General features: G+C 27.7%; 89 protein-coding genes, 1 pseudogene and 1 other annotated feature (2 of these 91 only partly in view). Of the genes and pseudogenes, 72 read left to right on the top strand and 18 right to left on the bottom strand.

All coding sequences use genetic code 11. The features are described 5' to 3' along the window. The 3 genes from ACTG48_RS12295 to ACTG48_RS12285 all read left to right on the top strand — a co-directional run. A protein-coding gene (locus ACTG48_RS12295) for a peptidylprolyl isomerase (RefSeq protein ID WP_021385262.1) crosses the window boundary here: on the top strand, positions 1-513 show its 3' portion. It extends 630 nt beyond the left edge of the window; only the last 513 of its 1,143 coding nucleotides appear in the window; the start codon falls outside the window, past its left edge; its stop codon occupies positions 511-513. 457 nt (positions 514-970) lie between these two features. Next, the gene (locus ACTG48_RS12290) at positions 971-2,362 is read left to right on the top strand and encodes a peptide MFS transporter (RefSeq protein ID WP_021385177.1); all 1,392 of its coding nucleotides are present in this window, start codon (positions 971-973) and stop codon (positions 2,360-2,362) included. A gap of 234 nt (positions 2,363-2,596) precedes the next feature. Beyond that, the gene (locus ACTG48_RS12285) at positions 2,597-4,390 is read left to right on the top strand and encodes an aminopeptidase P family protein (protein WP_021385127.1); all 1,794 of its coding nucleotides are present in this window, start codon (positions 2,597-2,599) and stop codon (positions 4,388-4,390) included. A gap of 82 nt (positions 4,391-4,472) precedes the next feature. Here the strand turns inward: ACTG48_RS12285 and ACTG48_RS12280 are convergent, their stop codons facing one another. Beyond that, positions 4,473-5,855 (bottom strand): peptide MFS transporter, encoded by a 1,383-nt coding sequence (locus ACTG48_RS12280; RefSeq protein WP_021385121.1) that lies wholly within the window; start codon positions 5,853-5,855, stop codon positions 4,473-4,475. 255 nt (positions 5,856-6,110) lie between these two features. On the opposite strand from ACTG48_RS12280, the gene ACTG48_RS12275 reads away from it, so the two are divergent. Then, positions 6,111-6,458 carry a cupin domain-containing protein gene (locus ACTG48_RS12275; protein WP_021385151.1) on the top strand — a complete coding sequence of 116 codons (348 nt, stop codon included), beginning with the start codon at positions 6,111-6,113 and terminating at the stop codon, positions 6,456-6,458. A 17-nt stretch (positions 6,459-6,475) separates the two neighbouring features. After that, positions 6,476-7,510 carry a DUF6398 domain-containing protein gene (locus ACTG48_RS12270; RefSeq protein ID WP_479916974.1) on the top strand — a complete coding sequence of 345 codons (1,035 nt, stop codon included), beginning with the start codon at positions 6,476-6,478 and terminating at the stop codon, positions 7,508-7,510. Positions 7,511-7,558: 48 nt separating this feature from the next. Here the strand turns inward: ACTG48_RS12270 and ACTG48_RS12265 are convergent, their stop codons facing one another. Then, entirely contained in the window at positions 7,559-8,608 is a 1,050-nt protein-coding gene (locus ACTG48_RS12265) for a PTS sugar transporter subunit IIC (protein ID WP_479916973.1), read from the bottom strand. A 274-nt stretch (positions 8,609-8,882) separates the two neighbouring features. On the opposite strand from ACTG48_RS12265, the gene ACTG48_RS12260 reads away from it, so the two are divergent. After that, a complete protein-coding gene (locus tag ACTG48_RS12260; protein WP_479916972.1) occupies positions 8,883-10,418 on the top strand; it encodes a hypothetical protein in 1,536 nt (511 codons plus the stop codon). Between the two features lie 222 nt (positions 10,419-10,640). On the opposite strand, the gene ACTG48_RS12255 is transcribed toward ACTG48_RS12260, so the two are convergent. Beyond that, on the bottom strand, positions 10,641-11,327 hold the full coding sequence (locus tag ACTG48_RS12255) for an aspartate/glutamate racemase family protein (RefSeq protein WP_479916971.1): 687 nt from the start codon (positions 11,325-11,327) through the stop codon (positions 10,641-10,643). 125 nt (positions 11,328-11,452) lie between these two features. Between ACTG48_RS12255 and ACTG48_RS12250 the strand changes: the two genes are divergently transcribed. Both ACTG48_RS12250 and eam read left to right on the top strand, forming a co-directional pair. Further along, complete coding sequence (locus tag ACTG48_RS12250; protein ID WP_021385256.1) at positions 11,453-12,856, top strand: aminotransferase-like domain-containing protein; 1,404 nt, start codon at positions 11,453-11,455, stop codon at positions 12,854-12,856. Positions 12,857-13,236: 380 nt separating this feature from the next. Next, positions 13,237-14,505, top strand: coding sequence for a glutamate 2,3-aminomutase (eam, locus tag ACTG48_RS12245; protein WP_021385198.1), 1,269 nt, complete (start codon positions 13,237-13,239; stop codon positions 14,503-14,505). 91 nt (positions 14,506-14,596) lie between these two features. Here eam and ACTG48_RS12240 read toward each other — a convergent pair whose 3' ends face one another. Together ACTG48_RS12240 and ACTG48_RS12235 are read right to left on the bottom strand one after the other, a co-directional pair. Continuing rightward, entirely contained in the window at positions 14,597-14,953 is a 357-nt protein-coding gene (locus ACTG48_RS12240) for a hypothetical protein (RefSeq protein ID WP_021385105.1), read from the bottom strand. A 150-nt stretch (positions 14,954-15,103) separates the two neighbouring features. Next, entirely contained in the window at positions 15,104-16,198 is a 1,095-nt protein-coding gene (locus ACTG48_RS12235) for an AI-2E family transporter (protein ID WP_479916970.1), read from the bottom strand. 469 nt (positions 16,199-16,667) lie between these two features. On the opposite strand from ACTG48_RS12235, the gene ACTG48_RS12230 reads away from it, so the two are divergent. The 8 genes from ACTG48_RS12230 (at position 16,668) to ACTG48_RS12195 (ending at position 29,129) form a co-directional block, all read left to right on the top strand. After that, a complete protein-coding gene (locus ACTG48_RS12230) occupies positions 16,668-17,489 on the top strand; it encodes an AAA family ATPase (protein WP_021385230.1) in 822 nt (273 codons plus the stop codon). Between the two features lie 20 nt (positions 17,490-17,509). Further along, positions 17,510-18,706 (top strand): vWA domain-containing protein, encoded by a 1,197-nt coding sequence (locus tag ACTG48_RS12225; RefSeq protein ID WP_479916969.1) that lies wholly within the window; start codon positions 17,510-17,512, stop codon positions 18,704-18,706. Between the two features lie 187 nt (positions 18,707-18,893). Further along, the gene (gene cspBA, locus ACTG48_RS12220) at positions 18,894-22,292 is read left to right on the top strand and encodes a bifunctional germination protease/germinant receptor pseudoprotease CspBA (RefSeq protein ID WP_479918794.1); all 3,399 of its coding nucleotides are present in this window, start codon (positions 18,894-18,896) and stop codon (positions 22,290-22,292) included. Positions 22,293-22,302: 10 nt separating this feature from the next. Further along, complete coding sequence (gene cspC / locus ACTG48_RS12215) at positions 22,303-23,976, top strand: bile acid germinant receptor pseudoprotease CspC (protein WP_479916968.1); 1,674 nt, start codon at positions 22,303-22,305, stop codon at positions 23,974-23,976. 258 nt (positions 23,977-24,234) lie between these two features. Next, positions 24,235-24,429, top strand: a complete 195-nt coding sequence (locus ACTG48_RS12210; RefSeq protein ID WP_021385202.1) for a CDIF630_02480 family spore surface protein — start codon at positions 24,235-24,237, stop codon at positions 24,427-24,429. A gap of 218 nt (positions 24,430-24,647) precedes the next feature. Next, positions 24,648-24,882, top strand: a binding site (T-box leader). Positions 24,883-24,958: 76 nt separating this feature from the next. Then, a complete protein-coding gene (gene asnS / locus ACTG48_RS12205; RefSeq protein WP_021385136.1) occupies positions 24,959-26,356 on the top strand; it encodes an asparagine--tRNA ligase in 1,398 nt (465 codons plus the stop codon). Between the two features lie 175 nt (positions 26,357-26,531). Then, positions 26,532-26,990 (top strand): hypothetical protein, encoded by a 459-nt coding sequence (locus ACTG48_RS12200; protein ID WP_021385146.1) that lies wholly within the window; start codon positions 26,532-26,534, stop codon positions 26,988-26,990. Positions 26,991-27,185: 195 nt separating this feature from the next. Further along, on the top strand, positions 27,186-29,129 hold the full coding sequence (locus ACTG48_RS12195) for a YARHG domain-containing protein (protein ID WP_021385218.1): 1,944 nt from the start codon (positions 27,186-27,188) through the stop codon (positions 29,127-29,129). 223 nt (positions 29,130-29,352) lie between these two features. Here the strand turns inward: ACTG48_RS12195 and ACTG48_RS12190 are convergent, their stop codons facing one another. After that, positions 29,353-30,528, bottom strand: coding sequence for a GGDEF domain-containing protein (locus ACTG48_RS12190; RefSeq protein WP_479916967.1), 1,176 nt, complete (start codon positions 30,526-30,528; stop codon positions 29,353-29,355). A 642-nt stretch (positions 30,529-31,170) separates the two neighbouring features. Here ACTG48_RS12190 and ACTG48_RS12185 point away from each other — a divergent pair. The 20 genes from ACTG48_RS12185 to ACTG48_RS12090 all read left to right on the top strand — a co-directional run bounded on the left by ACTG48_RS12185 (position 31,171) and on the right by ACTG48_RS12090 (position 56,797). Further along, positions 31,171-32,535 carry a hypothetical protein gene (locus tag ACTG48_RS12185; RefSeq protein ID WP_479916966.1) on the top strand — a complete coding sequence of 455 codons (1,365 nt, stop codon included), beginning with the start codon at positions 31,171-31,173 and terminating at the stop codon, positions 32,533-32,535. A 21-nt stretch (positions 32,536-32,556) separates the two neighbouring features. Continuing rightward, on the top strand, positions 32,557-33,048 hold the full coding sequence (locus ACTG48_RS12180; protein WP_021385114.1) for a zinc ribbon domain-containing protein: 492 nt from the start codon (positions 32,557-32,559) through the stop codon (positions 33,046-33,048). Between the two features lie 275 nt (positions 33,049-33,323). Continuing rightward, positions 33,324-33,995, top strand: a complete 672-nt coding sequence (locus ACTG48_RS12175; RefSeq protein ID WP_021385109.1) for an N-acetylmannosamine-6-phosphate 2-epimerase — start codon at positions 33,324-33,326, stop codon at positions 33,993-33,995. Positions 33,996-34,064: 69 nt separating this feature from the next. After that, positions 34,065-34,946 (top strand): N-acetylneuraminate lyase, encoded by an 882-nt coding sequence (locus ACTG48_RS12170; RefSeq protein WP_479916965.1) that lies wholly within the window; start codon positions 34,065-34,067, stop codon positions 34,944-34,946. Positions 34,947-34,978: 32 nt separating this feature from the next. Beyond that, positions 34,979-36,481, top strand: a complete 1,503-nt coding sequence (locus tag ACTG48_RS12165) for a sodium:solute symporter family protein (RefSeq protein WP_021385095.1) — start codon at positions 34,979-34,981, stop codon at positions 36,479-36,481. A gap of 138 nt (positions 36,482-36,619) precedes the next feature. Continuing rightward, the gene (locus ACTG48_RS12160) at positions 36,620-37,072 is read left to right on the top strand and encodes a NanQ anomerase/TabA/YiaL family protein (protein ID WP_479916964.1); all 453 of its coding nucleotides are present in this window, start codon (positions 36,620-36,622) and stop codon (positions 37,070-37,072) included. Between the two features lie 159 nt (positions 37,073-37,231). Beyond that, positions 37,232-38,035, top strand: coding sequence for a sialate O-acetylesterase (locus ACTG48_RS12155; protein WP_479916963.1), 804 nt, complete (start codon positions 37,232-37,234; stop codon positions 38,033-38,035). Between the two features lie 57 nt (positions 38,036-38,092). Further along, positions 38,093-38,980, top strand: a complete 888-nt coding sequence (locus ACTG48_RS12150) for an ROK family protein (protein WP_021385200.1) — start codon at positions 38,093-38,095, stop codon at positions 38,978-38,980. 18 nt (positions 38,981-38,998) lie between these two features. Then, a complete protein-coding gene (locus ACTG48_RS12145) occupies positions 38,999-39,847 on the top strand; it encodes a MurR/RpiR family transcriptional regulator (protein WP_021385148.1) in 849 nt (282 codons plus the stop codon). A 62-nt stretch (positions 39,848-39,909) separates the two neighbouring features. Beyond that, positions 39,910-40,599: a Crp/Fnr family transcriptional regulator gene (locus ACTG48_RS12140; RefSeq protein WP_479916962.1), complete on the top strand. Its 690-nt coding sequence runs from the start codon at positions 39,910-39,912 to the stop codon at positions 40,597-40,599. 185 nt (positions 40,600-40,784) lie between these two features. After that, a complete protein-coding gene (locus ACTG48_RS12135) occupies positions 40,785-43,424 on the top strand; it encodes a sensor domain-containing diguanylate cyclase (protein WP_021385216.1) in 2,640 nt (879 codons plus the stop codon). 110 nt (positions 43,425-43,534) lie between these two features. Beyond that, the gene (locus ACTG48_RS12130) at positions 43,535-46,399 is read left to right on the top strand and encodes an EAL domain-containing protein (RefSeq protein ID WP_479916961.1); all 2,865 of its coding nucleotides are present in this window, start codon (positions 43,535-43,537) and stop codon (positions 46,397-46,399) included. Positions 46,400-46,584: 185 nt separating this feature from the next. Then, a complete protein-coding gene (gene asrA, locus ACTG48_RS12125) occupies positions 46,585-47,592 on the top strand; it encodes an anaerobic sulfite reductase subunit AsrA (RefSeq protein WP_479916960.1) in 1,008 nt (335 codons plus the stop codon). Further along, entirely contained in the window at positions 47,593-48,384 is a 792-nt protein-coding gene (gene asrB / locus ACTG48_RS12120) for an anaerobic sulfite reductase subunit AsrB (protein ID WP_021385237.1), read from the top strand. Between the two features lie 12 nt (positions 48,385-48,396). Further along, on the top strand, positions 48,397-49,368 hold the full coding sequence (asrC, locus tag ACTG48_RS12115) for a sulfite reductase subunit C (RefSeq protein WP_021385099.1): 972 nt from the start codon (positions 48,397-48,399) through the stop codon (positions 49,366-49,368). A gap of 57 nt (positions 49,369-49,425) precedes the next feature. Then, positions 49,426-50,202 (top strand): formate/nitrite transporter family protein, encoded by a 777-nt coding sequence (locus ACTG48_RS12110; protein ID WP_479916959.1) that lies wholly within the window; start codon positions 49,426-49,428, stop codon positions 50,200-50,202. A 274-nt stretch (positions 50,203-50,476) separates the two neighbouring features. Beyond that, positions 50,477-52,495, top strand: coding sequence for an FUSC family protein (locus ACTG48_RS12105; protein ID WP_479916958.1), 2,019 nt, complete (start codon positions 50,477-50,479; stop codon positions 52,493-52,495). Between the two features lie 220 nt (positions 52,496-52,715). After that, positions 52,716-53,576, top strand: a complete 861-nt coding sequence (locus tag ACTG48_RS12100; protein ID WP_479916957.1) for an alpha/beta hydrolase — start codon at positions 52,716-52,718, stop codon at positions 53,574-53,576. Between the two features lie 96 nt (positions 53,577-53,672). Continuing rightward, positions 53,673-54,542 carry a radical SAM protein gene (locus tag ACTG48_RS12095; RefSeq protein WP_021385163.1) on the top strand — a complete coding sequence of 290 codons (870 nt, stop codon included), beginning with the start codon at positions 53,673-53,675 and terminating at the stop codon, positions 54,540-54,542. 254 nt (positions 54,543-54,796) lie between these two features. Continuing rightward, positions 54,797-56,797, top strand: coding sequence for an oxidoreductase (locus tag ACTG48_RS12090; protein ID WP_479916956.1), 2,001 nt, complete (start codon positions 54,797-54,799; stop codon positions 56,795-56,797). A gap of 162 nt (positions 56,798-56,959) precedes the next feature. Here the strand turns inward: ACTG48_RS12090 and ACTG48_RS12085 are convergent, their stop codons facing one another. Further along, complete coding sequence (locus ACTG48_RS12085) at positions 56,960-57,592, bottom strand: CatB-related O-acetyltransferase (protein WP_021385176.1); 633 nt, start codon at positions 57,590-57,592, stop codon at positions 56,960-56,962. Between the two features lie 412 nt (positions 57,593-58,004). On the opposite strand from ACTG48_RS12085, the gene ACTG48_RS12080 reads away from it, so the two are divergent. Beyond that, the gene (locus ACTG48_RS12080) at positions 58,005-59,216 is read left to right on the top strand and encodes a GNAT family N-acetyltransferase (protein WP_021385258.1); all 1,212 of its coding nucleotides are present in this window, start codon (positions 58,005-58,007) and stop codon (positions 59,214-59,216) included. Positions 59,217-59,281: 65 nt separating this feature from the next. Here ACTG48_RS12080 and ACTG48_RS12075 read toward each other — a convergent pair whose 3' ends face one another. Beyond that, positions 59,282-60,172: a LysR family transcriptional regulator gene (locus tag ACTG48_RS12075; protein ID WP_479916955.1), complete on the bottom strand. Its 891-nt coding sequence runs from the start codon at positions 60,170-60,172 to the stop codon at positions 59,282-59,284. Positions 60,173-60,560: 388 nt separating this feature from the next. Between ACTG48_RS12075 and aroD the strand changes: the two genes are divergently transcribed. Continuing rightward, on the top strand, positions 60,561-61,328 hold the full coding sequence (aroD, locus tag ACTG48_RS12070) for a type I 3-dehydroquinate dehydratase (protein WP_021385195.1): 768 nt from the start codon (positions 60,561-60,563) through the stop codon (positions 61,326-61,328). A gap of 66 nt (positions 61,329-61,394) precedes the next feature. Here the strand turns inward: aroD and ACTG48_RS12065 are convergent, their stop codons facing one another. The 3 genes from ACTG48_RS12065 to ACTG48_RS12055 form a co-directional block, all read right to left on the bottom strand. After that, positions 61,395-62,072: a hypothetical protein gene (locus ACTG48_RS12065; RefSeq protein WP_021385141.1), complete on the bottom strand. Its 678-nt coding sequence runs from the start codon at positions 62,070-62,072 to the stop codon at positions 61,395-61,397. A 149-nt stretch (positions 62,073-62,221) separates the two neighbouring features. Beyond that, complete coding sequence (locus ACTG48_RS12060; protein WP_234781119.1) at positions 62,222-62,548, bottom strand: helix-turn-helix domain-containing protein; 327 nt, start codon at positions 62,546-62,548, stop codon at positions 62,222-62,224. 12 nt (positions 62,549-62,560) lie between these two features. Further along, complete coding sequence (locus tag ACTG48_RS12055; protein ID WP_021385206.1) at positions 62,561-62,899, bottom strand: helix-turn-helix domain-containing protein; 339 nt, start codon at positions 62,897-62,899, stop codon at positions 62,561-62,563. Between the two features lie 690 nt (positions 62,900-63,589). Here ACTG48_RS12055 and ACTG48_RS12050 point away from each other — a divergent pair. The 5 genes from ACTG48_RS12050 to hflX all read left to right on the top strand — a co-directional run bounded on the left by ACTG48_RS12050 (position 63,590) and on the right by hflX (position 70,966). Further along, positions 63,590-64,156, top strand: a complete 567-nt coding sequence (locus ACTG48_RS12050) for a beta-class carbonic anhydrase (RefSeq protein WP_021385074.1) — start codon at positions 63,590-63,592, stop codon at positions 64,154-64,156. A gap of 304 nt (positions 64,157-64,460) precedes the next feature. Continuing rightward, positions 64,461-64,922 (top strand): MarR family winged helix-turn-helix transcriptional regulator, encoded by a 462-nt coding sequence (locus ACTG48_RS12045; protein WP_021385058.1) that lies wholly within the window; start codon positions 64,461-64,463, stop codon positions 64,920-64,922. 67 nt (positions 64,923-64,989) lie between these two features. Continuing rightward, a complete protein-coding gene (locus ACTG48_RS12040; RefSeq protein ID WP_021385070.1) occupies positions 64,990-67,236 on the top strand; it encodes an ABC transporter ATP-binding protein in 2,247 nt (748 codons plus the stop codon). Further along, positions 67,229-69,061 (top strand): ABC transporter ATP-binding protein, encoded by a 1,833-nt coding sequence (locus tag ACTG48_RS12035; RefSeq protein WP_021385076.1) that lies wholly within the window; start codon positions 67,229-67,231, stop codon positions 69,059-69,061. Before ACTG48_RS12040 ends, ACTG48_RS12035 begins: the two co-directional genes overlap by 8 nt. 639 nt (positions 69,062-69,700) lie before the next feature. Continuing rightward, a complete protein-coding gene (gene hflX, locus ACTG48_RS12030) occupies positions 69,701-70,966 on the top strand; it encodes a GTPase HflX (protein WP_021385067.1) in 1,266 nt (421 codons plus the stop codon). Between the two features lie 219 nt (positions 70,967-71,185). Here the strand turns inward: hflX and ACTG48_RS12025 are convergent. Further along, positions 71,186-71,329, bottom strand: a pseudogene (locus tag ACTG48_RS12025) (transglutaminase-like domain-containing protein); the annotation flags it as partial. A gap of 128 nt (positions 71,330-71,457) precedes the next feature. Here ACTG48_RS12025 and ACTG48_RS12020 point away from each other — a divergent pair. The 5 genes from ACTG48_RS12020 (at position 71,458) to ACTG48_RS12000 (ending at position 76,412) form a co-directional block, all read left to right on the top strand. Next, complete coding sequence (locus ACTG48_RS12020) at positions 71,458-71,949, top strand: MarR family winged helix-turn-helix transcriptional regulator (RefSeq protein WP_479916954.1); 492 nt, start codon at positions 71,458-71,460, stop codon at positions 71,947-71,949. A gap of 50 nt (positions 71,950-71,999) precedes the next feature. Further along, a complete protein-coding gene (locus ACTG48_RS12015) occupies positions 72,000-72,539 on the top strand; it encodes a flavodoxin domain-containing protein (protein WP_479916953.1) in 540 nt (179 codons plus the stop codon). Positions 72,540-72,829: 290 nt separating this feature from the next. Continuing rightward, positions 72,830-74,194, top strand: coding sequence for an aldehyde dehydrogenase (locus ACTG48_RS12010; RefSeq protein WP_021385056.1), 1,365 nt, complete (start codon positions 72,830-72,832; stop codon positions 74,192-74,194). 149 nt (positions 74,195-74,343) lie between these two features. Continuing rightward, positions 74,344-75,510: an AI-2E family transporter gene (locus ACTG48_RS12005; protein ID WP_021385059.1), complete on the top strand. Its 1,167-nt coding sequence runs from the start codon at positions 74,344-74,346 to the stop codon at positions 75,508-75,510. 119 nt (positions 75,511-75,629) lie between these two features. Next, positions 75,630-76,412, top strand: a complete 783-nt coding sequence (locus tag ACTG48_RS12000) for an alpha/beta hydrolase (RefSeq protein WP_021385078.1) — start codon at positions 75,630-75,632, stop codon at positions 76,410-76,412. A gap of 119 nt (positions 76,413-76,531) precedes the next feature. Here ACTG48_RS12000 and ACTG48_RS11995 read toward each other — a convergent pair whose 3' ends face one another. Then, positions 76,532-77,185, bottom strand: coding sequence for a TetR/AcrR family transcriptional regulator (locus ACTG48_RS11995; RefSeq protein WP_021385052.1), 654 nt, complete (start codon positions 77,183-77,185; stop codon positions 76,532-76,534). Positions 77,186-77,208: 23 nt separating this feature from the next. Continuing rightward, positions 77,209-78,573: a sodium:solute symporter family protein gene (locus ACTG48_RS11990; protein WP_479916952.1), complete on the bottom strand. Its 1,365-nt coding sequence runs from the start codon at positions 78,571-78,573 to the stop codon at positions 77,209-77,211. Between the two features lie 658 nt (positions 78,574-79,231). Here ACTG48_RS11990 and ACTG48_RS11985 point away from each other — a divergent pair. The 7 genes from ACTG48_RS11985 to ACTG48_RS11955 all read left to right on the top strand — a co-directional run bounded on the left by ACTG48_RS11985 (position 79,232) and on the right by ACTG48_RS11955 (position 86,701). Next, complete coding sequence (locus tag ACTG48_RS11985) at positions 79,232-80,662, top strand: MFS transporter (protein ID WP_479916951.1); 1,431 nt, start codon at positions 79,232-79,234, stop codon at positions 80,660-80,662. A 111-nt stretch (positions 80,663-80,773) separates the two neighbouring features. Continuing rightward, positions 80,774-81,877 carry a histidinol-phosphate transaminase gene (gene hisC / locus ACTG48_RS11980; RefSeq protein WP_479916950.1) on the top strand — a complete coding sequence of 368 codons (1,104 nt, stop codon included), beginning with the start codon at positions 80,774-80,776 and terminating at the stop codon, positions 81,875-81,877. Between the two features lie 32 nt (positions 81,878-81,909). Beyond that, positions 81,910-82,122: a 4Fe-4S binding protein gene (locus tag ACTG48_RS11975; protein WP_479916949.1), complete on the top strand. Its 213-nt coding sequence runs from the start codon at positions 81,910-81,912 to the stop codon at positions 82,120-82,122. Positions 82,123-82,144: 22 nt separating this feature from the next. Beyond that, positions 82,145-83,194 (top strand): 3-methyl-2-oxobutanoate dehydrogenase subunit VorB, encoded by a 1,050-nt coding sequence (gene vorB, locus ACTG48_RS11970; protein ID WP_021385064.1) that lies wholly within the window; start codon positions 82,145-82,147, stop codon positions 83,192-83,194. Position 83,195: 1 nt separating this feature from the next. Continuing rightward, positions 83,196-83,936: a thiamine pyrophosphate-dependent enzyme gene (locus ACTG48_RS11965; RefSeq protein WP_021385054.1), complete on the top strand. Its 741-nt coding sequence runs from the start codon at positions 83,196-83,198 to the stop codon at positions 83,934-83,936. Positions 83,937-83,938: 2 nt separating this feature from the next. Further along, entirely contained in the window at positions 83,939-84,478 is a 540-nt protein-coding gene (locus ACTG48_RS11960) for a 2-oxoacid:acceptor oxidoreductase family protein (protein WP_021385071.1), read from the top strand. 123 nt (positions 84,479-84,601) lie between these two features. Further along, a complete protein-coding gene (locus ACTG48_RS11955) occupies positions 84,602-86,701 on the top strand; it encodes an acetate--CoA ligase family protein (RefSeq protein ID WP_021385080.1) in 2,100 nt (699 codons plus the stop codon). Positions 86,702-86,963: 262 nt separating this feature from the next. Here the strand turns inward: ACTG48_RS11955 and ACTG48_RS11950 are convergent, their stop codons facing one another. Further along, entirely contained in the window at positions 86,964-87,479 is a 516-nt protein-coding gene (locus ACTG48_RS11950) for a ferritin (protein WP_021385062.1), read from the bottom strand. 91 nt (positions 87,480-87,570) lie between these two features. Beyond that, the gene (locus ACTG48_RS11945; protein WP_021385053.1) at positions 87,571-88,782 is read right to left on the bottom strand and encodes an ROK family transcriptional regulator; all 1,212 of its coding nucleotides are present in this window, start codon (positions 88,780-88,782) and stop codon (positions 87,571-87,573) included. A 610-nt stretch (positions 88,783-89,392) separates the two neighbouring features. Here ACTG48_RS11945 and ACTG48_RS11940 point away from each other — a divergent pair. From ACTG48_RS11940 to ACTG48_RS11885, 12 genes are all read left to right on the top strand, one after another. After that, positions 89,393-90,835, top strand: a complete 1,443-nt coding sequence (locus tag ACTG48_RS11940; RefSeq protein ID WP_479916948.1) for a cell wall-binding repeat-containing protein — start codon at positions 89,393-89,395, stop codon at positions 90,833-90,835. Between the two features lie 68 nt (positions 90,836-90,903). Beyond that, positions 90,904-91,257: a hypothetical protein gene (locus ACTG48_RS11935; RefSeq protein ID WP_479916947.1), complete on the top strand. Its 354-nt coding sequence runs from the start codon at positions 90,904-90,906 to the stop codon at positions 91,255-91,257. Between the two features lie 176 nt (positions 91,258-91,433). Then, positions 91,434-92,255, top strand: a complete 822-nt coding sequence (locus ACTG48_RS11930; protein WP_479916946.1) for a histidinol-phosphatase HisJ family protein — start codon at positions 91,434-91,436, stop codon at positions 92,253-92,255. Between the two features lie 256 nt (positions 92,256-92,511). After that, positions 92,512-94,395: a glycoside hydrolase family 13 protein gene (locus tag ACTG48_RS11925; protein ID WP_479916945.1), complete on the top strand. Its 1,884-nt coding sequence runs from the start codon at positions 92,512-92,514 to the stop codon at positions 94,393-94,395. 236 nt (positions 94,396-94,631) lie between these two features. Then, on the top strand, positions 94,632-95,516 hold the full coding sequence (locus ACTG48_RS11920; protein ID WP_479916944.1) for a hypothetical protein: 885 nt from the start codon (positions 94,632-94,634) through the stop codon (positions 95,514-95,516). A 94-nt stretch (positions 95,517-95,610) separates the two neighbouring features. Next, positions 95,611-96,291: a beta-phosphoglucomutase gene (gene pgmB, locus ACTG48_RS11915; RefSeq protein WP_021385051.1), complete on the top strand. Its 681-nt coding sequence runs from the start codon at positions 95,611-95,613 to the stop codon at positions 96,289-96,291. Beyond that, complete coding sequence (locus tag ACTG48_RS11910; protein ID WP_479916943.1) at positions 96,288-97,793, top strand: hypothetical protein; 1,506 nt, start codon at positions 96,288-96,290, stop codon at positions 97,791-97,793. The genes pgmB and ACTG48_RS11910 overlap by 4 nt, the downstream gene beginning before the upstream one ends. 732 nt (positions 97,794-98,525) lie before the next feature. Beyond that, positions 98,526-98,816 carry a hypothetical protein gene (locus ACTG48_RS11905; RefSeq protein WP_479916942.1) on the top strand — a complete coding sequence of 97 codons (291 nt, stop codon included), beginning with the start codon at positions 98,526-98,528 and terminating at the stop codon, positions 98,814-98,816. 314 nt (positions 98,817-99,130) lie between these two features. Further along, on the top strand, positions 99,131-100,963 hold the full coding sequence (gene ltrA / locus ACTG48_RS11900) for a group II intron reverse transcriptase/maturase (RefSeq protein WP_479916941.1): 1,833 nt from the start codon (positions 99,131-99,133) through the stop codon (positions 100,961-100,963). Positions 100,964-101,037: 74 nt separating this feature from the next. After that, positions 101,038-101,895, top strand: coding sequence for a glycosyl hydrolase family 65 domain-containing protein (locus tag ACTG48_RS11895; RefSeq protein ID WP_479918793.1), 858 nt, complete (start codon positions 101,038-101,040; stop codon positions 101,893-101,895). A 216-nt stretch (positions 101,896-102,111) separates the two neighbouring features. Further along, positions 102,112-103,005: a glycoside hydrolase family 73 protein gene (locus ACTG48_RS11890; protein WP_479916940.1), complete on the top strand. Its 894-nt coding sequence runs from the start codon at positions 102,112-102,114 to the stop codon at positions 103,003-103,005. 47 nt (positions 103,006-103,052) lie between these two features. Further along, positions 103,053-105,356: a glycoside hydrolase gene (locus ACTG48_RS11885; protein WP_479916939.1), complete on the top strand. Its 2,304-nt coding sequence runs from the start codon at positions 103,053-103,055 to the stop codon at positions 105,354-105,356. Between the two features lie 358 nt (positions 105,357-105,714). Here the strand turns inward: ACTG48_RS11885 and ACTG48_RS11880 are convergent, their stop codons facing one another. Beyond that, positions 105,715-106,968 (bottom strand): MFS transporter, encoded by a 1,254-nt coding sequence (locus tag ACTG48_RS11880; protein ID WP_021385055.1) that lies wholly within the window; start codon positions 106,966-106,968, stop codon positions 105,715-105,717. Between the two features lie 259 nt (positions 106,969-107,227). Between ACTG48_RS11880 and ACTG48_RS11875 the strand changes: the two genes are divergently transcribed. The 5 genes from ACTG48_RS11875 (at position 107,228) to ACTG48_RS11855 (ending at position 112,307) form a co-directional block, all read left to right on the top strand. Continuing rightward, positions 107,228-107,722, top strand: coding sequence for a hypothetical protein (locus ACTG48_RS11875; protein ID WP_021385075.1), 495 nt, complete (start codon positions 107,228-107,230; stop codon positions 107,720-107,722). Positions 107,723-107,749: 27 nt separating this feature from the next. Beyond that, positions 107,750-108,697, top strand: coding sequence for a hypothetical protein (locus tag ACTG48_RS11870; protein WP_021385066.1), 948 nt, complete (start codon positions 107,750-107,752; stop codon positions 108,695-108,697). Between the two features lie 305 nt (positions 108,698-109,002). Next, the gene (locus ACTG48_RS11865; protein ID WP_021385077.1) at positions 109,003-109,545 is read left to right on the top strand and encodes an N-acetylmuramoyl-L-alanine amidase; all 543 of its coding nucleotides are present in this window, start codon (positions 109,003-109,005) and stop codon (positions 109,543-109,545) included. Positions 109,546-109,870: 325 nt separating this feature from the next. Further along, complete coding sequence (locus ACTG48_RS11860; RefSeq protein ID WP_479916938.1) at positions 109,871-111,364, top strand: DEAD/DEAH box helicase; 1,494 nt, start codon at positions 109,871-109,873, stop codon at positions 111,362-111,364. 178 nt (positions 111,365-111,542) lie between these two features. Next, positions 111,543-112,307 (top strand): alpha/beta fold hydrolase, encoded by a 765-nt coding sequence (locus ACTG48_RS11855; RefSeq protein WP_479916937.1) that lies wholly within the window; start codon positions 111,543-111,545, stop codon positions 112,305-112,307. Positions 112,308-112,411: 104 nt separating this feature from the next. Here the strand turns inward: ACTG48_RS11855 and ACTG48_RS11850 are convergent, their stop codons facing one another. After that, positions 112,412-115,343, bottom strand: partial view of a DEAD/DEAH box helicase gene (locus ACTG48_RS11850; RefSeq protein ID WP_479916936.1) — the 3' portion only. 254 nt of this gene lie beyond the right edge of the window; 2,932 of the gene's 3,186 nt are visible here — the last part of the coding sequence; its start codon lies beyond the right edge, outside the window; it ends in the stop codon at positions 112,412-112,414.

Genomic DNA, 115,343 nt, shown 5'->3' with positions numbered 1-115,343 from the left:
GTGACTGATAAAGAAGCTGAGAATTATTACGATAAAAACAAGAGCAATTATTTACAAGTTAGAGCTTCACATATTTTAATAAAAACTGTTGATGATAAAGGTAAACAAGTTAGTGATAGTAAAAAAGCTGAACTTAAAAAAGAGGCTGAGGAAATACTTAAAAAAGCTCAAGCTGGAGAAGATTTTGCCACTTTAGCTAAAAAGTATTCTGAAGACAGTAGTGCAGAATCAGGTGGAGATTTAGGTTTCTTTGGTAAAGGTCAGATGGTAGAGTCTTTTGAAAAAGCTGCATTTGCATTGAAAAAAGGCGAAATATCTAGCAAACTTGTAGAAAGTGATTATGGATATCATATAATTAAGAAAACGGATGAGAAATATCAACCTTTTGAAGAAATAAAATCAGATTTAGTAAGTAGTCTAACATCAGAAAAACAAAATTTACTTATAAAAAACTTAAAAGAAAAAGATAAAGTTAAAATTACAGATAAATATCAAATGAAAGCTAAACAATAAATTAAGTCAATTTATTAAAAAAAGAAAGTTTTGATATATAGATAAAAGCTATTTTAAGTACTCCATATTGAGAATTTAAAATAGCTTTTGTTATTTTAGAATAAAAACAATTTACATATATGAATTGATAAAAAATAACTTGCAAAAAACATTAATAGAAAATATTTTGAATTTGAATTATTTAAATGAAAATAAGTAAAAATCAAAAAAATAAATACAAAAAGAATCAAATATTAAAGATATTATTTAAATATATATATATTAATATTTTCGCCTGAAAATACTGTAAAAATAATATTTTTCATAATTTTAAAAATAATAATAAAAAAATGAAAATACTGATGATATTCTATTGAGTAAACGTAAAAAAGATGATATTATAAGTATGTACTAAAATGATTAAAGTAATCTTAGTACTAAATTTAACTATAAAAAACAATGAGGGGGCGTTTTTTTTATGTCAAATACAGAAAGCGTATCTAAAAAAGGTGGTCATCCTAAGAGTTTTTGGCTTATTTGCATGACAATTTTATGGGAGAGATTTAGTTATTATGGTTTAACAGCTTTATTGGTATTATTTTTTACAGCAAGCATAGCTCAAGGTGGTTTAGGCCTTTCTACTCAAGAAGCAACATCTATGTTTGGGTTATTTACAGGTCTTATATATCTTACACCATTAGTTGGTGGCTGGTTAGCAGATAAAGTTTTAGGTCAACAAAAATGTATTTCTATAGGTGCACTTTTAATAGCAATAGGTGACTTCGTACTATTCGCTTCATCAACATCTATTGCAATGGTTTGGGTAGGCCTATCAATAATCATTTTAGGAAATGGTTTTTTTAAATCAAGTTGTTCAAATATAGTTGGGGATATATATCCTAAAACTGATGTGTCAAGAAAAGATGCAGCATACAGTTTATTCTATATGGCAGTAAATGTAGGAGCATTTATAGCCCCAATAATATGTGGATTACTTTCTGACAATGTCTTTGCAGTAAGAGGAGCAAGTGGAGATATAGTATCTTATGGATATAAGATGGCATTTTTAATTTGTGGTATAGGTATGATGTTAGGTATGATTATATTTACACTTCTTGCACCAAAATTACTAAAAGAAATTGGAAAACATCCTGTTACTAAAGGAAATAAAGGTGAAAAAATTGAGTATGGACCACTTACTAAGTTGGAGAAAAATAGAATAATAGCAATGGTTGTTTTGTTTTTATTTGTGGTCTTATTCTGGACAGCATACTATCAAACACAAAGTTCGTTTATGATTTATGTAAGGGATAATGTAAATAGAACTATATTTGGATTTGAGATGCCAGTAGCATGGCTTACATCATTAAACGCTATATTATGTGTAGCTTTATGCCCAGTATTGGCAGCTTTATGGGTTAAACTATCTAATACCAAAAGAGGTGACTTTTCTATTCCAGTTAAAATGGGATTAGGAATGATAATAATGGGTGTTGGTTTTATAGTGATGGTATTTGCTACATTAGCTAATGGTCCAAATGGAATGGTAAAGGCTAGCATGTTGTTTATATTAGTAACTTATATATTTACAACAGTAGGTGAATTGTTTTTATCTCCTATAGGACTTGCGATGTTTAATAAATTAGCTCCAGCTAAGTATGCTACATTATCTATGGGAGCATGGTATTTAACAAGTTTCTTTGCGAGTTTATTATCAGGAAAGATTGCTGGATTTACGGCTACACTTGGTTTTTTACAGATATTTGGAGGAATAGCATCAGTATTAATAATATTTGGTTTAATATTGCTGGGAATAAGAAATATATTAACAAAATTAATGGCTATGGATTTACTAACAAAAGAAGAATAATTCATGCTGAATTAGTATAAATAAAGGAAATTACATTTAAATATAAAATAAAATGTAATTTCCTCTTTAATTATGAAAAAAAGCTTTACACAGATAGATATTATAATTAAAATTATAATTGTGATAATTAGAGTGTATAAGATTTATATAAATTATATGAAAAATATTTATGTAATAAACTTTACATACTTATATATTTAGTTATTCAAACTATTATTTTGAGGAGGTCTTATTGTGAATATAAAAGACAGATTAAGTGAATTAAGAAGACTTATGGAAGAAAAAAACATAGATGCCTATATGATTCCATCTTCTGATAATCATCAAAGCGAATATGTAGGAGATTACTTCAAATCAAGAGAATTTATATCAGGATTTAATGGTTCAGCTGGTACAGTTATTGTTACTAAAGATGAAGCTGGATTATGGACAGATGGAAGATATTTCATACAGGCAGAGTCTCAATTAGAAGGAAGTACAATAAAATTATTCAAAATGGGACAAGAAGGTTGCCCAACTACAGATGAATATTTATATACAAATATTCCTGAAGGTGGAACTTTAGGGTTTGATGGTAGAGTTATATGTGCTAGAGAAGGAGCTACATTAGCTGAAAAATTATCTAAAAAAGGAATAAAGGTAGAATACCAATATGATTTAATAGATAGTGTATGGAAAGATAGACCTGCTTTATCAGACAGTAAGGCATTTTTATTAGATGTTAAATACTGTGGAGAAAGCTTCAGTTCAAAATTAGCTAGATTAAGAGAAAAAATGAGTGAAAAAGGTACTTCTACTCATGTAATAACTACTCTTGATGATATAGCATGGTTATTCAATATAAGAGGTGGAGATGTTAAATACAATCCAGTTGTACTTTCTTATGCAGTAATAACTTTAAAAGAAGTTTACTTATTTGTTGATGAAAGCAAGTTAAATGAAGAAATATTAAATGAACTAGCTAAAGAAAATGTTCAAATAAAACCATATAATGATGTATATGAGTTTGTAAAATCTATAGACAAAGCTGAAAAAGTTTTAGTAGATGGAACTAAACTTAACTATGCTATTTACAATAATATACCTTGTGAAGTTGAGAAGGTTGATGAATTTAATCCAGTGATGTTCTTTAAAGCACAAAAAAATGAGATAGAATTAGAAAATATAAGAAACTCACATATTAAAGATGGTGTAGCTTTCACTAAATTCATGTACTGGTTAAAGAAAAATGTAGGTAAAATGGAAATAACTGAAATAAGTGCTACTGAAAAATTAGAGAACTTAAGAAGAGAGCAAGAAGGTTTCTTTGAGCCAAGTTTCAATACAATTGCTGCATATAAAGAGCATGCTGCTATGATGCACTATAGTGCAACTCCAGAATCAAACTATAAGTTAGAAGCTGAAGGATTATTCTTAGTAGATTCAGGTGGACAATATTATGATGGAACTACTGATATAACTAGAACTACAGTATTAGGACCTATAAGTGATGAATTAAAATTACACTTTACTTCTGTAGCAAGAGGTATGATAAATCTTTCTAAAGTTAAGTTTTTACATGGTTGTAGAGGTTATAATCTAGATATATTATCTAGAAGTTGTATGTGGAATATGGGAATAGATTATCAATGTGGAACTGGACATGGTATAGGATTTGTGTTAAATGTTCATGAAGCACCAAATGGATTTAGATGGAGAGTAGTACCTGAAAGATTTGATAGTGCAGTTCTTGAAGAAGGAATGGTAACTACTAATGAACCAGGTATATATATAGAAGGTTCTCATGGTATAAGAACAGAGAATGAAATAGTAGTTAGAAAAGCTGAAAAGAATTTCTACGGTCAATTTATGGAATTTGAAGTTGTTACATTAGCTCCTATTGATTTAGATGGTATAGTTCCAGAATTAATGAATCAAGATGAAAAAGATTATTTAAACTGGTATCATAAACTAGTTTATGATAAAATATCTTCTTTCTTAACTGACGAAGAAAGAGAATGGTTAAAAGTGTATACTAGAGCTATATAGTTTGTAACTAAATATAATAAAAAATCGAGGTATATAATATCTCGATTTTTTATTACATTTTTATTCAATTTAGAAAAATTTCTTAATTTGATAATTCTACTAATTTTTTGTTCATTATAAGTAATATAATTCCAAAGAGTAATAAGAATGATGGTATCACTATGAATACTTGCAACATCCCAAGTTGGTCTATGATAGCTTGTGTATAACCAGACAATTTATTTGCAGCAAATTTACCTAAAAACCAAACTCCCATTAAAAATGAAATATATTTTTCAGGTGAAAGTTTATTTACCATACCATATCCAACTGGAGAAAAACAAATTTCTCCTATACTTTGGAATGTTAAAAATCCAACTACCCAAAACACACTTGCTTTATGGATAGAATTATGGTCTGTTCCTGTTTGTATAACTGCTACTATCATAAACAAAAACGCTATAGCCAGTAGTATAAATCCTAGACTCATCTTCTTAGGTACACTTAAATCACCTTTAGTAGTCTGAGATAGTTTTACCCATACTAGAGCAGATATAGGTCCAAGAATGACACAAAGAAGACCATTGTATGAATCTATCCATGAAGTTGGGATTTGAAAATTACCAACAGCAAGATTTATGTGTTCCTTTGTGTATAAGGCAATAGACATAGATGCTTGATTATATGCTATCCAAAAAAATACCGTAAAGAAAGCCAAAACTAATATTACTACTATTCTTTTTTTCTCAATTAAAGTTAATGGTTTTGAAGCGAGAATCTTTTTATATTCTAGCGATTTCTTTATAGATTCTTTCCCATCACTGAATCCGTTATTTAAAGATTTATAAAACTTTTTGTTCCCAACTATGAAAAATAATAAACCTATTAGAACAGTAATTGAGGAAAATAAGAATACATATCTATAGCCATACATACTTATAGAAGCACCACTTTTCATAGCAAACCATTCGTTAGCAACTAAACCACATACTAAAGGTCCAAATAATGTTCCTAAATTAGTAGCCATATATGTAATAGAGAAGGCTCCATCTTTTCTTGGGTCATCATTAGTATAAAGATTTCCGACTAAAGTGTGTAGATTTCCTTTATAAAAGCCTATTCCTAATCCAGATAAGAATATCATGATATTTATATCCGTTTTACTATCTGCTAAATATCCTAGGAAATAACCAATTGAAACCATTATCATTCCGAGTATAATACAGTTTTTAGGACCTAAAAATCTATCACTGACCCATCCGCCAATAACTGGAGAAAAATAAGTCCATGCCAAAAAAGATGCAAGCATTGATGCAGATTCTGCTGGTGTTAATCCCAAACCACCTTTAGATACTTGTTCAGCTAAAAACAATAATAATACCAACTTCATACCATAGTATGCAAGTCCTACAAAGGTAAATATCGAACAACAGAAATATAAATCCTTAGGTTGTTTAAGTTTTTCTTGAGTTTTTGAAACTGACATATGTCTAGAACCTCCAGATAAAGAATTTAACAAAAATTTACCATACTATATGAGTATATGTTTTTTTAATAGAGACGTCAACTTAAGAGATAATTTAATTAAGTTGCAAGATATGTAAAAATAGTATCATTTTTATATATTCAGTAATATTTTTTTATGAGAATATATGTTATTATTATATTAAAATACAACATATTATGGAAAGGATATGCCAATTTAGTAGTTAGATTGATTGTTTGGCAGGTGGGATGAGCTATGATAAGAAAGAAATCTGAATTACAAGTAGAAGTAAAGGAAAATTTGAATGGTGGTATTGGAAAAGTTAGGCTTGAAAACATAATACAAAATGAAGAGCTTAAAGGAAAAGGAAGACTATTTAAAAGAATAGCTTTACCAGCAGGAAGTTCAATTGGTGTGCATGACCATACAACGGATTTTGAAGTATATTATATATTAAAAGGAAAAGGAAAAGTATTTGATAATGGGGAGTTTATAGAAGTTAATGAGGGTGATGTAGTGTATACAGCTGATGGTGCAAAACATTCTATAGAGAATATAGGAGAAGAAGAACTTGAATTTGTAGCGCTAGTTTTATATATGTAAAATATGGAGGAGGAGTCATGACAAGCAAGATAGAAGAAATTAAGGACAAGATAAATAGATTTTGCAACTCCAATTTGAATCAAGAATATAAAGATATAAGTTTTAAAATTTTGCAAAACCTTTTAGATAATAACAAAGAGATAATTCATTCTTCTAGGGCTGATATATGGTCTTCAGCTATACTAAATATAGTTTTGGAGCAAAATCTTTTATATAATAAGAAGCATCCATTACATATAACAAAAAAAGAATTTTCAAAACAAATAGGTGTTTCTTTAAACACTATAAATAATAAATCATCTTTGATAAAGGAAGTTTGTAACATTGACTTCTTAAATCAAGATACTATAGCTATTTCTAATGTAGAATTTTGGGTAAAAGAAACGAATTCTAAGACAAAGTCTATAGATTTAGATTTAGAAAAGAAGAAAATATTGTATAAAAGATATATTAAGCTATCACAAGATGCTAATAGTAATATTGAATCAATTAGGTATATGGAAGAAGCCGTAAATACTGGAAAAAGTATGATTACTAAAGAAGATAAAGAGCTTGGATTTTGGAAAGGTCTATCCACTAGAGCCTATATGATAGCGCTTGAATCTCTTGCTAGGAAGTTAGAAAGTATTGATAACTTAAAGGAATCAAAAAAAGTATTAGAGTATTTAATAGGAATTAATCCTAGTGATGAGCAGGGAATAAGATATAAGTTGTTAAATATATTGATTAGATTAAATGATAGGACTTCAATAAATAAATTATTTGAGCTTTATAAAGAAGAAAAATCTGCTACATGGATGTACAGCAAAGCTCTTTATTACTTTAAAAACAAAAATGTGTTTTTAGCAAATGACTCTATTAAGCTTGCTAAAAGTAAAAATAAGTATATCGGATTATATTTGTTAGACTGGCGAAATGCCTTTGGTAGAGAATTTGTTACAGAAGAAGAAAAGGCTGAAGCGGTATATTATTATGATGAAAATATAGTTCTTTGGAATGAAGTCAAAGGTTCAATAGATTGGTTGTTAAAAAAAATGTTGGAATTTTCATAAAAAAAACTACTCCTTACTTTTATATAAGTAAAAGGAGTAGTTTTTAATTTATACATCTAGTTTTAAATCTCCTGCTTTTATTAACCCTTTTTTTCTCATAAATTCTGAAATTAGTAAGGTTACAATAGCAGGAAGTATAAAGTTAAGTAAAAGTATACCAATCCACATAGTTGTACCTCCTTTTCCAGCACTTTGCATAGCAGTTACTGTTCCAAATTGTCCAACCAATCCACAAGTACCCATACCTGAGCCAATAGGAATATTCTCCATTTTAAATATTGTTGTAGACAATGGGCCAAGTAATATTGAAGCAACAGTAGGTGGTATCCAAATTTTCCAGTTTTTTATTATATTAGGAACTTGAAGCATAGATGTACCAAGTCCTTGTGCCACTAGACCTCCTACTCCGTTTTCTCTAAAGCTCATAACAGCAAAACCTATCATTTGGCAACAACAACCAACAGTTGCCGCTCCACCAGCGAGACCTCCTAAACTAAGCATCATACAAATAGCTGCACTACTTACAGGTAATGTAAGAGCTATTCCAACAAGTGCAGATACTAGAGCGCCCATTATTATAGGTTGCATAGTTGTAGCTTGCATTATTATGTTTCCAAATGAAGTCATAAATGCAGAAACAGCTGGTCCAATAAGTTGTGCTACAAGTACTCCAATTAGTATTGTTACAGCAGGTGTAACCAATATATCTACCTTTGTTTCTTTTGAAACTAATTTTCCAATCTCTACTGCAAAAAGTGTAGCAACAAATGCTCCAACAGGACCTCCCAATTCGTTACCACAAGCTCCAACAAGTGCACAAGAAAATAGTACAAGTGGAGGTGCTTGAAGCCCATAGGCAATAGCCACTGCTATAGCTGGACCAGTAACCTGTTTAGCAAGAGGACTTATAATTTCAGTAAAAAGAGAAATGTTGAAGTTGTCTCCTAATGTGTTAAAAATTGTTCCAATTAAAAGGGAAGAAAAAAGACCGAGTGCCATGTAACTTAACGCATCAATAAGATACCTTTGAACAGAAATTTCAATATTTTTTCTTTTAGCGAATGATTTGAAATCTTTTTTTTTGTAATTGATTTCCAATTTAAAGTCCTCCTCATATAATACAAGTATAAATTTCTTTTGAATTAATTATATAACTTTTTAGCTGACAAGACAAATGTTATTTCACTAAAATTAGACTATTGTAATAGTAAGAAATTAACACTAATTTTAGTTTTAAATTTTAAATTTATGGTTTATAATTAATATAGGGATATTCTGAAATATAATAATTTTCCAGTTTATGCCAATGTTTAACTTAGGTAGATTGCTTACAAAACAAATGATTATATATTAGGCTAAAGGAAGTGGATAGATGAGATTTGTAGAAAATAAGAAATACAGAAAAATTGCCATAATTATATCTATTCCTATATTGCTTGTTGCGCAGTACTACCTTTTTAAATTTGGAATACTTAGACCAATGGTAAAGGGAGTAGAAATCGAAATTGTAGATGGGGAATATGTTAAAGATTTAGATAAATATGTAGTAAAATTAAATGAAACAGTTACTTTGTCTACTGGTGAATATATTAAAGTTCCTTCATATGCTAAAGACCCAAATATTTGGTTTAATGTGTTGGATAATTCAGGGACTTTAAAAATAGATGGAAATAAGATGACAGCATTAAAGGTTGGGTATTCTTCTGTGGGTATAATGAAAAATTCAAGAGTGTTAAAAAAAGCTACTATAAAAGTAGTAGACCCAGAAGTAGAATCACTAGATATGGAGATTAATGGGGATTTAAAACATGTTGGTGATAGTGCTACTATAGAAAGTACAATAGAGGTTGATTATGATAAATTTAAAAAATCATATAAACCTATTTATAAGAGTAGTAATGAAGATGTTCTAAAAATTAAAGGAAATACAGTAAGTGCAGTTGGAGTTGGAAAAGCTACAATATATGCTAAGTGTGGAAACAAAGAAGTAGAGAGAACCTTTAGAATTCAAGCTATAGTGGCGGAAATAAATATGAATGATGTAAAAATAGAAGTTGACCAAAATGAAAAATTAAAACCGGATATAATAACTTCTCCACCTGGTTTAAAGGCACCAACAATATATTATGAGTTAGCAGATTCAAAATTACCTGTAGAAAGAGCAATAAGTCTAAGTAATGATGGAAATATTGTAGGGCTTAGAGAAGGTAAGGAAAGAGTAAGAATAACTTGTGGAGATAAATCTAAAATAATAACTGTAACAGTAGTTAAAGAAACTATAACGAATGACTATATACAAAACTTAGTAGGGTCACATAAAATAGTAAATAATAAAATTATCATTAAGCTTGAGTGGGACTATATGAAAGATGTCTTTGATTATGATATATACCTTAAAGACAAATTGTCAGGAGAATCATTTAAGAAAATCAAATCTATAACTATAAATGAAAGTGATTTAGGAAAATCACAAAAGGTATATGCTACTATAGAAGTAGATATAAAAGATAATCAAAATTTAGATTTTGATATTTATGTTGTAGGTAAGAAAGATTCAGATACAACTAAGCCAAGTAATGTCATAAATATCACTAATGGAAATGGAAATTCAACTAATGATAATAATATTCAAGATATGAAGGTTGAAAACATATCAGCTAATGTTGATAGAGATAACAATGTTATTAGAGTTAACTGGAGTAGTGTATCTCATAAGGGTTGTACCTATAGTATATATGTAAAAAATAATACTAATGGAGATGGAGACTTTACACTGTATCAAAGTGATATACAAGGTAATGAGCATACTATAAATATTCCTGAGGGAGACTTAAATCTAGATATTTATGTTGTTGCAAATTATGAAGGAAAAAACTCTCAAAATAGTGATGTTATAAATGTAAGATAGATTTGTATACAGATTAAGAGTGTCAAGTTTGTGATTTATTGAAAAATTAAATTAAAAAAAGAGGATAGTATGAGAATATGAACATCACTCCATTTAGTAGACACAGTATCTTGTTTACTGTGTCTACTAAATAGAGCATTGTTAAACAATCATACTATCCTTTTTTATATAGGGGTTTCAAATTTTTAGTGTTAAAAGTATTTTTTGCTAACTAACACCATCTTAGATTGACTTTAATGCAGCTTCTATTGCATGTATTAGTGTTGTATCAAATAGTGGAATAGAAGTATCATTTTGTTTAATTAGAAGATCTATTTCTGTACATCCTAATATGATACCATCTACACCTTGTTTGCCAAGCTTATCTATAATTGATAAGAAAGCTTTTTTTGAAGAGTCAGATACAATTCCTACACAAAGTTCATTAAATATTGTATTGTTTACTATTATACGGTCTTCTTCGTTTGGAATTAAAACTTCAATCCCATTATTAATAATTATGTTTTTATAAAAATCTTGCTCCATTGTATATTTAGTACCCAATAAAGCTACTTTTTTTATTCCTTTTTCCTTCAATACTTCAGCAGTTACATTTGCTATGTTTATTAATGGGATATGTATCTTTTCTTGTATTTTATCTGCTACCTTATGCATAGTATTAGTACATATAACAATAAAATCTGCACCTGCATCTTGTAATTTAATTGCAGCATCAGATAGAATTTCAGCACTTTTTTCCCAATTTCCGCTAGACTGGCATTCTTCAATTTCTTGAAAATCTACACTGTAAAGTATACACTTAGAAGAATGTAGTCCACCTAATCTTTCTTTTATTACTGTATTAATAACTTGGTAATATGTAATGGTACTTTCCCAACTCATACCACCAATTAAGCCTATAGTCTTCATATTTATACCTCTCTTATTCTGTTTATTTTGAAATAGCTATTTACAAATACAAGTATAGCATCTAAAATATAAGCATACAATAATAAAATTGTATGGAGGACAATTATATTAAAAGGAGTAATTATATGCCAATAAATTCATTTGAAAACTATCCTATGACATGGAAACCAAAATTAAATAATCGAAAACCACCAATATATAAAACTTTGGCAATGTTATTAGAAGAAGATATTAAAATAGGAAATTTAAATCCTGGAGATAAGTTACCACCACAACGAGAATTAGCAGATTTTCTAGATTTGAATTTAAGTACAATAACACGAGCATTTAAACTTTGTGAAGAGAAGGGGTTAATATGTGCAAAAGTAGGAAAAGGAACTTTTATTTCTTCTGATGTAAATGTAAGCAATACATTATTATATCAAACAGAATCAAAAGATATAATTGAACTAGGTACAGTGCATCCTCCTTATGAGCAAAATACATATATCATTGATTTTATTAAAAATGTACTAAAACAACCAGAAATGGATAGATTTTTACAATACATGTCTCCTTCTGGCACATATATGCAAAAAAAATCAATTGCAAAATGGATAGAAAGAAACAATGTATATACTAGTGAAGAAAATATACTACTATCTACAGGTAGTCAGAATGCTATATGTGCAACTTTACTAGGACTATTTAAAGCTGGAGATAGAATTGCTACAGATTCTTTGAGTTTTTCTGGAATTAAATCAATAGCTAAAATGATAGGTATTCAATTGATTCCAATTCCTCAAGAAAATAATGAAATGTCAATAGAATCTCTCGAAATTTATTGTAAAAATGAAAATATAAAAGGCATATATCTTATACCAGACTATCATAATCCAACAACACATTCTATGTCTAATTTATCTCGCAAAAAAATTGCAGAGATAGCAAAAAAGTATAATATAATAATTATTGAAGATGCAATAAATAGTATTCTTAGACCTAATATACAAACTCCTATATTTTCTTTAGCTAGTAACAATACTGTATATATTTTTAGTACATCTAAGTTTTTATGTGCTGGTCTTAGAATAGCATTTGTAGTTGCTCCAAAACGCTATATAGAAAACTTAGAAAAGGCACTATATAATATGAATCTAATGGTTTCTCCATTTACTGCGGAAATAGTACACCGTTTATTGTATTCTCCTATTATAGATAAAATTATAGAAGAGAAAAAAGATGCAATTGTAGAAAGAAATAAAATTGCTGATAAAATTTTATCAAATTATAATTTAATTGGTGATAAAAATTGTAGTTTTCGTTGGTTACTTCTTCCTGATGAATTAGATGGAAAGTCATTTGAAATATGTGCAAAAAATCTAGGCGTTCAAGTATATTGTGCTGAACGTTTTTCAGTTGGTAATTCTACAGTACCAAAAGCAATTCGTATTTGTGTAACAGCTCCAAAAGATATAGAAGAATTGGAAAAAGGGCTGAATATAATAAAGTCACTTCTTAAGAGCCAGAGTTACTTTACTATGATTTAATTAAATAAATAAAAAAGCGGAGAAATTTATTATAATAAACCTCCGCTTTTATTATTTAATGAAATACTTTATTTTCTATTAAAATTTTAACTTTAATAATCTTGAAAAAATAATCATTTTATGATAAAATAATTCTTAAAAATAGAAAAAATTAATCATTTGTTAAAAAAAATGCATAATATATTGTAATTTATTGACGAAAGTGGAAAAATATTCACAAATGTGTAAAATAACAGAAAAAATGCAAAAATAAGTTCAATTTCATTTGTTATAAAATCTATATGGCAAAGTTAAATCTGCCTATCAGAATGATATAAACACATCAGAAAGGAGGATGCTATCAAATAATATGAGTAAGTTAATTTTGATAGCGAAGAATTATGAATGAACAAACTAGAATATCCTTAGAGAGAGCTGCTGAACTAAAATCAAAAATTGATGATTATATTCAGGCTAGAAAAACTATTAACAGAGGTCTTGAAAAAGAAGAAGAGATAAATAAACGAAAACAGAAAATATTAAATTTATTAAATGGAACAGAAGAAGATTGGAATAACTACAAATGGCAATTATCAAATAGAATAACAGATGTAGATACTTTATCAAAGATTATCACTCTGACTAAAAAAGAAAAAGAATATATAAAAGAGGTTGGTACTCAATTTAGATGGGCTATATCTCCATATTATTTGAGTCTGATAGACCCAGAAGACATATGTGACCCGATAAAATTGCTGTCCATACCAACACATATAGAATTAGAAGATGAACAAGAAGATTTAGACCCAATGGGAGAAGAGTACACAAATCCAGCAGGGTGTATAACAAGAAGATATCCAGATAGATTAATAATAAATGTAACAAATGAGTGTGCTATGTATTGTAGACACTGTCAAAGAAGAAGAAATATTGGTCAACAAGATTCTCATAAGTCAAAAGCTATTATCCAAGAGTCTATAGACTACATTAGAGAGAATGAAGAAATAAGGGATGTATTGGTGACTGGAGGAGATGCTCTTACATTAAAAGATGATTATTTAGAATGGATTCTTAGCCAACTTAAAGAAATACCACATGTTGATTATGTTAGATTAGGTACTAGAACTCTTGTTACAATGCCACAAAGAATTACAGATGAATTTTGTAACATGCTAAAAAAATATCATCCTATATATATAAATACACATTTCAACCATCCAATGGAAATAACTAAAGAGTCTAAAGAAGCTTGTGAGAAGCTAGCAAATGCAGGAGTTCCATTAGGGAATCAAGCAGTATTATTGAATGGTATAAACAATGATAAATTTGTAATGAGATGTTTAAATCAAGAATTACTAAAAATAAGAGTAAAACCGTATTATATATTCCAAAGTAAGCATGTAAAGGGAACAAAACATTTTAACACATCAGTAGATGATGGTCTTGAAATAATGGAATATCTGAGAGGATACACATCAGGAATGGCTATACCAACATATATAGTTAACGCTCCAAAAGGAGGAGGAAAGACTCCATTACTTCCACAATACCTTGTATCAAAAGGAACAGATTATGTTATGCTTAGAACATGGGAAGGCAAAGTTGTAAAAATGGAAGATGAACCTGCTGTAGATATAAAGAAACTTATAAAAGAGCAAGCACAGGATTAATAAATATTTAAATTGCAAAAAAAGAAACAACTTTAAAATAAAAATAAAATGGATGCTAAATTTATACCAATTTGCATCCATTTTTTATTAGTTATTTATTATTTTGTTGTTGATTAACTAATTCAAGATATCCACTTGGGTGGAAGTAATATATCTCAGAAGTATTTTCATTTACAAAGTAACCAATGTCACCATCTGCATCTGGTAAAAATACATAACCATTAAGATTTTTAGCTTTTAATGCTTCGAAATCGCTAGCATTTCCTTGATATATGTAATCAACTTCATTGTTGTATTTTACTAAAAGTTCTTTAGCTTGTTCTTGAGTCAATTTAGTATTTTGGCTTACAGGAACATCCTTTTGAGAATCGGCATAAGAAGATTCATTTACTGGTGCAGTTAATAACAAACAAGATAAAACTAATAAAGATATAAGTGCTTTTTTCATACTAAAACCCTCTTTCGTGTTTAATTATATAAGATTCATTACTTAATAATATTGTATGTTTCCTATAATTAAATATTACCATTAAAGAGAATAATATTACAGTTACACAGCTGTAACCTTTGATTACAAAATCGTAATTAAATTGTATTTTTATTCCATCTGTATTTTATCATGCCTACGATTTACAAATTCACAGAAATATATCTTTATAACACCCATCACAGGTGCTGATAGAATCATGCCAGGTATACCAAAGAACCCTCCTCCAACAGTAACTGCTAGTATTGTAAAAAATGGACTAAGACCTAGTTGTCCACCTACGATTTTTGGTTCTATAAATGTAACTTCAACTTGCTGAATTATTATTAAATAAATCAAAGAAGTTAGTGCAGTTGTTGGGTTGGAGAATAAATTAATTATTACAACTGGTGCCATACCTATTACTGGACCAAAATATGGAACCATATTCATAACACCCATAAGTGTGCCAAATAACAGCGCATATTCAGATTTTAAAAAGTAAAGACCAATTCCAGAAAGTAACCCAACTATAAAAGAATCTAGAATCTTGCCTGTAAAGTATTTACCAATATTTAAATTTAAGCTCTGACATAACTCTATTATAAAATCTCCATATTTTTTACCTAAAGAAATATAAACTATTTTCTTTGTAAATAATAAGAATTTTTCTTTTTCTAATAATATATAGAAACAAATTATAAAACCTAAAAGGAATTGCACTATAAATTTTCCAACAGAGAATGTAGTACTAAATATTCCTCCAAGTGAGCCAATAAGCAAGTTACTAAACTTAGGCATTACACTCATAATTTTGTCGCCATATTCTTTTAATGTATTAGGGTCTACTGATTGTAAACTTTTACCTAAATCAAATAGGAACTGCTCCGTTTTATTTATATATGTAGGAACCTGAGATACCAAATCAGTTAAACTATTCACTATGGATGGAACTGTAAATAGTATAAAGGCAATTAATATAACTATTAGTACACCATAAGTAAGAAGTAAAGAGTATATTCTCTTAAAATTTAGTTTACTTTCCAAAAACTTTACTAGTGGATTGAATATATATGCTAATATAAATGCTATTATAAATGGTGTAAGCAGTGACATTAATAAACTTACCATTCCAAAAAAATATTTATAGTTATCAATAACTTTAATCAAGATGTATGAAACAACCACAGTAAGTACAATATTTAAATAAATTTTCTTGTCTTGCAAAATAACACAACCTTTCTTATATTTGTTAAATTTAAATATATCTAAATTTAAGTTCAAGTTAACATTTATAGCTTATTATACAATAAAAAGCAGTATTAATATAGTATGATTAATATGAAATTATAAATACATTAAAATTTTATATTTATGATTAAAAATAATGAAAATTAATTAAGTTATGTCTATATATAACTTAATTCTAAAAAAAGTGATGTCTTTAATTAAAATAAGTTTGTTATAATCTAAAATTTGTATAAGAAGTTATCTTTTCTTATTTTTTAAAATATATATTTCATTTAATTATGACAAATAAAGATAAAAATTAAATATTTTAGAGGTAATTTTACTTTGATATAGAATTTTAGAATAATGCTATACAAATGTATTGTATTATTATTTTTTATATTAAAAATAGTAATAACGTATCTATATACATTTAGAAAATTATTGTTTAGAAGGAGTATAACTTATGATAAAAAAAGAAATAGGTAATTTTAAAGGTACTAGTGATTATGTGGTATCACCAGAATTAATGGCATCAGTTAACGTTGCTATTGCTCTTGAAAAACCACTTTTGATTAAAGGCGAGCCTGGGACAGGTAAGACTATGCTTGCACAAGCAATTTCGAATGAACTAAAAAAAGATTTAGTAATTTGGAATATAAAGTCGACTACAAAAGCTCAAGATGGTCTTTATGTATATGATACTGTTCAAAGACTCTATGATAGTCAATTTGGAGGAGAAGGAGTAGATGATATTAGTAAGTATATAAAACATGGTAAATTAGGGGAGGCATTTAGTTCAAAACAACAAGTAATTCTTTTAATAGATGAAATAGATAAAGCAGACCTAGAATTTCCAAACGATCTACTTTGGGAATTAGATAAAATGGAGTTTTACATAAATGAAACAAAAGAAACTGTAAAGGCTAAACAAAGACCAATAGTTATTATAACTTCAAATGCAGAAAAAGAACTTCCAGATGCATTTTTAAGAAGATGTATATTCCATTATATAGAATTTCCTGATAGAGAAATGATGGAAGAAATAGTCAAAGTACATTTCGATAAAGTAGAAGAACATCTATTAGAACAAGTAATGACTACTTTTTATTGGATTAGAAGCTTAAAAGAGATACAAAAAAAACCTAGTACATCTGAATTAATAGATTGGATACAAGCATTAACTTTGAGTGGAATTCCTATTGAAAAAATAGAGCAAGAAGTTCCTTTTGCAGGAATACTGCTTAAAAATAACGAGGATATTGAATCTATGCAAAGACGTTTGTAGTTAATAGGAGCTGGATAATTATGTTTATTAAATTTTTTTATTTATTGAGGGCAAGAGGATTAGAAGTATCTTTAAATGAGTGGATGACTTTAATTGAAGCACTGGATAAAGGTCTTTGTTATTCAAGCTTTTCAAATTTTTATTATCTTTGTAGAATGATTTTAATAAAAAGTGAAAGTAATTTTGATAAGTTTGATGCAGTGTTCTTAGAGTATTTTAAAGGAATAGAGCACCAAGAAGAAATTCCAGAAGAAATTATGAATTGGCTTAATAAAGCAGATATAATTCTAGAAGAATTTGAAAGAGTGGAGCAAAATCCAAATATAAATCTTGATGACTTGAGGGCTAAACTGGAAGAACGTATAAAAGAGCAAGATTCTCCACATAATGGAGGAAATTATTGGATAGGTACAGGAGGTACTTCTGAATTAGGTCATTCAGGAAAGGGACAAACTGGTATACGTATAGGGGGAAATTCAACCTATGGAAGAGCTGTTTTGGAAGTCGCAGGAGAAAGAAAATATAGAGATTTTAGAGATGATGAAGTTTTAAATATGCGTCAATTTCAAGTTGCCCTAAAAAGGCTTCGTCAATTCTCTACTAAAATAGATGCACCAAAAACAGAACTTGACTTAGATAAGACTATTGAAGAGACTTGTAATAATGCTGGGTATTTGAAGTTATTTTTTGAGAAGCCTAGAAAAAATACAGTGAAGCTTTTATTACTTATGGACTCAGGTGGCTCAATGAGGGGATATAGCACTTTATGTAATACATTATTCCAGTCTGTAAGTAAATCAAATCATTTTAAAGATGTAAAAGTATATTATTTTCACAACTGTCTTTATGACAGATTATTTACAACACCTGAATGTTGGTTAAGTAAGTCTATTGATACTGAATGGATATTACAAAATATAGATAAAAACTATAAAGTTATAATTGTGGGAGATGCTTCTATGTCACCTTCTGAGTTACTTAATATTGGTGGTAATTATCGTGGACCATATAATTATACTCCTGGAATAGAATGGCTAAAAAGATTTAAAAGAAAGTACAGTAAAATTGTATGGTTGAATCCAGAGTTGAGAGATGGATGGGATTCAATTAGTTATTGGTATCAGACTCAAAGATTAATACAAAGTGAATTCAATATGTTTCCATTAACTGTAAAAGGTTTGGAGAAAGCATTAAAAAATTTAATGGTGTCAAGATAAAATAAAGAATGATGGTATAATTTATTAAAAATTGTACCATCATTCTTTATTTTAGATTAGTCGCTAGAAAAGTAGAAGTATTTATGAATAGCATTGAGGAGTATAATTGAAATTCAAAAATTATATACTACGATACATTTTAGACCTACAGAAAACATATACATTAATAATAATTTTAGAAATCGAGGTGATTATAATAAATTATGAATTAATTGTAAAATACAATGGAGATATATTGAGGTTAGAACAAGAATTAGGTGTTTCAGTAGAGATACTTAATTCATCATATGCAATAATAACATCAAGTAATGAAGAAGATATAAATACACTTTTGACTTATCCAGAAATTGAATTTATAGAAAAACCTTTCATATTACAAACTCAAGATGTGCAAAGTTTCTCAAGCACAGGAATAACAGGTTTTAAGAATAGAACTGGTTTAACTGGAAAAGGAACTATAATTGGTATAATCGATTCGGGAATAGATTATACTCTACCTGTATTTAGAGATAGTGATGGAAGGTCTAAAATATTATATTATTGGGACCAATCTATTCAGGGAAATCCACCAGAAGGTTTTAGAGAGGGTACATTATATACTAATGAAGATATAAATAATGCAATAGCTGGAAATATGTATATACCTATTTCAACAACTAGTTTACATGGGACACATGTTGGAGGTATTTGTGCAACTATTGCAAGTGATGCTAGGATAATAGTGGTGAGGGTTGGAAATATACAGACAGATGTTTTTTCAAGAAGTACAGAATTTATGAGGGCAATTAAATTTATTTTAGATAGGGCATTAGAATTAAGAATGCCTGTTACATTAAACATAAGTTATGGAAGTAATGAAGGTTCGCATAGAGGAACATCCTTATTTGAACAATATATAGATGATATGTGTTTATTTTGGAAGAATAATATAGTTGTAGCGGCTGGAAATAATGCAGATAAAGGTGGTCATAAGAGAATTAGATTACAGAATAATACTGCAGAAGAAGTAGAGTTTGTAGTTGGAGAAGGGGAACGTATATTAAATATAAATATATGGCCAGACTTTGTTGATGATTTTAGTGTACATTTGGTAAGCCCATCAAATAGTCAAACACAATCAATTTCTCTGACTTCAGGTGAAATAAGAAATACTTTGGGTGAAACTAGGGTAACTGGTTATTTTTATCCTATAGCTCCATATTCTCTTACAAGGAGAGTTACCTTACAACTAAGTTCAAATACACAAATAAACCCAGGTTTGTGGAGAATTGTATTTGAGCCAATAGACATTGTAACTGGAAATGTAAATATATATTTGCCAACTTCTGAAGGATTAAATAGAAATACTAGATTTCTTATTCCAACTCAAGAACTTACTGTAACGGTTCCTGGGACAGCAAGTAGAGTTATAACAGTAGGCAGTTTCAATTCAAGAACAGATATAGTATCCATATTTTCTGGAGAAGGAGATACACAACTAGGTGTATTTAAGCCAGATTTATTGGCTCCAGGAGAAGATATAATATCATTTTTACCAGGAGGTACAAGTGGCGCATTAAGTGGAACTAGTATGGCTACTCCTCATGTTACAGGTGTTTGTTCATTGTTTATGGAGTGGGGAATTGTAAATGGAAATGATTTATTTTTATATTCTCAGAAATTAAGAGCACTACTTTTAAGAGGGGCAAGAAGGCTAAGTAATCAATCCTATCCAAATAATTCATCAGGATTTGGGTTTTTAAATTTAGCAGATATAGATTTGTACACTCTATCTAGTATAAATCAAGATTTAGAGACCGATGATATTGGATATAGAAGTATTAATAAATCATTTAAAGATGAAGAAAATAATTATAAACTTGTAGATGGTTATAATAACAATATAAAAAATGATATTAAATCAGATAGTTTTTGCAATGAGGATATGAATAGGCAAAGTGGAATTTTAGCAGGAATAAATATAATTCATACTCCTGAATTTGAAGGAGAATTAAATGCTTTAGGTATGGGTTCTGGTTTTATTAAATTAAGTGATTCATTAGGCATACTACCTATAGATGCTTCTGATTATAACAGTATACAAAGAATATTGGAACTTCCATCGATTATAAGGTCAGAATCAACTATAAAGATGTCATTACTTGGAACCATTAACCAAGGAACTTTTGGTGGTATAGTTGCAACAGAAGAGATAGGTGTAAATTTCTTTAAAAACAATCCAAACATTACGATAACAGGAAGAGGTACTCTAATAGCAATTGCAGATACAGGAATAGACTATCTACACAGAGATTTTATTTATCCAGATGGAACTTCAAAGATAGTATATTTATGGGATCAAACAAAAGAAGGAAGTCCTCCTGAAGGTTTTTATATTGGAACAGAATATACACGAGAAGATATAAATAGAGCTATAGCAGACAATGACCCTAGTTTATCTCAGGATGAAGTTGGCCAAGGAACGATGTTAAGTGGTATATGTGCAGGACTGGGAAATGTAAATAGTGAATATGCAGGAATAGCAGAAGATGCTGAATTGATAATAATAAAACTTGGTAAGCTAGATGGTTTTTATAATAGTGCAATGCTATTTGCTGCATCTCAGTATGCATATAAAAAAGCTTTTGAACTTGGAAGACCATTGGTTATAAATGTATCTTTGGGTAGTAGCAGTCTAGCTGGCTTAACTAATAGAAGTAATAGTGAAAAAGCATTCTTTACTAGAGGTTTATGTATAACAGCAGGGGCAGGAAATGAGGGCAATACACAAACACATACATCTGGAAGTATACCACATGCAGGAGGTTCTGTTGATATTGAGTTGGAGTTGAGTGAAGATGAAGAAGAATTATCATTAGAGCTTTGGTTAAACAAGCCAGATAAGGCAGATGTAATAATAGTATCGCCTTCAGGTGAAGAGAGTAAAAGTGTCGGTGTATCAAGTTACAATAGAGTGACTGGTTTATTTGATTTAGAAGGAACTGATTATTTCATAACATATGTATACCCAACTACTTTTTCAGGTCAGCAGTTTACTAATATTACTTTGAAAAATGCTAAAAGAGGAGTATGGAAAATTAGACTAGTTGGAGTTTATATTATAAATGGTATATACAATTTATACTTGCCAAACAGAGTGCTTTTAAAAAGTGGAACTAGATTTAGACAGGTTGACCCTTTTTATACTATAAATTATCCTGCCATTCAAGATGATTTAATAACTGTAGGAGCATATAACACTATTAATAATAGTTTATGGCAAAGTTCATCAAGAGGTCCAACTATTGAAAATAGATTGAAGCCAGATTTAGTAGCACCAGGAGTGAGTATAATCGCCGCTTATCCTGGCAATACATACGCAACTATAACTGGTACAGCAGCAGCGAGTGCACATGTTGCAGGAGCTGCTGCAATGTATTTTCAATATACTTTTGCTGATGGAAGATATCCAAATCAAGCATATGTTCAAAAAGTAAAAACATTTATGCAAGCTGGAGCTAGAAAAAATTCAAATACAGTGTATCCAAATACAAGTGCTGGATATGGAGCATTAGATGTTAGGGGCATGTTTGATGTATTAAGGTAGGGGGGGAGTTATGGAAAAATCTTATTGTATAATTTATCAAGGTGATATAGAGACTGCACTCCAAGAAAATGGTATAAATAGGTATATGGTTTTAAATAGTCAGCTTGTAGTAATATATGTGCCTATAGATTTTGATGAAACTATTTTAAATAACATATTGCAAGTAGCGTGGTGGGAGGAATCTGCCCCTATGAGTAGTTTGATTGATATAACTAACAATGTAAATAATGGAGAAACTATTACCACAGCTGCTGAAACTGAGTATATATATGAAAATCCATACAATGATATAACAGGAAGAGGAATTTTGTTGGCAGTTATAGATTCAGGTATAGATTACTTGCATCCTGATTTTATAAATGCAGATGGAAGTAGTAAAGTTTTAAGTTTATGGGACCAAGAAGCAAATACAAATCCACCACCAGAAGGTTTTATTTTTGGAAGTGAATTTACAAGAAGTGAGTTAAATATAGCCATAAGTAGAAATGATGGGAGTTTAAGCCAAGATAATATAGGTACTGGAACTTTAGCTTCTGGTATATTGGTTGGAAATGGGAGGGTAAATTCACAATATAGAGGTATTACTACAGAATCGGACTTAATAGTGGTTAAATTGAAATCATATACAGATACTTATTATGCTGGAAGGATAAATTACAGTGTTTCGGATTTTCTAGCAGCTATAACATATGTTACTAATATAGCAAGGACAGAAAATAAGCCTATAATAATAAATTTAACTATTGGAGTTAAATCAGGTGCTGTAGCAACTACTTCTATATTAGATACTTTTAATATCTTGAGTAGTGCTGGCGTAGTAGTAGTGAGTGGTGCAGGGAATCAAGGTAATACAGATATTCATTATTCTGGTAGATTTAGCAGTGTAGGTGAAGTGCAAGATGTAATAATACAAGATGGAGATGATTATGCACTTGATATAACACTAAACACAAATGGCCCAGATAAAATAGGCGCACAAATAATATCTCCTTCAGGTGAAGTTAGCCATGATATAAGATATTCTCCAGATTTTTATGTATATAGAGGAAAATTTAACTTAGAAAATACTACTTATGCAATGCGATTTATTTATCCATATATTACTTCTGGAAAAGAAAACCTGGAGATAAAATTAAGCGATATAAAGCCTGGAGTATGGACTTTAAGATTGACTTCGGAACTTGTAATAGGAGGAGAATATGATATATATTTACCAAATAAAAACCTGATAGCTCCAGATACAAGATTTTTAGACCCTGATTCAATTGCTACAATAACGATGTACGCTGCTAGTGATGATGTAATCACAGTTGGCACATTTAATAATAAAACTGATAGTATGTGGATTGGTTCTTCAAAAGGGCCAATTAGAGGAAGAGGAATTAAACCAGATATAGTAGCGCCAGGTGTAGATATAATATCTACATATAAAAACGGGACATATAATACAGGCACAGGTACAGGCATTAGTAGTTCTATAGTTAGTGGTGTCTTAGCTTTATTAATGGAATACTTAGAAAAACAAGATAATATACCAAGGTTATCATTATTTACACAAGTTTTAAAAACGTATTTAATACTGGGAGCTACAAAACTTGATATATATACATATCCTAATGTATCACAAGGATATGGAATTTTAGATTTGAAAAATACAATTCAACAGATAGCAAATACCTTGTAAATAAAAAATTATATTTTATGAATAGTTGAATTTTGTTATATAGTTTATATATTAAAAAATGGTATCAGAAATCAATATTAAAATAAAAAAATAGTTGTATATTCTTTGTATAGGAAATAAAAATTTTGTATAAAAATAGGAATTAATTTTGTATTTTAAATATATATTATTAATTTAAAATCATTATAACTTCGACTTATGAATTTAATTTGAAAAATTGCTAAAACTATTACAAAATAAATAATAGAGGTGATAGTTTTGGAAAATAAAAAAGCAAGAGCATTAAAAGGAAAAGATAATAAAAGACTTAGAAGTCCACTTTTAGTTGGAAATGAGTCAACAGCAGCATGGGCTGATGTTGAAAAATTAAAACCTCATAGTAAAGTTTCAATACCTTCACTTAATAGTGTTGAAGAAGCAAAAGATTGGGTTGACAATGGAAGTAAGTTATAAAAGTTATAAGATTAAATAATGAAAATGAGTATTTATTGTGATTTTGTAGAGTAGTATGCTTTGAAGGTTTATATTGCTTTGAAGATTTGTAGTTAGTTTAATGAGCAGGGTACTACTCTACTTTTTTTATAAACATCAATAAGTATCAATTATATAAATTTATTGACTAAAAATTTATAAATTGGTATAATTTTGTTAATTAGCGGAAATAATATAAGATAAATACTGTGAAGAGAAGAGTAGATATAAAATGTAGTTTTAGCGAGTTGAGGATGGTGAGAGCTCAATACGAGGTTTATATTGAAGAACATCTTGGAGTTTCTAATCGAAAGCTTGTTTAGTAAGTAGACTTAGACGGAAGGCACCGTTATAGGCTTTAAGCATTGCTTAACTAAGAGGTCATTTATGACAATTAGGGTGGTACCGCGAGAGTAATAGTCTTTCGTCCCTTTATATAGGGATGAAGGGCTTTTTTTATTGAAATTATATTTAGAAGAAATTAATAACAATTATACTAGGAGGATTTAAAATGCAAAAGGAATTTATAACAGTAAAAGAATTGTACAGAGACAAAGAGCAGTACATAGGAAAAACTGTAAAAGTAGCTGGATGGATAAGAACATCTAGAGTATCTAAGAACTTTGGATTTATAGAGTTAAATGACGGAAGTTTCTTTAAAAATATGCAAATAGTATTTGATGAGAAAGTAGAAAATTTCAAAGAAATAGGGAAATTAGCAATAAGTTCATCTATACTTGTAGAAGGAGAATTAGTGTCTACAGAAGGAGCTAAACAACCAGTAGAGATACATGCAAAAAGTATAGTAGTAGAAGGCGAATCAGATAGTTCATACCCACTACAAAAGAAAAGACATACACTTGAATATCTAAGAACAATAGCACATTTAAGACCAAGAAGTAATACTTTTTCAGCTGTATTTAGAGTAAGATCAATAGCTGCATATGCTGTACACAAATTTTTCCAAGAAAGAAACTTTGTATATGCACATTCTCCAATCATAACAGGTAGTGACTGTGAAGGTGCAGGTGAAATGTTTAGAATAACAACTATGGATTTAAATGATATTCCAAAAACTGAAGATGGAAAAATAGACTATGCTCAAGATTTCTTTGGAAAAGAATCCAATTTAACAGTTAGTGGGCAATTAAATGCCGAAATAATGGCACTTTCTTTTAGAAATGTTTACACTTTTGGACCTACATTTAGAGCTGAGAACTCTTACACAGGAAGACATGCTTCAGAATTCTGGATGATAGAGCCAGAAATAGTTTTTGCGGACCTTGAAGATAACATGGAACTTGCAGAAGACATGATAAAATATGTTATAAGTTATGTTTTAGAAAATGCTCCTGAAGAAATGGAATTCTTTAATAGTTTTATAGATAAAGGCTTGTTAGAAAGATTAAATAAGATAGTAAACTCTGAATTTGTTAGAATAACATATACTAAAGCAGTAGAGTTATTGATTGAGTCAGGTCATGAATTTGAGTATCCAGTTGAGTGGGGATGTGACCTTCAAACTGAGCATGAAAGATATATAACAGAGCAAATATACAATTGTCCAGTATTTGTAACAGATTATCCAAAAGATATAAAAGCATTCTATATGAGAATGAATGAAGATGGTAAAACTGTTAGAGCAATGGATTTATTGGTTCCTGGTGTTGGAGAAATAGTAGGAGGTTCTCAAAGAGAAGAAAGAGAAGATGTTTTACTAGATAGAATTCATGAAATGGGATTAAGAGAAGAAGATTACTGGTGGTATCTAGAACTTAGAAAATTTGGTACTGCTACTCACTCTGGATTTGGTCTTGGTTTTGAAAGAATAATTATGTATATGACAGGTATGTCTAATATAAGAGACGTTATACCTTTCCCAAGAACTCCTAAAAATGCTGAATTCTAATAGTTATAAATTATAGTATAACTATATAATTTTAGGCATAAAAATAGTAAATAACTTGTATATTATCTAGTTTGGATATATGCAAGTTATTTTTATTATATTTGTAAATATATGATTTAATTAATTCTATTTTGCAATACAACATAATAAAATATTAGCGTTGGGAGGGGATAAGATGTGTGAATTTTGCTTTATTGAATTTAATGTGGATAATGTAGAGGTATTTGATAGGATTAAGAATTTATTTTCCTATATAGCAAATATAAAAAATGATTGTATACAAATTAATGATTTAGAATATTATATTTTAGAAAGAGTAGATGAATTTTATTATAAAGAAGAATTAGATTATTTTTGGTGGCCAACAGAGGAAGAAAATAAAATATTTTGGGAGAAATATAAACTGTTGGATGAAGAAAAAAGACAAGAGCATTTGAACTCTGTTCCATGGGATTTTGAAACTGTATTTTCTGAAATTGGTATAGGTGATTATACAATAGAAGGCTGTAAAATGATTGGAGAAAAAACTTCAAAACTTTATTTTAATCCCATAGGATATCCTTATGGAGGGAGTGAAGTGCTTCAAGAAGCATTAAAAGCTTTTGGAGTAGTTATAGTTAATGTGCTAGGATAACGTTTGTTATGATATACTATAAATGATAAAGCGATTTTGGAAAATTATAAAAATAAATGCGATTTACAGACTGGTTTTATACTAAAAGATATAAGGGGATAGTATAAAAATATATAGGATGTTAAATACAAAAAATTATTTATTGTATTATCTATCATACAGTAGGCTTTATCATTATCATGAGGGGGAGTAATAATGTCTAAGAAATGGTTGTTTATGGTTTTAGGTTTAGTACTTATATGCACAGGTTGTACAAAAAATAACTCTAAAAGTAGTCAGAATAAAGGAGATAATTCTCTTATACTATTAAAGAGTGATGAGGATAATTCTGATGGTATGACAGATGTGTATATAAAGACACAAGGTAAGGATGAAGAAAAAATAGCATCAGATATACCTATAGATACAAAGAGAGATTATATAAGTGGAGAGCAATCAATATTAATTCAGGATAAAGAAAATAATTTGTATAAATATAATTTAAAGAAAGAAAAGGAAAAATTAGCATCAGACTTAATTTCTGGTGAACTTAATTCATATGAATTTATTCCTTCTTCAAAGACTATGGCATACATATCATCAGAAAATTCTTTGTATGTAAAGTATGATGGAAAAGATAAAGAAAAAGTAGCCAATGATGTTGTATTATACAAGGTATCTCAAGATGGAAAGTATATATATTATGTTAATACAGATGAAGAGTTGTATCTATATAAAGAAAATGAGGATAAAGAGAAGATATCAACTGATATAAAAAGTTTTGATATTATAAACAATAAAGGTGATGTAATATTTATAAATAATGATGATAACTTATATTTAAAAAACTTAGATAAAAATGATAAAGTTAAGATTAGTTCAGATGTATCGAATTTATGGGGAGTAAAATCTAATGATGAAGATATTATGTATATAAGTGAGTATAATTATAAGGATTTAAAAGGAGAATTGTATCTATACAAAAATGGTACAAGTGAAAAAATAGCATCAGATATTAGGTCTTATAGATATAGAGATAATAAATTTTATTTTATAAATAGTGATGATGAATTATATGAAAAAGAAGTAGGGAAAGATGAATCTAAGAAAATAAAATCAGACATTGATTATATAAGTTTAATTAAGGATGGTATTGTATTTAGAAATTCTGATGGAGATATATATGTCAAAAAAAATAATAAAGAAGAAGAAAAAATAGGAAATGACATGAAAGAAAACTCTAATTTATCTATTATTAATGATGATAAATTACTCTATATTAAATCGAGTGGTGAGCTATTTTTAGATAAAGATAAGATAGCAAGTGATGTGATTGGTTATTCATTTAATTCAGAGAACATAGTATATTCTACTCAAAATAAGGAAATACATTTTTATAATATGAAAACTAAGAAAGATAAAGTTGAAATGAGTAATATACAAAAATATTCAGAGATTTATCTAGAAAATGAATTGATTTATTCTAAAAATTTAGAGCCAAAAGATTTAATTGGTTTTTGGAAAGCTGATGAGTATAATATATTTGAATTTGAAGAACCTGACAAAATAAAACTTTATAGTAAAAATCAAGAAGAAAGTAATTATACAATCAAATATGAAGTGGAAAGTTCAGATAGTAATAGTATGGTATTAAAAAGTAAGGATAACTCATCAAATGAAAAACTTTCTGTAACTAGATATAATAGCAATGAAATTTCATTAGAAGCTGACAATGTAAGTGGTACACTTAATAAAATTTCCAAAGAAGAAGCTGATAAATTTATTAAAAGTATAAATAATGGAACAAATGATGAGAGTGATAAAGAAAAAAATGATACAAAAAACAGTAAAAATAATTCAAGTTCTAACTCTAACTCAAAAAATAGAGAAGTAAGTTATGACGATGATTATATTATATATGATAGTGATTCAAGAGTTTTGACTAGAGAAGAACTAGAGGGTTATAGTAAAGGAGAGTTAGCCTATATAAGAAATGAAATATTTGCAAGATATGGGTATGTGTTTAAAGAAGAGCCATATAAGAGTTATTTTAGTAATAAATCATGGTATCAGCCAGATTATGATATAGGAGCTGACACAGATGTATTAAACTCTATAGAAAAACAAAATATTTCATTGATTAAAGAAATGGAAAATTAACCAATAATAGATTTGAAAATATAACTTAGATTTAATAATATAATTTATAAATATTAAAGTTCAAGAACAACTAATATTCTAAAAATAATAAACCTATAAGTGAAACTCAAGTTTAAAAGTCTAACTTATAGGTTTATTTAATAGTATTTAACTATTGTAAATATAGAATATTTTTGCTAAAAAATTTACATATGAAGGATTAATATTTTTATGTATATATTCTTTAATAAAATGCAACGCAATTACGTCCTTGTTCTTTTGCAGTATATAGAGCCTTATCGCAGTGATTTATAAATTCTTTCAATGTGATTTTTTCTTCAATTTTTTTTGTGTAAACTCCAATACTAACAGTTACACATTTTGAAGGAATATCATTGCGTTCAAAATTGCAATACTCTATAGTTTTTCGTAAACATTCTGATTTAAGTTTAGCATCTTCCTCATCACAGTTGAAAATGCATATAAAAAATTCCTCACCGCCATATCTTATAGCATGTGCATTTTCATAATTTGTAAAATCTAAAATTACTTTAGCGATATTTTGCAAGCAATAGTCTCCTTTTTGATGACCATAAGTGTCATTGAATTGTTTAAAGTAATCAATGTCTAGCATCATTCCAGTTATAGGTCCTTGATTTGAATGGCTGATTAATTTTTTTTGTAGAATATCTTCAAGATATCTACGATTATTCATTTTAGTTAGGTCATCTATCATAACTTTATGGTTAAGTAAATTATTGATATGATATATTTCTTCATATTGTTGACGAATTAAAAGTTTGTCATAATAAGTAAATACACGGCTTCTATATAACATTGTAGAAACAAAAACGGCAAGTGATGTTATAAAAAATGTGTTAACAATATTACTAAACTCATTACCTGGTATAGTCTGAATTCCAGGTAAGAAAAAATTAAGAAACAAAAAACAACCTCCAAAAACGATTATTGATTCTCCAAATTTTAATACTGAAAAAGCAGCAGCAGCTAACATAATGTAACTAAATACACTTAAGTCATTTCCACCTAATTGGTCAAGCAGAGTGATTACACATCCCCATAGGCAGAAAAAGGTTACATAGATTACCCATAAGTTTATATAAAAAGTATAACAGTCCTTTTTTTTATTCCAAAGATAAGAAAATACAAACATAAATATTGAAGATACAGAAAATAATGATATGTACATATAAAAATACCATTGACGTCTTGGAGTGGCAAAAGGCCCACCTTCTCTAGCTGATATTGATATCATCATAATTATTTGAGATATTATTATTATTATACAAATAACTTTTCCAGTATGATAAAGATAATTGCAAAGTTCTTTTTCAACATTTTCTTTATGTTCTTTGTCTAGAGGAAATCCAAAAAATTTTTTTAATTTTTCTAAGTTCATATAAGCCTCCATTAAAAATAAAACATAAAAATAAGTATTCCTTTTCTTTTCTTAGATACTTGGAATACTTTATTTATAACTTAATTATATCAAAATATATTATGTGTAACAATCTAAAATTGTGTTAGATTGTATTTGTTAGTTAATATTAAGTGATTTTTTGATTAGTATTTTATTATAATTAAGTTTTGTAGACATATTTGTAATTAATATATTACATAAATGATAATAGATATAAATTTAAAAGTATTTTAATTTTATTTTGTAATCGTTGCAAATTTTTCTCCTACTAGAATTAGAGGTCTAGTGCTTTCAAGGTGTTATATTGTTTAGACTTTAGTTATATATAAATTAGTAAAATGGCAATTCATTATAAATTATTTTTTAAAAATAAATGGTGGAAAAATCTAACTTGCCACCATCTTGCCACCGAAAATAAAGAATAGAATAAATTTAAATTAAGCATAATAAAACATAAACAACAAAACTGACATTAATAAATTACTGAAATACCAACACTTGTTAAAAAATAAGAACAATAAACAAATAAAATAGATAAATATATCCAATTAAGGTATAATTAAGTTTTATATGATATAGTTATATTTGATAATTTACAACAGTAAAACTTGGAGGGAAAAAATGGATGAAAAAAAAATAAATAATATGAATTATTCACATAATAACTATTCTAAAACAACAGGCGAACCAACTAGAAAAATAAAAAATAACAACTTCACGCTCAAAAGTAAAGAAGAAAAAATTTGTCCTAGTTGTAGGAAAGAAAGTAATTCTAAAGATAATTACTGTAAATTTTGTGGAAATGAGCTTTATGAAATAGCATCCTTAAGACCATTTGAAACAAAACTGGACTTAAAATCTAAAATAAAAGAACTTTCATATCATGCAAATACAAGAGGAATACTTTTAACAACCTTTACAACTGTATTTATATTATTTATTATTGCATTGATATTTAAAGCTGTAATAACTATTCAATTTAATGACATTAGTTATTTGATAAATCCAGCACATATAATTCTAGCCCTTAACCTAGGTCAAATTAGTGTAGCTATGTCTACTATGATGGGCTCTGGATTTATAAATGCTAATATAGGTTTATTAATATTACTCATAATCCCTATTCTAGGATTAATAATATCAAATTTAATTTTTATGAGAAAAAGATGTAAAGATTCAAAAACTACATTAGCGAATTCTTTAGGGGTTGGAATTCTTTATGGATTAATTTTAGCTATTCTATCTATTTTTACTAATGTAAAAACTGGTTCACATAGTATGTTAGAATATGGCTATGCACTAGAGTATAGCTATCAGTTTTTTAGTGTCCTTTTAAATGGATTTGTATTAGGATTTATATGTACATACATAACTGCTTACAAAAAGAGCTATGAAAAGGAAAATATGTACATGTCTCTTTTTTCAAATTCTATAAAGATATTTATATTAGGCTATGTTTTAGTATTAGCAATACTATTTGTATTAACTATATCTGATAGTAGTTACTTAAATGAATTAGATATGAGTAGTTACTCAAATGGAGCAAATTTATTTGCTATATTACCACAAATAGCTAGTTATATGTGGGCTTTTGCAAATGGAATTTCAGTAACTATAATAAATTCAACAGTATCAATATTTAGTTTAGGTTCATCATCTCTATTTGGAGATACTAAATTAATGTTTTATGCGATGGGGGCTTTGTCTGCATTAATACTATTATTAAATGGATATAAATTGAGATTTAAATATAGTACAGATAATATCAAGCCTGTAATAATGTTTAGTGTGTATTATGCATTTTTAATGGGTATGCTGGCCTTATTTAGCACATTTATACTTGATAGTAATATTAATTTCTTTAATACAACTAGTTATGGAGCAACTTTAATAATGCAATTCAAAGTATTCCAAACTATTATAATTTCATTTATATATAGTTTTGTGGTATCTTTAATAGGGTATAAGCTAAATTCAGCTGATTAAATATGATTGGAGGAAATTTCTATGGAAGAAAATACTAAAAATACAGTAGATGATAAATTTTCTAAAGTTAAGAAAAAATTTGGTAATGGAAAATTTAAAGTTGAATTATATAAAGAGAAATCAAAGCTAAATAGAGAGATTGATGATATTCAAGAAAAGAAAGCAAAGATATTCTTGGAAATGGGAATATTAACATATCAAAAAATTAGAGAAGATTCTATTGATGATGAGAGTTTTGACAAGTTTTGTGATGAGCTACTAGAACTTGACAAGATAATCTATGAAAAAAATATGGAAATTAACGAAATGGAAAACGCAGAGAGTAATGTAACTTGCGAATGTGGTTATGTTGGAAATGTAAATGATAAATATTGTGCGGAATGTGGCAAAAAATTTGAGTTAGAAAATGAATATGGTGATTTTATAGTTTGTGGTTACTGTCAAAGTGAAATAGATTCAGAGTCTGAATTTTGTCCTTGCTGTGGTAGAAAAATTATAATGGAGTTAGAATAATATTGGGAAACCTATGTACAGTGTGCATGGGTTTTTTTATTGAAATCATTTAAAGGTAGCATTTATAAGAGCATTTATAGAAAATGAAAATAAATACCGAAAAAATGAAATAAAATTTCTTTTATGAATAAAAAATAGGCTTATATATGGAATAAACTAGTAAAAACATAGAGTTGACAAAAAAATATGAAAAAATATTGCAAAGAAAAAGTTTTCATGTTATTATTAATACATAAATCAAGAAAATAAATTTCAGAAATGAGGTAATTGAAAAAATGCTAGATAAGGTAAAGGGTAGATTAATAGTATCATGCCAAGCTTTAGAAAATGAACCTCTTCATAGCCCTTTTATAATGGGTAGAATGGCTAAAGCTGCTATGGAAGGTGGAGCTGTTGGAATTAGAGCTCAAGGAGTTGATGATATTATTGAAATAAAAAAAGTTACTGGACTTCCTGTTATAGGTATTATAAAAAGAAACTATGAAGATTCAGATATATATATAACACCAACTAAAAAGGAAGTTGATGAGCTTTTGACAACTGGGTGTGAGATGATAGCTTTAGATGCTACTAATAGAGTTAGACCAAATAATGAAGACTTAAAGGAAATTATAAAGTATATAAAAGAAAATGGGGTCTTAGTAATGGCAGATATATCAAACTATGATGAAGCTGTCAAAGCTCAAGAATATGGTGTGGATTGTGTTTCAACTACACTATCTGGGTATACTCCATATACAAAAGTTTTAGAAGGACCAGATTTTGCGTTGATGGAAAGATTAGTTAAAGACTTAGAAATACCTGTAATAGCAGAAGGAAAAGTAAATACTCCTCAAGATTTAAAGAAGGTATTTGAATTAGGTGTTTATTCATCAGTTGTAGGTTCAGCAATAACAAGACCACAATTAATAACAGAAAAGTTTGTTAAAGCAATTGAAATTAATTAAAAATTAATTTATAAATTAGAGATTTATTATATTTAACTATATTTGAAAATTAAAATTGGAGGTAAAGATATGAGAACAACAGATATGAAGGGAATTTATTCAGCATTATTGGTTTCATTTGATAAGGAAGGAAATATAAACGAAAAAGGGTTAAGACAGATAATTAGACATAACATAGATGTTTGCAAAATAGATGGTCTTTATGTAGGGGGAAGTACAGGAGAAAATTTCATGCTTTCAACTGATGAGAAGAAAAAAATATTTGAAATAGCTAAAGATGAAGTGAAAGAAGAAATAAAATTAATAGCTCAAGTTGGTTCAGTTAATTTAAAAGAAGCTGTGGAACTTGCTAAATTTACAACTGACTTAGGATATGATGCTATAAGTGCTGTTACACCTTTTTACTATAAATTTGATTTTGAAGAAATAAAACACTATTACAATACAATAATAAATTCTGTAGATAATAGATTAATAATATATTCTATACCATTTTTAACTGGTGTTGATATGAGTCTAGACCAATTTGGAGAATTATTTGAAAATGAAAAAATAATAGGTGTTAAGTTTACAGCAGCAGATTTCTACTTATTAGAAAGAATGAGAAAAACATTCCCAAATAAATTAATATTTGCAGGGTTTGATGAAATGATGTTACCAGCTACTGTTTTAGGTGTAGATGGAGCAATTGGTTCTACATTTAATGTAAACGGTATCAGAGCTAGACAAATATTTGAATTAACTAAAAATGAAAAAATATCAGAAGCACTTGAAGTACAGCATGTGACTAATGATTTAATAACAGATATATTAGGAAATGGTCTATATCAAACAATTAAATTACTACTTGAAGAACAAGGTGTCGAAGCTGGATATTGTAGACAACCTATGAAAGAAGCAACTGATGAAATGAAATCAAGAGCAAAAGAAATATACAGAAAGTATTTTTAATAAAATACTTTTAGTATGGGAGGATTAATAAAATGGTAGGATTTACTTGGATAGATTTTGCAATACTGGTAGTTTACTTATTGGCAGTTTTATTTGCAGGATTGTTATTTTCAAAAAAGGAAATGAAGGGAAAAGAGTTCTTCAAAGGTGATGGAACTATTCCATGGTGGGTTACATCAGTATCAATATTTGCCACATTATTAAGTCCAATATCGTTTTTATCATTAGCAGGTAATTCTTATGGTGGAACTTGGATTTTATGGTTTGCACAGTTAGGTATGTTTATAGCTATACCTTTAACAATAAAATTTTTCTTACCTTTGTACAGTAGGTTAGAAATAGATACAGCATATGAATATTTAGAAATGAGATACGAAAGTAAAGGTCTTAGAGTACTTGGAGCTTTGATGTTTATAATATATCAAATAGGACGTATGTCTATCATAATGTATCTTCCATCAGTGGTTCTAGCTGGTCTTACAGGAATACCTGTAAATGTATTGATAGTAGTTATGGGTGTAATAGCAATAATTTATTCATATACAGGTGGATTAAAAGCTGTTTTATGGACCGATTTTATACAAGGCATGGTACTAATTGTAGGTGTTACAGGTACATTGTTCTATTTAATAGCAAGTATAAATGGTGGTTTTGGAACAGTAATGGATACACTTACAAGTGGACATAAATTCTTAGCAACTAATGAAGTTATGTTTGATAAAAATATACTATCTACAAGTGCTTTTATAATATTTGTGGGAGCTGGTCTTAATACTTTTTCATCATATGTATCAAGTCAAGATATAGTTCAAAGATTTACTACAACAACTGATATAAAGCAACTTAACAAAATGACATATGGAAATGGTGTTTTATCAATGGGACTTGCAACAGTGTTTTATCTAATTGGAACTTGTTTATTTATATACTATACTCAAAATCCAGATTTAGCTCAAACAGTTCAACAAGACCAAGTATTTGCATCATATATAGCTTATGAATTACCAGTAGGTATAACAGGAATACTACTTGCAGCAATATATGCAGCATCTCAATCAACTTTATCAACAGGGCTTAATTCAGTTGCTACAAGTTGGACTTTAGATATACAAACTATAATAACAAAAGATATAAGTATGGAAAGACAAACTAAGATAGCACAATATATATCATTAGGCGTAGGTATACTTTCTATAGTTGTTGCAATAATCTTAGCAAATGGAGAAATAAAGTCAGCATACGAATGGTTCAATAGTTTCATGGGGCTAGTTTTAGGAGTTCTAGCAGGAGTATTTGTACTTGGAGCATTTTGTAAAAAAGCAACTAAAATGGGAGCCTATGTTGGATTTATAGTATCAGCAATCTTAGTTGTTTATCTAAAATATCGTATGCCAGAAGTAAGTTCTTGGGCATATTCTTTAATAACAATAACTACTTCTGTAGTGATTGGTACAATAGTTAGTGCAATAGAAGCTAAGGTTAAAGCAAAAGTATCTTTACCAAGAGCTGAAACTACTGTTTATTATGAAAAATAATATGATATTTAAATGATAAATTGTCTTATAGAGTGATTAGATAAATAATTTAGTTGCTCTATAAGACTGTATAATACAATTTATATGTAAAAGTATAAAAATAAAGTGTATTTAAAATTATATAGGGAGACAATGCTTATGATATTTGGAAATATAAATCATAGTAAGACATATTCAACATTACATGAAGATTTACTTAGATGTTTCGAATATGCTAAAGACAATTCATTGATAGATTATGAAAAAGGTACTTATACAATAGATGGTGATGATGTTTTTGTGAATATTGTAGAGTATAAAACTTGTGAAAAAGAAGAAAGATTCTGGGAAGCTCATAAGAAGTATATAGATGTACATTTGATGCTTGATGGATGTGAAAGAATAGATTTAAATTTTATAGAAAACTTAGAACAAAAAGAATACGAAGAAGAGGGTGATTTTTTACCTCTTGATGGAAAAAACAATGGCTATGTAGAACTTAGAAAAAATGATTTTTTAGTGTGTTATCCAGAAGATGCTCACATGACAGCTATAAAAGTTTTAGAAAAAGAAAATATCAAAAAAGCTATTTTTAAGGTTTTGGTTAGATAATGAGAATTTATACAACCACTAAGGCTGAAAATAGTGATTTAACTTTCAGCGATTAGTGATATTTCGTAAATTTTAGTTAGATTACTATTTTCAGCCTTAGTTTTTTATAGTGTAAATTGGAAGTAATGAAAAGATTAAAACTTATAAAGGAGTTAAATCATGGATAATATAGATGTATTTTTATTAATAGGACAAAGCAATGCTAGAGGCTTAGGAAACCAAAAAGAGAGTGTCATTCCAAATGAAAATTGTTTTGAATATTTGAGTACTGATGAAATTATAAATATGAGATGCGAGCTAGAAACTTCAGAAGGTGATGGTACTATAGCACCTGCATTTTCAAATGAATGGAATAAGCTTACTGGGAATAAAGTTTGTTTTATTCACAATGCAAAAGATGGGTCAAGAATAAAAAATTGGAATCATGATAATAACTGGTTTCTAAATGATACTATAGAAAAATTTAATGCAGGATGTAGTAGTTTAAGCAAACATTATAATATAGAAAATAAGTATGTTATTTGGATTCAAGGTGAAAGTGATGCAAAATATGGTAGTGATGCTTTATACTATAAAGAAAGCCTAAAAAAGATTGCATATAGACTTAAAGAAGAATGTATGATTGATAAAATGTTTGTGAGCTTAACTGGTTACTGGCTTGGAGAAGAGGAATATTTTATTAGAACAAGACGAATTGCAGCAGCACAAGAATCTGCTTGTAATGAATGTGATATACTGTGTGTAGGAAGTAAAATTGCTATGCAATTTCATGATAAAGGTCTAACTATTGATGATGTTCATTATACTCAAGAAGGTCTTAATATGTTAGGAGAAGACTTATGTAAGAATATTTATAAATATCATACAACTAAGGAAAAAAATATATTAAGTGATACAATAGATTTATCAGAATCAAGAAAATATATCTGTGAATTGGAAAAGATAAATAAAAAATTTGTGTAATATAAGAGTTTAAGTAGTAATGTTAATTTATAAAAATAATTTGTATGGAGATATGTTATGAAAAATTACGTTTGTATAGATGTTGGAGGTACTTCAATAAAATATGGGTTTATTAGAGAAGATGGATTTATAATTGATAAATCAAGTATGGATACTGAAGCAAAAGAAAAAGGTGGAGAAGGAATACTATCTAAAATAAAACAGATAGTAAAAAAATATATAGAAGAAAATGATATAAGTGGTATATGTATATCAACTGCAGGTATGGTTGACCCAGTTGAAGGTAAGATATTATTTGCATTAGAAGAGCTAATTCCAAACTATAAAGGTATGGAATTAAAAAAAGAGATAGAAAAAGAATTTAATATAAAATGTGAAGTTGAAAATGATGTTAATTGTGCTGGGCTTGGCGAAATGTGGATTGGAGCAGGAAAGGGTGCAACATCTTCTATATGCTTGACAATAGGTACTGGAATTGGTGGTTGTGTTATAATAAACAATAAACTAATAAATGGATTTAGTAATAGTGCTGGTGAAGTAGGATATATGAATATAAATGGAAGTTCTTTTCAAGAATTAGCATCTACTAGTAGTCTAATTAAAAAAGTAGCAAAAATAAAGAATTTGAATGAAAATGACCTAAATGGAAAAATAATTTTCGATTTAGCAAGGAATAATGACGAAGATTGTTTAAAAGAACTCAATAGTATGATAAAATCATTAGCAGTTGGAATCGCAAATATTTGTTATGTAATAAATCCAGAAGTAGTAATTTTAGGTGGTGGAATTATGGCGCAAGAGGAATTTCTAAAACCTAAAATAGACAAAGCATTAAAGGAGGTTCTTATAGATAGAGTTTATAAAAATACTAATGTAGAATTTGCAAAGAGACAAAATGACGCAGGAATGCTTGGGGCATTATATAATTTTTTAAATAAAATATAAAGAATAGAAGGGTTTTTAATGAGTATTTTAGAACAATTGGAATCACCAACTTTTAAAGTTACAAAGTCAGATAAATTATTGATAGCTTATATAAAAGAGAATATAGAGGATGTATTTTATAAGCCTATATCACAAATAGCAAAAGAGAGTAATATTGGTGAAGCAACTATAACTAGATTTGTAAAAAAGATGAATTTTAATGGATTACAGGATTTCAAGGTTACTTTAGCACAAGAGATATCAACCATTAACAAAAAGAATATTATAAATAAAAATATACAAAATGATGAGCCAGCGTTGGATACAGCAAAGAAACTTTTAAATTCAAATATAACTACTTTAGAGAATACAGTAGAGATAATTAATAGTAATGATGTACACAATTGTGCAAGGCTTATAATAAATGCTAAGAAAGTTTATTTTATAGGTATTGGATATTCTGGTATAATAGCACAGGATTCAAACTATAAATTTATGAGAATAGGGCTTAATTGTGTGAGCTTTGATAGTAGCCATACAATGATAATGATGTCTTCCATAATGGAAGAAGGAGATTTAATAGTAGCAATTTCACATTCTGGTGAGACTGAGGAAATTATAAAAACTGTAAAGCTTGCAAGAGCTAATAATGCTAAAATTATATCAATTACTGAAAATAAAAACTCTGAATTAAAGGATATTTCAGATGTGCATTTATCTTACGTATCAGGGGAAACTGTACTTGAAACTGGTTCAATATCTTCCAAATTAGCACAATTTTTCATTATTGATTTAGTATATACACAGGTAGTAAAAGAACTTTCTAATGAAGCTATTGAAAGGAAGATTAAAACTACAAATGCTATAAAATTGTTTAAAAATGAATAAAATAAGAAATTTGTAATGTTTTATAGAGCTTTCTTAAAAATTTAGGAATGGAGAGATATTACATGTCTAAATTAAAAGATTATAATATTGATAAAGTAATGATTTTTAATAATTTATGCACTGAAACAAAGAATCAACTTAAGGAAAAAGCTAAACTAAAAAGATTACAAAAAAAAGAAATTTTATTTTATGAAAAAGATAGCTTGGACAGTGTTTATGTACTTTTAGATGGAAAAGTGTCTATTTTTAAGATAAGTGAAAATGGTGAGAGAAAAGTAATTTTTATATTGAATAGTGGCGAAATTATAAATGATATTACATTTGACTATACTAAAAATTCTACTGTTGGATGTGAGGCATTTGAAAATTCAATAGTAGCTTATTACAGCATGGAAGAATTCTTAGAAATTATGCAAAGTGATTTTCAACTTACAAAAGATATTATTTCATATATGGAAAGACGAATAAGACGTCTATACAGACAATTAAAAAATTCAATATCTATAAAAGTAGACAAAAAGCTTGCAGCAAAATTATATAGATTAAGTAAAGAGTTTGGAGTTTGCTATGGTGAATGGACTTTAATAAATGTAAATATTACAGTTACATATTTAGCTGATATGCTTGGCTGTAAAAGAGAGACTGTTTCTAGAATGATAAAAGTATTGCAAAAAGAAGAGCTTATAAAAATTGATAATAAAGGTTTTTATGTTAAGAAAATGGAACTGTCAAAATACTTTAAAAACAATTAATTATAACTAAATAAAGGTATTATTAAGAGAATCTATTTATAGGTTCTTTTTTATTGTGTAATTTATCAATATTTGTATTAACTTTATTGAAACAGCTGAATTCTGATAGTATAATTAGTTTAACAATAAAAAGTGAATATGCAAATGTTAATACAGTGTCTATATGCAGAAAAGGATGTGTCAAAATGAAAAATAAAAAATTCGTAAGCTATGCTTTAGGTTTTATTTTTATATGTATGTTTGTGATGATTTCACTTTGGGATTTTACTTGTAATGTCAATTTATTGGTGGAAAAAAATAAAAAAATGCACTTAGAAGAGTTATCATCTCAAAGTTCAAATACTATAAATGTCAAGCTTAATTCATTAATACGATTTATGAATGGTATTTCTAAAACTATTTCAGATTCAGAAAGTATGAAGAAGGAAGAAGTAATAAAAGTATTAAATGATGTATCAAAAGAATCTAATTTTGAAAGAATTTATATTGCATATCCAGATGGCACAGTTTATAAAGATAATAAAAAAATAGATAATATATCACAACAAAGTTATTTTAAGAAAGCAATGAAAGGTGAAAGTAATATTTCTGAAATTATAAGCTCACCTATAAACAATGAAACTAGTTTTATTGTAGCATCTCCTATATATAAAAATGATGAAGTAATAGGGGTATTGTATGGTTCTTATAGCACAAGTATATTAAGTGAATTTATAGATGGAAATAGTTTTAATGGAGAAGGTAGTACATATGTTTTTGAAAAATCAGGAAAGCTTATCTTAAAATCTACTCAAATAAAAACTAATGATGACATAGATAATATTAGTGATTTTTTTAACTCAATTTCTATTGAAGAAGATTATAATTATAAGAAGTTTAATGAAGATATATCAAAGAAGAAAAGTGGATTCATAGAATATAAATTTAATGGAAAAGATAAATATGCTACATATACTCAGGTTGGCGTAAATGATTGGTATACTTTATCTTTTATTCCAAAATCTTTAGTACTGAAAGATATTTCAGAAATAAACAAACTTGCAATTATACTAACACTTAAAAACTTCATAGCACTTTTAGTTTTGATTTTAATTGTATTTTATAAGGAAAAGAAATCAAAAGATAGACTTGTAAAAGCTAACTTAGAAATATCTTCACTTACCAATAATATACCTGGAGGGGTTTTTAAGTGTACAGTAGGGACAAAATATGAATTTGTATTTTTAAGTGATGGATTTATAGACCTTTTTGAATATACTAAAGAAGAGATAAAATCTATATTTAACAATAATTTTTATGATGTAATTTACAAAGGTGATATAGATAGAGTAAAGAAGGAGTTTGAGTTTCAATTATTGGAGTCAAAGGTAGTTGAGGTAAAATATAGAATGATTACTAAGAATGGAAATTTTGTATGGGTTGTAAATAAGTGTGAACTTATAAAAGATTCTGATGGAAAAGAGTACTTGTATTGTGTGCTAGTTGATATAACAGATTTGAAAAGAACAGAAGAAGAGTTGAAGATTAATGAAGAAAGGCTTAGGATTGCGCTATCTAAGACTTCTAATATAGTGTTTGACTATGATGTTAAAACAAAGTTTATACATAATTCTAGTGATGTTTCTTCAATATATGGATTAACAAAAAATGTTAGAAATTCAATAGACTATTTTGTAAATTCAGAGATAATACACAATGATTTTGTTGATGTTTTTAAGGAATCTTTTAATAAGATAGAAAAAGGTGAAGAAAGTGTAGTATCTGTAATAAAGATAAAGCAAGTTAATGGCGAATACATATGGAATAGAATGACTTTAACTAATATATTTAGTGAAACGGATATGCCAGTTAAAGCAATCGGATTATTAGAAGATATAAATGAGCAGAAAAAAGTTGAAATGCAATACAATCAAGAAGAGCAGTATAGAAAAGCTATGTTATCTGAAGCAATTGCAATATATGAAGTTAATTTTTCTCAAGATAAAATTATATCAAGTAATATAGATTCTAAGAGGAATCTAAATTTAAGAGTTGATGGTAATTATTCTGAAGTAATAAAGAGTATTGTTGATGATATAATATTTATTTTAGATAAAGAAAATTTTAAAAATATGTTTTATCCTGAAAATGTTTTGGATTCATACAGTAAAGGAGTAAATGAGTTGAAATTAGAATATCGTAGGTGCGACAATAGTGAGCAGGTTTTTTGGGAACTTTGCACAATGCATTTATTTAAAGACTCTCAATGCAATCAACTTAAAGGCTTTGCATATATTAAAGATATAGACAAGCAGAAGAAAGATGAGATAGAACTTAAATTTAAAGCTGAACGCGATATGCTAACAGGAATTTATAATAAAGGTACAACAGAAATTTTAATAAAGCGACTTCTTAACCTAGAAAATACAAAAAAAAATAGCCATGCATTTTTTATTATTGATTTAGATGATTTTAAATCTATCAATGACAGTTTAGGTCATGTTTTTGGTGATAAAGTTTTGGTTGAAGTTTCAAAAAAATTAAATTCCATTTTTAGAGAAGATGATATAATTGGGCGTGTTGGTGGAGACGAGTTTGTAGTTTTTATGAAAAACATGAAAGATATAAAATCCATTGAAAATAAGGCAATTGAGCTATGTAATGCATTTAGAAATTATTATACTGGAGAAAATAAGTCATATAAAGTTTCTTGTAGTATAGGAATATCTGTCATGCCACATCATGGAACAACTTTTATTGAGTTGTATAAAAAAGCAGATAAGGCTCTTTATTATTCAAAAAATCAAGGAAAGGACAGATTTATTATATTTAATGATTCTATTTAAATTCTCAAATATAAAACAATTGTTTGTACACTTTAGTTAAACATTGCATAAAATTAAATAAAAATAAATTAATTGTCTTCATATGATTTAGTCATAAAAGGAGTGGTACTATGAAGAAAAAATATAGATTTGTTATTACTTTGGTTGTTTTTTTACTTTTATTAAATACATCATTGGTTTTAGGCGATTCTAATAAAGAAAAAGTGAGAGTTGGATATTGGCCTAGTTATGGTATTTCCGTTACAAAAGATGGCAACTTGTATGGATATACCTATGATTATCTTAATGCAATAGCTAAGATAAATAACTGGGAATTAGAATATATACCTTGTGGATGGGGACAAGGACTAGAAATGCTCAAAGAGGGAAAAATTGATATATTTGGAGCATTGCAAAAAAGTGAAGAGCGTGAAAAATATTATGACTATACAGATTTAAATTTTGGATATGAATATGGGGCATTATATGTAAATGATAAAAACGATAGTATATCATATAATAATTTAAAAGAAATTGATGGAAAAATAGTGGGCACCGTATCGGATAATCATTTTAAGAGTATATTTGATGAATACTGTAAAAAAAATAAAATATCTGTAAAATATAAATACATAGAAGGCTCAGAAGAACTTGAAAAAGAACTTGAAAAAGGAACTATTGATATGTTACTTACCGGCAGTATAAGAGATATGCCAAATACAAAGGTAGTTTTACGCTTTTCATCAGAACCTATATACTATGCAACGACTAAAGGTAATAAGAGGATACTAGATGGCTTAAATTATGCATTAGGTGAGATAAAGAGAGAAGATATATATTATGATGGTAATTTATTTAATAAACATTACAAAGATACTTCAATAGCTTCAGAAGGATTCACTTCAGAAGAGAAAGAGTACATAAAGAAACATCCTACAATAAAAGTTGTATCTGGCACAGATACATTGCCATTATCTTTTTATGATAAAAATACAAATTCTTATAAAGGAATATCAATAGAGATATTAAAATCAATTTCTAAAAACTCTGGTCTAAAATTTGAATATGTAAAAGTAGAAAATTTTTCAGAAGGACTAAAAATGGTTGAAAATGGCGAGGCAGATATATGTGCAAATATGTTTATGTCGCGGAGCACTGAGTTAGAGCACAACATTGTATTTACTGATGGATATCTTGAAACTACTATGTTAGGTATAGCAAAAAGCGATGTTAGAATGGATGAAAAAACTAAGGTTGCAATGATAAAATGGACAGGAATAGAGTCATTTGTAAAAGAGTATTATCCAAATCAAGAAGTTATTTTTTATCCAAGTGCTAAGAAATGTATAGAAGCCATAAAAAAAGGAGAATGTGATATATTTATTGGAAGTAATTATATATTAAATAATATAATTAATACTGAAGAATTTGATGGTCTTATGTTTATGCCTATTAAAAATCAAGTTGTAGATATTGGTATAGGTGTTTCTGGAAAAACAAACTCTACATTATTGTCAATACTTAATAAATCTATTAGTAAAGTTACAGAAGAGGAAGTGGCAATTGCAGTTACAGGTAGCACAAAATATTTAGAACATGAAGTTACAATGTTAGATTTTATACAACATAATATGATAGTATTTATTTTAATGATAGCATTTATTGTATTTATCATTTCTGTAATATTTATTTTAAATTATAAGATACAGGTAGAAAGATTAGAAAATGTAGCTTATGTCGATGAAGTAACAGGTATAAGAAGTTTATTGAAGTTTAAAATTGATGCTAATAAGCTTTTTGAAAAATATGGAGTAGATAACTTTGCTATATATTATATTAATATAGATAAATTTAAATATATAAATGACATGTTTGGTTTTGAGTTTGGAGATAATATTCTAAAGTACATAGCAACAAAAATAGGAAAGAGCCTTTTTAAAGATGAGATATATGCAAGACTATCAGATGATAGATTTATTGTAATGGTAAAGAAAAATACCATAGAAAAGCTAAGAAGAAGAGCAATAGATTTCTTTGAAACTGTTAATAATGATAAAGAAAGTACATTCAAAATAGATATAATACTTAAATGTGGAGCATATTTAATTAATAAAGATGATGTTAATATTGATGTAATGATTGACAGGGCTAAGATAGCTTGTCAAACAATAGAAACTAACTATAAAAGTAAAATAGCATTTTATGATGATAAAATAAGGCTTTCTATATTGCGTGAAAAAGAGATTGAAAATAATATGGACAATGCACTTTTGAATGAAGAGTTTGTAATTTACTTACAGCCTAAATTTAATCTAAAAACAGGTGAAATTATAGGTTCAGAAGCTCTTGTTCGTTGGATGCATCCAACTAAAGGGATTATTCCTCCTAGTGATTTTATTCCTTTATTTGAAAAAAATGGTTTTATAGAAAACCTTGACCTATATGTCTGGGATAAGGTATTTAATGTAATGGCAAGATGGTTAGAAAATGGATTAGAAGTGTCACCAATTTCTATGAACGTTTCAAGAATTCATCTAAGTAATAGAAATATAGTAGCCAGTTTAACTTCTTTAATAAAGAAGTATAATGTACCCACATACCTTATTGAACTTGAACTGACTGAAAGTTTATTTTTATCGAATATAAGTGTTCTTTTAGATATACTAAATGATTTACATGATATTGGATTTATTGTATCTATGGATGATTTCGGAAGTGGATATTCTTCTCTTAGCCTTTTAAAAAAATTATCAATTGATGTATTGAAAATTGATAGAGAATTTTTAAATGAGACTATTACATCTATACGTGGAGAAAAAGTTATAAAGAATATAATTAAATTAGGTAAAGATTTAGATATGATAATTGTTGCTGAAGGAATAGAAACTGAAAGTCAATTAAATTTATTAAAAAATGCAGGTTGTGATATTGGACAAGGATATTACTTTGCAAAGCCTATGGATATAGAATCTTTTGAAAAACTTGTATTTAAGTGATTAGATTTTTAATTGAATAATATAAATATTATAAAAATATTAATAGAGCTTATTAAACTCTATTAATATTTTTTTTTATTATTTTTGAAACTGTGATAATTATCACAGAAGTATAGAGCATAAAGTGTTAAGATTTAAACAAGATAATAAGTAAGTAAAACTAAAATATAAGAAAGGTGATAAAAATGAAATTAAAATTAGATTCATCTAAATTCAATGAAGGTCTGAAGCATCTAAAAAAAGATTACAAGATATTTGCACCAGTTTTAATACCATTTAAAGGTACTTTTTCAGATACTGACACTGTAAGATACAAAGAGGTAAACGATTTCGAAGAAATGGAGTTTGCTCAGAAGGCAAATTTTTCACCAAAAGAAGTGGTGCTTCCTATAAATCAAGTCCTATTTTATTTTACTGAAAAAGAGTTTAAGGAAAGCGATTTAGACGATAAGAAAATTTTAATTTTCTTGAGAGCTTGTGACATAAATGGAATAAAGAGACTTGATGAAATATATCTAGATAATGGAGAAGAAAAAGATTATTTTTATAAGAATATTAGGGATAAAGTAAAATTTGCACTTGTAGGATGTAAAGAAAGTTTTAGAAACTGTTTTTGTGTAAGTATGGATTCTAATAAAACTGATAATTATTCAATTGGACTAAATATAGAAGGAGATGCTCTATATTTAGATATAAAAGATAGTGAATTTGAGGTATTTAATGGAGAACCAACTGAATTTAATATTAACTATGTAACTGAAAATTTAATTTCTGTAGATGTACCAGAGAATATTGATTCAAATGAAATGATAGGAAATTCAATATGGGATGAATATGATACAAGATGTATTGGATGTGGAAGATGTAATTTTGTATGTCCAACTTGTTCATGTTTTACAATGCAGGATATTTTTTATAAGGAAAATGAAAATGTAGGTGAAAGAAGAAGAGTTTGGGCTTCATGTCAAGTAGATGGTTATACAGATATAGCAGGTGGAAATTCTTTTAGAAAAAAACAAGGTGAAAGAATGAGATTTAAAGCTATGCATAAAATAAATGATTTCAAAAAAAGATTTGGATATCATATGTGTGTTGGATGTGGAAGATGTGATGATGCCTGTCCACAATATATATCATTTTCAAAATGTATAGAAAAAATAAATGATTTAGTAACTAGTAAGGAGGAAATATAAATGAATTCATATATACCAGTAAGTGCAAAAATACTAAATATAATTAAACATACTGATAAAGAATGGACTTTTAGAGTAAATTGCAATACAAAAGGGGTATTGCCTGGAAAATTCTATGAAATATCTATCCCTAAATATGGTGAAAGTCCAATATCAGTATCAGGGTATGGAGAAGACTATATTGACTTTACAATAAGAAACGTAGGGAAAGTTACTAGTGAGTTATTTAATTATAAAGAAGGAGATTCTTTTTTTATAAGAGGACCTTATGGAAATGGGTTTGATGTATCTCTTTATGAAGGAAGAGAAGTTGTAGTAGTAGCAGGAGGAAGTGCCTTAGCACCTGTAAGAGGAATAGTTGAACATTTTTATAACAATAAAGAAAAATGTGAGAATTTTAAGTTAATAGTAGGATTTAAATCACCAAAAGATGTTTTATTTGCAGATGATTTAAAAAGATGGAGCGAAAAACTTGATGTTTTAGTTACTGTAGATGGAGCAGATGAAGGATATAGTGGAAATGTAGGATTAGTAACAAAATACATACCAGAATTGGATATAAAAGATATAAATAATACTTCTGCAATTGTAGTTGGACCTCCAATGATGATGAAATTTACAGTAGGAGAATTTCTAAAAAGAGATTTAGATGAAAAGAATATTTGGGTTTCTTATGAAAGAAAAATGTGTTGTGGAATAGGTAAATGTGGACACTGTAAGATGGATGATACTTATATATGTTTAGATGGACCAGTATTTGATTATTCATATGCTAAAAATCTTATTGATTAGGGGGCGAAATTTGTGATAAGAGATTTAAATACTAAAAAGGTAATGAAAAATGCTTATAGAATTACAAAAACAAAATATAAAACTTCTTTAAGAGTTAGAGTACCAGGAGGTCTTATTGACCCTGAAAGTTTAACTATAGTTTCTAAAATTGCAAGCGAATATGGTAATGGCCAGATACACATAACTACTAGACAGGGATTTGAAATATTAGGGATAGATATGGAAGATATGGAAGAAATAAATAAAATTATACAACCTGTCATTGAAAAAATGAATATAAATCAAGATGAGAAAAATGCAGGGTATCCAGCAGCAGGTACAAGAAATATAGCAGCATGTATAGGAAATAAGGTCTGTCCAAAAGCTCAGTATAATACAACTGAATTTGCTAAAAGAATAGAAAAAGCAATATTCCCAAATGATTTACATTTTAAAGTAGCTTTAACTGGATGTCCAAATGATTGTATAAAAGCTAGAATGAATGACTTTGGAATTATTGGTATGGCTTTACCAGTATATGAAAAAGATAGATGTGTAAATTGTGGAGCATGTGTAAAAAAATGTTCTAAAATATCTGTTGGAGCGTTAAAAACAGAAAATAATAAAGTTGTAAGAGATGGAGATAAGTGCATAGGTTGTGGAGAATGTGTGCTGAATTGTCCAACAAATGCATGGACTAGAGATGAAAAAAAATACTATCGATTAGCCATAATGGGTAGAACAGGGAAGAAAAATCCTAGATTAGCAGAAGATTTTCTTTTATGGGCAGATGAAGATAGCATAATAAAGATAATACTTAATACTTATAAATATGTAGAAAAGTATATAGATAAAGATGCACCAGGAGGAAAAGAGCATATAGGATATATAATTGATAGAACAGGTTTTATGGAGTTTAAAAAATGGGCACTTGAAGGTGTGAAACTTCCAGAAATAACTAAGATGCATGAAAATATATATTGGAGTGGTGTTAAATATCTATAAATCAAGTAATGTATATATTTGAGTGAATTAAAAATCAAATAGAAAGAAGAGGGAATTATGCATAAAGAGACTTTGGATAAATTAACTAATGCAGCTATAAATAAGATAAATTTATTAAATACGAGTAAAGTAAAATATTTAGTATCTTCTGCGTTTGCAGGCCTTTATGTAGGTATAGGTATACTTTTAATATTTACCATTGGAGGACTTTTGACTGATGCAGGTTCACCTATGACTAAGATAGTAATGGGATTATCATTTGCAATAGCACTTAGTTTGGTTGTAATGACAGGGACAGAATTATTTACTGGTAATAATATGGTCATGTCTGCTGGTATGTTAAATAAAGGTGTTAGTATAAGAGATACTTCTAAGATATGGATATACAGTTGGATAGGAAATTTAATAGGAGCCTTGATTTTAGGTCTTATATTTGTAGGAACTGGTTTAGTAGATAAAGGTCCTGTGGCTGAATTTTTTGCAAATACAGCAGCTAGTAAAGCTTCTATGCCATTTATGGCTCTTTTCTTTAGGGGAATTTTATGTAATATTCTAGTATGCGTGTCAGTGTTATGTTCATTTAGAACTAATAGTGATAGTGCAAAGATAATTATGATATTCTTATGTTTATTTGCTTTTATAACATCAGGTTTTGAGCATAGTGTAGCAAATATGACAATTTATAGTGTTTCATTATTTTCACCAGCAATAAACACTGTTAGTATTGGAGGAGCTATTTATAATTTAGTAGCTGTGACACTTGGAAATATTGTTGGAGGAGCTTTATTTATGGGGCTTGGTACCTATATATTAGGGAAAGAAAAACTTAAATAAATTTATTGTATAAACAATATAACTCTCTTAATAAATTATAATTTTACTATTATTAGGAGAGTTATTTTTATTTTTTGAAAAAATATTTGAAAGAGAAAATATATGGGAGCATGTGAATATATATAGTATATGTATATAATAAAGTGTGTAATAAAATGAATTATATATAGTATTTAATCTATAAATATTAGAATCCTTCCGGAAAAAAGGCGATTTTGAATAAGGGGATAAATGTGATAAAATGGGTTTTGTTGAAATTTTTAGGGGGGATATGATGACAAAGAAACTGGTAATATCAAAAACAAAATTATTTATTTTTATAATAGCATTTATTTCTATATTTATATATCTATTTGGAAGTAAAAATACACTAATAGGTGTAGGTATAGTAACAGCTATGTTGACTCTTTTAGAAAGAGACTTAACTATTTCTCCAATTAAAAATTTACTAAAATATTTATCAATAAATATAATTTTAGGAGTATTATCATTTTTTGCAGTACAAAATATGTATTTAGGAATTTTATTAAATTTTATAGCATTATTCATAATAGGGTATGTATTTAGTTATGACTTAAAAAGAGCAGTGTATGTGCCTTTTGGTCTAATGTATATATTTATGGTAAGTATACCTGTAGGGATAAGTGAATTTCCTATGAGATTATTAGCCTTAGCTATTGGAGCAGTTACAATAATGGTTGCCCAGTTTGTTATGAACAGAAATAGAATGAAAAATGTTGGTGATAAAGAGCTAATATCTATATGCAATGAACTGTTAGAAAAAATTAGTTTTTTAAAAAATATCATTAATGATGATAATTCTATAGATAAATCTAATATCAGAAAAATAGATAGTTGTAATTATAGAGTAAACTCTATATCCAAAAGTCTTAAAATGGTTATTTTTGATAACAGAAAAGATGATTTTTATATTAGTATTAAAGGTATAGACATAATAAATATTTTATTTTCATTAGAAAGAATAAATTTAATACTCGATAGATATAAAAAATATAGTAAAGAATTTGAGGATGAAGATATAAAAAATATTTTAGAAGAAAGTAATAAAAATAGTAAAGCAGATGTATTAGCTGTAGGGCTTAAAGAAGTAAACTATATTAAGATGTGCTTAGAAAATAAGGATACAATAACAGATAAAGAGATTTTAGGATTTAGAGATTATGTTATTGCCCAAGATACTAAAAATATAAATTTAAAAGAAATTTATAGTGTATTAGAAAATTTATATGAATTTTTGGTAGATTATAAAAAAGTAAAAACAAGAGATGAAAAAAAGGCTGAAAAAAAATCAAAGATACCTAAGGAATTTAAACGACTATCAGTATACAAGAAAAATTTTAATTTAAACTCTATAAGATTTTCTTATGCAATAAAGATTGCTTTAGCTACAGCTATAGCTGGATTTATTATGGATTATTTCCACTTAAGAGATGGAAGATGGATAATGTTAACTGTATTCTCATTAACACAACCTTATGCAGAAAATTGTATCCAAAGGTCTAGAAAAAGAATAGAAGGTACACTTGTGGGAGCTATAATATTTATTGTATTATTTTCAATAATAAAAGATAGTACATTAAGGTCATTAATAGTTCTTTTAGCAGGATATATAAACTCATATGTAGTTGATTATAGAAAATTAATGATGTGTGTAACTGTTTCAGCTCTTGGCTCAGCAGTAGTTATGGGAGATCCAAATGTTTTAACTATAAGTAGGATTTCATATGTGGCATTAGGAGCTATTATTGCATTAATAGTAAATAAGTTTATATTGCCATATGATGCTAAGACTGGTTATCAGCATGTTATAGAGATGTATAAAGGAATAGTTAAAAATATAATTGATGAAGTTAATAATTCTATAGAAAATGTTAATAATGCTTACTATATAAAAAATTTATTATTGGTACCATCACTTATTGAAGATAGAATTATGTTAATAAATGCTATATATAAAGATAAACATCAAGAAGATTTTTTGGAAAATCAGAAATTACTAATAAGCAATATGTATAATCTGTATATAAATATTAATAAAAATAAAATTAAAGATGAGGATGTAGAAAAAATATTAAGTGATACTAATTATATTTCAAATTACAATGCAAATAAGTATGATGAAGGTAGAATGACACTTTTAGAAAATATTAAAAATTCTAAAAATATAGGTGACAAGATAATTTATCTAAATTTACTACAGACTTTAAATGGTGTCAAAGAAATGTATAGAATAAGTGATATCACTAGAGTTTCAATGGAACAAACAGCATAGATATTTGATTTAATTAAACCAAGAAATAGTCATATATTAAAAAAGGTATATGACTATTTCTTTTATAGAAGATTAAAAAAATAGTATATAAAAAACAAAAAACATATATTTATGAATTTTATATGAAAATAGTTAAAATATTGATTTTTTTCATTGGTTGAAAAAACAATTTACTTAGGATAAACTATAATAGTATTCAAATATTATGGGGGTTAGATTTATGAGTAAAGATGTAAAGGTAAAACGTAATAAGAAATATGATACATTTAGTATAACTATGGAACTTGAGAGACCTTTACTTTATGATGAGGTTGAAAACAAAGATGATAAAAATAATAATAATAAAAAATTTAATATAAAGAAAAATATATTTAAGGGAATAGGCATACTATTTGTATTGATTTTACTTGGTTTTTTCATATGGATAAACAAAACATATGAACCTCAAAAACTGGCAAAAGAAGCTTTGGTTAGTAATAGCAAAGTCGAGGTAACTGTAAATGGAAATATTTCATTTACACCAAAAGGAAAAAAAGTTTCTAAGGGTTTTATTTTCTATCCAGGAGCTAAAGTAGAGATAGAATCTTATGCACCACTTGCTAGAAAAATAGCAGAAAGTGGATATGAGGTAGTAATTGTAAAGATGCCACTTAATATAGCACTACTTGGAACCAACAAAGCTCAGAAAGTTATGGATTCTTACAACAATATAGAGCATTGGGTAATAGGAGGTCATTCATTAGGAGGAGTTGCAGCATCAAATTTTGCACGTGATAATAAATTAATTGATGGAGTTGTATTTTTATCTTCTTATCCAATGGGTGATGATTTGAAACAACTAGGCAAAAAAGTTATATCTATATGGGGAAGTAAAGATGGTGTAGTCAATTTTAAAAGTCTTGTAGAGTCAAAACAAAAACTTCCTGATGATACAACTTATGTTGAAATTGAAGGTGGAAATCATGCACAATTTGGAGATTATGGAAAACAAAAAGGAGATAATGATGCTATTATAAGTCAAGAAAAACAACTTAACATTACTGCTGATAGTATTATTAAATTTTTAAAGAATATATCTTAAACTAAAATTTAAAGTCTATAATTATATAAAGTATTATTTTAATTAAATATTAATAATATAATAGAATGAAGATTTGATTACAAGGGGGATTTTAATATGGAATATGATATGCCACTTTATAGACCACCAAGTGAGGCTTATAGTCTTATAATACAAGTCACACTAGGATGTTCTCATAACAAATGTACATTTTGTAGCATGTACAAATCGAAAAAATTTAAAATAAAGCCATTAGAAGTAATAAAAAATGAAATTGATATATTTAGAAGACATTATAAACATGTAGAAAGAATATTCTTAGCAGATGGTGATGCATTGATAATACCAATGGAGAAACTAAGAGATATAATATTATATATAAAAGAAGTTTTTCCAGAATGTGAAAGAATTACTTTATATGGTTCTCCTAAATCTATAGAGAAGAAATCTGATGATGAACTTAAAGAGTTAAGAAAACTTGGTGTTAAGATGATTTACCTAGGGCTTGAAAGTGGAAATGATGATGTATTAGAAGATATTAAAAAAGGATTTAACAGTGAACAATTAATAAAAGTTGGTAGAAAAGTTAAAAAAAGTGGTATCAAATTATCATCTACAGTAATAGCCGGTATTGGAGGAACTAAAAAAACACATCAGCATGCAGTTGATACTGGAAAAATGCTAGGTGCAATTTCACCAGATTATGTGGGTGTACTTAGCTTAATGGTAGAGCCTAATACTGAACTTTACGATTTACTTCAAGCAGGAGAGTTTACAATATTAGAAGATAAATCTGTATTACAAGAAATTAAAGAGATGATAAAAAACATAGATGCCAGTGAAAAGATTGTATTTAGAAGTAATCACGCCTCAAATTATGTTAACTTAAAAGGTATATTACCTGATGATAAGCAACGTTTAATTGATGAGATTGATTACTATCTAAGTAATCAAAAACTAAAAAGAGAAGAATATAGAAGATTGTAGTTTTTGCCTATCAATATATATTAATTGGTAAGTAAAATATTAAAATTGTTTAGACTGAAAAAAACATGCTACATTAATAGCTGATTGCTATTAATGTAGCATGTTTTTTTAAAAATATAGAGAAATGATTCATAGAAAAAATCTATTAATAATGATTAAAATATGCACTAGTTTAATAGGTTTCCACGCATTATAATAAAGACATAAATTTAATTTACAAAAACTATAAATATAAAATGTGTGGAGGAATAGAAATGAATAAATATCAAAATATCTTTGAACCATTAACTATAAAAAGGATGAATGTAAAAAATAGAATAGTTATGCCACCAATGGGGACAAATTTTGGTGGTGAAAGTGGAGAATTTAAAGATGAGCATATAAAGTATTATGAACAAAGAGCAAAAGGAGGGACAGGACTTATAATAGTAGAAAATGCTTGTGTAGATTTTCCTTTAGGCTCTAATGGAACAACACAGATAAGAATAGACCATGATAAATATATACCTGCTTTATATAAGTTAACAGAGACCTTACATAAGTATGATACATGTGTAGCAATACAAATTAATCATTCAGGAGCTTCTGCTGTACCAGAGAGAATAGAAGGCTTAGTTCCTGTATCTTCTTCAAATATACCTTCAAAAAAGGGAGGAGCAATTCCTAGAGAATTAGATGTAGAAGAAATTTTTAATATTGCAAAAAAATATGGAGAGGCAGCTAAAAGAGCTCAAATAGCAGGTTTTGATGCAGTTGAGATACATGCAGGGCATTCATACTTAATAAGTCAATTTTTATCTCCAATTTATAATAAACGTACTGACGATTTTGGTGGAAATATTGAAAATAGAACCAAATTTGCAAAACTAGTGATTGATAAAGTCAGAGAAGAAGTAGGTCCATTATTTCCAATATCTTTAAGGATAAGTGCTGATGAATTTATGGATGGAGGAAATACTTTGGATGATACTCTAAAACTTCTAGAATATTTAGATGAAGAAGTAGATATATACAATGTATCAGTAGCATTAAATGACTCTATACAATTTCAGATAGATAAGATGACATTGGAAGATGGATGGCGTTCATACATATCTAAAGCAATTAAAGAAAAATTTGGCAGACCAACAATAGTAACAGGAAATATAAGAAATCCAGAAATAGCATCAAAAATACTTGAAAATGCTGAAGCAGATTTTATAGGTATTGGTAGAGGTCTCATAGCTGATTCTAATTGGGTTAAAAAAGTACAAAGTGGTGAAGAAGGTTCAATAAGAAATTGTATTTCATGTAATATAGGATGTGCAGGTAATAGGATTGGGGCAAATAGACCTATTAGATGTACAGTAAATCCTGATTTGATAAATGGAGAGGAATATAAGCAAAGGAAGGTAAACAAAAAAACAAATGTAGTTGTTATAGGAGGAGGCACAGCTGGTCTTGAAGCAGCAGCTACAGCAGCAGAAGTAGGGTGTAATGTATTTTTATTAGAAGAAAAGGACGAGATAGGTGGACTTGCTAAATTAATATCGACTTTTCCAGACAAAAGGAGAATATATGATTTTCCAGATTACTTGATAAAAAGAGTTAATGAATTAAAAAATTTAATTATATTTAAAAATAAAAAAGCAGATATTAGATTTGTGGAAAATTTAAAACCAGATATAATTGTAAACGCTACTGGTTCAAGACCATTACTTCCTCCAATAACTGGATTACTGGATAGGATAGACAAAGATGGAGAAAATATAAGTTCAATATTCAAACTGTTTGATGATATAGAATCTTTTAGAACGAGAGATTTGAAAGGTAAAAAAGTAGTAGTTGTTGGAGGCGGTGCTGTTGGGCTAGATGTTGTAGAATTCTTTTCAGAAAACAAAGCTAAAACTTGTATAGTTGAGATGCTACCAGTAGTAGGAAAAGATTTAGACCCTATAACGAAGGTGACAATGAATAAAATGTTAAAAGATTATAATGTTGATGTATACACAAATACACGATTATTAGAAGTTGGAAAAGATACTTTCAAAGTAAAGAAAGGTGAAGAAGAATTTTTACTAGATTTTGATTATGGGTTTATATGCTTAGGCATGAGTTCTAATAAACCAATTTTAAATGATTTAAAGGAATACTTTGAACCAAGAAATGTGGAAATTCTAAATATAGGTGATAGTAAAATAGCTAGAAGAATAATAGACGGAGTTAGAGAAGGAAGAAATATAATAACAACATTAGAAAAATTAAATCTTTTATAGATAGTAAAAAGTAAAGTAACTCTCTGCAAAGTTACTTTACTTTTTAGTTTTGACTTTAATACTATTTTAATTTCTGATATATTAAAAACAATACAGTAGTTCTAAATAATCTCTTACAAAAAATCAATAAAATGAAGCTTAAGAATAAATATTAATAAAATATTAAACTAATTTATCAATATTTCCTGATTGAATATACTGAATGTTTGATTGAATTTTTTTGTATGGCCAATTCCACCATTTAATTTCTAATAACTTTGAAATTGTATCATCACTAAATCTTTTTTTTATAACTTTTGCAGGTATGCCTCCAACAATAGAATATGGTGGAACATCATTAGTAACTACGGCTCTTGTTCCAATAATTGCACCATCACCAATATGTACTCCTGACATAATTATAGAATCATATCCTATCCATACATCATTTCCAATTACAATATCGCCTTTATTATCCCACGCATCTGTTATATGGCTGACATCTAATCCCCATTCTTCATAAAAGATAGGAAATGTATAAGTAGACTGTGATTTCATTGTATGATTTCCACTAGTCATTAAAAATTTTGAATTACATGCTATTGAGCAAAACTTACCAATTATTAATTTATCGTTATTTATAGGGTAATGATATAATACATTGTTTTTCTCAAAATCTCTTGGGTCATTATAAAAGTCATTATATATTGTATAATCTCCAACTTCTATATTTTCTCTTGTGATTACATTTCTAAGGTATACAGTTTGATAATCATTACTTCTTGGGTATATTTTATTTGAATTTGGAATAGTCATGTTTGAATCTCTCCTTTATAATATGATGTTTTGACTATTCCATTATTACAATACATCTCTTCACAGAATCACTCCTTAAATAGTATTTATATTTAACTTTATAATCCATATATTTTATATTTAAAACAGACTTTTGACTATGTAGCATATTATAACAATTATACATTTAGTTGATTATATATCAAGATACTAAAACTTGCAACTACTTAATATATTAAATAAAAAATAATTTTTAATTTGAATAGCATGAGTATTTGAGAGGGAACTAATTTTTATAGTGATTTGACTATAATATCTTGTATATGGTAGAATTATGCTTATATAAATATTTATTTAGTATTTGTATAAACTTATTATCCATGTTATGTAAATGGACAGTATTTATATGTACTTATTTTTAGGAGGTTTTATTATGAGTCGACTAGAGAGACTCGAAATGAAGAATGTAGAAACTAAGCATTTACAACAATTCAATCAATTATTACGTTACGTATTTCAAGTGACAAATCAAGATTTACAACAAGTAGGCTGGGAGGAAAGAGAAATAACTCTTGCTAAACTACCTGTATTAAGACAAGCTGATGTACTTGGTTGGTTTGATGAAGATAAACTAGTATCTCAAATAGCTGTTTATCCATTCAAAATCAATATATTTGGTAAAGAATATGATATGGGCGGTCTTACTGGTGTTGGAACATATCCAGAATATTCTAATCTAGGTCTTATGGATAAACTAATGAGACAAGCATTAGCAGATATGAGAGAAAGAAAACAATCTATATCTTACTTATTTCCATACTCAATTCCATACTATCGCCGTAAGGGATGGGAAATAATATCTGATAAAATATCTTTTGAAATTAAAGATACCCAGTTACCAAAGACAAAAGCTGTTTTAGGAGAAGTTGAACGTGTAAGCATAGAGCATAAAGATATACGAAATGTATATGAACGTTTTTCTAAAATGAACCATGCTTGTATGATTAGAAGTGAATTAGCTTGGGAAGAATATTGGCGTTGGGATTTAGAAGAACTCACTTGTGCTATTTATTATGATAAAAATCGTAATGCACAAGGTTATGTGTTGTATTGGATTTCTGAAGAGATATTCTATATTAAAGAGATGGTATTTGTAGAAGAAGAAGCGCGTACAGGATTATGGAATTTTATAAGTGCCCATTTTTCTATGATAAATAAAGTAGTTGGCAATACCTATACAGATGAACCATTGGCATTTTTACTTGAAGATGGGGATATTGAAGAAAATATAAAACCATATTTTATGGGAAGAATTGTTGATATAGAACAATTTATAAGTCAGTATCCATTTAGAAGACAAGAAAGTGATATAAAATTAGTTTTTCAGTTGAAAGACCCTTTACTAGATTGGAATACAGGAGTATTTACATTAAATGTTTCTAAAGATGGGAAAGGTATCTTAACTGTTGGTGGTGATAAGGCTGATTTGGCAGTTGATATACAGACACTTACAACCATGTTACTTAGCTACAAAAGACCAACGTATCTTCATAAAATAAAGAGAATCATTTGTGATAAAGATATAGTAGATTTACTAGAAAATCTTATTGAGCGTGAAAATCCATATTTTTCAGACTATTTTTAATAAATTTTAAAATTTACCTGGGATTGTATCATATTATATGATGCAATCCCTTTTCTAATTCGTTTTTAGTTTTTATCTATCAAATTATTGGTCTTGCTATAATTAATAACAAAATTCTTAAATCTACTAACAGCAGGAGTTAAATATTTATTTTTTATTGTAGCTAAATATATGTATCTTTCGTGTATTGGGTTTTTTATTGACAAAATTTTTACATTGAAGTATTTAAGTGCAAAGATATTTGGAACAACAGCTATTCCATAGTTAATAGAGACTAATCCTGCAACGGCAGTATCTTCTTCTGTCTCACATACAATTTGAGGCTTTACATTGACTTTTTCAAATAACTTATCAATAATTGGTCTAATCCCACTATCCTCGCTGAAGAATATAAAAGGATAATCTTCTGTATCTTTTAAATCTACGCTATCATTTGATGCTAAAGGATGGCTATATGGTACTATTACAACCAGTTCTTCTTGAAGTATAGCTGTAAAATCTATATTGGGTTCATTTGGAACAAAAGAACAAAATGCTAAGTCAAATTTCTCGTCTTTTAAACCCTGTATAATCTTTTTTGTAGTACCTTGACCAAAGGAAAAAGAGATATTTTTATTTGGTTCTTGCTCTAAAAAACTACCAAGCATATTTGGAATGAAGTGAGCCCCTAATGTGTAAATAAATCCCAGGTCTACAACACCTTTTGATATACTAGTATATTCTCTAAGTTTTTTTTCTCCTCTTTCTAATTCACCTAATGCTTTATCAACATATGTTAGAAAAAATTTACCGTATTTAGTAAGACGAACATTTCTGCCTTGCTTTTCAAATAAAAAAGTACCCAATTCTTTTTCAAGAGCTGATATAGCATGACTTAAGCTTGGTTGAGTTATAGATAATTGAGTAGCTGCTTTTGTATAGTGTTCAACTTTAGCTAAAACTCTGAAGTAATGCAAATGATTTAGGTTCATTGATATTCAATCCCTTCATAAGTAGTGAAATTCGAGCTATTTCTACATAATTATACCATAATTTATAGATTAATTCTATTAACATCGAGAATAATATGCATTATATTAAATTCAACTTAAAGAATATTATGAAAATTATAAGATACTATAGCAAATTTAATTGTAAATACATTTAATATATGAGACTTATTATATGTAGGAAATGAGAATATTCAGTAGTGAATATTTTTCTATAACAGATTGTTATAAAAAGTAGAATAAATATTATTTTTAATCTAGTATTGTTATAATGTATATTATTTTTACTGTATAATAGAATTATAGAGAAAAAAGAATCTAAAATCCCATAGGATTTTTATGTATGGAGGAAACTATGAATAAGATAGTTCAAGTAAAAAATATTAATATAGGAGAAGGTATACCTAAGATTTGTGTTCCAATTATAGGGAAAAATAAAGAAGATATTATGAAAGAGGTTAAAATATTAAAAGAAACTTGTTTGGATATTATAGAGTGGCGTGTTGATTTTTTTGAAAATGTAGAAAATATTCAAGAAGTTAAGGAGATACTTTATGAATTGAGAAGTTACATATCTGATGTGCCTTTATTATTTACATTTAGAAGTGTAGTGGAAGGGGGAGAAAAACTAATATCAAAAGATTATTATATTACATTAAATAAAGAGATTTCTAATACAGGATTGGTAGATTTAATAGATGTAGAATTATTTATAGGAGATGAAGTTGTAAATGAAATAGTTGATTTTGCTCATAAAAAAGAAATTAAAGTAATCATTTCTAATCATGACTTTTATAAAACACCAAAAAAAGAAGAGATAATATCACGATTATGTAGAATGCAGGAATTAGGAGCAGATTTGCCCAAAATAGCTGTTATGCCACAAAATGAAAATGATGTGTTAGTGTTACTTGAAGCTACAAATGAAATGTCTAGAGTTTATGCAGATAGACCAATAATAACAATGTCCATGTCAGGAATGGGAGTTATAAGTAGATTGTGTGGAGAAATATTTGGTTCTGCATTGACTTTTGGAGCTTCTAAGAAAAGTTCAGCTCCAGGACAAATATCATTTAAAGAGTTAAGTTCAGTACTTAGTTTATTACATAAGAGTATTAAATGATTTAAAAAAAGAAAAGTAATATCTTATAAATCAACTATGGCATATTTGAAATATGCCATTAAAACACTATAAATTATATATGTAATACAAAAGTATTACTCTGTTTTTTGAGTATTGTACATTACAACACTTGTATCTATCATCATCAATTACACTAGAATGTATAGGATACTTATTTTCGTTTAACCAATATTTTTGCATATTCTTTGTCCAGGATTTTGGGAATTTAAATACTTTTTTGTTTATTATAATGTCTTCATCTTCAAAAATATTAACTTCTCTTTCAATTTTTATTTTTCTACTATATATTTTATTGATAGATTCTTTATCTAGTTTTACATCCCTATACATATCAGGACAATAACAACAAACATAACTCCTGTTTTTTCGACGTTTAAATTTTACAATCTTTTCTATACTAATTTCTAGTTTTTCTTTATTGTCTTTTATAAATTTAATATCTTCTATATTGTCACTTGAAAAAAGTTCTGTCAATCTTAGAGTATCTACAGTTTCTCTAATTATCTGTTTCTTATAAGAGCAGAGCTCATTTCCCAAAATAAGGTTTAATTTATTAAGTATGTAGTCATTTTTATATTTAAACATCTTGATTTTTTCTAATTCAGAGTTATCTTTAAATTTTAACTTTTCATACCTAAAAGTTATTTTGCTAAAAAGAGTATATTCTACATCGATATATTCTTTTGCAATCTTAAATTTATCGCTACCTTCAATCACAATCATAGCCTATCCCCAATCGTTTTATATTAAAATAAGGCCATAGAACATGGTCTAATAGTGCTAATTAGCACTATAAGACAATGTTAACACAAAAAGACAAAAAAAGGTTATTTATTTCAAATAACCTTTTTGTTTATACAGAATATAAAGAATCATATTCTATTCTTTTTTATTATATCTATAATCTGCGATATCAGATTTAACTCTCTCGAATTTAAGTCTTTTAATTCTTCATTTATATCATTTTCTAAATATGTCTTTCCAATGGGAGTAACGTCTTTTATAAGAGTATCTGCAGAGATATTCAATACACTTACAAATTTTATGAATGTTTTAAGACTTGGATTCTTCTTACCACTTTCTATTTGATTTATATACCAAGGTGATACTCCAACCATATTTGCAAACTCTTTTGAAGTTAAATTCGCTTTTTTACGTTCTTCTTTAAGTCTTTTACCTATATAATTCATTACTGTCATTACTTTCCTCACTTATATTTCCTTGTATTTAATAATGCATTTTATTAACTCTAACATTGCTGCTTGTTCTTTTTCAGTTAATTTATTAATTATTTCATAACATTCCAAAGGTATAGAGTTATCAACGCCTTCTGCTGTAATAATATTTGCAAATAACAATTCAAGTGGTATATTCAGAGCAGTAGCGATTTTCATTATAATATTGATGGATGTATTTGTTTCAGCTCTTTCAATCTGACCAATATATGTTGTATGTAAACCTGCTTTTTCTGCTAGAAACTCTTGACTATATCCCAGTTTTGTTCTATAGACTTTTATTCTATCTCCTATTATTTTTCCTATATTTGCCAATTATTATCCCTCCACCTTAGATTATATTCATAGTTTAAGTTGTTTTATATAGACTATTTATACTTTTTTAGTCTGAATATAGACTATATATGTTTTTAAACTGAAATATGTGCTATTTATTTTGCATAGTCTGTATCTACAATAAACAAATATGGATAAATCACATTCCTAATTAGACAAATATTTTTTATAATTTCATACCCGTACTACAATAATAAAACGAATTAATAATATGTTAATTATAGCATTTTTTATTGCAATTACATATTATATATGTAGAATATATTTTGAAAATTTAAATAATTTTGTATTTGATAATATTAGAAGATTGAAGTATCTAGAAAACTTTTTGATAAGTACCTAGAATCTGATTATTATGCTAGTAAAACTGATATTTTTAAATATAATAAATAGAAGTAAAATAGAAAAGTGATTAAAATAGAAGATAATTTATACAAGAATATTTCAAAAAAAATATAATTAAATAAATAATAAAATGTGTGATATTAGTTTCGATAATAAAAAAATAAATATACAAATCTTTATAAACATAGGTTATATGTAATATTATGGTAGAGTAATAATTTCATAAAAATATTTAATAAATATAAATTAAGTTATATTTGTATATATTGTAGTTCAATAGTGATATAATAATAAAAAAAATTTTTAAAGAGAGAGAGATTACATATGAAAAAACTTGAAGAGATATTAGAGTATAATAAATCATTTGTAGAGAACAAAGAATATGAAAAATATGCTACATCAAAACATCCAAATAAAAAAATAGTAGTTTTATCTTGTATGGACACAAGATTAACTGAACTTTTACCTAAAGCTATGAATTTAAAAAATGGAGATGTAAAGCTAATAAAAAATGCAGGAGCTACCATAATGCATCCTTTTGGTAGTATTATGAGAAGTATTCTAGTTGCAATTTACGAATTTGATGTAGATGAGGTTATAGTTGTAGGGCATCATGGATGTGGTATGTGTAACGTTGATACAGATAAATTGCTTAGTAAAATTTTAGATAGAGGGGTATCTAATGATGTGATACTTACACTTCGTAGTGCTGGAATTGATACAAAACAATGGCTACATGGATTTGATTCTGCAGAAGAATCTGTAAAAGATAGCATTAATTTAATAAAAGAACATCCTTTAATTCCAAAAGGAATTATTGTACATGGCTTAATAATTTCACCAGAAACTGGAAAATTAGATATTGTTGTAAATGGTTATGAGAATAAATAGAATATTATAGTAGTATATAAGCAATATAGTGTTGTACAAAACGTTGTTTCAAATTTATTTTGGAACAACTTTTTTATTTGAAAATATATGAAAAGGTTTATTTTAAGCTTTTCAATAAAGAAAATATAAGTAGCTAGCTAATTAAAAAACTTACTATTATTTATTAAAATTATAACTAAATAGTACAAAAATATTTAATAAATGAAATTTATATGAATTTTTTATAAATATATTGAAAAAAAGTATACGATATAGTAGAATAACACTTAGCCGACTAAGTAATATAAAAATAAGGAGGGGAAGTATGAATAGTAATTCTGAAGAAAGATTGAATGATGTTTTCTTGCAATTAATGCGAATATATTTTATAAGAACTCATTTTTATTTTGATAAATTAGGCTTATATCATGGTCAGCCACAAATACTTTTTTCACTAAAAATGAAGAATGGCCAAAGTCAAAAAGAATTAGCAGATAAAAGAAAAGTGAAAGCATCCACTACTACAGTTATGATAAAAAGAATGGAAAAAGCTGGACTTGTAGAGAGAAAACAAGATGAAAAGGACCAAAGAGTATCTAGGATTTTTTTGACAGATAAAGGATTAGAAACATGTAATAAAGTCGAGGAATTCAATCAGGAGCTAGAAAGAGAATTCTTTTTAGGATTTAGTGAAGAAGAAAAGATAGTACTTAGAAGACTCTTAATGCAAGTAAGAGATAATTTGAAAGCAGGATGTCATAAACATGAGGATGAAAAATATTTTTAAATTTTGAAATAATATTTTTCAATTTAATGTCATTAGACTAATTAATATTACAGAAGGGAAGAAATGTATGTTTAAATTAATTAAATATTTAAAGAAGTCAGCATTACCAATAGTGGTAATAGTATGTCTATTGGTAGTTCAAGCAGTATGTGACCTTTCTTTACCAGAATACACATCCAATATAGTAAATATAGGTATACAACAAGGTGGAGTAGAAAACTCTGTTCCATCTGTGATTAGAAAGGGAGAATTGGATAAAATTACTTTATTCATGGATAAAAGTAGTAAGGATAAAGTATTAGATAATTATACTTTATTGAATAAAGAAGATTATAGTAAGTATAAAGATGAGTATCCAGGTCTAAAAGAAGAATCTCTTTATGAGTTAAATACTAAAGATAAAGATACTATAGATGATTTAAATTCTATCTTTGGTAAAGCTATTTTAATAGTAGCGGGACTTGAAGGTGATAGTAAAGAAGTAAAAGCGATGAAAGAACAGCTAATGAGTCAACTTCCACCACAAGCTACTCAAGGTGGAGATATTGATGTGTTTAAGTTATTATCAGCAATGCCAAAAGAGCAATTAGATACATTAACTAAAGAGATGAGTAAAGGTTTTGAAGGTATGCCAGAAAGTATGATAACACAAAGTTCTGTATCATATGTAAAGGCAGAGTATGAGAAAATAGGAATTGATACAGAAAAAACTCAAAATAACTATATATTACTTACTGGTGCAAAAATGCTTGGTATAGCTATGATTAGTATGGTAGCTACAATAACAGTAGGATTCTTAGCAGCAAGAGTAGCAGCAAGTGTAGGTAGAAATCTAAGAAGTGGAGTTTTTAGAAAAGTTATGTCATTCTCAAATACTGAGATGAATGAGTTTTCTACAGCCTCATTAATTACTCGTAGTACAAATGATATCCAACAAATACAAATGTTGATGGTTATGTTACTTAGAATAGTATTCTATGCACCTATAATGGCTATAGGTGGAGTAATAAAAGTTTTAAATACAAATACTTCAATGGCATGGATTATAGCAGTAGCAGTAGTTGCTATTTTATCATTAATAGTAGTGTTATTCTCAGTGGTTATGCCTAAGTTCAAACTAGTTCAAAAGCTTGTTGATAAGTTAAACTTAGTAAGCCGTGAAATAATAACTGGTATTCCAGTTATTAGAGCTTTTAGTACTGAAAAACATGAAGAAGAAAGATTTGATGAAGCAAATAAAAACTTAACTAAAACAAATCTTTTTGTAAATAGAGTTATGACATGTATGATGCCTGCTATGATGCTTATAATGAACCTTATAACTGTTCTTATAGTTTGGAGAGGTGCATATAGTGTTGATTCTGGGGCAATGCAAGTTGGAGATATGATGGCATTTATACAGTATACAATGCAGATAATAATGTCATTCTTGATGATATCAATGGTATCTATTATGCTTCCAAGAGCATCTGTTTCAGCTACACGTATAGATGAAGTAATAGTATCAGATATAAGTATTAAAGACCCTCAAAAAACAGAAGTGCAAGAATTTAAAGAAGATAAAAAAGGTCTTGTTGAATTTAAAAATGTTTCATTTATGTATCCAGATGCAGAAGAACCTATATTGACAGACATATCCTTTACAGCAAAACCAGGAGAAACAACTGCGTTTATAGGAAGCACTGGTAGTGGTAAGTCAACTCTTATAAATTTAATTCCTCGTTTCTTTGATGTTACAGAGGGAGAAATATTACTTGATGGAGTTAATATAAAAAATGTTTCTCAACATGACTTAAGAGAAAAAATTGGATATGTACCTCAAAAAGGAGTATTATTCTCTGGTACTATAGAATCCAACTTAAAATATGGTAGAAAAGACGCAACAGATGAAGAAATGAGAACTGCAGCTGAAATAGCTCAAGCTACAGAATTTATTGATTCTAAACCAGAAGCTTTTAAAACTGAAATTTCTCAAGGTGGAACAAATGTATCTGGAGGTCAAAAACAAAGACTTTCTATTGCAAGAGCAATAGCAAAAAATCCAGAAGTGTATATATTTGATGATAGTTTTTCCGCTCTTGACTTAAAAACGGATGCAGCTCTTCGTAAGGCTTTAAAATCACAAACTGCTGAAAGTACAGTACTGATAGTTGCACAAAGAATTAGCACCATCCTACATGCAGAACAAATTATTGTTTTAAATGAAGGAAAAATAGTTGGAATAGGAACACATAAAGAGCTTCTAAAAAATTGCGAAGTTTATGAGCAAATAGCTTTATCACAACTTTCAAAGGAGGAGCTAGGTAATGAGTAGAATGGGAAAAGGTCCTATGGGAAAATCTATGGGAGCAGGGCAAAAAGCAAATGATTTTAAAGGAACTATGCGAAAACTAATTGCATATTTATCTAAATTTAAAATATCAATAATTTTGGTAATTGTATTTGCTATTGGAAGTGCATCATTTTCTATAGTAGGTCCAAAAATCTTAGGTAAAGCAACTACAAAGATATTTGAAGGATTAGTGAGCAAAGTTTCTGGAGGTAATGTAGGTATAGATTTTGATGCAATTGGAAAAATCTTAGCATTTTTACTTTGCCTTTACTTGATAAGTGCATTATTCTCTTTTATACAAGGATTCATAATGAGTGGAATTTCTCAAAAAGTATCCTATAATTTAAGAAAAGAGATTTCAGTAAAATTGGATAGATTGCCAATGAAATATTTTGATACTAAGACACATGGTGAAATATTATCAAGAATTACGAATGATATAGATACTTTAAGCCAAAGTTTAAATCAAAGTATGACACAACTTATAACATCAGTGACAACTATGATAGGTGTTTTGATAATGATGTTATCTATAAGTGGTATTATGACATTGGTAGCAATTTTAATATTACCAATATCAATGTTTGTAATTTCAAGAATAGTAAAGAAATCACAAAAATACTTTAGGTCTCAACAAGAATATTTAGGAAATGTAAATGGTCAGGTTGAGGAAACTTACAGTGGTCAAACAATAGTAAAAGCATTTAACCGTGAAGAAGAAGTAATTGAAGAGTTTGATAAATTAAATGATAACTTGTATAATTCAGCATGGAAATCTCAATTTTTATCAGGTATAATGCAACCACTTATGATGTTTATTGGAAACTTAGGATATGTAATGGTATCAATCTTAGGAGGTTGGCTTGCAATTAAGAAAACAATTGAGGTTGGAGACATACAATCATTTATACAATATGTAAGAAACTTTACACAACCTATGACTCAAATTGCACAGGTTGCTAACTTACTACAATCAACAGCAGCAGCTTCAGAAAGAGTATTTGAGTTTTTAGAAGAGGAAGAAGAAGACCAAATTGTTGAAAATGCAGTTTCAATAGATGGTTTAGAAGGAAAAATTGATTTTGAAAATGTCAACTTTGGATATAATCCAAACAAGACTATAATAAATGATTTTTCAGTAAATGTTAAACCAGGTCAAAAAGTTGCCATTGTTGGTCCTACAGGAGCAGGTAAAACTACAATAGTTAAACTTTTAATGAGATTTTATGATGTTAATAGTGGTGCAATATTGATTGATGGTCATAATATTAAAGATTTCAATCGTAGTGAACTTAGAGAAATGTTTGGTATGGTTCTTCAAGATACATGGTTATTTAGTGGTTCTATTATGGAAAATATAAGATATGGTAAGTTAAATGCTACAGATGAAGAAGTTATAGAGGCTGCTAAATCTGCACATGTTCATAGATTTATCAAGACATTGCCAGATGGATATAAGATGAAACTAAATGAAGAAGCAAGTAATGTTTCTCAAGGTCAAAAACAATTATTGACTATAGCTCGTGCTATTTTAGCTGACCCTAAAATCCTAATACTAGATGAAGCTACAAGTTCTGTTGATACTAGAACAGAAGTATTGATTCAAAAAGCTATGGATAATCTTATGGAAGGTAGAACAAGCTTTGTTATAGCTCATAGATTATCAACTATACGTGATGCTGATATGATTCTTGTTATGAATGAAGGCGATATAGTTGAACAAGGAAATCATGAGGAACTTCTAAAGAAAGGCGGATTCTATGCCAATCTTTACAATTCTCAATTTGAAGAAGATGAAGCAATGTAACAAAAAATTGATTTAGAATAGATGTATAATTTATTAAGATAAACTAAATAGATAAGATTATATTTTATAAGTATAGTCTTATCTATTATTTTATGTCTTTACAAAGTATGTATTTTATTATACTATGTAATAAGGAAAATGTTGGAGGTGGTTATCAAAATGTATATTTAATCATATTCTTTAAATTTTATTGTAAATGAAATTTAATTTTAATAGTTAATGATTGTATAAAAGTTTATATTTCTATTGCTTTTATTAATCATGTAAAAAACTACTTAAATTTAAGAATTGGATTAAATATAATATGGTAATTGCATATGAGTCAATTAAATTGACATATTTTTAATATATATTTAGAATTTTAATCCTTCTTATGAGATAAGTAGCTTGTTTGTATTACTTAGATTTGTAAGGAGTTTTTTTATTGAAAAAACTACATAATATAATTGAGAGGGGGTGTATGAAAGTGATTTTTTCTATAAGATTGAGAAAATAATGCACGATTATGGTTATTATAATGTTAAATTAGAAGTGTCATTTAAGGATAAGATAAAAATAGAATTCTTGATGAATTTAATTATAGAGCCATAATCTCGTGCTATATATTAAATAAAAATAGCAGATAAGGAGAATATGGATATGGCAAAAAAAGGAATAATAGTAGGACTAAATATAAATAATAAATCTGAGGATTTTAATGAACTGATGATTGAACTTGAAAACTTATGTTCAGCATGTGATATTGATGTTGTGGGAAGTGTAACTCAAAATGCAAAGCAAGTCAATAGAGCATATTATATTGGGGCAGGTAAAGTAGATGAATTATTAAACTTAATAAAGAAAGAAAATACAGATATAGTTGTATTTTATAATGAACTTTCTACATCACAACTCAAAAACCTTGAAGAAAAGCTTAATTGCGAAATTATAGATAGAACAGCATTAATACTTGATATATTTGCACAGAGAGCAAAAACTAGAGAAGCTAAACTTCAAGTAGAAGTTGCCAGTTTAAAATATATGCTACCAAGGCTTATAGGTTCAAATGAAAATTTAGGACGTCAAAGTGGTGGTGTTGGTACTAAAAATAGAGGTTCTGGTGAGAAAAAGTTAGAACTTGACCGTAGAAGAATAGAAGAAAAGATAACTTCTCTAAATAGGGAGCTGGATGATTTAAAGTTTCAAAGAGAAACCCAAAGAAGTATGAGGAGAAAATCAAATTTACCAAATGTTGCTTTAGTTGGTTATACAAATGCGGGTAAATCTTCAATCATGAATAAATTAGTAGATACATTTAAAAATTCTGAAGAAAAGAAAGTCTTTGAGAAAAACATGTTATTTGCTACATTGGAGACCTCTGTTAGAAATATAGTTCTTTCAAATAATAAAGAATTTTTACTATCTGATACTGTTGGGTTTGTGAGTAACCTACCACATGATTTAGTAAAGGCATTTAGGTCAACATTAGAAGAAGCATGTGAAGCAGATGTATTATTACATGTTATTGATATTTCAAATCCAAGCTACAAAAATCATATTAAAGTAACTGAAGATACTTTAAAACAAATAGGTGCAGATGGTATACCTATGATACATGTGTATAATAAGGTTGATTTAATGGATGAAGAAGCTTTAAATAATATTGTAGACGATATAGATGGAATCTTTGTTTCAGTAAAAAAAGACATAAATATTGACAAAATGATAAAATGTATTTGTGATAGTATATTTAAGGATTATATAAGATGTAAGGTTTTAATTCCATATAATGAAGGGCATGTAGCTTCCTATTTTAATGATAATGCAAGTATAATAAGCACAGAATATACAGAAGAAGGAACTGTTTTAGAAGTTGAATGTAGTGATATAGAGTATAATAAGTATAAAAAATATATTTTAGAGTAGATTTTAAAAAATAATATAACTTAAAATGTATTTAATGTAAATAGCTTAAATTTGAGTTAAATTATACCTATAAAATATAAATATAGATTAGGGATTCCTAAGAAACCCTAATCTATATGATAATTGTCCTGTGAAAAATCAAAATTCACCTTTGTAAGTTATATGAAGCATACTCGTTTATTCTACTGGCATGGTTGTGTTAGTTACTATTCATATATAACTTTTGTATATGACATCCTTTCCTGCTGATTTGTTAGTATCAATATCTACATGACACAAGCGTCCATTACCAAAACGGACAAGGTTCCACTGGTGGTCATTTTATGTGCTGTGAACATAATAACATTCAATCCCTATAGCGTCTTATTATTTGTAACAAAAATAAAATTATTGACATAATAGTAATTAGTTACTATAATAAAAAGTAACTAATTACTATTTATAAACAGTGATGGAACGTCTAAGAATTAGCATATAGAGAGGGACAAAAAATGGATATAGAAACTTTAATGAAAAAAATTGTTGTGGATGATGAGAGTAGGAAACAAGCTATATTTGCAAATCTATTTGTAATGCAGAATAAACTTCAAACTGCATGTGACAAGTTAGACCCAGAACTTACAATGAAACAATGGTTACTTTTAGCACTTGCAGAATCTATAGATGAGACTGTGACACTGACTAAGCTTGGAGAGCTTATGGGATGCTCACGACAAAATGTAAAGAAATTAGCTGTTGCTTTAGAAAAAAAAGGGTTTGTACAAATTGAAAAAAATGAAAAAGATTCAAGAGCTACTTACCTTTTAACAAAGGATAGAGTAGAAGAGTATTCAGAAAGAGTAAGAGATATGCAAATTAAAGTATTAGAGCTTTTATTTAAAGATTTTACAGAAAAAGAAGTAGAACAATTATTTTTTGGAATTATGAAATTAAGCAGAGGAATTGAGTATGTAAGAGATTATGTAGAAGATAATAATTTATAAAATAGATAAGTGAGAAATCAACTTTGTATGACATCAAAAGGAGATAATTTATGAAAAATACAGTAGTGATTTATAAAAGTAAATATGGATCAACAAAAAAATATGCTAAATGGCTTTCAGAATTATTGATTTGTGACAGTTTTGAGATTAAAGATATAAACATAGAAAAAATTATGAAATACGATACTATTATCTTAGGAGGAGGTCTTTATGCTTGTAATATAGCAGGAATTTCTTTTCTAAAAAAGCATTATAAAGAATTAAAAGGAAAAAACCTAATAGTTTTTGGTGTAGGAGCATCTCCATATAGTGATGAAGTACTAAAAAAATTAAGGGAAGTTAACTTTAAGGAAGAATTAGATGGAGTTCCATGTTTTTACTGTCGTGGAGAATGGGATGAAACAAAAATGTCGTGGATAGATAGTACACTTTGTAGTTTTTTAAAAAAAGCTATAGCGAAACAAGAGCGTAAAGGACTTAAACCAGTAGAAGCACCTTTGTTGTCAGGAGAAGTTTTTGAATGGTGTGATAAAGAATACTTAAAGCCAATACTTGAATATGTAGACAACATTAAAAGTACAAATTTATAATTATCTTTAAACATGATAAGTTATGAAAATACATTAGAGCATATTTACAAAATAATTTTATGAATAACGACATATAGTTTGATTATTTCTAATATTGTTATAATTTATAATTCATTTAATTTAAAAATACGATTACTAGCCTATTTATTTAATGAAAGGGGCTTTTTTTATTGGTAAATTTATGTTATATTTATGTGAATTTCTTAGGTTATAAATTAGTAAAATAAAAGTGTATCGAATTTCAACAATAACATAAAATAGAAGAATTCTTAAAGAAGGGATTTTAAATAATGGATATAAAGAAGTTAGTGATAATGCAAAGACAATATTATAATACAGGTAAAACTAGAGATATATCGTTTCGTCTAGAAAAGTTAAAAAGATTGAAGTCAGTCGTATTAGAAAATGAAGAAAAAATACTTTTTGCATTAAAGAAAGATTTAAATAAGTCAAACTTTGAAGGCTTTATGACAGAAATAGGTATGTTTTATAGTGAACTTGATTTTGCTATAAAAAACATAAGAAAATGGAGTAAGACAAAAAGAGTTAACTCAAGTATGGTTAACTTTCCATCTATATCCAAGATTATTCCACAACCTTATGGCATTACACTCATAATGTCACCATGGAATTATCCTTTCCAATTAGCACTTATACCATTAGTCTGGTCAGTAGCAGCTGGTAATTGTGTTATATTGAAGACTTCTGAATACTCTGTGTCAACATCTAGTATAGTTAAAGAGATAATTGAAAATACTTTTTCAAGAGAATATGTTGCAGTTGTTCAAGGGAATCAAGAAGAAAGTGAAAAATTACTATTAGAAAGGTTTGACTATATATTTTTTACAGGAAGTACTAATGTTGGTAAAATAGTAATGAAATCAGCATCAGAATATTTGACTCCTACAACTTTAGAGCTTGGAGGAAAAAGCCCTTGTATTATTTTAAAAGATGCAGATATAGAGCTTACTGCAAAAAGGCTTACATGGGGAAAACTAATAAATGCAGGGCAAACTTGTGTAGCACCAGATTACGTATTAGTACATGAAGATAGGAAAGATGAATTAATAGAAAAAATAAAATATTATATTATTAAATATTTTGGAGATAATCCATGTAATAATGAACAATTTCCTAAAATTATAAATGAAAGACATTTTAATCGTATAGTATCTCTTATTGATACAGACAAAGTAGTATATGGTGGAATTTGCAATAATAAGACATTAAAAATAGAGCCAACTATAGTAGATAATGTTAATTGGGATGACAATATAATGAAGGAAGAAATATTTGGACCTATATTTCCTATTTTAACTTATAAAAACTTGGATGAAGTTATACAAGAAATTATACAGAGACCAAATCCATTGGCGCTTTATATTTTTACAAAAAATAAGAAGCTAGAAAATAAAATTTTAGAAATGATTCCAGCAGGTGGATGTTGTATTAATGATACAATTACACATATAGCTACGAATTACTTACCATTTGGTGGAGTTGGAGAGAGCGGTATGGGCTCATATCATGGAAAAGCTGGGTTTGATACCTTTACTCACTATAAGAGTGTCTTAAAAAAATTAAATTTAGATATTCCTATTAGATATGCACCATATAATGATAAATTAATTAAGATTCTTAAGAAAATAATGTAGATTATATTGTAGAAAAATGAATATAAATAAAATTGAAAACTTGTATTCTAATTATACTTTATAGAATTTAAAATTTAAATTTGCTATATTTGTTATAAAAATAGTGATTTTGTGATAAAATTTAACTATATAGAAATAAGGAGGAAAAAATGAAAATTAATTGGAATACAAAGTACACAACAATAGCAATTTACACATTTATAATAGCTGCTTGTAGTATAATATTTTATCTAGTATCATCACAAATCGATGTATTTTCTAATAATTTAGATGCTATATTTACAACTTTACAGCCTTTTATAATAGGATTTGCTATTGCATATCTTCTTAATTTTATTTTAAAATTTTATGAAGATAGAGTTTTTATAAAAAGTGAGAAATTAAAAAGCCTAAAACAAAAATCAAAAAGAGGATTGGGTCTTTTATTAACATATGCAACAGCCGCATTGATACTTTACTTGTTTATGTATTTCGTATTGCCTCAAGTAATTGAGAGTATTGTTGGACTAGCAAATGATATACCTATGTATGTAAATAATGCAACTAAGCTTATTGATAAATTAATGACTGATTTAAATCTTGATGAACAATACTTCAATTTGGCAGTAGATAAATGGAATGAATTTGTTGCATATATTATAAAGTTTGTAACAGATTTAATACCAATATTAGGAAATATGCTAAAGAATGTAGCTTCTAGTATATGGAATATTGTACTAGGATTGATTGTTTCAGTATATTTACTAATTGATAAAGAAAAATTCTATGGATTAAGTAAAAAAATAACTTATGCAGTATTTACAGAGACACAAGCTGCTAGAATTTTAGAATTGACTCATAGAAGTAACTATACATTTGGAAGATTTTTAGGTGGTAAGATATTAGATTCATTTATTATAGGTATTCTAACATTTGTAATACTTACAATAGTTAAAATGCCATATACATTATTAATATCAGTTATAATTGGTATTACAAATATCATACCTTTCTTTGGACCTTTATTTGGAGCAATACCATCTACACTAATAGTAATGTTTGTATCTCCTATAAAAGCTTTATGGTTATTGTTAATTATATTAATAATACAACAAATAGATGGCAATATTATAGGACCTAAAATACTTGGAGATTCAATTGGTATATCTGCATTTTGGATTTTATTCTCATTGTTAGTTGCAGGAAAACTATTAGGTTTTGTTGGAATGGTTATAGGAGTTCCAATGTTTGCTGTAATTTATTCTATAATTAAAGATGTTGTTGAAGGTAAATTGGATAAAAAAGGATTACCAACAGATACTTCCGATTATATGTAGCTAAAAAAAGATATTATGTGTAATTAAAAATATATAAATTAAGAAATATTTAAAGCACTGAGAAAGTTAAACTCTTGGTGCTTTTTAGATATAAAATTATTATAGAAGAGGTGTTTTTTGTGGCATTTATACAATGTAAATTTAAATCTAAATATACAGGAGGAGAAACCGATGTAATTGTAGTTCTACCTGTAGCAAATGGAAAAGAACTTTTTAGTGGTAAAGAGATATATGATTTTGAAGGTAAGTTTAAAACATTGTACTTATTTCATGGATTAGAAGATGACCAAAGCTCATGGATTAGATATACTAATGTAGAACATTATGCTAAAAATAAAAATATAGCTCTCGTAATACCAAGAGTAGAAACTAGTTTTTACACAGATATGGTGTATGGGCACAAATATTTTACTTTTGTAAGTGAGGAATTACCTAAATTTGTTAGAGCTATATTTCCTTTGTCAGATAAGAGAGAAGATAACTTTGTAGCTGGAATGTCCATGGGAGGATATGGTGCTTTAAAGTTAGCACTTTCAAAACCAAAAGAATTTTCAGCAGTTGCAAGTTTTTCTGGTTCACCTGATATGATTCATGAGTTAGAAAATCAACAAATAGAAACTAATGCAGATATTCTATTTCATGATTTTGGAAGACCAGAAGATGCTAGAAATAGCGATAATGATTTACTTTACATACTTAAGAATCTTAAAGAAAGAAATGAAGATATTCCTAAAATTTATCAATTCTGTGGTGATAGAGATTTTTTATATGAAAACAATCAGACATTTAAGAAATATGCAGAGTCTTTAAATATAGATGTTGTATATGAAGAGTGTGTTGGAGGCCATGAATGGCGTCTTTGGAATTTATGGATAAAGAAATTTATAGATATGATTGTGTAGGATATTTATAGTATTAAGAAAAAATACTATAAGATATTTTTTAATATAATAAAGACTGAAATTTTAACACCTAATTACGATTTTAAAATTTCAGTCCCTAAGAATCCGATAAAATTTTATTAGGTTCTTATGCGAGTTATTATTGGAGTGAAGTTATCAACTATATCTATATAGTATTTACTCAGTTCCTCTAAAATATCTTCACATAAATCGGTGCTATGACCAAGGTTAATGAGGAATTGTTTTGTAAAATACTTTATTACTGCTTGAGAAGAGATATCATACTTGTGTGAAATATAAACCCTAATTATCTCAGGCTTCATAGCAAGTATACCAATACAAGAAAGTATTAATTCATCATGTTCTATAGATTCTTTATCATTAACATATCTCTTCATTACCATCTCAGTTACACTTCGTTGATAGCTTAAAATAGCTTCTTCATAAGCTATATCTAAATAAAAATTCCTGTACGCTTCATTTTTTAGCAGAAAACAAAGGTCAGCATTCATAGCAAGAAAGAACATCATCATAGTGCCCTCTTCATGATAGTTATAGATTAAAGACTGCATTTCATCTCTTATATCTTCATATATTATAGCCCCTATTTCGCTTTTACTTGAGAAGTAATAACTTATTAGACCTAAATTTATATTAGCTCTTTCTGCAATTTGCCTAGTTGTCGTTTTATGATAACCTTGTTCAAAAAATAATTCTCTAGCAGCACTTACAATACTAGCTTTTGTTTCTTTTCCCTTTTCTGATTTTGACATATTTACTGTATATACCTCTCTTTTCAATCTTTTTTTGAAAATTTGCTAACTATAAATATTGTAATAGAACCACCTATTATAGGAATTAAAATTCTGTCAAAGACAGTAAGAATGCCAACCATATTTAATAATGCCAATATCACACTTACTATAACAGCATAGATAGCACCTTTTTTTGTAGCACCTTTCCAGGAAAGGCCAATTACAAATGGTGCAAATATCACGCCTGTACATAATGGTGCTGGCCAAAATAATAGTTCTAATAAACTATCAAACTTAAGTGCTATAATTGCACCTGCTACAGCTGTTAAAGCTGAAGCAATTTGAGAATATTTTAGAGTATTTTTCAAGTCATTAAATTCTATATCAGGATGTAATAATTTGTTATAAATATCTCTTGATATGATAGCACTCATCGAAGTCATTAATGAATCTGCAGTAGACATTATGGCAGCTAATATAGCAGCTAAGAATAATACAGAAATTAAAGGTGGTAAAGTTGTTGATATCATTTGAGGTAAAACCTGGACAGATGATATGTTTGGAAATAAACTACCACCAATAGCTCCAATTATTCCTATAGGAAAAGCAAGAAACAAAAGTATAAATCCTGCAATTATACTGCTTTTAACTGCATTTTTAGCATTATCAGCACATTGATATCTTAAAAAACTTTCATAAGAAAATATTGAGCCTAAAACTAATGGTAAAACTGTATACATAAAATCACTAATCGATTTATTTCCTGGAAAGAATGGTTCTTTTACCATTGATTGTAACATAAGTAAAGGGTTGTCGCCAACTAATTTTAAGCTTATATAAGCTACTATTGGCAAAAACACAACACAAATAGCAAGTTGAATAAATGCTGATACTGCAACTCCCCACATTCCCGATGTATAAGTATATATAATGATTACTATTACTCCTATAATTACTGCTACATCGTAAGGAATACCAAATGCAGTAGATACAGAACCAAAAGAGATTAATTGACTGCCCATAATGGCTAATATTGATATTGGTGTTACAAGACTTTGATAAGCTCTTAAAAATATACTATGACCATATCTAGTTTCAATATAATCTGCAGGAGTTATATCACAAGATAAACTTCTTAACTTTCCTGCAAAAAATGCGTTTACAAAACAAGCTAAAGAAGCTCCTATAGTAGAGTACATACCAACCCACAATCCTCTTTCAGCTCCCCATTGAACTCCACCTACTAAGCACCCTCCACCAAAAGATGTAGCAGCGATAGTTGCGGCGAGGATGGGTAAAGGAAGATTTCTACCTGCAATTAAGAAATCGGATGCCGTTTTAACTTTTTTAGAAAAATAAAAACCAATCCATATGTATACTGCACACGTAGCAATTAAAAGTAACATAGTTTCTTCTCCTTTATAAAATATTTTTAATAAAATTTATAAAATATATTTAAAATATATTTTATATAAAAGTAGTACAATATTTGTTTTTATTAGTTTTGGATTAGTATAGCTATAATAACTTATAATACTATGTAGAATTACATAAAAAGAAAAAATTGAAAATTCTGAAATTGATGTTTGTAATGATGTTCGTCTGATAGATTCTTTTTGTAATTGTAACATGCTTTTATTTTTAAATCAATAGTACATGTATAAAAATTAAATAAATTTAAAGAGGTAAAAATTATTTTTAAAATCTAGATGTAGTATGAAAATATCTTAATAAAATTATTCTTGAATAATATTATAATAATTTAAAATTACTAAGAATTTGATAAAACAATTTGAAATATATGTTTTGATGACATTTTAAAGCAGTAAAACAATAAAAAACAAATGTAAATTAACTTAAAAGGGCTTTTTACTTAAATCTAAGAGCAAAAAATAAAATCAAAAAAGTGTTTGACAATTATGAATTTTGAGAATATAATTAAATTAAAATTATACACATATAAAATTTAAAACCAAATCAAGAAAAAAATAATTGATGTTTGGAAGGTAAAATATTATACGTGAATAATGAAAAGTGATTAAATTTTATAAGGGAGGGGTAGATGTGAGTAGTCAAGAAAGCAAACCAAAAGGAAATCTTATATCGAATTTTAGAGATGATATGAGAGACCCTAAGAAGAGAGCAATATACACATATTCAAGTTCTATAAACCTAGCATACAATTTTATAGGTTACTTTGTATCAACAGTAACAAATATCTTTTTAACTGATGTAGCAAAACTTGGTGTAATTATGGCAGGTGGTATGCAAATTGTACAATCTTTCATAAAAATTGCTGTAGCTCCTATAACAGGTACAGTATTTGACAAACAACCATTCAAAAAAGGAAAATATTATCCATGGCTTAGATATACACCCGCAGCATTAGCATTGACATATGGTATATTTTTCATAGTCCCATTGATGAAAATAAGTCCAGCATTACTTTTACCTTTAATGACCGCTTTATTATTAATAGCATCTTGTGCTCAACAGGTAGTTTTTACTATAATTTATGCTATTTACCCTGTGGTTGCTAAAACGCCTAGAGACAGAGTTATAGGCTCAACTACTACGAATATATTTAAAGAAGTTGGTAAATTCTTAGTAGGTTTTTCATATCCGTTATTATTAGTTTTATTTGCAGATGTATTAGGTGGAGAAGGAATGGGTTATCTAGGTACCTATTTATTCTTTGCAGCAGGATGTCTTTTAGTATTTTGGTTTTCTTCAACAGAGATAATAAGATCTGGTGCAGAAGATGAGGTTCTTCAAAAAGAAGAAAAACCAAAGATTAAAGCAAGTGAAATGGCAAAAGCTCTATTTACTAACGTTCCACTTATGATGGCATTTTGTCTAGAATTTCTTATATGTATAAGATCTATAGGATTAGGACCTTTAGCTCCATATTATTTTAAATATGTAATAGAAGATGAACGTGGATTAGCTGTATTTTTAGCAATAATGCCTTTAGTAAGTGTAGCGTTCATGTTTTTCGCACCAATATTTATAAAAATCTGTAGAGAGCAAAAATTAGCATCAATAATTTCTTTTTCTATATGTGCAATATGTCACTTGTTGGTTGCATGGACTCCTTGGGGAAAGACTACTTTAGGTGTAACTATGTTACTGGCAATTGGTGGTGGTTTTTCAAATGTAGTATCAATAATAAATCTTAACTTCTTTGCTGGTTCTTGTGATTATGGACACTGGAAATCAGGAAAAGACTTACCTGGTCTAAGTATGTCACTATATCCAGTTGCAATACAAGTAGGTGTATTACTTGCAACTACTATAAGAACAATTTTGATGAATTCAATGGGATATCAAGCTGATATGGTAGTTACAGAAGCAGTTAAAAGTGGTTTCATAAATATGATTTCTTATTCTATGGCAATCCCTTTAATAATAGCTGTTGTTATAGCCATCTTATATCCAGTGAGTGACAAGAAACTAAATCAAATAAGAGAAGAATTAAATCAAAGAAATGCCTAATTACCTAATTAAAAGAGATTTAAATAGATGATTAATTTTAAGATATTAAAGTAAGTAGACGCAATGGCGTTTATATAAATGAAAATACATATATAGAGGGGGCTTTTAAAAATGATAGAAAAATTATTGAGAAATACAGTAAAAGAGTTACATCAATACGTTCCAGGTGAACCAATAGAAAAAGTTAAAGAGAAATATGGTGTAAAAGAAATAATAAAACTAGCTTCAAATGAAAATCCTCTAGGACCATCACCAAAAGCAATGGAAGCTATGATTGAAATGCTAAAACAAGGTCAACTTTATCCAGAACCAGAAGCGAATGAACTTAGAAGAAAATTAGCTGACAAGTTAGATTTAAAACCAGAAAACTTTATTGTTGCTAATGGTGCGGATAACGTTATCACGCTAATAGGTGAAGCTTTTATAAATAGAGGGGATGAGGTTATATACTGTGACCCAACATTCCCATCATATAGAACTGCAACTGTAAAAAATGAAGGAATACCAGTAGAAGTACCTTTAACAAAAGACTATAAATATGATTTACAAGGCATATTAGACAAGATTACAGATAAGACAAAATTAATATGTGTATGTAATCCTAATAATCCAACAGGAACAATTGTAGATGATAAAGAGTTAGAAGCATTTTTAAAGAAAGTACCTGAAAATATTATAACTATATTGGATGAAGCATATATAGAATTTTTAACAGTACCTAATTATGTAGATGGACTTAAGTATGTAAGAGAAAATTACAATGTTATAGTAACAAGAACTTTCTCTAAAATATATGGTCTTGCAGGTCTTAGAGTAGGATATGGTATTGCTAAAGATGAGATAATAAGAACTTTATTTACAGTAAAAGAGCCTTTCTCTGCAAATCGTGTTGCTATAAGTGGAGCAACAGCAGCACTTGATGATGATGAATTTATAAAAGAAACATATGACTTGAATAGAGCTGGAATGGCTTATTTTAAGGAAGAGTTCGCAAAAATGGGATTTGATGTTGTAGATTCACAATCAAACTTCCTTTATGTAGACATGAAAACAGATATACCAAAGCTATTTGAAGATTTGAAAAAAAGAGGTTTTGTAATAAGACCAAATGCTACACATGCACGTGTAAGTATTGGAACTATGGAAGAAAACCAAAAATTTGTAGCAGTTTTAAAGGAAATATTAAATCTTAAAGAAGAACCAAGCATTGGATAATAGATAGAAATATTACGAAATGGGGTGTAGATATGAGCTTAAAAATAAACGCAGAGAGATGTAAAAGTTGTGAATACTGCGTTATATCTTGTAAAAAAGGAGCATTAAAAATATCAGATAACATAAATAAAGAAGGATATGCTCATGTAGAAGTTGATGAAAGTAAATGCATACTTTGTGGAATTTGCTATCAAGTATGTCCAGATAATGTTTTTGAAATAATTAAAGAAGAAGCATGTCAATAGGCTTAGAAGGAGTTGGGATAATATGAAAAAGATGTGGAAGGGGAACCACGCCATTGCAGAAGCAGCTCTAAGAGGTGGTTGTGAGTTTTATGCAGGATATCCAATTACACCTCAAACAGAGGTAATGGAATTTTTATCACATAGAATGTCTGAACTTGGAAGAACTTTTATACAATCTGAAAATGAAATGGCTGCTATATATATGGTATATGGAGCATATGCAAGTGGAATGAGGTCTATGACAAGTTCTTCAGGACCAGGAATATCTTTAAAACAAGAAGGAATTTCATATTTATGTGCAAATCACTATCCTTGTGTAATCGTAAATGTACAAAGATGGGGGCCTGGGCTTGGTTCGCTAGATTCAGCACAGACAGATTATTTAAGGGATACTAGAGGGGGAGGAAATGGAGATTATCATTTAATTGTTTATGCACCAAACAGTATCCAAGAAACTGTAGATTTAATGTATAATTCGTTTGATGTAGCGGAGAAATACAGAGTGCCTGTTGAAATTTTGACAGAAGCGGCTTTAGGTCAAATGATGGAACCGGTAGAGTTTCCAGAGTTCAAGAAGAGAGAAGAAGATTTAGGTTGGACTTATGATGGAAGTAATAGAGACCATGCAAAAGTTGCAGATAATCAAAAACCAGCTTTTTGTATGGAAAAGCGTATGAGAATAACTGAAAATGAACAACAATGGGAAGATTATCAAGTCGAAGATGCGGAATATGTGTTTGTAGCGTTCGGTATACCATCAAGAACAACTATGAATGCTGTTAGAAGACTTAGAGAACAAGGTGAAAAAGTTGGAATAATAAGACCAATAACAGTGTGGCCATTCCCATATAAGGCATTTGAAAAGGTAAATAAGAATGTAAAAGGATTTATTTCAGTAGAGTCAACAGATACAGGTCAACTAGTAGAAGATGTTGCTTTAGCTTCAAAGAAAGTATGTAAAGAAAATGTGCCTGTTTATGGATTATTCAGTGGAAATCATATACCAAAAACACTGCAAGTAATGGACACTTATAGCAAAATAAAATCTGGCGAAATCAAGGAGGTGTTCTAATATGGCTACAGAAAAGTTAACACCTAGCGTTGTTTCAATACCAAACAAATTTTGCCCAGGTTGTGGTCATGGAATAGTAAACCGTATAATAGCAGAAGTAATAGAAGAACATGGATATGAAAAAAATCATGTATTAACTTTAGGAGTTGGTTGTGTTTGTAATATGAATTTTAGCTGGAATGGAGATAAGATGCAAACTGCACATGGTAGAGCTTCATCCACAGCTATAGGAATTAAAGTAGCACTTCCAGAAACATTAGTAATGACTTATCAAGGTGATGGAGATGCTTATGTTATAGGTCTTTCTGAAACTTTAAATACTGCATATAGAAATCATAATGTGACTGTATTTGTAATAAATAACAATAACTTTGCTATGACTGGCGGACAGATGTCATGGACTACTATGCCAGGTCAAGTTACAACAACAAGTGTAGACGGAAGAGATATAAACACTACTGGTAGCCCATTAAAAGTTCCTGAAATGATGGCAGACTTCTTTGATGTAGCGTATGTAGCAAGAGGTTCAGTTCATAGTCCAAAAGAAATAATTAATCTAAAAAAATATATAAAAAATGCAATAGAAGCTCAATTGAATGGAGAGGGATATTCATTAGTTGAAATATTAGCACCTTGTCCAACTAACTGGGGTGTATCATTAGAGAAATCTATCAAGTGGATGGAAGAAGAAATAGTGCCATATTACACTCTTGGCGAATTTAAGCAAAGGGATGGTGAATAATTATGGAAAAAGAGTTAGTATTTGCAGGATTTGGTGGTCAAGGAGTTTTAACTCTTGGTCTAATTGTAGCTGAGTCAGCACTTGAATTAGGAAAACAAGTAACTTGGATGCCTGCATATGGTCCAACTATGAGAGGTGGAAAAGCATATAGTGTAGTAAAGTTTTCTGATGAGAGTATAGGTGGACCTGATATGGAAGAAATAGACGTTTTAGTAGCAATGAATAAGCCATCTTTAGATTATATAAATTTAGTTAAAGAAGGTGGAACAGTAGTTATTAATACATCTGTAATAGATGATGATATAGCATTAAGAGAAGATATAAATGCAGTTAAAATAAATTGTCAAGAATTAGCTCAAAAAGTAAACAATCCCAAAGCAGCAAATATAGTAGTGCTTGGAGCATTAATTGCGAAAACTGGATTATTTGAAAAAGAATTAGCTTTAAAAACTATGTGTGATTTCTTTGAAGAAAAAGGAAAAGGTAAATTCAATATTCAAAATGAAGCAGCATTCATGGAAGGCTATAATAACGCCATTTAATAAATTACCCTTATCTTAAATGATTTATCTCAAGATTTAATAATCCTTAGTGCCAAGAGAAGTTTCATCTTGAGATAAAATTCATTTAAAATCACAACTATGAAAATATAGGAGAGTGAATTTATGAGCTTGGAAAAACTTATTAGACCAAAGAGCATTGCTATAGTAGGAGTTACTGATAAGCTTGGTTTTGGTAGAAGTGCAGCACTTAGTATAGTAAAAAGTAAAGATACAGATAGAGTATATTATGTAAATCCCAAAAGAGATGAATTATTTGGAAGAAAATGCTATAAAACGATACAAGAAGTACCAGAAGTAGTAGATTGTGTAGTAGTATGTACACCTAGAAATATAGTTCCATCTGTATTAAAAGATTCTGGAGAATTGGGAACAAAAGCAGCTGTAGTATATGCTAGTGGATTTGCAGAAGAAGGAACAGAAGAAGGAATAGATTTAGAAAATCAACTTATAGAAATATCAAATACATATGATATGAAAATATTAGGTCCAAATTGTATGGGATTATTAAATTGTATAGATAAAGTTAACCTTTGGGCAGGAGGTTCTAAATGGGATTTAGATACCAAAAAACCTGGCATAGGAATTGTAGGTCAAAGTGGATTTATAACGGCAGAGATTGTTTCAAGTGATTATTTTAATATATCTTATGGTTTCTCAACAGGAAATGGAAATATAGTTACGCTAGAAGATGCTGTTGACTTCCTTGTAGATGATAATTATGCATCAGTAATAGCCATCTATCTTGAAGGTTTAAAAAATCCTCGAAAATTTATAGATGCTCTAAAAAGAGCTGCACAAAAAAGAAAGCCAGTAATAATATTGAAATCAGGAAGGTCAGAAAAGGGAGCTATTTCGGCTGCTTCTCACACAGGAAACTTAGCTGGTTCAAGTAAAGCCTTTGAAAGTATTTTCGAAAAATATGGAGTAATTTCTGTGGAGAATCTGGAACAATTTATGTGTTTAGCACAAGCTTTTAGTGTTCTAGATGGTAATTTACCTACAAATTCTAATTTTGCAGCAATAAACTTCTCAGGAGGAGAAAATACTATTTGTGCAGATTTAGCAGAAGAAAATGGTGTAGAACTTGCAGAAATATCTTCTGAAACTAAAGAAGAAATGAAAAAATATCTTCCAGGATTTGCAACACCTAAAAATCCACTAGATGCCACAACTGCATTATTCCATGAAAAGGATATGATAGTAGGTCTATTACATACATTTGAAAAAGATGATAGAGTCGGATTTACTATGGTAGGAGCAAATATAAGAGATGAAGAAAATGAAATGCATGAGACACTTTGTCAAGCTGTAAGTGAAGCAAGAGAGCAAGGATTAAAGAAGCCTGTGTTTGCAGTTCCTACACTTGAAGGAAATAGATATCTAAATTATAGAACTAGATTAGAAAACAATCAAGTGCCTATAATGTCATCAGTTGGAACTACATTTACTTGTTTTAATAAAATGGCTAAATTTGTAGATTATGATTATTCAAAGAGAACACTAGAATTTGAGGCTGTTAAGAAAAGAGAATCAAATAATGTAGTAGCTCTATCAGAGTTAGATAGTAAGATTGAGATGAAGAAGTATGGAGTACCAGTACCAGGGCAAGGTAATGCAAAAAGCATTGATGAATTAGATGAAATCTTAAAATACATTAACTATCCTGTTGTTTTAAAAATAAATTCTTCCGAAATATTGCATAAATCTGATGTTGGAGGAGTTAAAATAGGAATTAAAAATAGAGATGAGGCAATAAATGCATATAATGAGATTTTAGCTAATGTAAAAAAAGAAAAACCAGATGCTAAAATTGATGGTATATTAGTTCAAGAAATGGTAGAAAGTGGTATAGAAATTATTATTGGTATAACTAATGATGACCAATTTGGTCCAATGTTGCTAGTTGGTTTAGGAGGAGTATTTGTAGAAGTATTTAAAGATACTACTTTATATCCATTACCTATAAATCATGATGAAGCTATGATGATGCTTAGAAAATTGAAGTCATTTAAGCTTTTAAATGGATATAGAGGAAGCGAGCCTTGTGATGTTGAAGCTCTTGCAGATATGATGGTTAAGTTAGGAAAATATGCTTATGAAAATAAAGATGAAGTTAAGGAAATAGATTTAAATCCAGTGTTTGTATATCCTAAGGGAAAAGGTGTATGTGCAGTAGATGCTTTAATAGTTAAATATAAATAGTTCATAAGTTTTGGTATTCAACCATAATCAAAGTACTGGCTGAAAATCACATTTATAAATTAAGTAGTGTGATTTTCAGTCACCCCAAATTTTAAATTTAAGTATCTTAAAGTGAAAATAGATTTTTAAAAATTATAAAATAGAACTGTATAAACAATAAAATACTACATATAAAACGAATAATAAAAGGTGTTTTAATTAGAAGAATCAATATTGATTTTCATTAAAACACCTTCTTTATTATATCGAAAAGTCTTAAATATTATATTGTTACAGGTGGATTTGTTGGGGCTGCATATGTACGATTAGCAAATTCTTGGTCAACAAAGAATAGCCCACCTTCTCCAGCAAGTTTAACACGCTTTATATTGTCTTCACAATTTGTTTCTTCCTCTGCTTGTTCAGATATAAACCAAAGTAAGAATTGAGAAGTTCTAAAGTCTGCCTCAGAGTTTGCTACAGCTGCTAAATTGTTTATTAAAGATGTAACCTTTTTTTCATGAGCTAACGTACGCTCAAGAATGTCCATTGCAGAAGTAAAGTCTGAATCTGGCATTGGGATAGCATCAAGTTGAACTTTTCCTCCTACATTATGTAAATATTTGTAGAAAAACATAGCATGGTCTGTCTCTTCTTTATATTGAACATAAAACCAATTAGAAAATCCTTTAAGTCCTTCTGCTTCAAGGTAAGAAGACATAGAAAGATAAAGATATGCAGAATATAATTCATGGTTAATCTGCTCATTAAGTAATTTTTCCATTTTAGCTGAAATCATTTTCATACCTCCAAATTTTAAACGCTCTTATAAAATATAATAATATTAAATGGAAAAATATTCAATAAGAGTATTTAAATATTTTATATATTTAATAAAAATTTATACTACCATTAAAAAATTTGTAGCTAACAATAGCTATAGAGCCGATTAATGGTGCATTTGCTCCAAAATTTGAATGTTTTACATTTATTTTTTTATATTTAGAAAAACTTGCCGAAGCAGTTAATTTTTTTAATAATGTATTTTCTATGAATGTACCTGGTATATTAAAGTCGTAACCTATTATTATAGAGCTACAATCAATCAATGTAAGTGTATTTACCAATGCATATGATACATATGTACAAAATTCATCAAGCAAAAACATGGCAAGAGTATCTTTATTATTTGCTTCATCTATTAACTTTACTAAAGAAAAGTTTTTACAGTTAATTAATGGAGAGTTGGGATAAATATGGCTCAATGACTCAATTCTTTTAATTAGATTACTAACACTTGTGTAATAATCTAAGCATCCATTATTACCACAGCTACATAATGGGCCACTAAAATTAATAGATGTATGTCCTATTTCTCCGCTTTGACCTAGATTACCAGTATGAAGTCTATTTTCTAGTACCAGACCAGCTCCGATACCATTCATTATATGTAAGTATATATAATTTGATATATCTTTACCCAAACCATACATTTTTTCAGCTAAGGCACCTGAATTAGCATCATTTATCAAAAATATTGGCAAATCGGACATTTCCTCTATAAAATTTACTATATTTAAATTTGATACATTTCCAAAGTCTGGAGGATTTAATATAATACCATTTATATTATCTACTGGACCTATTGAAGAAATACCAATTCCAATTATATCTCTCTTATTATTCTTCATTATTTTAGTAAACATCCTTTTGATTATATCTTTTAAAACATCGTTTGATAGATATTTAGGGTAAGTTTCAGAAAGTTGTTTTACAATATTACCTTTCAAATCTGCAATAATTACCTTACATATATTTCTTCTTATCAGAATTCCACAAATACAAGGTGAGATATTAGAAATATCCAATAAAATAGGTTTACGGCCTGATGAATGTGCATTTAAAGTTGATGATTCTATTTCTTTAATCATATTTTCATTAATAAGTTCCGTGACTAGATTTGATAAAGTCATTTTGGTAAGTCCTGTAGACTTTGCTAAATCAACCCTAGACATAGGTGTATTTGTAGAAAGTAATTTCAATATTATTAACTTATTTTTAATTTTTACATCTTTTATGTTAGAACCTTGCTTGTTGCTCATCGTAAATCTCCTTAAATAAAGTTAAGTGTTTTATTTATTTTCAAGCATACTATTACTTTATACTAGAATAACGTTTTTTTACTTGAAAATACCATTACTTAGAATATATCACATTATATATCATAAGACATATAAAAATATGTTAGAATTAAATTAAAAGTGAAAAAGTGAATTGACATATGATATATGGATAAATAATAAATACTTAATCACAAAACCTGACACATAATAAATTTGATAGAAGGTGTATTTTTAATGACATTAATAAAGTATTTACTTAATAATGTATAGATTATGTAAATATGCAGTCTATATTGTTGTATACAATAAATTTTCATTTTGTAAAGAAGTACAATAAATATAAGATATAAATGTCGATTTTTATTACAAATTGTTACCAAATATATGTACACCTGAACTAAAATCTTGGAAATTGTAACTAAAATGTAAATTTTTCCTCTAATCTATCTAATATTATGGAAACTTTTTGTAATTTATGATATAATAACAAATATATAATTATTAAATTATAATAAATGACTATAGCGTAGATTTAGTACTATGCTATAGTCATTTTTGAATTAAACTTGATATATCAAGGGGGAAGAATATGAGAACAATTAAAAGAGTTTTAGCATTAGGTCTAACATTAGCTATATTTCTAATAAATGTACCTAATGTAAATGCATTAACATCAGATACTATTAAAGGTAACAATATATATGAGACAGCTGGATTAATAGCAGACAAGAAGAATTATGATACAGCGATTATGGTAAATATGGATAGTTCAATAGCAGATGGTCTTTCGGCAAGTGGTCTTGCTGGTGCTGTTGATGCTCCAATTTTGCTTGCACAAAAAAACAACATTCCAAATGAAACGAAACAACGATTAAAAAATGTCAAAAAAATATACATAATAGGTAAAGAATTATCGATAAGTAAGTCAGTAGAAACTGAACTTAAAAAAACAGGAGCACAAGTAACTAGATTAGGTGGAGATGACAGAATAAAGACTAGTTATAGCGTTGCTAAAGAGGTAAGTAGTATTAAAAAAGTTGATGAAGTGATATTAACTAATGCATATAAAGGAGAAGCTGATACTATAAGTGCAGCACCTGTGTCAGTAAGAGACGTAGCTCCTATAGTACTTACAGATGGAAAAAGTGTTCCTTTTTCAACAAGTGATGTAAAATCATATGCAGTAGGTGGAAGTATCTCTATGAGTACTAGTTTAGTTAATAAGACCAACTCTAAAAGACTTGGTGGTTCAGATAGATATGACACAAATAAGAAAGTTATAAAAGAATTTTATCCAGATGCATCAGAATTTTATTTAAGCGATGGATATGATTTAGTAAATGCACTTACAGGTTCTACAATTGCTAAAGAAAATCCAATTGTGTTGGTGTCAGAAAGTAGTGATAAATCTATATTAGCAGGAGCAGACAAAATTACTAGATTAGGTACAATAAGTGATAGCATATATAATAAATGTGTTTCTGCTGCACAGAATAATGGTGACTCATCTACAAAAGGTGACTCTCCTATGAAAAATGAGACAAGCATATTAGGTGAACCAACAGCCAGTTTAGAGGCTTGTTTAAAATGGGCTAAATCTAAAAGAGCTAATGATTTATTTATAGAATTAATACCAATACTGTATGATACTGCTGTTCAAGAAGGTGTAAATCCTGTATTAGCAGTAGCTCAATCTGCAAAAGAAACTGGTTTTTGTAATTTTGGTGGGGTATTAGATGCATCATTCAAGAATCCTTGTGGACTTAAGACTTCTTCAGGAGGTTCTGATACTGATAAGAATGCCCACTCAAGATTTGATACGTGGGAAGAAGGAATATTAGCTCAAATTCAACATTTATGTTTATATGCAGGACAAGATGGTTATCCACTTTCAAATCCAGTAGACCCTAGACATGAAAAATCTTTACTTGGGAAAGCTAAAACAGTTGAAGGTCTTTCTAATAATTGGGCTGGAGGTCAATATGGACAAGATTTAGTTAGAATGATGGGGGAAATTGAAGCTACAAAGTAATTAAAGCATTAATTTAAGATATGCTTATTAAAGCTTATAAAATAGCAGACAAATAAGGAATGATTATTGTGAAAAAGAATAATATTTTTAGTATCATATTTCCCACAATTATAATGATATTAATGTTTTTAACCTTTGCTACAGATATATTTAATATACCAAATGTTCAAGCTAAAGGGATTTTCGTAATAGGGATGGTATTAATTTTTCCAGTTGCCTTTTTAATACAGGGGATAGTTTGTGTATTAAATAAAACTAATTGGATTTTATCACTTGTAGTGTCTTTAGTAACTTATATAATATTAATGTATATATTTTTAAATGATTCAGCATATGTATATGTTTTACTTTATGCAGGTTTCTATATGATTGGGCATATAACTGGTAAACTCTATTACAAAATTAAGACTTTTAGAAGTTAAATAAGAAAGCGTATGAAAGAGAAGTGTCTTTAATGATTTTCTAAAATCAAAAATAGAGGCTTCTTTTTTATGTAAAAGTATGTAAATAAAATTTAACTCTTATAATATTCTTTTAACACTTGTATACAATGAACTCGTAGTATAATTGAGATAGATAAAATAAAGGGAGGGATAATATGAATTTAATAGATAATCATATTCATACTAATTTTTCAAGTGATGGAAAGGATTCAATGGAAGATACAATAAAAAAAGCTATAAGTATTGGCGTTAGATATTTAACTTTTACAGACCATTTAGAGCATGATGAAGATAGAGATTTTTGCATTAATTATAATGACTATGTTCCAGTGTTCAATAAATTCAAAGAAAAGTATAAAAAGGACATAGAGTTATTATTAGGAGTTGAAGTTGGTTATAGAAAACATCTAAAAAATGAAATAGAGGAAATAATAAATTCTAATCCTTTTGATTTCGTATTGTGTTCAACTCATACAATTGATAATGTACCTGTTCCATCAAAAGAGTATTTTAAAGGCCTTAGCAAAGAAGATGCATATTATAAATATTTTAATAGTATACTTGAAACTAATCGTGAGTTTAGAGACTATAATATATATGGGCATTTAGATTATATATCTAGATATGGAATATATTCAGATAATAGAGTTATATACAATGATTTTAAAGATGTTATTGATGAAGTTTTGAAGTCAATAATCAATAATGGAAGTGGTATAGAGCTAAATACTTCTGGCTATAGATATGGATTAAATGCTATACATCCAAATGAAGATATATTAAAAAGATATAAAGAGCTTGGAGGGTTTATAGTTACTGTAGGTTCAGATTCTCACAGAGTAGAAGATATATGTAAAGATTTTGATGTGGCCTATGATATGCTTAAGTATCTTGATTTTAAATATGTATCTTTATTTAAAGAAAGAGAAACTTATTTTGTAAATATAGAAAAAGTTAAATCTAACAATATAGCTTAGAGTATGTTTTGAGATTAATTAACAGATAGTAAAAAAGTTAATAGTATAATATTGTATCCTCTAGAAAAATACTAGAGGTTTTTATTTTGCAAAAATAACTATATAGAATTAAATTCAATAAGATAATTTATTTTAAATTGGCTAGAATATCGTTAATATATTTTACTATTATATATTTTTATTGTGATATAATAGTAAAATATATTAACCTATCTTTAAATTATGCAAATTATTATAAAGGAGGGAGAAAATTAAATTGTCTAATAAAAATAAAGAGAGTATAAATTTAAGCAATCCAATCAAAAAAACTACTCAAAAAAATTTAACAAAAGAAGCTATATTACATATACCTATGAGCAACTATGCCTATGGTTATGATAAAGAAACATTACATATAAGACTTAGAACTAAAAAAAATGAAGCAAAAAAAGTAATTTTAAGAATAGGAGACCAATATGTATGGGATAAAGGTGGTGCAGGAGGAGGAAATTTAAATGCATCTGGAATTGGCTGGTCTGGTGGCTCAAATATAATAATGGATAAAGAATTGGAAACCGAATTATTTGATTACTGGATAGCTAAGTGCAAACCCTTAAATAAACGCTCAAGATATGGGTTTATAGTAGAAGGTCAAGAAGAAAAGATTCTATTCACAGAAAAAAGAATAATAGAGTTGGGAAATGAAAGTGATGAAAAAGAATTGTGCGAAATAAGTAATTTTTTTGGATATCCATATTTAAATTATATAGATATACCCAAGGTACCAAATTGGGTGAAAGAAACTGTTTGGTACCAGATATTCCCAGATAGATTTGCAAATGGTGACCCATCTATAAATCCAGAAGGAGTGGACGAATGGGGAGCTATTCCAACAAGAGATAATTTTACAGGTGGAGATTTACAAGGTGTGATAGAACACTTAGATTATTTGAGTGATTTAGGGATAAATGGAATTTATTTTTGCCCTATTACAGTTGGAAATACAAATCATAGATACGATACGATAGATTATATGGAGATAGACCCTTTATTAGGGAATAAAGAGACTTTAAAAAAACTAATAAAAGAAGCTCATAAGAGAAATATAAAAATAATGTTGGATGCTGTTTTTAATCATATAGGATATTATTCTAAACAGTGGCAAGATGTAGTTAAAAATAAGGAAAACTCTAGATACAAAGAGTGGTTTTATATAAAAGATATGAGTAAAATTGATACTCCAATAGAACAAATAGATGAAAAAAACATACCCTATGAGACCTTTGGATGTGAAAAATATATGCCTAAACTTAATACAGAAAATTCAGAAGTAATAGAATACTTATTGAGTGTAGGTAAGTACTGGATACAAGAATTTGATATAGATGCATGGAGATTGGATGTCTCAAATGAAGTAGACCATGTTTTTTGGAGAAAGTTTAGAGAAGAAATTAAAAAAATAAAACCAGAGGTATATATACTAGGAGAAATTTGGCATGGTAGTTTACCATGGTTAATGGGTGACCAATTTGATTCAGTTATGAACTATTTGATGTCAGAAGCTATGAAAAAATTCTTTTGTACAGATGAGATAAATGCTGAAGAATTTAAATACATGATAAATGATATAATGGTAAGTTATCCAATGCAAGTTAGTGAAGTTACTTTTAATTTACTTGGAAGCCATGATACTACAAGGATACTGAATTATGCTAGTGGAAATATTGATAGAGTTAAACTCGCATATTTGTTTATGTTTATACAATCAGGGAGTCCTTGTATATACTATGGTGACGAAATTGGAATGGAAGGAGAACTAAGTTCAATATCTGAAGGACAAAGAAAATGTATGGAATGGAATGAAGAAAAATGGAATAAGGATATATTTGATTTTATGAAGAAGATTATTAGACTTCGTAAAGAAAATAAAGAACTTAGGTCTATGTCTAATGAATGGGTATTAGTAGATAAGGAAAATGGAACAATTTTATTAAGAAAAGAATCCATTTCTGTAATAATAAATAATTCATCTAGAGATATAACTTTAAAATTGCCAGATTATTTGGCAAATAGAAAATCAAAAGATTTATATGAAGAAAAAATAGTAGATTTAAAAGAAGAAATAATATTAAAAAAATACAAGTTCCTCATTTTAAAATAATATAAAAACGTATTTATTTTAGAGTTCATGATAATTTCATGATAAAGTTTTATACTATTAAAAAAACATTATTAATCATGATAAACAAATGCAGTACAATTTTATAAAGAAACTATTTGTAGTAAAATAAATGAAGTAAATTTTTTATTTGAATAAAAATAAATGTTAACACTTCTAATCATTCTGTAATTTAGTAAAAACAAGTAATTACTGAATAGGTAGGAGGAAGTAAAGATATGAATGACTATAAAGAGCATATAGTTATAGTAAAATCTGGGGTTGTAAATCTAATTTTGGGAGTTACATTTTTATTAATTGGAATTATTATAAATGTATTTCTTGTATATATTAAATTATATTATATAGTGCTAATTACTTTTGTATTTACAATGTATGGATTAGCTTCAATTATCAATTATATGAGAAAGTATATTATTTTTGACTTACATAGTATTAAAGTTCGTAAATGTATGGGAAGTGAAAAAGAGTATTCATATCATGATATCACTAAAATTTCAATAAATAACAAGAAGCAAGGGTGTCCAGTCAAGATATATGTGGATAAAAATAAAATTGTAACTTTTTTTATATCTGATAAAAATTATATGTCTGCTATAGCTGAAATGAAGCGAAGAGGGTTACCTTTTGATAATAAAGCCATAGACTATATATCAGATACTCCATTATGGGTTCCAATTTCATATAATGAAATTAAAGAGTTTTGTAATGAAGCTTCACGAAAACTTGAAAATCAGATTCAGGAAAATCTATATAAAATAGAAAAAGAGTTGGAAACAGATATATCTTTTTCTTTTGGTATAGATGTTCAACAAAATCCGTTCATATGTGTATTTTTAGTGTGTGTTATGAAGAATGAAAACTATACAAAATTTGCAAAAAAATACAGAGGAAAAGAAGCATGGGCTATATTTCCAGTGTATATGGTTGGACCAAAATTGTATAAAAAAGAAATTGAAAAAGGAAAATTTATTTGTAACATAAACTATTTAAATGCTTTTTCTGGAGTAATGTGGTCGAATTTTTGTAGAACGATAAAAAAACAAGGTGTACAAGAAAGTAAAATGGAAATGGATTTTGAATTAAAGACTAAATTAGAATAGATAATTCCATAAAAAATATCTTAAATACAAGAGATAGGATATAAAATAAATTGATTATTAGTTTAAAAAATTCTTGTAGAAAGAGGAAATAAGAATGATTGAAGCATTTATATTTGATTTAGATGGTGTAATTACAGATACTGCATACTATCACTATATGGCTTGGAAAAAACTAGCACATAATGTTGGTATAGATATAGATACAAAATTTAATGAATCTTTAAAAGGAATAAGCAGAATGGAGTCGTTGGATAGAATATTAGAATTTGGAAATAAAAAATACTTATTTTCAGAAGAAGAAAAATTGAAAATGGCTGAAGAAAAAAATAATAATTATGTATCATTAATAGATGAGATAAATTCAAATGATATTTTGCCTGGAATAGAAAGTTTGTTAAGTGATATAAAATCTAATAATATAAAAATAGGCTTATCTTCTGCAAGTAAGAATGCAACAAATGTATTAAATCATTTGGGTATAAGTGATAAATTTGATTTTATAGCTGATGCAGGAAAATGTAAAAATAGCAAACCACATCCAGATATATTTCTTATGTCAGCAAAAGGACTTGATGTAAATCCCCAAAATTGTATAGGAATAGAAGATGCAAATGCAGGGATAGATGCTATAAACTCTGCTAATATGTTTTCTGTTGGAGTTGGAAACTATGAGAATTTAAAAAAAGCAAATTTAGTTGTAGAATCAACAAGTCAATTAAATTTTGAATATATACAAGAAAAGTATAATGAGTATATGGTTAGGAGAATTATATGAAATGTTTATTTAATAATATAGATGAATGGAAGATTACACAAGACAAAATTGAAATCAAAGAAAATAGATTAGCAGAATCTATAATGAGTATAGGTAATGGTTACATGGGTATGAGAGGAAACTATGAGGAAAACTATAGTGGATATACTCATAAGGGTTCTTATATAGCTGGAGTATGGTTTCCAGATAAAACTCGTGTTGGATGGTGGAAAAATGGATATCCAGAGTACTTTGGTAAAATTCCTAATTCAGTCAACTATATAGGGATAAGAATTTTCATAGATGATGTAGAATTAGATTTAGCAAAATGTAAAATTGAAGATTTTTATAGAGAACTAGATATGAAAAATGGTATTTTAAATCGTAGATTTATTGTACACATAAATAATAAAAAATTTGAAGTTAACATTACTAGATTTTTAAGCATATCAGTTAAGGAGTTAGCAGTAATTAAATACAGTATAAAAGCATTAAATTCTGATGCTAAAATAAAGTTCATACCATATTTAGATTCAAACATAAAAAATGAAGATTCAAATTATGAGGAAGAGTTTTGGAATGGAGTTTCTTCAAGTTCTTTAGAATATCAAGGAAGCATACTTTCTAGAACAAAGGAAAATGCATTTAATACACCAGTATTTACTGTGGGTGCAATGATGCATATTAAGGCAAGTGGTAAGATAAAAGACATATCTCATACAAATGACTATAATTACTGTGAGAATTCAATAACAATGGATATTCTAAAAAATGAGGTTGCTAGTATAGAAAAATATGTATCTATAACTTCAACTAGAGATTATAAGGAAAGTGAGTTATTAAGAAAATGTGAAGATATTTTAAATAGAGAAATACCTAAAGGTTATAATGATATATTAAATGAACATATCAAATTATGGAATGAAAGATGGCAAAGTGCAGATGTAAAAATAAATGGAGATAAAAGCAGTCAACAAGGCATACGATACAATTTATTTCAACTATTTTCAACATATTATGGAGAAGATTCAAGATTGAATATAGGTCCAAAAGGCTTTACTGGAGAAAAGTATGGAGGGGCTACTTATTGGGATACAGAAGCATTTTGTGTTCCAGTATATCTAGGGGTAGCAGATAAGAAAGTAACTAGAAACCTTCTGGAATATAGATATAATCAATTGGAGCAAGCAAAAGATAATGCAAAAAAACTAGGACTTAAAGGTGCCTTATATCCAATGGTTACATTTGATGGAGTAGAATGCCATAATGAGTGGGAGATAACATTTGAAGAAATACACCGAAATGGAAGTATCGTATATGCAATATATAATTATACAAATTATACAGGTGACTTTGAATACATAAAAGAAAAAGGAATAGATGTAATAATAGAAATAGCTAGATTTTGGGCTAGTAGAGTTCATTTATCTATAAAAAAAGATTTGTATATGATACATGGTGTAACTGGTCCAAATGAGTATGAAAGTGCGACACGTTATATAATGAAAAGTTATATCGCTTAATAACTTCAATTTATTAAGTAGAACTGATAAATCAATTAGTCAAATGATAGGGTAACGCCTTGAAGGGCTAACACTAATACTCCGAATGGCTATCATATGTTAAGATATGAGGTCATAAGCTCGGTAAAGTCAGCCAGGATTGTAACCTAAGGCTCTATATGATTCGCTATGTCGATTGACGAGGTTCTAACGGTCTGAACCCAACTATAGAATCTATAGAGAAACAGGAAATGGGGCTAGAGGTAGTCAATTACAAAGAATAGGTTGGGTGTCTATAAAATGGCTATGGTTAGTATGTGTGTAAAAAGCACTGACGAATCTCAGAATGTACGGCTCAATAATTCGGCTTTGTAGAAATGCAAAGGAGTCTTCAAAAGACTGTTCTAGAGGTAAAGTAAGATTTTTCGTTATGAAATACCTTATATTGTTAAAGGCAATATTGTTAGAACTGGGCTATATGAGAAACCTAAGGTCATATGTAAAGATAGATTTATTGGAACGTGGAAAGCTAATGATATGGAGGCTCTTAACAAGCCAATGATATAGTAGTAAGGAAATTAAATTTCACAATATATATAAAATTCAATATATATAAAATAAACTTTGCATATATTTATTAAAATATGCATTGACAAAAATGGAAAAATATGTTGAATTAGTTCTCCGTTTGTAGTATTATGAATTATCAATGTAATTTAATTGATAAAATACACACATCAAGGAGAGATGAATATGAGTTTCATACTAGATTTAAGTTATTCAGCTAGGTCAGTAACAGGGGAATTGATAAATTACCCAGGGCAATTTAACAAGATAACAAAAGATTTAAAGGTAGGACAGACAACAACAGTACTTACACAAGAAGGATATAAAAATATAACTCTGGTGGGTCAAAAGATAAATCCTCTACAACAAATATTTAAAGACCAAGGTCAAAGCTATATTGCAGAGGACATCTTCATAGAAACACCAAGAGTTAAAAATAATACTAATCTGCCAAGAAGTATTATGGATATGTTCTAACAGTAATAAAAAGTTATAGAGAAAAGTGAAAATAAATTTCACTTTTCTCTATATAAATATATATAATAACTTAAATCTATAACCACTATGAATCATATTATTAAATATAAAAATTTAAATAACTTACTTTTACATTAGTGAGAGTAGAGTCACAGTACCGTAGAAGCCATGATAATAAGTGGTGGAGGGATAGGCTCAAGTCAAATATTCAAAAACGTCAAATTATTTCAAATAAGATTAGGGTTCACTGTAAGACTAAGAAAGATTATACTCACGCAAATATAAATAAGACGAGGAGATAATCGACCTAAGCAATGTATAATACAGATAAGAAAGCTATATTAAAGAAAGCACTTAAGAAAGATACACTTAGATATAATGAATATTATAATATGCAAAATGTTTTTGATAATTTATACAAACAAAGTAAAGAAGGAAGCAAATTCAAAAATCTATTTAATATTATAGCTAGTGATGAGAATATTCTATTAGCATATAGAACTATAAAATCCAATAAAGGAAGTAAAACTCCTGGGACTAATAGACACACCATAAAGTATTGGGAAGACAAATCTACGCAACAGTATTTACAATATATTAAAAGTAGATTAAATAACTACAGACCTCAAATGGTTCGTAGAGTTGAAATTCCAAAACCCAATGGTAAAATGCGACCTTTAGGAATTCCTTGTATAGAAGATAGACTGATTCAACAATGTATTAAGCAAGTTTTAGAACCAATAGCAGAAGCAAAATTTCATCCTTATAGTTTTGGTTTTAGACCTAACAGAAGCACAGAACATGCTATAGCATACACATGTAGGAAAATAAACAGAGATAGCATGTACCATATAGTGGACATAGATATTAAAGGATTCTTTGATAATGTTAATCATAGTAAATTGTTAAAACAACTATGGACATTAGGAATACAAGATAAGAAACTTTTAAGTATCATAAGTTCAATGCTTAAAGCAGAAGTTGAAAATGAAGGTATATCGAATAAAGGAGTACCACAAGGAGGAATATTATCTCCGTTATTAGCGAATATAGTATTAAATGAATTAGATTGGTGGATTAGCAACCAATGGCAAACATATCAAACTAAATATAATTATATACACAATAAACATAAATATAGAGCTTTAAAAGGGACTAATCTTAAAGAAATGTATATAGTTAGATATGCAGATGATTTCAAAATTATTTGTAGAACCCATGACCATGCTAATAGAATATTTATTGCTGTAACCCAATGGTTAAAAGAAAGATTGGGATTAGAAATTAGTCCCGAAAAATCACAAATAACGGATGTTAGAAAATCTAACTCAGAATTTCTAGGATTCAATATTAAAGCCATTAGGAAACACAAGAAATCTGTAGCCTATACAAACATGACGGATAAAGCAATGAAACATGTCGAAAACAGTTTAAGAGACCAAGCTAAATATATACAAAAACACACAAGCGAAAAAAGTGTGTTTATATTAAACAAAATTATAGCAGGGACTCAAAATTATTATAAGATTTCAGCGAACGTAAATTTAGATTTTCATAGAATATATTATAATCTTTCTAAATGTTTTACAAATAGGTTTAGATTAATTAAATCAAAAACTGGTACGAAAACAAGAGAATATGATAGTAGATATGAACGTTATGAGGGAAAAGTTTTATATGTATGTAAAGTCGCAATTTACCCAATACATTATGTTCAAACTAAACCCCCAATGTTATTTAATCAAACAGTTACTAATTACACTCCAGAAGGAAGGGCTATAATCCATAAACGGTTGGGTTATATAGATACAGATATATTAAAATATCTTACATACCATCCAGCTATAAATAAAAGTGTAGAATTCAATGATAATAGGTTGTCATTATATTCAGCACAGATGGGAGCGTGTCCATTAACTGGATTTCCATTAAATATAGATATGGAAGTTCATCACAAAATACCTTTAAGCAAAGGGGGTGATGATAAGTATAGTAACTTAGTTTTATTAAATAAATACGTACATAAACTTATACATGCAACTAGAACTGAAACAATCTCATATTATCTTAACAGATTAGATTTAAATAATAAAGACTTGAAAAAGGTGAATAAATATCGTATTAAAGTTGGAAATGAAATAATTTGAATGATAAATATTTGAGGGAACGCCGTATGAGGTGAAAGTCTCACGTACGGTGTGGGTCGGGGGAAAAGACGGAGATAACATCAAACTCTTACCTATCGACATACAATATCAACAATAATTGGTATACTAATTATATAGCTAAATGGTGCTTAGAATATGCTGTAGAAAATGTATTAAAATTAGAAATAGAATATAGTGAATGTATTGACAGAAACAGTGTAACTAAAGAAGAAGTTGAGCTATGGCAAATGATATCAAAAAAAATCTATCTGCCATATGATGATGAGTTAAAAATAATAGTTCAAAATGATAATTTTTTAGATAAAGAATTTATAGAAGTAAAAGATTTGCCAAAAGAAAATCTTCCTCTTAATCAAAACTGGTCCTGGGATAGGATTCTTAGGTCTTGTTTTATAAAACAAGCAGATGTATTACAGGGAATTTACTATTTTGGAAATAGATTTACTAAAGAAGAAAAAAAGAGAAATTTTGATTTCTATGAAAAATATACTGTACATGAATCTTCTTTATCTTCTAGTATTTATTCCATTATTGCTTCTGAAATAGATGATTTGGACAAAGCTTATGAATTATACTCAAGAACTGCTAGACTTGATTTAGACAATTATAATAATGATACCAATGATGGACTTCATATAACTTCTATGTCTGGTTCATGGCTTTCTATTGTGCATGGGTTTGCAGGTATGAGGACATGGGATGAAACATTATCTTTTGACCCTAAGTTACCTAAAGAATGGAGAGGTTATTCTTTCAACATAAGCTATAAAGATAATATTATTAATGTAGATGTATGTAGTGATTTAATTAAAATAGAAAATTTAAAAGGTAAGCCAATAAAAATTATTGTATATGGTAAAAAATATATATTAGAAAAATATATAAAAATTGATAGAAATAAATTTAAATAATATTTTTATTATGTAAATAGTTAAAATAAGTTTATCTAATTATGAATTTATTTTAACTATTTTTGTTTAATAGAAAACTATATATTATAACAATAATCGTGCTTTTAGTTAAATATATTTCATAAATCTTCATAAAATCTTCATAATTTCGTAAAGAAGATGTAACAAAAATAAGATATATTGTATTCAGCAGATAAATAAGGGAGGACAATAATTATGAAGAATAAAAAATTCATTGTTATAATACTGATAATATCAGTTTTAATAGGTGTAGGAGTAAAAGAATATTTCACTAGAGAGATAAATAAGGAAGATATAGAGGTCAGTAAATATATAAAATATGCTGATTTGGCAAGTAAAAATAATGTACAAGTTAACTGGAAGTATGTAGCTTCTATTGTTGCTGTATTGAATAAAAATAACTTGAAAGATATTAAAGATTCACAAATAAAAGAAGTATCAGATTTATTTGTTAAAAATTTTTCTAAAAATAATAAAATAAATAAATTAAGTAATGTTCTGGATGAGTTAGAATTTAGTAATAAACAAAAAAGAGTGGTTGATAATTATATTGATGAGCTTAAGGAGTATGGCATAAAGCCAGAAAGATTGAAGTCTGATACACAGTATATGAAGTTTATAAACGAAATTAAAGCAGAAGCTATACAAAATTACGAAGATTATAAAATACTTCCATCTATAACTATTGCGCAAGCTATAATCGAATCTAGCTGGGGCAAGTCAACTTTAGCAAAACAACATAATAATCTATTTGGTATAAAGGCGGATGTTTCTTGGAAAGGAAAATCAGTGACTTTAGAAACAAAAGAACATTTAGATACAATTATAGATGATAAATTTAGAATATATGATGATAAAAATGAATCTATAAAAGACCATGCAAAATTTTTGGCTACAAATAAAAGATATAAAACCAATGGTGTGTTTGACGCAAAAACGTATATATATCAAGCTAAAGCATTAGAAAAAGCTGGTTATAGTACTGCAAAGGATGAAAATGGAAATAGCATATATGCAGAACGTTTAATAGAACTAATTCAACAATATAATCTTCAATTAATAGATAGTGAAATTCAAAGTGAAATGTAACTTTGACGTAACATAAGGATGATATATTTATCGAGGAGGTGGCTTTTATGAAAAAAATAGTCTCGATATTTATAAGTTGTATGGTTGTTGTAACTACTCTTACTGGATGTAGTAGTGGTGAGGTGGCTAATAGCACATCATCCATGTATAGTGTTAAAAATTTGGATTTTAGCTTTGAAGTGAAACCTGAAACCTTTGAGGTATCAGTTGAATCCGGTGGTTCAAAAGAAAAGATATCTGAACCATCAAAAGAAAGGAAGGTATCAAATTTTAAAAAGACGAGTACACAAGCATCGTGGACATATCCTGATGAAAACATAGACATAAATATAAAAAAAGAGGACAATTATTTAGATGTAAATATTAAATCTAACTCAGAAAAAGAAACGAGCTTTAATTGGCCTAAAGTTGAAGGTGAAAGCTATGTACTACCACTTTATGAAGGTAAGTTTATTCCAAGTAATGATAAGTACTGGAAAGAGCATTTAAATGAATCAACTTATAATGTTATAGAATCTTTTTCAATGCAATTCTTTGCAGTAAACAAGGCAAAATATTCTGTGCTCTATATTATTGAAAATGAATTCAATAATGAAATTGAATTTAGTTCTAAAGATAAGATTAATTTTACATTTAAACATGAATATCCAAGTATCAATAAAAATAAAGAATATGGATTTAAAGTATATTTGACTAATAAAAATATTACAGATGTAGCAAAAACTTATAAAAACTATATAGTTGATAAAGGAGAGTTTAAAACATTAAAAGAAAAATCTAAGGAAAATAAGAATATTGAAAAGCTTTATGGAGCACCACAAATTTATTTTGGAGATAAATCTATAATAACAATAAATGATATTAAATGGAATAAATTAAAAGAAAACTTATCAGATAATTTGGTTAATTGGATGAAAGAACTTTTAAGTATGAAGCCTGATGATAGTGAATTTATAGAAGTGATTAATCAAATAAAAACTCAAGATTATATAGATAAATATCAAAAGAATCAAATAGTTCAAGTATTTAATGAAGTTATGCAGATGAATACTTTTTATAATGACAAAGTTTTTAACAGCAAGGATAAAGAGATAAAAAAAGTACTAGATAAAGGTATATCTAAATTAAATAGAGTAGAACTTATAGAATTTAACAAGAAGTTATTAAAATCAAAGTTGGGAGACAGTGTGAATAATGTTGATACATGGGCAAAGTATAATACAATTGATGTGATTAATGATATCAATAAATCTGGTATTAAAAATGCTTGGATAGGCTTTGATGATATGGAAGAGGGTTATATATCCCCAGAGATGGTTAAAAGAGCTAATGATTTAGGGTATCTAGTAGGACCATATGATTCATATCATTCTATACACAAGCCAGGGGAAGAAAAATGGAGTACGGCGTCATTTAAGGATAAATCTCTATATGAAAATGCTACTATAGAAAATAAAAAAGGTGAAAAAGAAACTGGATTTCAAGGAGAAGGAAGAAAGCTAAACCCTACATTGTCTTTACCAAGTGTGAAAGAGAGAGTACAAAGTATATTGGAAGAAGGATATAAATTTAATTCTTGGTTTATAGATTGTGATGCTACAGGTGAAATATATGATGATTATTCTCCAAATCACATAACAACTCAAGCACAAGATTTAAAGGCTAGACTTGAAAGGATGTCATATATAAGAGATAATGCAAATATGGTTATAGGTTCAGAAGGTGGAAATGATTTTTCAAGTAGCACTATAGCATTTGCACATGGACTTGAGACACCAGCATTTGCTTGGGTAGATAAAGATATGAGTAAGAATAAAGAAAGTGAATATTATGTTGGTAAATACTATTCTCCAACAGGAGGAGTACCAGAAGTATTTTCAAAGCAGATACCTGTAAAAGAGAAATATAAAAAAATATTTATAGACCCAGTTTACTCTCTGCCTTTATTCAGATTAGTTTATAATGATTCTGTTATATCTTCTCATCAGTGGTTATGGGGAACTTTCAAAATTAAGGATGAGGTTGGAAGTAGAATGATGAGAGAAGTATTGTATAATACACCACCTATGTATTATATAGATAGAAATGAATGGGAAAAACACAAAGATGAAATAATTTCTCATAATAAAATATGGTCAGAGTTTAATAAAAAGGCTATTAAAAAAGAAATGACAGACTTTAAATTTATTTCTGAGGATAGATTAGTTCAAATGACTGAATATGGAGAAGATTTAAAGGTAGTAGCTAATTTCTCTCAAAAGGATGTCAAGTATAAGGATGAAGTTATAAAAGCAAATTCTCTGGTAATATATGATGAAGATAATAAAGTTGTATATAAACCAGAACAATAGATTTAATGAAAATAAAGATTGTTTAGATTTTAAGTAAAAAATAATATAATATTTATTTAGTTTATATTAAAATAGTGGCTATATTAATCTTAATAATTGATATAGTCACTATTATTTATATCTTTTTTAGTATACGACTCTAAAGTAAAATATTCAAAAATTCGTTTTTGTACTTCTAATTTATCTTCAGCAGCTGATTTTATTTTAGAAATTATAGATAAAGTTCATATATATCGAAAATAAATAAACATTATGTCAAATGGCCATTCTGAAATAAGAATCAATCTAGTCATTTGACTTTAAAAAATATTTTTGAAAAAATGTCAAAATGGATGTTTTTAGTTATAATATGATTTTATTATGATATTTCGTTCTTATATAGATGCTTAGCAAGAATTGAGATTAATAGCATAATTATAAACATACATATTATAGGTATATAAACTTTAAGACTAAAAACTTCAAATAATTTACCATGCATAATTTGACCAACTGGGGCAACACATTGTGATACAGCTGTAATAGTGGCCATTACCTTTCCCAATAATTCATTAGGCGTTTGTTTTTGAACAATAGTTAGAACAAATACAGCAATAATTGTCATAGACATAGCTACAGGTATAATACAAATAAATAGTAGTATAAAAGATGGATAATATCCTAGTCTGAGCATTGAAGGTGAAATTGAAATAGCCATTGGTATCATCAGAATACTAATTAGCATTAACCAGCGATATAGTGTATTCATCTTCATTTTTTTTGCAAATAAGCCTATTGAAAGTGCACCTAAAACACTGCTAAATTCGATAATTCCTATTCCTATACCATACATATTATTACTACTGTTCATCGTTACACGTAAAATATATTGTATTCCTACAAGTAAAAATGGAGTTAAAAATAAATTTAAAGAAGCTGCCAGAATCATAGCTTTACTAATATAAGGTTGTTTTATGATATAAGAGAACCCTTTTTTCATGTCACTAACTATGGTCATTACTATATCTCCATTAAGCTCTCTTTTATTAAAAGGTATATAAATAAATATCTCCATCACTGCTGATAGAAAAAATGAAATGCAGCTTATAATAAGAAGCATCTTAATTCCAATAAGACCATATAAAAAACCTCCAAGTACAGGAGCAAACATACTTGAAAGTGCACCTATTCCATTTACAATTCCATTTGCTTGTTCTAAATCTTTTTCATTTACTATTAAAGGTATGCTTGCCTGTACAGTAGGTTGATACATACAACTAATAATAGATAGGAGTATCATAACAATTCCAATCAATACAATAGAATCATTTAGAGTAGAAAAAAGACAGATAAAAATGAGAATAATTATAGAACTCATAAAATCAAATATAACCATTAGATTTCTACGATTGAATCTATCAGCTATTGCACCACCAATTGGGGACAATAGAAGTGGAATATTTGATATTGCATATAAAGTTGCAAATATATCTGCACGACCTGTTATATCTAAAATATAAGTAGAAAGAGCAAATCTTAATAATGATGAACCCAGTATAGATATAATTTGACCAAGTACCATAAGGTTAAAGTTTTTGTTAAAAGAATTATTTATTTTATCTAAATTTTGCATTTATAGAACACCCCTCTTTTTTATGACTGACCGTCAGTCTAATAAGATTATAATAAACTATATCCAAAAAGTCAATAGTATATATACAATGAAAAATTTTAAAATAAGTTTTTACTGTTAATATAGAAATCAATATATATGAAAGATTATTATGTCTTAAAAAGGATAAGAGCTATATGGTGAATAATAAAAAATGGGTAATTTAGAAGAGTTTTTATGAATAGTATTAATATATAGATATAGGGAGATTGATGTGATTATGTATGAAAATAATAAGGTAATCTATAATTTTGAAAGATGTGAAAGACTAGAAAATACTTTTTATTTATCTCAATTTAATACATATAAAAATTTTAAGTTAACTTCTAAAAAATCCATAGTAAATTCATTGGAGACATCTGTTTGTAATATGAATATTCATAATATAAGTCTTGTTGATACGATGGAGTGTGTATCATTAGAAGATGAGCAAATGACAGGAAAGAAGTTAATTTTAGTTGGTGATATAGATACTAATGTGATACTAGATTATGTGGGAAATAAGAGAAATAGAAGCTCTAATAAGAGAAATATACTTAAGTTAAAAATACCTTTTAGTACATTTATACAAATGCCTAGAAGAATAGAAAATAAAGAGAAAATTAATTTAAAGTATCTTATACAAGATATGACATCGTCTATTTTAGATGATAATAATTTATTTATTAGTGTGACTGCAATTATAAGTTATGAAAATAGTTCTAAAATGGAGTAATCTTTAAATTATAGAAAGGTGGATGCAATGAGAATAACTAAAACTACTTTTAATGATGTCTTTTCAAATGATATAAGTGGAAGTATTTTAAAAGTAGAAAAATATGTTGATAAAAAATGTGCATCTGTATTCGAAATTTTGACTTATACTATTATTGTTACAAATACGAGTAGATATAAAACAGGAAATATATTTTTTAAAGATTATATTTCTAAATATATAGAATTTATAAATAATACTGTAAAAGTTAATGGTATTATAAAATGTGGATTAGACCCACAACAAGGTTTTTACATAGGAAAAATAGATGCTAATTGTAAAAAAATAATATCTTTTAAGAGTGTAGTTTTGCCAAATTCAGCATATAGAGTTATAAAAAACAATGCTAATATATACTATTATTATAAGTGTACCCTAGATAAATTTCCAACAAGAATATCAGTAGAAAGCAATAGTGTTTATACCAATATAAACAAAACTGTATTTAAGCAGTTGAATATAAGTAATTCTTTAAAGATGCCTAAAAACCTAAAAGATATATTAAAAGTAAACATAAATAGTAAGATACTTGATGTTAAACCTATAAAAAATCCTACAAACAAAGGAAAAGATTTAAAACTGTGTAATTTAATAGTTTTTGGTAGTATAGAATTTGAAATGGACTATAGTTGTAGAAATAGGAGTAAGTTCAAAGTAGTGAACAAGTCTGATAATATTCAGAAAGAAAAGGGTTATGATAATGATTTACAAAATAATAATGAAAATGTAAGTGACTGTAAGAAACAAACAAGTTTTAATGAGAATAAAGTAAAAAATATAACAAAAACTTTTGGATTTTCTTGTTTTATTTGTTCACCAGTTGGAATAGTTTATGAGGATATGAAAAATATAAATGTAAAAATTGAACATACATCAATAAATGAGTTAAATACAGATGAATTATTTATAAATACATCACTTTTATTGTATTATTAACTCTTCAAAGCTAAAATTTAAATTTATTAAACTAGCATTTTGTTAAATAAAAAAACATAGATATTGATATATATTGTATATACAAATAATTAATAGAAATTCTTAATTTTAAGTAATTCTAAATAATAAGTATAATATAATATTTTAAAAGTGTAGATTTATGATAAAATAAGACAAATATGTTAAAAAAATGATAATCACAGAGAACTTTTGCCTTCTTCAATTAATATATTATTATTAGTAATAACTTTAAAATTATATTACTATTATATAAAAATTGGCTTAAAAGAAGGTGAAAAAAGTAAATGAAAATATGCATAACAGTAGGTCATAGTATACTAAAGGGTGGCAAAAGTACAGGTGTAAGTAGCATAGTTGATGAATATAACTATAACAAAAAATTAGCTCCTATGTTAGCTGAGATGCTTATAAGTCAAGGTAATACAGTAGATGTAATAGTTTGTCCAGAAAGACATTTTATGTCAGAAAGAGAAGAATTTTTTTATAGAGTTCCAAAAGTAAATAGTGGTAAATACGATTTATTAGTAGAGCTACATTTAAATAAAGGTGATGGAACAAAACTTGGGACAGAAGTGCTTTATTATGGTAATGAAGGGTTAGAATATGCCAAAAGAGTATCTAATAAACTTGGAGAATTATTTGAAAATAGAGGAGCTAAAAAAAGAGAAAATTTATATATATTGAGAAATACAAATCCAGTTGCAATACAAATTGAAAGTTTTTTCTGTGATAATGTGAATGATTGTAATAAAGCAAATGAAGCAGGTTATGATTGTATAGCAAGATTAATTACAGAAGGTATATTGAATAAAGATATAAGTATGTGAGATTATGGCGATTTAGGTGTTGATTAATACCTTTCAATTTTAGATACAAACTAAAACACAATATATTAGTATAATTTAAACTTGCGAAAGACATGTTATTTTGGTTATTAACAAGAAATACCCCTTGAAAGTATTGATTTATCAATATATTCAAGGGGTATTTAAATACAGAAATCTAGCTTGTTTAGAGCTAAACTATAGCTTTATATAATATCTATTTTATGTTAAATATAATAAATAATATAAAAATGTTATAACCTTGTATTATAATAATATAATGTAGAAAAATATAAGAGATAAGATAAATATGACAAGGTGGTAATATATGAAATATACATTTGAAAGTTTTAAGTTAGATGAAAAGATACTTAAGTCCTTAAAAAATTTAGGATACAATATACCTTCTAGAGTACAAATAGAGGTTATTCCAAAATTATTAGATGGTCAAAACATAGCAGTGAAATCAAAAACAGGAAGTGGAAAAACAGCAAGCTTTGCGATACCTGTATGTGAAAATATAGATGTAGAACACAATAATATTCAAGCACTTATAGTTGTCCCAACAAGAGAACTAGCATTACAAGTAAAAGATGAGATATCAGGGATAGGAAGATTAAAGAAGGTGAGATGTAGTGCTATATTTGGTAAACAACCTATAAAAGAACAAATAGCAGAATTAAAGCAAAGGGTTCATATTGTTGTAGCTACTCCAGGTAGAATAATTGACCATATAAATAAAGGTACTATTAAGTTGGAAAACATAAAGTATTTAGTAATAGATGAAGCTGATAAGATGTTTAATAAAGGTTTTGTTGAACAAATGGAAAAAATATTATCGAATTTGCCTAAAGAAAAAACGATAGGGCTTTTTTCAGCTACAATGAATGAAGAGATAAGATATATATGTGAAAAATATATGCTAAACTATAATATTATAAATATAGATGAAAATGAAGATAAAAACAATGAGAAAATAAAACAAATAGATGATAAAATAGTAAAATCGAATGAAAGAGATAAGTATGTAATTTTAAAAGAGTTAATATACAGTGAGAATCCAAAGAGTGTAATAATTTTTTGTAATACTAGAGAAAAAGTATCTAGATTATATAATAAAATGAGTAAAGATGGTTTTTTGGTAAGGCAGTTACATGCTGATTTATCACAAGAAAAAAGAATCTTTGTGATTAAGGATTTTAAAGATTTAAAGTTCAATGTATTAGTTAGCAGTGATGTAGCATCTAGAGGAATACATATTGATGATATTTCCTTAGTTGTAAACTATGATGTACCTTATGATAAAGAAAACTACATACATAGAATAGGTAGAACTGGAAGAAAAGGAAGTAGTGGAAAAGCCATTACTATAGTAGATATACAAGATGAAAAATATCTGGATGGAATACAAGAATATATAGGATATAAAATAGATGAAATACCTACAATAGAAAAAAATAGAATTATGTTAGGTAAAAGATTGTTTGATGAATATTCAAAAGACCTTTTAAAAGAAGCATTAAAAAGAAAGAAAGTCAGTAAAAGTTATCAAAAAGGAAAAGATACAAAACTAAATTCAGAAGATGAAGTGGTAAGATTGTATTTAAATGCTGGGAAAAAAAAGAAAATAAGAGTTTTAGATATAGTTGGGGCGTTTAGCAACCTAAAAGGAGTTACTAATGATGATATAGGTGTAATAGAAGTTCAAGATTTGTGTTCATATGTAGATATATTGAATTATAAAGGAGATTTAATATCAAAAAAATATAAAGAAATACCTATAAAGAAAAAGATGGTTAAAGTAAAGAGAGATATGAGATAGTTGAAGTTAAGAATGTGAATTAAGTTTAATAAAATAAAATAATTTTATAATTTTAAAAAATTATTAAGTTACAAAACTTTAAAAAGTAAGCTATAATGGTCTTAAATGTTTATAACAATAGTCACTATGAATATAAGTTATAAACATGTATTTATAAAGATATTGAAGGAGGGAATGTATGGCATATTTTACTTATAATGACAAGAAATGCTACTATAACGAGATAGGAGAGGGTACACCATTACTTTTTTTACATGGTAATACTGCTTCTTCTAAAATGTTTAATGAAGTAGTTGATTTTTACAAAGATGAATATAAGGTAATATTAATAGATTTTGTAGGTCATGGTCAATCTGAAATGGTAGATAAATTCTCTGTAGATTTATGGTTCGATGAGGCCATGCAAGTTATATGCTTTTTAGAAAAAATGAACTATAAAAAGGTGAATATAATTGGCAGTAGTGGAGGGGCTCTTGTAGCATTAAATGTTGCTCTTGAAAGAACTGACTTAGTTAATAAAGTAATAGCAGACAGTTTTGAGGGAGAAGTTCCTTTAGAATCATTTGTAAAAAACGTGAAAACAGAGCGTGAAGAATCAAAAAAAGATGATGGTGCAAAAGCTTTTTATATTTATAATCAAGGAGACAACTGGGAAAAAGTTATAGATAATGATACAGAAGCTATTTTTGAACACTATAAAACTATAGGTAAATTTTTTCATAAACCTCTAGAAACTATGCAACCAGATGTACTTTTAACAGGAAGTAAAGAAGATGAATTTGTATCTTTAGTATCTCATGATTTTTTTGAAAATACTTTTTCAGCAATTCTTAAAAAAATTAAAAATGGTAAAATGCACTTGTTTGATAAAGGTGGTCATCCAGCTATCTTATCAAATGGCTTAAGTTTTGCAAATGTAGCAAAGAAATTTTTAAAAGAATAATTTAATAATACGATTATTTAAAGTTTTAGGATTTACATAAAATGTAGCTTAACTATATAAATTTTAGAATAAATTTATATAGTTAAGCTTTAAGATTAAATACTTTAATTAAATAAATCTATTATCTCATCATCAGACAAACTTTTCAAGACACCTTCATTGGATAATTCTCCATTTATAAATTGGTTTATAAGTTCTTTTTTACTTTCCTGTAATTTTATTATTTTTTCTTCTATAGTTCCTTTAGCAATTAATTTTATAACTTGTACTGAATTTTTTTGCCCAAATCTATGAGCTCTATCACTAGCTTGATTTTCCACCGATGGATTCCACCATGGGTCAAAGTGAATTACCATATCAGCAGATGTAAGGTTTAAACCAGTTCCACCTGCTTTTAAAGATATTAAAAAAACTTTTTTATCCGTACTTGTATTAAATGTATCTACGAGTTCAAGTCTTTCTTTAGCATTAGTCTTGCCATCTATATAATGGTATTCAATTTTGTACTTATCAAGTTCTTTACTTATGTTTTTAAGTACAGATGTAAATTGTGAAAACAGTAATATCTTGTGGTTTTCATTTATACTATCTCTAAGTATTTCTAAACATGTTTCAATTTTTGAACTTTTTTTACTGTAATCTTTTACTACTATACTTGGGTCTAAACAAAGCTGTCTTAGTTTTGTTAAATAGGAAAATATAACTATTTTATCTTTTTTTAGATTTTTATCTTTTATTTTATCTTGTATATCTTTTGCATATACACTATATACCTTTTTCTGTTCTTTATTTAGCTCTACAAAAAAGTTTTTCTCAATTTTATCTGGAAGCTCTTTCATAACTTGTTTTTTGCTTCTTCTAAGAATAAAAGGTTTTATCAGTTTTTTTAAATTTTTAACATTATCTTCTTTATTTATGAATAGCTCTTGAAATTTTGTTTTACTATATAAATAACCAGGCATTATAAAATCAAATATAGACCACAATTCTAGCAAATTATTTTCCATAGGTGTGCCAGTAAGTGCAAATTTATTTTCTGCATTTATACTTTTTACAGATTCAGTTACTAAAGCTACTGGATTTTTGATATTTTGAGCCTCATCTATTATACAATAATCAAACTTTATTTCACTATATTTTTCTAAATCATTTCTAAGAGTTCCATATGTTGTAAGTATTACGTCGAAATTTTGTAACTCCATAAAACATTTCTCTCTATCTATCTTACTTCCATGTATCAATAAAACTTTTATATCTGGAGCAAACTTTTCAAATTCATTTTTCCAATTATAAATAAGTGATGTGGGTGTAACAATAAGACTTTTTTTGTTGGATAATGATAATAAAAATGCAATAGTCTGTATTGTCTTACCAAGGCCCATTTCATCAGCTAGTATACCACCGAATTTATAATAATCTAAAACTTTAAACCAATTAAAACCATTTATTTGGTAGTCACGAAGGTCTGCTTTTAAATTGTTTGGAATATCTAAATTTATACTATCAAAATTTCTAAATTTTTCACAAATGCTGTCTAATTCTTTTTTGCCCTCTATAAATTTTAAATTTTTACCTTTTATCATGTCATTTATATATAGAGCTTTATTATTATGAATTTTGTTGTTTTTTGATTTATCTATTATATCTAGATTTTCAACTAATTCAAAAAAGTCTTTTGTTTCTCTCTCTGATAAATCTATAAAATTTCCATCTTTAAGCTTATAAAAAGTACGTTTCTCTTGAAAAGCTTTCAGAATAGACTTGTACTCTTTTGGATTTATATCAGATATATTAAAATTAAATTCTAAATAATTTTGATTAGTTTGATTAATTGAAGCTTGAATTGATGAAGAATTATATATCTTTTTCAATTTAAACTTCTCAGAATAATATATATCTCCAAATTCTTTTAAAGATTCTAATTGTGAATCTAAAAATGTAAATAGGTCATAATCACTTCCTTTAAATACATAACTGTTATTTTCTTTTACAAATTGCGAAGAAGTTATTTTATTTTCAATTTTAGCTTCTTTTTGTGTGTTGGGAAGTATAAACTTTTTCTCTTCATTGTCATATATATACTTTATATCACAACAGATGTTTCCATCAATCATATCAAAGTAAAATTCAGCTTTAAAATCTTTTGTTATATTATTTGTTATATTATCATCTAAATAGACTTCTTGAGATATAGCTCTTAATTTAGGTACTAACAATCCTAAAACATCTTTAGAATCTTCTTTATCAAACTTTAATTCTTTAGATTTTGATAATACTTGATAGATTTTTGAATAATCATGAGCTTTTTTATGTGATAACAAGTATAGATTACCATCATATAAAAGTACATCATTTTTTTTAGTAAGTGGAACAGGTAGTGAATCTTGAGAAGATAAGACTATTTTATCTTCTATATTTTTAAAATTAAACTTTACTGGCAAAGCATCCTTTAATATTCTTGGATGGTATTCTTTTTTAGAAAAAATAAGGGTAAAATCTTTGTATTCAATAGCATTTAAAAACTGTTTTAAAGAACTTGCATTTATCTCCATAAACTTTTTTGAATATGATGAAGAAAAATTGTATGAAAGATTTGTACCATATTCTTCTATAATATCTACTAATTTCTCGTCTTCATCAGCAAAATAATGAATGTTAGGATTGTAAATAAATTTTTTCCCAAAATCTAATTCATATCCATTAAGTTTTGAATATGCAAATTCAGTAATATTTTTTAGAATATACATCTTATCAATTCCAATTTTAAATTCAGCAATTGCTTTATTTGAATCAACATTTATTAATACATCTAAATTAACTCTTTCTTTTTTAGTATTATCTAAAAAAGAAAGCAATTGCTTACTTAAGTCTAAGTTAGTTTTAGAATTAGTATTAGAAATTTTATCCTTATTATCACCTAATATGTCTATTAAAATAGGAGGAACATCTTTTTTATTTTTTATTTGTTTTAAGCTTTTTATAACAATAGCAACTATATGTTTACATATAAAAAGTCTTTGATTTGTACCTTTTGAT

This window comes from Clostridioides sp. LIBA-6822, from assembly GCF_056688955.1.
The sequence above is the reverse complement of the archived record's forward strand: the minus strand, read 5'-3'. Positions and strand labels throughout refer to the sequence as shown.

Excerpts from the sequence above, each read along its gene's own strand:
- ACTG48_RS12290 (WP_021385177.1), top strand. The coding sequence starts at position 971 with ATGTCAAATACAGAAAGCGTATCTAAAAAAGGTGGTCATCCTAAGAGT.
- ACTG48_RS12280 (WP_021385121.1), bottom strand. The coding sequence starts at position 5,855 with ATGTCAGTTTCAAAAACTCAAGAAAAACTTAAACAACCTAAGGATTTA.
- ACTG48_RS12275 (WP_021385151.1), top strand. The coding sequence starts at position 6,111 with ATGATAAGAAAGAAATCTGAATTACAAGTAGAAGTAAAGGAAAATTTG.
- ACTG48_RS12270 (WP_479916974.1), top strand. The coding sequence starts at position 6,476 with ATGACAAGCAAGATAGAAGAAATTAAGGACAAGATAAATAGATTTTGC.
- ACTG48_RS12260 (WP_479916972.1), top strand. The coding sequence starts at position 8,883 with ATGAGATTTGTAGAAAATAAGAAATACAGAAAAATTGCCATAATTATA.
- ACTG48_RS12255 (WP_479916971.1), bottom strand. The coding sequence starts at position 11,327 with ATGAAGACTATAGGCTTAATTGGTGGTATGAGTTGGGAAAGTACCATT.
- ACTG48_RS12250 (WP_021385256.1), top strand. The coding sequence starts at position 11,453 with ATGCCAATAAATTCATTTGAAAACTATCCTATGACATGGAAACCAAAA.
- eam (WP_021385198.1), top strand. The coding sequence starts at position 13,237 with ATGAATGAACAAACTAGAATATCCTTAGAGAGAGCTGCTGAACTAAAA.
- ACTG48_RS12240 (WP_021385105.1), bottom strand. The coding sequence starts at position 14,953 with ATGAAAAAAGCACTTATATCTTTATTAGTTTTATCTTGTTTGTTATTA.
- ACTG48_RS12230 (WP_021385230.1), top strand. The coding sequence starts at position 16,668 with ATGATAAAAAAAGAAATAGGTAATTTTAAAGGTACTAGTGATTATGTG.
- ACTG48_RS12225 (WP_479916969.1), top strand. The coding sequence starts at position 17,510 with ATGTTTATTAAATTTTTTTATTTATTGAGGGCAAGAGGATTAGAAGTA.
- cspC (WP_479916968.1), top strand. The coding sequence starts at position 22,303 with ATGGAAAAATCTTATTGTATAATTTATCAAGGTGATATAGAGACTGCA.
- asnS (WP_021385136.1), top strand. The coding sequence starts at position 24,959 with ATGCAAAAGGAATTTATAACAGTAAAAGAATTGTACAGAGACAAAGAG.
- ACTG48_RS12200 (WP_021385146.1), top strand. The coding sequence starts at position 26,532 with ATGTGTGAATTTTGCTTTATTGAATTTAATGTGGATAATGTAGAGGTA.
- ACTG48_RS12195 (WP_021385218.1), top strand. The coding sequence starts at position 27,186 with ATGTCTAAGAAATGGTTGTTTATGGTTTTAGGTTTAGTACTTATATGC.
- ACTG48_RS12190 (WP_479916967.1), bottom strand. The coding sequence starts at position 30,528 with ATGAACTTAGAAAAATTAAAAAAATTTTTTGGATTTCCTCTAGACAAA.
- ACTG48_RS12185 (WP_479916966.1), top strand. The coding sequence starts at position 31,171 with ATGGATGAAAAAAAAATAAATAATATGAATTATTCACATAATAACTAT.
- ACTG48_RS12180 (WP_021385114.1), top strand. The coding sequence starts at position 32,557 with ATGGAAGAAAATACTAAAAATACAGTAGATGATAAATTTTCTAAAGTT.
- ACTG48_RS12175 (WP_021385109.1), top strand. The coding sequence starts at position 33,324 with ATGCTAGATAAGGTAAAGGGTAGATTAATAGTATCATGCCAAGCTTTA.
- ACTG48_RS12170 (WP_479916965.1), top strand. The coding sequence starts at position 34,065 with ATGAGAACAACAGATATGAAGGGAATTTATTCAGCATTATTGGTTTCA.
- ACTG48_RS12165 (WP_021385095.1), top strand. The coding sequence starts at position 34,979 with ATGGTAGGATTTACTTGGATAGATTTTGCAATACTGGTAGTTTACTTA.
- ACTG48_RS12160 (WP_479916964.1), top strand. The coding sequence starts at position 36,620 with ATGATATTTGGAAATATAAATCATAGTAAGACATATTCAACATTACAT.
- ACTG48_RS12155 (WP_479916963.1), top strand. The coding sequence starts at position 37,232 with ATGGATAATATAGATGTATTTTTATTAATAGGACAAAGCAATGCTAGA.
- ACTG48_RS12150 (WP_021385200.1), top strand. The coding sequence starts at position 38,093 with ATGAAAAATTACGTTTGTATAGATGTTGGAGGTACTTCAATAAAATAT.
- ACTG48_RS12145 (WP_021385148.1), top strand. The coding sequence starts at position 38,999 with ATGAGTATTTTAGAACAATTGGAATCACCAACTTTTAAAGTTACAAAG.
- ACTG48_RS12140 (WP_479916962.1), top strand. The coding sequence starts at position 39,910 with ATGTCTAAATTAAAAGATTATAATATTGATAAAGTAATGATTTTTAAT.
- ACTG48_RS12135 (WP_021385216.1), top strand. The coding sequence starts at position 40,785 with ATGAAAAATAAAAAATTCGTAAGCTATGCTTTAGGTTTTATTTTTATA.
- ACTG48_RS12130 (WP_479916961.1), top strand. The coding sequence starts at position 43,535 with ATGAAGAAAAAATATAGATTTGTTATTACTTTGGTTGTTTTTTTACTT.
- asrA (WP_479916960.1), top strand. The coding sequence starts at position 46,585 with ATGAAATTAAAATTAGATTCATCTAAATTCAATGAAGGTCTGAAGCAT.
- asrB (WP_021385237.1), top strand. The coding sequence starts at position 47,593 with ATGAATTCATATATACCAGTAAGTGCAAAAATACTAAATATAATTAAA.
- ACTG48_RS12110 (WP_479916959.1), top strand. The coding sequence starts at position 49,426 with ATGCATAAAGAGACTTTGGATAAATTAACTAATGCAGCTATAAATAAG.
- ACTG48_RS12105 (WP_479916958.1), top strand. The coding sequence starts at position 50,477 with ATGACAAAGAAACTGGTAATATCAAAAACAAAATTATTTATTTTTATA.
- ACTG48_RS12100 (WP_479916957.1), top strand. The coding sequence starts at position 52,716 with ATGAGTAAAGATGTAAAGGTAAAACGTAATAAGAAATATGATACATTT.
- ACTG48_RS12095 (WP_021385163.1), top strand. The coding sequence starts at position 53,673 with ATGGAATATGATATGCCACTTTATAGACCACCAAGTGAGGCTTATAGT.
- ACTG48_RS12090 (WP_479916956.1), top strand. The coding sequence starts at position 54,797 with ATGAATAAATATCAAAATATCTTTGAACCATTAACTATAAAAAGGATG.
- ACTG48_RS12085 (WP_021385176.1), bottom strand. The coding sequence starts at position 57,592 with ATGACTATTCCAAATTCAAATAAAATATACCCAAGAAGTAATGATTAT.
- ACTG48_RS12080 (WP_021385258.1), top strand. The coding sequence starts at position 58,005 with ATGAGTCGACTAGAGAGACTCGAAATGAAGAATGTAGAAACTAAGCAT.
- aroD (WP_021385195.1), top strand. The coding sequence starts at position 60,561 with ATGAATAAGATAGTTCAAGTAAAAAATATTAATATAGGAGAAGGTATA.
- ACTG48_RS12065 (WP_021385141.1), bottom strand. The coding sequence starts at position 62,072 with ATGATTGTGATTGAAGGTAGCGATAAATTTAAGATTGCAAAAGAATAT.
- ACTG48_RS12060 (WP_234781119.1), bottom strand. The coding sequence starts at position 62,548 with ATGACAGTAATGAATTATATAGGTAAAAGACTTAAAGAAGAACGTAAA.
- ACTG48_RS12050 (WP_021385074.1), top strand. The coding sequence starts at position 63,590 with ATGAAAAAACTTGAAGAGATATTAGAGTATAATAAATCATTTGTAGAG.
- ACTG48_RS12045 (WP_021385058.1), top strand. The coding sequence starts at position 64,461 with ATGAATAGTAATTCTGAAGAAAGATTGAATGATGTTTTCTTGCAATTA.
- ACTG48_RS12040 (WP_021385070.1), top strand. The coding sequence starts at position 64,990 with ATGTTTAAATTAATTAAATATTTAAAGAAGTCAGCATTACCAATAGTG.
- ACTG48_RS12035 (WP_021385076.1), top strand. The coding sequence starts at position 67,229 with ATGAGTAGAATGGGAAAAGGTCCTATGGGAAAATCTATGGGAGCAGGG.
- hflX (WP_021385067.1), top strand. The coding sequence starts at position 69,701 with ATGGCAAAAAAAGGAATAATAGTAGGACTAAATATAAATAATAAATCT.
- ACTG48_RS12020 (WP_479916954.1), top strand. The coding sequence starts at position 71,458 with ATGGATATAGAAACTTTAATGAAAAAAATTGTTGTGGATGATGAGAGT.
- ACTG48_RS12015 (WP_479916953.1), top strand. The coding sequence starts at position 72,000 with ATGAAAAATACAGTAGTGATTTATAAAAGTAAATATGGATCAACAAAA.
- ACTG48_RS12010 (WP_021385056.1), top strand. The coding sequence starts at position 72,830 with ATGGATATAAAGAAGTTAGTGATAATGCAAAGACAATATTATAATACA.
- ACTG48_RS12005 (WP_021385059.1), top strand. The coding sequence starts at position 74,344 with ATGAAAATTAATTGGAATACAAAGTACACAACAATAGCAATTTACACA.
- ACTG48_RS11995 (WP_021385052.1), bottom strand. The coding sequence starts at position 77,185 with ATGTCAAAATCAGAAAAGGGAAAAGAAACAAAAGCTAGTATTGTAAGT.
- ACTG48_RS11990 (WP_479916952.1), bottom strand. The coding sequence starts at position 78,573 with ATGTTACTTTTAATTGCTACGTGTGCAGTATACATATGGATTGGTTTT.
- hisC (WP_479916950.1), top strand. The coding sequence starts at position 80,774 with ATGATAGAAAAATTATTGAGAAATACAGTAAAAGAGTTACATCAATAC.
- ACTG48_RS11975 (WP_479916949.1), top strand. The coding sequence starts at position 81,910 with ATGAGCTTAAAAATAAACGCAGAGAGATGTAAAAGTTGTGAATACTGC.
- vorB (WP_021385064.1), top strand. The coding sequence starts at position 82,145 with ATGAAAAAGATGTGGAAGGGGAACCACGCCATTGCAGAAGCAGCTCTA.
- ACTG48_RS11965 (WP_021385054.1), top strand. The coding sequence starts at position 83,196 with ATGGCTACAGAAAAGTTAACACCTAGCGTTGTTTCAATACCAAACAAA.
- ACTG48_RS11960 (WP_021385071.1), top strand. The coding sequence starts at position 83,939 with ATGGAAAAAGAGTTAGTATTTGCAGGATTTGGTGGTCAAGGAGTTTTA.
- ACTG48_RS11955 (WP_021385080.1), top strand. The coding sequence starts at position 84,602 with ATGAGCTTGGAAAAACTTATTAGACCAAAGAGCATTGCTATAGTAGGA.
- ACTG48_RS11950 (WP_021385062.1), bottom strand. The coding sequence starts at position 87,479 with ATGATTTCAGCTAAAATGGAAAAATTACTTAATGAGCAGATTAACCAT.
- ACTG48_RS11945 (WP_021385053.1), bottom strand. The coding sequence starts at position 88,782 with ATGAGCAACAAGCAAGGTTCTAACATAAAAGATGTAAAAATTAAAAAT.
- ACTG48_RS11940 (WP_479916948.1), top strand. The coding sequence starts at position 89,393 with ATGAGAACAATTAAAAGAGTTTTAGCATTAGGTCTAACATTAGCTATA.
- ACTG48_RS11930 (WP_479916946.1), top strand. The coding sequence starts at position 91,434 with ATGAATTTAATAGATAATCATATTCATACTAATTTTTCAAGTGATGGA.
- ACTG48_RS11920 (WP_479916944.1), top strand. The coding sequence starts at position 94,632 with ATGAATGACTATAAAGAGCATATAGTTATAGTAAAATCTGGGGTTGTA.
- pgmB (WP_021385051.1), top strand. The coding sequence starts at position 95,611 with ATGATTGAAGCATTTATATTTGATTTAGATGGTGTAATTACAGATACT.
- ACTG48_RS11910 (WP_479916943.1), top strand. The coding sequence starts at position 96,288 with ATGAAATGTTTATTTAATAATATAGATGAATGGAAGATTACACAAGAC.
- ACTG48_RS11905 (WP_479916942.1), top strand. The coding sequence starts at position 98,526 with ATGAGTTTCATACTAGATTTAAGTTATTCAGCTAGGTCAGTAACAGGG.
- ltrA (WP_479916941.1), top strand. The coding sequence starts at position 99,131 with ATGTATAATACAGATAAGAAAGCTATATTAAAGAAAGCACTTAAGAAA.
- ACTG48_RS11890 (WP_479916940.1), top strand. The coding sequence starts at position 102,112 with ATGAAGAATAAAAAATTCATTGTTATAATACTGATAATATCAGTTTTA.
- ACTG48_RS11885 (WP_479916939.1), top strand. The coding sequence starts at position 103,053 with ATGAAAAAAATAGTCTCGATATTTATAAGTTGTATGGTTGTTGTAACT.
- ACTG48_RS11880 (WP_021385055.1), bottom strand. The coding sequence starts at position 106,968 with ATGCAAAATTTAGATAAAATAAATAATTCTTTTAACAAAAACTTTAAC.
- ACTG48_RS11875 (WP_021385075.1), top strand. The coding sequence starts at position 107,228 with ATGTATGAAAATAATAAGGTAATCTATAATTTTGAAAGATGTGAAAGA.
- ACTG48_RS11870 (WP_021385066.1), top strand. The coding sequence starts at position 107,750 with ATGAGAATAACTAAAACTACTTTTAATGATGTCTTTTCAAATGATATA.
- ACTG48_RS11865 (WP_021385077.1), top strand. The coding sequence starts at position 109,003 with ATGAAAATATGCATAACAGTAGGTCATAGTATACTAAAGGGTGGCAAA.
- ACTG48_RS11860 (WP_479916938.1), top strand. The coding sequence starts at position 109,871 with ATGAAATATACATTTGAAAGTTTTAAGTTAGATGAAAAGATACTTAAG.
- ACTG48_RS11855 (WP_479916937.1), top strand. The coding sequence starts at position 111,543 with ATGGCATATTTTACTTATAATGACAAGAAATGCTACTATAACGAGATA.